The organism is Granulicatella sp. 572.rep1_STHE, from assembly GCF_001073445.1.
In the GTDB taxonomy this organism is placed as follows: Bacteria; Bacillota; Bacilli; order Lactobacillales; family Aerococcaceae; genus Granulicatella; species Granulicatella adiacens.
The window spans coordinates 1-115,343 of sequence record NZ_JVBO01000033.1; the positions used below are offsets into that span (position 1 = coordinate 1).

Genomic DNA, 115,343 nt, shown 5'->3' on the forward strand with positions numbered 1-115,343 from the left:
GTTTTAGAGCTGTGTTGATTTGAATGGTTACAAAACTCGAATGCTTTTGTTAAAGGCAAGGATGGAGTTTTAGAGCTGTGTTGATTTGAATGGTTACAAAACACCACACTACTAATCTTGGCGGATGCAGTGGTTTTAGAGCTGTGTTGATTTGAATGGTTACAAAACTTGGAATTTATTCATTTTATTCACTCCTTGGTTTTAGAGCTGTGTTGATTTGAATGGTTACAAAACGAAGAAATCGAAAATGCTGTTGAAAACAACGTTTTAGAGCTGTGTTGATTTGAATGGTTACAAAACAAACAGACGAAGAAGAAGCTAAAACCATTGGTTTTAGAGCTGTGTTGATTTGAATGGTTACAAAACGTTGAAAGATAAAGCGTATCAGTTAGCAATGTTTTAGAGCTGTGTTGATTTGAATGGTTACAAAACTCTAGTATCCTTTCTACGTACCCGTCCATTGTTTTAGAGCTGTGTTGATTTGAATGGTTACAAAACCGAGAATATAATTACTAAATAAGTAGCCACGTTTTAGAGCTGTGTTGATTTGAATGGTTACAAAACTATCGTACTCGTTCATACGCAGGTATGGTTGTTTTAGAGCTGTGTTGATTTGAATGGTTACAAAACCAAGAAACAATTCATCATTGATACAAACATGTTTTAGAGCTGTGTTGATTTGAATGGTTACAAAACCCATCATGTATGAACGTGTAGATGGGCAATGTTTTAGAGCTGTGTTGATTTGAATGGTTACAAAACTTCAAAACTGTCGTGAACGGAATCATCGGGTTTTAGAGCTGTGTTGATTTGAATGGTTACAAAACATGAAGTATTTTATACCTTACCTAATGACCGTTTTAGAGCTGTGTTGATTTGAATGGTTACAAAACCCCAGAAGCTGCAAGCTCTGGTGAGCAAGCGTTTTAGAGCTGTGTTGATTTGAATGGTTACAAAACGGCGGAGTTGGGGTTCTTTGAAAATGATGCGTTTTAGAGCTGTGTTGATTTGAATGGTTACAAAACAAGCTGCAGAACCAGTCCAGGAAGCTGCGCGTTTTAGAGCTGTGTTGATTTGAATGGTTACAAAACTGAAGCTTTAATTTTGTAATTTTTGAGTTAGTTTTAGAGCTGTGTTGATTTGAATGGTTACAAAACTTCGAAACATCCCAAGCGGATTCTTCAATGGTTTTAGAGCTGTGTTGATTTGAATGGTTACAAAACAATACTTGGTTCAAGGATGATGAAGGCTTTGTTTTAGAGCTGTGTTGATTTGAATGGTTACAAAACTCGTTGGAATAATCGCATTTATGCACTTGTGTTTTAGAGCTGTGTTGATTTGAATGGTTACAAAACGAAAAAGCTGAGGGCAAAGATGATGTATGGGTTTTAGAGCTGTGTTGATTTGAATGGTTACAAAACGTTTTTATCCTTTTATTTGACGATATAACGGTTTTAGAGCTGTGTTGATTTGAATGGTTACAAAACAGAAGGTGCTGCTATCCCAGTTGAGCAATTGTTTTAGAGCTGTGTTGATTTGAATGGTTACAAAACGAAACTTGAAATCAAAGAGTTGACCGACTCGTTTTAGAGCTGTGTTGATTTGAATGGTTACAAAACTAACTATATCATAGATTATTTAGTATCGTTGTTTTAGAGCTGTGTTGATTTGAATGGTTACAAAACTTACAAGGTAGTGAGCGATAGAGGTTATACGTTTTAGAGCTGTGTTGATTTGAATGGTTACAAAACCATGTTTGAACAAGATTTGGATACTGGAATGTTTTAGAGCTGTGTTGATTTGAATGGTTACAAAACTAATCCCCTCAATCACTAATGGACTTACATGTTTTAGAGCTGTGTTGATTTGAATGGTTACAAAACAGAATCATTGAGGTTAACGTTAGAAGATGTGTTTTAGAGCTGTGTTGATTTGAATGGTTACAAAACTAAATCCTTCAGACTGTTTGGAATAGAGTCGTTTTAGAGCTGTGTTGATTTGAATGGTTACAAAACTTGGACGAGAACCTTGTAGGCTTTTGCGTTGTTTTAGAGCTGTGTTGATTTGAATGGTTACCAAACGCTTCCGTGTGACATTTGGTTGTTAAAGCTATCGTAAGCCTAAAGTTTCTGGGAATTTTATTTGATGAATACAAATATATAGATAAAAAATAACTCGGAGGAAGATTATGGGACGTAAAAGTAAGTTTTATGATGCACTAATCGAAGAAGTAGTTTATAATTCGGTGTCAGATATTTGGGAGGAAGCAGTTGAAGAGTGGGAAATTTATGATGTTAAGGAGGATGAAACTCTCGAAACATTATGTATTTGTGGACATGATCACCTTAGATATCTTTTTACAATTGAAAATAAATTGAATGGAAGAGTTTTATATCCGATTGGAAGCTCGTGTATTAAAAAGTTTGGACGCAGTGACTTAAAACATGAAGTTGAAGTGCAGATGCAATTGTTCCAATTATTACATGCTGTAGAGCAAAGAAGATTTCTAGAGTTGTCTCCAGAATACTTTAGCCGAAGACTATTTGCGTATTTATTTGAAATGGGTGCGTTTAAACCTAGCCAATATAATAATAATCCGGAATCTGACTATTATTTTATGCTTGATATGTTTAATAAGAGAAGTATGACAGAAAAACAAAAGAGGAAAGTTGATGCCATAATTATCGGTTCTATAAAACCATTTTTGCAGAAGACTTTGGCTGGGAAAGTGAAAAAGTAGTTTAAATCAGCTTTTCAAAATAAATCTTTTCAAAGAAATTAAGCAGGTTAAAACAGTTTAATTTCTTCTTTACTTCTACACTAACAATATTTTCCCTTCCACCTATATTATAATAGCTGTGAATAAATAACCTTTATGATTTGGAGAGAATGAATGATTAAGACTACTGATAAATTAAAGGCACGTTTTGATAAGTACGATAGAATGAGTATGGTATTTTGTTATGTACTTATAGTAATTAATTTACTGTCTATATTTTATTTGAAAGATTATATTTTTGTCGGATCGATTATTCCATTAATACTCTTTTTAATAATTAAGAATATAGAAGAATTTAATAGAGAGAATCCTATTGATTATGTAGATAGATTTTATATTAATGTTTATAAACGATTTAAAAAGTATCGATATTATTTGATTTTATTAGCTGCTTCTCTTCATTTAGTGGGGAATTATTTATTTTACTGTTATGATTTTCAAAGGGTATTTTATAATAATTCTTTTCTAGCAGAAATTAGAATACTGATGCTGATATGTTTAGAGTTTTTATTTTTCGGGTTATCAGCGTTTATATCTAATCTATTATTTAAATCTCTTATTCCTTATGATTTTAGAAGTAAAGTAATTTTTTATTCTAAAGATAAGTATTTAATAAGAGTTTGGAACTTTCTATATTATAGGAAAGAAGTTTATAATTCTTTCCAAGGGAGAAAGTCTAATTTCAAAATATGGAGAGAAAATAGGAATGTTATTGTCGCTGATAAAATTGGTGATATAAAAGGAGAACTAAACTCACTTAGTGATGATTTTCTTAAGAAGATTAATTTATATTTTTTATATCCATATGACGTTGGAGGAAATTCAGAGATTCAGATGGATTACTTAATAGAGAAAGGAAAAAAATTCGTAGGCTTTCTATGTCCGATTGTACTAGGTTTTATTTTTAATGGATTTCAAAATTTAGAAAATGTATTATTTATAATTTTATTATGCTTATGTTTGTATCCTGTTTGGGTAGGATTAATCTCTTTAAGGAATCGTATAACTCGCAAAAATCTCGAAGAACAAATTAAAGTAATTCTTCCTCTACTTATACAAGAAGAACTAGAAAATCGAAGAAGTAAGCGCAAGTATAAAAGACCACACAGGTATAAATAAACAAGGGGGTTCCAACGTGTTGGCAATCCATTGTTTTATAAGTAGGAATTCATTTAATACGGGAAAATGACCTAGCTGATGATTACATTAAGTATAACGCTAAAGGACTAAGTTGTTGATGAATCTAACAGTTTTTTACCGACCACCTATGCTATAATAATCATGAATAGAGAAGGCTTTCATGATTGGAGGAGAAGAGGATGAAGGGTAGACAATTATTCGCATCAGCGCTTTGTGTATTGGCGCTTGCGGCATGCAACAAAAGGCCTGAGGAGGCGGTGACGACCACCGAGGCACCAACCACCGTTCAAGAGGCGACCACACAGCAGACGACGGTGCAAGAAGTGCAGGAGACGTATTTTGAACAGTTGCATTTAGCGTATAATCTAGTGGCCAAGGATGCCGATGCCCAGTCTGGCTTGCAAGCAGCACAAGAGGAGAGTCAGAAGCTCATCACCGCGCACGCAAGCGACAAGGCCATGATCGAGAAGCACTATAAGGACTTGGAACGTCTCGTTCAGCACAATTCAACGGGATTTGCTGAATTTATGCAGGAATGGAACCAAAGAAGAGACCAGCACTACGAACCGCTTCAAGAAGCGCTGGATTTAACAGCAGCGAAAGTGAACGGTGAGGCCACCTCTTGGAATATGATGGGGAAGGTGACGGCGAATGACTATCAGATTCTCATCGTGGACGCCTATATCGACAATACCAACCAGCAGGCGTATCTCTTTGGCTACAAGGGCGATGAACCAATTTTCTTACAGGCCCGTTCTGTCTCGCGAGACACGCTGAAGGATGCGAAATTTGAAGAAGTGGAGAATGCGGATCTCCGGGCAGGATTCCTCAACAATGTTACTTGGAAGAAGGAAGCGCCCCAAAGTAACCTATCGATTGCGGATGTGATGGCCATATATGCACGTAAGAAGGGCGAAGTCTATGAGCGCACGAGCCCAGCGACGCAGAGGTTGTTCTATGATTTAGCCGTTCCAGACCAACTCTTCCAATATGCGACGGTTGCTGGAATGAATGCGAAGTTTACATGGGGAGAGCTCACATTTAAACAAGGCGACGTCCCTTATGAAATCGTGGAGTGCTATGTGTCCGAATCCGGAACGACGGTGATTGTCTTTGCCAAAGTCGGCAATGGCAAAGTGATTTTAATCGGGCAAACAGCACCAGAGACGGTGAAGAACGCGGATGGAACGATTCGCACGAGTAGCGTGAACCTCCAGCCGTACAATAGCGAAACATTATCAGGCGCAACGTGGTAAGAGGGAGAATGGAACATGACAGAAAAACAACAACTCGAATCCTTAATGAATGAGATGCTGCCGGGGTTGCAGCTGTTTGCTAGAGATATCAACCTCACGCCGGAAGAAGAGGCGTGTTACCGAGTCGGAGAGGTCGTTCGTAACCCCGCCTTTACCGATGCGACGTGTCGTGTTGGAGGAATGGTGACGACGCACCGTTTCAGCATTTTATCGAACCACCTCTTTGACCTGTCGAAGGCGGAGCACGGCACCAACTGGGGGCTACATGTGGCCAACCGCGACAGCCACTTTAAGGTGCTGGACATTTACGAGCATGAAGGGAAGACGCAGATTCTGCTCTTGCATTTGCCGGACGATTATCGTTGGAAATGGATGGAGCATGTGACGCTAGATCTGCCGGTGGACATCGTGGCCGATAGCAGGGAGCGATTCGCCTCCAAGACCCACGCCGAAGCGATTCCAGAGGTGACAAGTCCGGAGTGGCTTGACCGATGCGGTTTTGCGCCAGGTCTGGACATCAAAGGCGAACTCTTCCCAAATGAAATCCCAATCGCAAGTCAGATGCAAAAAGTAAAAGATGCCTCTTTCCGTAGCTTCTACCATGAACTCGTCTACGTTCGCTGTGCATCGCTCATCGAAGACGTGATGCCAGAAGTAGCCAAGGCTGGAGACACAGGGCTTGTCCTCTACGGATATATCGACGAAGAGGCTGGCGTGTCGTTCCAACCGCTATGGATTGCTAAAGAAGGGGAGTCGACGCTAGACATGCGCCTTATCCCCGAAGAGACGATGTATCTGATTCGTCTGGCGAACCTTGATGACTGCGAGTTCTGTTCGATGAAATGGATTGAAGTCGATCCGTATATTGTCGACCGTGCAAAACGCGTCATTGCGGAAGTCTATGACACAAAGAGCAAGGAAAAAGAAGAAACACGCTCCTTCCAAGGCCTCGACCGATTCCGTCACCGTGCGTATCCCGATGACTTTGGCGTAGCCATCTACTACGAAGACAAGAGCAAGGAACCTGAGCGTTTATGGGTGCGCATCTCGCGAGTGGAAGGCAACCAGTGCTTTGGCACGCTCTTGATGGATTCGAAGCATCCAGACGGACCGAAAGAAGGCATGGAGATTGTGTTTAAAGTTCTTCAGAACGAAAATGGCGACCTCGAAGTGGTGTCAGTTCAAAAATAGTACAAAAAAAGACAAGATAACCGAAGGCTTCCTTTTTACCTTTTGGATATCTTCATAGTAATGGAAATAACTGTACCGGCAAGAGCCTAGGTTTCTTTGCCTACCGAACTTCAAAGGGCGTCAAGTTGATCAAATCAACTGACGCCCTAATTCATTTCGGTTACACCCGTTATTTCCATTACTATAGAATCCAAAAGGTCCCGGAAGCCTTATTTCGTGACTATGTTTGTAAGGTTGAACTACGCAATCATCGAGACTCGCATTTTCCTTCTTTCATAAAAAGCACTGGCTGTTTTGTAATTAGCTACTATGCCGTTGTTTGAGGTAGAGGATACTACCTTTAAAGTATAGAAATGCTGAAAAGAGACAAAATTCCCTCGGTTCTATAGTGTGAATGGTAGGGAAGAACAACCAAAGTGAATTACTGACTCTAGGGTAAAACCCGTAGAGTCAGTTTGAAGCTTGGTAGGAGCCAAGACGTAGGCTTGGTCCGGTGTCCTTACCATCAACACTATGAAGGTACCGAGGGGATTTTGTCTCTTTTCTAATTAACTTCCTTGATTATAAAAAGAAGTAAGCTATAGTGAAGGTGTAGATAGTGAATATCTCAAATCACTAAAGCCAGAAAGAGCATTGGATTTAGCCATCCAATGCTCTTTTTTTGTTTGTACTAATGCGCGCCGTCCGCAATCTCCGCGATGTAAAAGCTTGGAGCGTAGCCAATCTTATCGGTGTAGACTTTGGCAACTTTGGCCTTAAATGCTTTGATATGGTCTTTATGTACCAGCGCGATGGCACAACCGCCAAAGCCTGCGCCTGTCATACGAGCGCCAAGGACGCCGGCTTGTTCCCAAGCGGTATGTACGAGTGTGTCGAGTTCCTTGCCGGTCACTTCGTAGTCGATTTTAGTCGAGAGATGGCTCTCGTTCATCAGACGTCCGAAGTGAGCGAGGTCGCCTTCTTTTAAGACATGTGTTGCAAGCACCGTCCGTTCGTTTTCACTTACGGCATGGCGAGCACGTTTCACAAAAAGTTCGCTGGATAGGTGATGCTTCAACTCGTCGAACTGATCGATGGTGAGGTCCCCCAGACTCTCTATAGCCACATGTTCTTGTAGTTCCTTCAAGGCGATGCGCGTTTCTGCAAAGCGTTCGTTGTATTTTGAATCGGCCAGTTCGCGACGTTTATTCGTGTTCATAATGACGATACGATAGTCGCCGAGTTTCACTGGAACGAGTTCATACTCCAGCGTTGCACAGTCGAGAAAGATGGCGTGGTCCTTCTTGCTCATCCCTACAGCGAACTGGTCCATGATGCCGGAATTGACACCAATGAAGTCATTTTCCACCCGTTTCCCAACCTTCACAAGCCAAAGTGTGTCGATGCCTAGAGTATATACTTTGCGAGCGATGACGCCCACGAGCAGCTCGAAGGAGGCTGACGATGAGAGACCCGAGCCGTTCGGGATGTTTCCGTAAAATGCGATGTCCATACCGTGCGGAAAATCGAAGCCGAGGTCCGCCAAGTACACGAAGACGCCTTTGACATAGTTCGCCCACGAGTCACTGCCCCTGTAAGCCAGGTCGGTCATATCGAGCTCGCGTATACCATCCTTCGGAAAATTGTCCGAATAGAGACGGAGCTTCTTGTCCGTACGTGGCTTCACCCACGCATAAGTCCCCAACGTAATCGCGCAAGGGAAGACATGCCCGCCATTATAGTCGGTATGTTCCCCAATCAAGTTCACACGTCCCGGCGCAAAAAAGCTCGCCTCCGGCTCCGTGCCATATACCGCCACAAAAGTCTGTCTTAATTGTTCTGTAATTTGTCCCATCTCATCACCGCTTTCTATTTAGTCACCTTCATTATACGCCAAATTCTTCGTAAAAAAAGAGGCGTGTTGGATTTCCCAAAAGAAACCCAACAACACCTAAAAATCTTCCAGTAGCACATCACGTTGAACGGTTGCCCCTTTAAAGTTCGATAGGCAAAGAGACCTAGGCTCTTGCCGATTGTTGTACCTAATATTGTGAGGTTCAACAAAGAAAGGTCACTGAAGATTCTTGCGGCACTTCGCAAACTATAGAAATGCTGAAAAGAGACAAAAATCCCTCGGTTCTATAGTGTGAATGGTAAGGAAGAACAACCAATGTGAAATACTGACTCTAGGGGAAAACCCGTAGAGTCAGTTTGAAGCTTGGTAGGAGCCAAGACGAAGACTTGGCCCGGTGTCCTTACCATCAACACTATGAAGATACCGAGGGATTAATTTCGTCTCTTTTCTTATTTGTTCTATCACATTACAGTTTAACGCAGAGTGTAGCGATATAGTCATTTCCATAATGGGATAATCGATTTCTTTTGTCACACGATTCATAAAAATCAATCATCGCGAGACCATTTTTCAGTTGTCCTCTAATCTGACTTTCTAAGGTGTGGCTAAATTCATATCCGTATTCTGGATTGATGGTGATTTTGCCTTCCGCTTCAAGCTCTTTGGAATTAAACGGGATGGAGAACTTTAACAGTAATTCCTCATCGGGTTGGTCCCATACAACGTCAGCGTCATACATGTATATCCAAGGATTCATAAACCCGACCATTAACAAGCCACCCTTTTTCAATACGCGAGCGGCTTCTTTATACATATTTTCTAAATCTTCTATATATACATTTGAAACCGGGTTGAAAACAATATCAAAAGTTTCATCTTCAAATGGAAATGGTTTTGTCAGATCGCCTTGAACCGTATTGATTGTTAAGCCTTCTCTTTTAGCCACCATTTCATCTCTTTGTAATTGTGATGTGGAAAAATCCATTATGGTGACATCATACCCTTTTGCGGCAAAAACGGGACCCTGCTGTCCGCCACCACAAGCTAAGCCTAATATCTTTTTCCCGTTGGCTTTTTCAAACCATTCTTCCGGAACTTTTTTCCCAACCGTTAATGCAACTGAAATTGGCACTTTTCTAGCTTCTTCTAATTCTTCATGTGTCAATGGTTCAGTATAGGTATTTTGTACATTATTCCATCGATCTTGATTTAATTTTATATAAGGATTCATCTTATCATCTCCGCTTTCTGTATTCTCAAGTTCATTATACTATTGCTGGGAAAAGTAGGGAAGTGTCTACTGCATTTCAATACAGAAGCGCTTGAAACTATCTAGCCTTTTTCCGCCATCCAATTAAAGAAGTATAAACAAAATAAGGGCTTCTGGGACCTCGCGGATTCTATAGTAATGGAAATAACGAGTGTAATCGAAATGAATTAGGGCGTCAGTTGATTTTATCAACATGACGCCCTTTGAAGTTCGATAGGCAAAGAGACTTCGGCTCTTTCCGATTGTTGCACCTAATATTGTGAGGTTCAACAAAGAAAGGTCACTGAAGTTTCTTGCATCACCCCTCAAACTATAGAAATGCTGAAAAGAGACAAAAATCCCTCGGTTCTATAGTGTAAATGGTAAGGAGGAATAACCAATGTGAATTACTGAGTCTAGAAATTTGATTTCGTAGACTCAGTTTGAAGCTTGGTAGGACTGAGATTTTAGCTCAGTCCGATATCCTTACCATCAACACTATGAAGAAACCGAGGGTTTTATTTTGTCTCTTTTCTAAAATATCTCATGCCTTACTTCTTTAATGAGCGGATGACGCAAGAAGGCGTAGGAAAGATAGATGGCCATCAGGCACCAAATAATCGGCTCGGCAAAAATCACCCCAAGATAGCCCGCCTGCGGAATCACAAACACTACAAAAAGCACCTTCCCAGCCAGCTCGATAAAACTCGACACAAGCGGCGTTACCTTTTGCCCAAGCCCTTGCAGACTATTTCGCAAAATCAACAGAAGCGCTAACGGCACATAAAAGAGCGAGCCGATGCGGTTATACAGCGCGGCATTATCCAGTAGAAGCGGGTCGCTCGATCCAGAGACGAGTTCGTTTAGGAATGGACTTGCAAAGAATAAAATGATGCAGACCAGAATCGCCCATCCAAACGCTAGAAGGCTTCCTTGACGAATCCCTTTGGCAATCCGGTGCACTTTGTTGGCCCCGAAGTTTTGCGAAGTGAAGGTCGTCATTGCCGCTGCAATCGCCGCAAATGGCAAGGTTGAGAACGCGAAAATCCGTCTGGCAGAAGTTTGCGCACTGATGATGACCGGTCCAAGCGCGTTGATGGAGGACTGGAGCATTACAGATCCTAGAGAGACGATGGATGACATGAGTCCCATGGCTAATCCTTGGCTGATGAGGTCTAAATACAGTTCATCGTCGCGGACAAAATCACTTTTGGCCGGAATAAGGAAGTTGGCGCGTTTTTTGATATAGATAAAGCAGAGAACGGCCGATATGCCCTGAGCAATAATCGTCGCAATGGCCGCAGCTTCAACGCCCATGTTGAACGTTGTAATCAGCAAAATGTCGAGGAAGATATTCGCCACCGCTGAAAAAATCAAGAAGTAAAGGGCGGCCTGACTATCTCCTACAGCGCGGAGAAGCCCGGCGCATAAATTATACGCAAACGTCACCGCAATCCCGAGCACGATGATTGAGATATACGCATAGGACTGGTCGATAATACTAGCGGGTGTTCCAAGAAACTCGAGCAGTGGATACATTCCAAACGTTCCTCCAAGAGCTACGAGGAGACTGAGAACGGCCCCGATGACGATGGTGGCCGAGACGGCGCGTTTCAAGAGACGATGGTTATTGGCGCCGTAGTAGCGGGCGATGATAACGCCCATCCCGTTGCCGACGCCGAGTGCGAATCCGACAATCAGTTCAAAGATGGCTGCGGTCGCCCCGACAGCCGCCAGCGCATCCTGCCCAAGGAACCTCCCTACAATCATAATATCGGCAGTGTTATAAAGTTGCTGGAATATATTTGAAATAACAATTGGAATTGCAAACGTAATAATGGACCGCAAAATCGGTCCGTCTGTTAAGTTAATAGCGGTCTTTTTCATAAGGGAAATTATACTCGCACGCTTGGGGAAATTCAAGAACGTTCCTTGTAAAAATTTTCTTTTTGGGGGACTTCATTTTTTGAAAATCGAGAAGGAATTTCGCTTGAAAGAGAACATATGTTCGTGTTATAACTAAGGTAGTTCAAACAGATTTGGCACTAAAAGAGAAAAAATTCAACAACAAGTCCCTTAGAAACGTGGCTATAGAGAGGTTTCTAGAGGTTACGTGAAAAATTAGTCGTTTTAAAACCGAAGCATCGCAAGAAGGGAGGCGTGTTCGATGAGTCTGATTGACTACAGTTTGGAACCAAGAAGCGACATTGCGTTTATCGATATGAAGTCGTTCTATGCCAGCGTCGAGTGCATCTCTAGGGGTCTCCATCCGCTCAAGGCGTCGCTGTGTGTGATGAGTCGCGCGGATAATTGCAAGGGGCTCATTCTGGCGTCTTCTCCCGTCTTCAAGAAAGTCTTCGGGCGCAAAAATGTCGGTCGAACCTACGATTTGCCGTTTGATATTCATACGCGTCGCTTTTCCTATTATACGGCCGAGCGTCAAGGGCTCCCCACGGATGCTTCCTTCGTGCGTTTCATCGAGGCCTGGGCAAGAGCGACCGTTATTGTTCCGCCAAGGATGTCCGAGTATATCCGAATCAATATGCAGATTCAGCGTATTTTGCAAAATTTTGCCACGACGAGTGAGATTTATCCGTATTCCATTGATGAAGGATTTGTCGATTTGACGACTTCCTTGAATTATTTCTTCCCGGATAAGGCACTGTCCAGAAAGGAAAAATTAGACCTCTTGTCCGCGCAAATTCAGCGGGCGATTTGGAAGGAAACGGGTCTCTATTCGACGGTAGGGATGTCTAATGCGAATCCGCTCCTTGCTAAACTCGCGCTGGATAATGAGGCTAAGAACGCGAAAAATATGCGCGCCAACTGGTCGTACGAGGACGTGGAAACGAAGGTCTGGGGCATTGAGAAGATGACGGATTTCTGGGGGATTGGCAGTCGCATGGAAAAGCGGCTGAACCAGCTGAAGATTTACACGATTAAGGAATTGGCGCATGCGGATGCCGATCTATTGAAGAAGCATCTGGGGATTATGGGCGTGGAGCTGTGGTTTCACGCGAATGGCATCGATGAGAGCAATGTCCATCATCCCTACAAGGTGAAATCACACGGTATCGGGAACTCGCAAATTTTGCCGAAAGATTACCGTCGTAAGGGCGATATCGAGTTGATTTTAAGAGAAATGGTCGAGCAAGTAGCCGTTCGACTTCGCAGGGTCCGCAAGAAGACGACTTGTGTATCCATTCATGTGGGGTACTCCAGAACGGAGGAGAAAAAATCGATTCAGGCGCAACGAAAAATCGACCCCACGAATCAAACGAAGCCTCTGACGGAAGTGGTACTAGACTTGTTTCGCCAGAAATATACGAGTGGTGCGGTGCGTCGAGTAGGGATTTCCTATCAAGGGCTCGTAGATGAGGCGATTACGGTGTTTTCATTGTTCGACGATTACGAGCAGGTCGAAAAGGAAGAAAAATTGCAAAAGGCTGTCGATACGATTCGCGACGAATTCGGCTTCACCTCGCTCTTGAAGGCGAACTCTCTATTGGAATCGTCCCGCGTGAAGGCGCGCAGTCAGCTCGTCGGAGGGCATTCGGCAGGAGGGTTAGATGGATTGACATGAATATGCGTATGTATTTGCCGTATAAATCAACCAGAGAATACCAAGACCGTGGCATGGCGAAGTGGCAAGGGTTCTTCTTGTCCGAGCATACGAGTGAAATCGCCAAGGAGAAGAGGATGGAGCATTACACGAGTCGCCTCACGAAAGAGGAAAAATGGACGCTGCTGACTCAACTCTATGTCCACCGGCAACTGGCGTGTTTTCGCGTGAAGAAGAAGGAAGGGCACGAAATGGTAATCGGTGTGCCTGTGGAATTGAGCGACGAAGCCGTCTATGTGGAGTCGCAGACAGAAGCAAGGTGGCTGTCCATCAGCGACCTTCAGGAGCTCTATTTAGTGGAGACAGCAGAGGAAGAGGCGAGCTTCAAGGAGTAAAATCTTTGTTAAATCGCACCAAAGCAGCGGTCTTACCCTTTACCCTCTTTCTTTTTCCTTGTACAATGAAGCTGTAGAGAGGACGTGGAACTATGTGGAAAGACGCCATTGAGATGCGAGAGGCTATAAGGAATCAGGAAGTCTCTCCGGTTGAATTAGTACAAGAAAGTTTAGAAAAAATCCAGGCATTCAATCCCGAGTTGAATGCGGTTGTTCACATCCAAGCAGAGCGGGCGCTAGAAGAAGCGAAGACGCGCTCGTTTGAGGGCTTGCCGTTTGGAGGAGTGCCACTTCTATTGAAAGACCTCGGGCAAAATCAAGCGGGGGAACCGTCCAGTTGTGGTAGTAAACTGTTAAAGGACATCCCAATGAAACGCACCGACAACTTTGTGAAGCGTCTGGAAGAGGCCGGGTTTATTATCGTGGGGCGGACGAATACTCCCGAGTTTGGGTTTAAAAATATGACGGAAGCTAAGCTCTGGGGGCCTGTGAATAATCCCTATGATCTGAAACGCAATGCCGGTGGGTCTAGCGGAGGAGCAGCAGCAGCCGTTGCAAGTGGCATGGTGCAGATTGCAGCAGCCAGTGATGGCGGCGGTTCGATTCGTATTCCCGCAAGTTTTTCAGGATTATTAGGCTTGAAGCCGAGTCGTGGTCGAATTCCTGTCGGTCCTGGTAGCTATCGTGGCTGGCAAGGCGCTTCGGTGAATTTTGCGATGACAAAAAGTGTGCGCGATACGCGTGAATTGTTGCGCGCTTTGCAAGTCGAGCAGAAGGATAGTCCGTTTTTGGCGCCACTGATTCGCGAGTGGGAAGTCCGTTTAGAGCGTCCGCTTCGAGTGGGCGTCATTGAAAAATCCCCGATTGAGAGCGTGGTCGCTCCAGAAGCTAAAGCCGCGCTTCGTAAGGCGGTTCATTTCCTTGAAGAAATCGGCTGTGAAGTGGAACCCATCGGATGGCCTGTCGACGGTGTGGAAGTGATGAAGAATTACTACTTAATGAATAGTGTGGAGACCGCAGCGATGATGCAAGGCTTGGAAGCCAGTCTTGGACGAGCGCTCACCAAGGACGATATGGAACTGATGACATGGGGCATTTATCAATCCGGCCAGCAAATTCTTGCCAAAGATTACAGTGTGGCTCTTGCCAAATGGGATACTTATGCACATGCGATGGAGAAGGTGCATGAGGAGTTTGACCTGATTGTAACGCCGACCGTAAGTGATGTGGCGCCTCTTCAAACGCAATTTCCGATGGAGGAATCGGTCCGTCAGGCGCTCAACCAGATTGAAGAACTCAGCGTCCCTGAGCAACAAAGTGTGATTTGGCGGATGTTTGATCGCACCTTGGCGTTGACGCCATTTACGCAATTATCGAATATTACAGGTGCACCTGCCATTAGCTTGCCGGTATATTTGAGTGATAAAGGTTTACCAATCGGCGTGCAATTCATGGCAGCTCGTGGGCAAGAGGCATTGCTCCTGCAAGTGGCAGAGTGGTTTGAAAAACAAGGGCAATTTGAAATGAGACAGTTCAGCTAGGAGTGAACAAGATGACAAAATCAGTAGCAATCGTAGGAGCTGGGATTGTAGGGGCAACTGCGGCATACCAACTCAGTAAAAAAGGAATCGCCGTGACCGTTTTTGATGCGGGCGTCGGCCAAGCCACCAAGGCCGCAGCGGGGATTATTTGTCCGTGGTTATCGCAACGCCGCAATAAAGACTGGTACCAACTCGTGTCGCATGGGGCTGCGTATTATCCCATTTTAATGGAACAGTTACGTGCGGATGGAGTTGCGGACTTGCCGTATGAACAGGTCGGGGCGTATATTTTCAAACATACTGAAAAACAACTGAAAAAGGTCGAAGAAATGGCAGTCGAACGCCGAGTGGATGCGCCGATGATTGGGGAAGTAGAGGCGCTGTCGAGAGAAGACGTCGCAAAGGTGATCCCAGGATGGGCAAATCCAGATGGAGCTTTGTATTGTAGCGGTGGCGGTCGTGTGGACGGAGAAAAGCTCGTAGCGCTCCTTCTAGAACAAGCAGCCAAAAACGGAGCGACAGTGAAGCATCAAAAAGTTACTTTATCCAAAGAAGGCGAAGAGATTCGAGTGGTAGACGGTGAAGAGGACCTTTCTTTTGATGCGGTGATTCTCTCCAGTGGCGCTTGGGTCAAGGAATTATTAGAAGACCTCGACTACTATGTGGATGTTCGTCCGCAAAAAGGGCAATTGATTGAATTGGAACTGGAAACGAGTGAAGATACGTCGAAATGGCCGGTGTGTATGCTTCATGGGGAGATTGATATCCTACCGTTTCCAGATGGCAAGATTTTAGTCGGGGCAACGCATGAGAATACGCAAGGGTTCGATTTAACCCCAGATGAAGCGTTGTTAGACGGAATGTATGCAGAAGCCTGTGCGAGTTTGCCAGCGTTGAGAGACGCGAAACGAAGCGGGGTCCGTGTAGGAACTCGCGCGTATACTTCTGATTTTCTACCGTTTTTTGGGAAAGTTCCGGAAACTTCTAATGCTTTTGTGGCGAGTGGACTGGGTTCTTCCGGTTTGACGAGTGGCGTTTGGATTGGCGAATTATTAGCGCGGTTATCCGCAAAAGAGACTGTTGATTTTGCCGTTGAAAATTATCCTCCAAAAAATTATATAAGAAAAACATAGAAACATAACATAATTTTATTTGTTTTTTGAATCAAAATTTAGTATTCTATTAAAAGTAATTATGTAACTTTTTATAAAAGGAGGAAAAACGAATGTTAAAAGAGTTTAAAGAGTTTTTAATGCGTGGGAATATCGTTGAATTAGCTGTAGCCGTTATTATCGGTGGTGCTTTTAAAGCAATCGTTGATTCATTAGTAAAAGACATTATCTCACCAATCATCGCAATGGTGGCTAACACTGGCGATATCGCAGCAGTTTCATTTAAATTAGGTTCTGCTCAAATCGGTATTGGAGCGTTCATCGCTGCAATCATCAACTTTGTAATCGTTGGAGCGGTATTATTCTTAATCGTTAAAGGGATGAATAAAGCTGCTGAATTAGCAAAAGGTAACAAACCTGCTGAAGAAGCTGCACCAGCTGCACCAACTGCGGAAGATTATTTAAAAGAAATCCGCGACTTATTAGCAAACAAATAATCATTCTGAAAAGCCGAGAAGCCTCTCGGCTTTTTGTGTGCAAAAATTTTGTGTGTGCTTAGTTTACATTGAATAGATTGATGAATTATAGGGGATAAAGCGTTGCTTTATTTCTTTGGATTTTAGGGGTTTTGTGCTTGGGTGGATAAACGAGTTCAGAATCAGTTTGATGATTGAAAGAGTTATAGTGGGGCACCGGTTCGAGCCTAGGTCTCTCACCTTTAAAGCCTCAAAGACGGAGTAAGGAATGAATTCCTAACTCCGCCTTATTCGTTTTAATGCGTAGTCCCACTATTCTTTCAATCAACTGATTCTTTTCGTTATCCACCAAATCGGTTTAACGCAGAATCCAAAGAAATAAATTCGTTTAGAACTTATCAATCTATTCAATGTAAATTTACAAAAAACGAGAGGTTTCGGTTTTCAATGATTAAAATTTGCTTCGTCGACCACCGGACTATCCGAGTTTTTTATAAGGATTTTACTAAGTATCGTGAGCTGAGATTTGAAGTTCCGTCATTATTCCTTTCTTCGATTAGAAGATCTGATAAAAAATCTTTTGTTTGTTCCCAATCGAAATTTTCTTTAAATCCGTTGCTACCATCCGAAAATAGATTTAAACAAAATGTAGCGAAGATTGTCTCGCAAGTTCTTCTTGGAAATTTTGCTAAATAGGAATCGAAAAATGAATTTGAGTATCTATAATGATGAGTATGAATGAAGTCTTTCCACGTATTTAGCATAGATTCTTCATCTATAATATCAATTACTGAAACCTCTTCAAGCGGTCTTTTGTCAATGTTTCCCCAGGCTTTTTTCATTAGCTTAATCGCTTCTGCATCAGTTTTAGGAGCGCTATATCCAAAGATTGTGAGCATATATGATTGATCAATATAGTAATGTAATGCTTCCCAACAAAAATTAATGTATTTATCAGAAGAGTAATTTTTATGTTTTACTGGGTATAATAATTTAGTAGGCGCTAATCTTTTAAAACATTTTGGACAGGTACAGTCTAATGTTCCAAATTCAATATGTTCATTACAATATCCAACTGCAACGTTTCCATGCAAACAAAGAATTAATGGTAAATTACGAGTAATCTGTGAGCAACGAACGTAGGCTTGAATTAATAAAGGATCCCAATTAAATGTGGCTATACAATCCTTTTTAGTTAAACTTAGTATTAAAAAATCGTAAAGGTTTATTTCGTCAGGTAATTCTAAAGATGAAAAATAACTGTACAGTCTATCTTCGAGTTCTTTAACAATTTTTGTGCAGTCTTCTCTTTCATATAGTTCTGAATAAATATCCTCTAAGTTATCACTTTTGGTTTGCAACTCAATGTTGGCAAGAAGCTCTTCTAAATTTAATTTTTTTATTAATCCATTCATTACAGAAGATTTTTTGCCGTTTTTATCACCTTTTGGAATTGCGGCAATAGTGGCTCCCGCTCCTAAAATAACAGTATGTGCTCTCATAGTATCCCTCCTAAATTCTAATTATAGCACTAACTTTTTAAAGAAAAATATATTCTAAAGAAAAAGTGAAACTTAACGAATCTATTTTCAGATTTTAAATTGCTTTATAAATCATTCTTACTCTAAATTAGGTATAATAGTAGAAAGATGTAAATAAAGGGGTCTTTCAAATGTGGATTGTATTTGCGTTGTTATCGGCTGTGTTTGCGGCGTTGACGTCGATCTTTGCCAAAATAGGGATTGATGGAGTGAATTCGAATTTGGCAACGGCAGTGCGGACGGTTGTGGTCGTTGTGATGTCGTGGTTGATGGTGTTTATCACGAACAATCAGTCAGGACTGGCACAAATTAGTAAGAAAAGTTGGGTGTTTCTCATTTTATCCGGGATTGCGACAGGGGCGTCATGGTTGTGCTATTACCGAGCGCTCCAACTAGGAAAGGCTACTGAAGTAGCTGCGGTGGATAAACTGAGCATTGTCTTCACCTTGATTTTAGCGTTTATTTTTTTACAGGATATGTTTACGGTGAAATCACTCATCGGTTGTGCGCTCATTGCAACAGGGACTATTTTAATGGTGTGGTAAATTAAATAGTTTTTTAACTAAAAGCGAAATATTGAACAAAGCATTAAGGATTTTTAAAACAAATGATGTAAGGGTTTACTTTTCGTGAAATAAATATTTTTTTTAGTTAAAAGGAGGATTCTATGCGAAAAAAATTTTTAGTATCATCAGAAAATCAATTGAATTACTCACAAACTGATTTGACAGACGTCCAGTTAGTACATAAATTAACTGACATTTTGTCAAATTCTAGTATTTTAAAAAGCGGAGTAATCGGATGGAAGGAAGAAACTAATTCTGATAGAAAAGTTTATCTTCTTGATGAAATAACCAATTTAAATGAAGTTTACAATGAAATATTAAGTGAAATGATAGATACTGATGTGTTCTACTCTTTTGTCTTAGAAGAAATAACACTTGAAAATTTACAGAAAATTAGAAAAATTGATGCTGAAAAATTTATTAACAACAAACATATAATTGAATTATATGTTTTGCAGAAGGAAGAAGATTCTAATAGGATTTATGTAGCATATCCAAAAAAAGAGGGCAGGGTGCAAAAAATTGGCAGATGGTTCCAGAAACGTAAATGGGAGCTGCTAGCAGGATTTGTTATAACAGGAGTTATTGTAACTGCCTTTTTGTTGGAATCAGGTAGTGAAACATCCACTGATTTAATATCTGAGGATGATGGAGGGGACGACTTAGAAGGATTAGTTGAATTATCAGATATTGATTTAGAGAATCATCATAATTATCCAGAGTTCAGAAAATCACCAATTGTTCATTTGGTTAAAGTGGCAGCAACTGGTTTGCAGTATGTTAGAGGTGGAACTCCAGAAGAAAAGTTAGCCTTTATAGAAGAAAACGAGCTAGATTTATAAAAAAACTAATAATAAAAGGAGAATATATATGGGTAAAAGATACGAATGTTGCGAATGTGGAAGACTAGTTTCTGAATCAAAAATTGACTGGAGTATTTCAGAACCAGAAAATGATGCTTATTATTGTGAGAAGTGTGGTGAATGGTTAGAGGAAGTTGGTCGTGATGCTATGGATCCGTATGAAGATGGTTATGATGAGTACGGCAATTGGGATGAAGAACGTTTAGGTTTTTAATAAATTAAAATAAGGTTTATCTGATTTTAGATAAACCTTATTTTTTGGTATAACGTCGTTTAAAAAATCATTAAACAAGCGCCAGTCCAATCGTGAGAATTACTGCAATGGTGATGCGGATAACGTGATGTGATTTTTGGAAGTTGCCATTTTGTTTTCCGTTTATATAGGCTCCCACGCAGCAAAGCGTTGCCCCAACAATCCATGTAACGAATGAAAGTCCGCGGACCATTGCTAGTAATGGGATTGCAGGAAGTGCGATAAGGCCTCCTACAAAAATGAGGATGTTTCCTGTTGTTTTGTCTCCTTTTAGAAGAGCGACGCTACCTGCGAGTAGATGTAAGAAAGCAAATGTAACGATAAAGAAACTAAGAATAGAAAATAAGATGAATACAAAGTCCATATGAAGTCCTCCTTGTTAGGCGATAATCATTAAAATTGTGAGTACGAGTGCAATGATGGCACGAGCTTTGTTTGGGTCTTCGATTTTATCAGGGAACGGATTTCCATTCACAATACGAACCAGAAAGTCCATCATCGCATTTTCTGTTTTATAGGGAGGGGCGTGCTGATTATTCCAGTAAGACGCGTAAAGAATCAGCGCCCAGCCAACGATCCAGATAAGATAGCCCATGAAGGAACGCTGGTAAATAAGACGAATCGAATGGAGGGCGTTCGCACCTCCAAAAAAGAGTAAGAAGTTTGCGAGTGAATATTTTTTGGCCCAAATAGCATAAATTCCAACGGCAAAAAACGGTAATAAGTAAAATGAGGCGATGGAATTAATCAGAAGTGTCAAAGGTTGAGGCATACAATTCTCCTTTAAGCTTGATAGTAATCAGTATAAATTGCGTCTTGTATTTTGTCAAAACTGGGGGAGTAAGGTACACTAAGGAGGACATGAACGAAGGGAGGATTAAGATGAAACTCATATTATCGCCTGCAAAGGAAATGAATGGTGACGCATTAGAGGAGCGCGACTGGGAAGTGAGTCCGGCTGCTAGAAAAGTAGTGGAGGCTGTGAGCGCAGTGCTTGAAGAAGACCTTGCCCGCGTTCTTGGAGTCAAAGGGAAGTTGCTTGAAGAAAATAAAGCCTTTATCGAAGGTTGGAAGGTGGCTAGGTCTGCTCCTGCCATTGAACTCTATAACGGACTGGCGTTTCGCTGGTTGAAGCTAGTCGAGGGATGGAATAAGGGATTAGGCTATGGAAGTGAGCATGTACGTATTTTGTCTGCCTTGTATGGGGCTGTGGCGCCTGATGCTTATATAAAGCCGTATCGCTTAGATATGTTACGACCATTGCGCGTTGAAGGGCAGAGCTTGAAGGCATACTGGAAAGCGGAGTGGGCTGAATTATTTGCAGAAGGGGAAACGGTAGTGAACTGTGCTAGTGATGAGTTCAGCACGTTACTCGACCGCACGCGTTACAACTGGATAGACGTGGAATTTTACGAACGCAGGGACGGAACGTTGAAACAACACTCCACAACGTCGAAAAAAGGACGCGGGTTGCTAGTGGGGTTTGCCATGCGCGAACAAGTGACCGACGTGAAGCAGTTGGAGGCTTTTAGAGAAGACCGATTTGCGTTTGATGCGGAACTATCAACACCGAATAGATTAGTGTATGTAAGGTAAGCTAAGAATTTTATAGTAAACAAAAATGGAGTTAGACATTTGTCTAACTCCGTTTTACATTTCTTATTTTCTCTCCTGTGCGACATAGGCTTGGATTGCGTCGCAAGCGTATTGTCCAACACCTTTGCCGTATTTATCGAGGGTCGTTCTGAACTCTTCGTTTTGAGCGTAGCCAAATCCGATGCTTGAGAAGACATCGATGGAGCAGTCGAACGCGTAGGCGCACATGTGTTGGTGGAGTTGTTTGGCTAAGTCCACGTTCACAGCGTCTGTTGCTGGTAGACCTTTTTCAATATTATCCGCAAAAGCGAACCAGATCTTGTTGAAGCCGTCCGCTATGATTTCTTCCTTGCCTTTTTGTTTTTCTGCAGTCTCGTTCAACACTGTTTCACCGTACTTTTCAGTCGCGGCCTGTTTATATTTTTCGTTATCTTTAAAGGTGAACCCTTTGAATTTTTCTTCTGTTGTCATTGTCATTTTCCTTTCTTTTGACTCAATGGTCTTTTCTAATGTGTCGATTAATGTTAGAAGACGTTCTTTTTCTTTTTGCATTAAAATCAACTGATGTTTCAAGTGAGGCAAGAGATCTTCCTCTTCTTGTTTCATGAGATTTTTGATGTCTTTTAGTGAAAATCCTAAATACTTATAGTATAGGATGGTTTGAAGGAGGGACAATTCCTCTTCACTATAGTAGCGGTATCCATTCTCATGTTTTTTAGGGGATAGTAAGCCGATTTCGTCATAGTGATGTAAAGTGCGCACCGATACACCGCTGATTTCGCTCACTTGTTTGATTAAATACATATTTTCAACTCCTAACAATTTGAAGTATAAGCTATAACGTTACGTAAGGGTCAAGCCTTTTCTCTTTTTTTCTTTTTCTTACTATATGAAACGAAGAAGATGACACACCTCGCGTCGCAAGGAGGACGTCCCGCCTTCTCGGAACAAGTCTCCTTCTTCGTCCATTTAGAAGCGCAGTAAGATACGATTACGGAAATCTTGCGGACTCATCGTAGCAGTAATGGGGGATAGCAACCAATGTGAATTAGGGCGGGTTAAGGAACAACCTTTACCCGCCCTTTGAAGCTTGGTAGAGCTTGAGAACAAGGCTCAAGCCGTTGCCCCATTACAGCTATGATGAAACAATCCGCAAGGATTGGAGTAATCGTATTTATATGAGTATACCTTCTAAGTGATCGATCTCATGTTGGATGACTTGCGCTGTGAAGTCGGTGAACGTTCCCGTATGCTTCTTGCCGCTTGGATCCGTGTAGGCTACTTCAATCGTTTGATAGCGCGTCGTTTTCTTCGTTCCAGTATGACTTAGACATCCTTCTTCTGTTTCATAGGGGCCTTGCTTCTTCGTAATACGCGGATTCAGCATCACCAAATCCATCGGTCCAATCGCTACAATAATAATGTTCTTCTTCACACCAATCATATTCGCTGCCATCCCCACACAACGGTCGCGGTTAGCGCGAAGCGTATCTTGTAAGTCGCGGACTACCTGAGCATCGGCTTTCGGATCGGCAACACTGGATTTTTGGCTGAGGAAGAGGGGGTCTTTCATAATATTTTTTTGCATGAGTTTGCTCCTTTATACTGACATTCTAAAAAAGATTTTTGCGATTTCTTCGGGACTTTCTACGCCACCTTTTTGAATCCAGTGGAAGAAAATCGCGCTATTACTATAAATAAAGACTTCTGCGGCATAGTCTTCCGGTAGCGGATAGACGGTCTTGATGGTCTCTTTAATCGGACCGATTTGTTTGGATAATTCCAGTAAGAAATTTCGGACTAGATGAGAAGTATAGTTAAACCGGTTGAGCGAGATGGCATGAATAAAGTCGAAATCTTCTTTTAAATACTCGAAGATTTTAACGATGGGCGCAAATGCTTCTTCTTTCGTTTTCGGCTGATCTTTATTCAATAAGAAAATAATGTTTTGTAAAATCTCGTCAATCAGCTGATCGATCATATCAAATTTATCGACATAATGAAGATAGAAGGTTCCGCGGTTGATTCCGGCTTCCTTTGCAATATCGCTCACGCTAATCGCTTCGAAGTCCTTTTGTTTCAGGAGTCTCGTGAGCGCAGCTTTTAAATCACTTTTCGTTGTGGTTTTACGTTTTTGGATCGTCATTTTTTAAACTCTTTCTTAAATCAACACATTGTTGATTATTGTGTATTGTTTTTTCGCTAAGCCTATTATAAAGTATGAATGAAGGATAATCAACACAGTGTTCATTTAACTGCGTTGATAGAAATGAGGGATAGACATGGCTTATATCGAAATGAAGAATAGCTATAAACGGTATCATGTCGGCGATACAGAGATTATTGCAAATAATGATGTGAATTTTGAAATTGAAAAAGGCGAGTTGGTCATTATTTTAGGGGCCAGCGGTGCAGGAAAATCGACGGTTCTTAATATTTTAGGTGGCATGGACACGAACGACGAAGGGCAAGTCCTTATTGATGGTGTGGACATTTCAACTTTTGATGAAAAACAACTCACTTACTATAGAAGAGACGATGTTGGTTTTGTCTTCCAATTTTATAATCTGGTACCGAACTTAACGGCGAAGGAAAATGTGGAGTTGGCGGCTGAAATCGTAAAAGACGCTCAAGATGCAGAGGAAGCCTTGAAGGCAGTGGGGCTTGGACACCGTATCAATAATTTCCCGGCCCAATTATCGGGTGGGGAACAACAACGGGTCTCCATCGCACGTGCAGTTGCCAAGAACCCGAAACTCTTACTGTGCGATGAACCAACCGGAGCGCTCGACTACCATACAGGAAAACAAGTGCTTCAAATTTTACAAGATATGTCGCGTAATCAAGGGGCAACGGTGATTATCGTAACGCATAACTCTGCGCTTGCGCCGATTGCCGACCGCGTGATTTATATGCATGACGCACGCGTGAAGAAAATGGAACTCAATCCAAATCCACAAGATATTCAAACACTTGAATATTAGAAGGGGTGAGGACAGTGACTAAGAAGACATTAAACAAGGATATAAGAAACTCGCTTCGCCAGTCGAAGGGACGCTTCCTTTCGATTATGTTACTCATGATGCTAGGGGCATTTGCTCTTGTGGGCCTAAAAGTATCAGGGCCGGATATTGAAGACACCTTGAACAGCTATATGGAACAGTCCAACGCTGCCGATTTATTTGTGGTGGCGGGATACGGATTAAGCGGCGAAGACCAAGCCGAGATCAAACAAGAGAACGCTGATGTGGAGTTTGGTTATTTTGCCGATACGGTGATTGGCGATACTCCGAACGCGATACGTGTGTTCTCTCAGACGACAGATATTTCAACGTTCGAATTGGTGAGTGGTGAGTTGCCAACAAAATCAAACGAAGTGGCGCTTGCCCAAACGATGGCGGATCAGTACAAGATTGGCGACACGATTCGATTGAATGAATCCGGAAGTTCTACTCTATTAAAAGAGCATGAATTTACGATTACTGGTTTTGTGAACTCTAGCGAGCTCCTTTCGAAGACGATTAAAGGTGTATCGAGTGCGGGAAGCGGGGACCTTAGCGGGTTTGCCGTAGTGCCAAAAGACACCTTCGATTCTGAAGTGTATACGATTGCCAGACTTCGTTATCCGGATTTACGTAAATGGAAAACAACGAGTCGTGAGTATGCAGATAAGGTGGCGCAGTTGCAACAGGCGCTAGAAGAAAAGTTGGCCGACAATGGAACGGTGCGCTTAGACGCATTGAAGACGACGGCCGACGATAAGATTTCAGAAGGTAAAGAAAAAATAACCGATGCCAAGACGCAACTCTCGGATGCCGGGAAGAAATTAGCAGATGGTAAGAGTGAAATCGAAAAGAATGAAAAGACGCTTGCAAACGGGCAAAAAGAAGTAGCTGACAACGAAGCAACGATTGCATCAGGAGACGCAAAGCTAAACGAGGCTTGGAGCCAGCTGCAAGCAAGCCGCGAACAACTCGAAAGTGCCCGTGTGCAAATCGAACAAGCGGTAGCGACTTTAGCCCAGAAGAAAGAACAGTTGGATGATGCTAGTAACAAGCTAACGGAAGCCCAGACGCAACTGGCTGCAAAAAAAGAAGAACTCGCAAGTGGCCAGGAGCAACTTGAAGCCGGCAAGACGCAATTAGCGCAGGCAAAAGCACAACTAGAAGCGGGTAAAGCAGACCTCGAAGCGAAGAAGACAGCCTTAGCGCAAGGAAAGGCGCTTCTAGCTAGCGACCCAACTGCTGCTGCGGAGCGAGGCATTACCGAGGCAAGCCTTCAAGCGATGGAGACGGCTTTAACGCAAGCAGAAGCCCAGCTTACTCAAGCAGAGGCGACGCTTACGGCAAAAGAACAAGTGCTCACTCAAAAAGAACAAGAACTCACAGCGGGTCAAACGGCCATTTCAAATGCTGAAGCCGAACTTGCATCGAAGAAACAACAATTACTCGCAGGGCAAGAAGCATACCGACAAGGCCTAGCCAAGTATTACGCTAGCTACAGCCAGTACGTCGATGGGCTAGAACAATACCGCCAAGGAGTAGCAACTTTTGAGGCCAACGCTGGTACTTTAGAAGAAGGCAAGGCGAAACTAACCGAAGCCAAGAAAACGTTAGCGGACGGCGAAGCTAAACTCGCGGATGCCAAAACGCAGCTAAAAGAAAGCGAAGAAACGTACAACGAGAAGAAAGAATCAGCCGACAAGGATATCCAGAAGGCGGAATCGGACCTTGAAAAGGCGAAAGTAGACGTTTCAAAACTCACGAAACCGAAGTACTCCGTCTACACGCGCTCGACGATGCTTGGAAGCGAAGGATTCTTCAATATGAAGACGACAGCGGAAGGCATTACGTCGGTGGGGAACCTCTTCCCGATTGTGCTCTATGCCGTGGCTGCGCTTGTAACGGTAACGACGATGACGCGTTTTGTAAACGAAGAACGAATCAACGCCGGAGTGTTGAAGGCGCTAGGGTATGAAACGAAAGACGTGATGAAGAAATTTGCTGTCTATGGATTTACGGCAGGGGTCTCTGGAACTGTTCTTGGGATTTTACTTGGGACGTATGCATTGCCAAGTGCTTTAGGTGCGACCTTGATGAAGGATACCGTATTGCCAAGTATCCAGTTGAATTTCCATCCACTCATCGCCGTAATTGCGATTATTTGCTCGCTTATCTGTAGCGTGGTACCTCCATTATGGATTGCCCGCCGTGAACTTCATGAGCAAGCTTCAGCGCTTCTCTTGCCGAAAGCTCCAGTGGCTGGGTCGAAGATTCTTCTCGAGCGTATTCCGTTCATTTGGAATCGCCTCAGCTTCACGCATAAGGTAACGGCGCGGAATATTTTCCGTTATAAACAACGGATGTTCATGACGATTTTCGGGGTAGCTGGGAGCGTGGCGCTTCTATTTGCAGGACGTGGTATTCTCGGGTCTCTCGATGGAATTGCGGATCGTCAGTTCAAGGAATTGATTACCTATGATGCGATTGTGTCAAAAGAGTCCGTGTTGACGGGTTCCGAACAAACAGCATTACAAAACTATTTAACCTCTTCAAACGTGACGGCCTTTAGCCATGTCTATAGCGAATCGGTAACACGTGAAGTGCCAGGCGTGGACGATGAACAGTCTATAACCGTACTAGTTGGACAAGAGGAAAACCTTTCTTCGTATCTTCATTTGAATGATGCGAAGACGAAGAAAGCTGTGACACTTCCAGAGGGTGGCGCGTTGATTTCCGAGAAATTGGCTAAACTCTTGAACGTGAAAACAGGCGACACCTTTACGCTTCCAAATAAGGACGGTGAGGATGTGACGTTAACGGTTGGAGGCATCGTAGAAATGTACGCTGGCCACTTCGTCATCATGACCCCAGAAGTGTACGCTAAGGCTTATGGAGAGATGCCAACTGACAACGCCATCTTTGTTCAGTTCAAAGACAAAGATGCTTCTAGCGTACAAAAAGCCGCAGCAGACTTAATGGCTCTTAACGGGGTGAAAGCCGTTGTGCAAAACACGTCCATGGTGAGTCGTATCAATACGATTGTTGGTTCATTGAGTCGCGTTATGATGATTTTAACGGCTGTGTCGATTTTACTTGCGGTTGTAATCCTATATAACTTAACCAACATCAATGTAGCCGAACGGATTCGCGAGCTCTCAACGATTAAGGTACTCGGTTTCTTGAACAAAGAAGTGACGATGTATATTTACCGTGAAACGATTTTATTATCGGTGATTGGGATTGTTGTGGGATTGCTATTTGGGAGAGTACTGCATAGGGTGATTATTGAGACGGTGGCGCCGGGGTTTGTTATGTTTAATCCCGTGGTCGGATGGTTTGTATATGTGTTGCCAAGTGTGATTGTGATTGTCATCTTGGTTGCGCTAGGGTATATGGTGAACCATCTCCTCCAACGCATCGATATGCTAGAAGCCCTCAAGTCTGTGGACTAGGGAAAGCTTTGCTTTTGTGACGAACGTCAAAAATCCTTGCGGATATTTCAATTATAGTAGTTAGTCGGGCACCGGATTGAGCCTAGGTCTCAATCCTACCAAGCCTCAAAGAGCCACAGGGCAATCAATTGCCTTGTGGCTCTATTTCGCATTGGTTGCTTTTCCGTACAACTACTATGATTGATCCGCAAGTTTTTCCGTTCGTCACTGCAAAGCTTCCACAGACTTGAAGGCACAGCGTATGATAATTCCCACATCCCAATCAAGTTGACAGATACAAATCCTCCTTTTTTTAAGAGGAGAGCTGTAGATTTTTTTCTTTGCTTCTTTTTATGCCACAGACTTGGGGTTCTGCATTTGGAGCAGGGTTCGCATATACTGCAAGGCAACGATATACAAACCGTCCTTTTTAAAGAGAGGGGCGGCTGTGGATTCCGTTCGTCACCGCAAAGCTTCCACAGACTTGAAGGTGTTGCGTATGATAATTCCCATATCCCAATCAAGCTGACAGATACAAACCCTCCTTTTTTTAAGAGGAGAGCTGTAGATTTTTTTCTTTGCTTCTTTTTATGCCACAGACTTGAAGGCATAGCGTATGATAATTCCCATATCCCAATCAAGCTGACAGATTATCAAGCGTATAATCACCTCGAGTTTAGTATAATAAAAGAAGCCATCGATTGATGACTTTCTCAGTGGGCTCCCTATCAGTACCTATCTAGATGTTAGCTTTTCGTCACCCGCTACAGTTGACAGAGAGCCAGAATAGCTACTGTCTTATCTCTTTCTTTACTTAAAGCCTTGATAGACTTGACAAATGGAAGAAAATAACTCTATTAAATAACTATAAATTAATCAGCATCAACGCTGATAGCTTTATACACAATGTATAAAACCCAATTTTGATTCTGCCTCACTTCAATTTTTGCAAAGCCAACATTTTTTAAAATATTATCCAACGCATGAGTTGCAGTATATTCTGGCATATGATAATTTATTTTTTCTTTTTCGCAAGCAATAATTAAAGTGGAGTGGCTAGACATGACCCGATAGATCTCCAGAAAGCCTTTTTTTAAATCATCCCAGAAAATATGTGTTTGAATGGCAAATACAAGGTCAAAGTAGTCATTTTGATAAGGTAGCGCGTCTACATTTCCAATCCTAAGATGAACATCACCATTTTGTATAGCATCTGAATTAATTCGTTTTGCAACTTGATAAGATTCCTTAGAAATGTCAATGCCATGAATTTCAAGATGCTTATTCAAAGCAAGGAGATTTTTGATGGTGCTGCCACCTCCATAGCCGATTTCTAAAACTCGACTATTATCTATAATTGTAGTTTGTTTTATTGTCCAAAGGCTAAGCTTTTTAAAATAGGAAGTCCAAATTTTCGCAATCACCTGGCCTACAATACCACTAGGTTTTTTAGATTGATTAATAAGATATTGAATGAACATTTTAGATACCTCTCCTTTAGGGGGATTTTTGAAAGAATATTAGATAAAATTCAAAATATGTAGATAGTAGTTCTTGTATAGTTGCTAAAATCATGGTCACAAATATATCATTTAACATTTCTTTAGGTAATGTTAAATGATATGATTTTAATTCTTCTGGGTTATTAAAATGCTTTTTATAAATTGTTTATCTTGCGATACATGCCTCAGTTGCAATCTCAGGAAACGAAAAAAGCGATTGATTTGGAAATTTAAAAGCCAGTCTCAAAAATGCGTTAATAATATTTTTCCTAGTTCCTTTAGTCATTTAATAATCTTCATAGAAACTATTATAAACTTTTTTTATGAAAAATACTACAGTTTGTAGTGGGAGCATTATTTTTTTGAAAATTCTATACAAATAGTAAAAAAAACGGAGCTGTGAGGCTCCGTTTTTTTATTCGAATTCGAGTTGTTTTGGTTTTAGAATGGTGGCGGCGATAGTGAAGAGGATGGCGCCGGCGAAGGTTGGGACAATCCACTCAAGTCCGTATGTGGCTAGTGGGAAGGTGCCAATCCATGTGACTGCGTCTTCGAGTAGGTTTCCGCCTAAAAGTTGCGAGAGAGTATTGATTCCTTGTACGAGGCCGACGATTCCGGCTCCAACTACGGCTCCAAGATACGTCCAATCGTATGGGACGTATTTATCGAAGGCAGAGAAGAGAATCAAGGCAATCATAATCGGGAAGATAAATGTCAACACTGGAACGGCTAAGTTGATGAGTGAATCTACCCCGACAAGTGAGATGATGAATTCTACTGCTACAGTGACAAGAATTGTTTTCTTGTAGGAGATTTTCCCTTTAGACACTTCTTCGAAATACTGACCGCAAGTGGTTGTCAGTCCAATCGCCGTTGTGAGGCAGGCGAAGCAGACGGCCAGTCCCATCGCGAGTTGTCCCCATGATCCGAGTAAGTTCTTCACGATGGTTGTTAGCATTGCGGCACGTTGCGCAGTTGAATCGATGACAGTTCTCATGCTGGCTCCGCTGTACGCTAGTGTCGAGTACACTAATGCGAGTAAGATGAACGCCACGATTCCAACGCCGAACATCATTCTGAATTGGTCTTTTTTGTTTAAATACCCACGGCGCGTAATATCTTTCATGACCACTCCGGCTAAGAGGGGCGCTCCGAGTACGTCCATGGTTTGATAGCCTTCTTTAAATCCTTGTGCGAAGAGTCCGGTTCTATCCGTTGCAGCAAAGCTTGCATTTGGTTGAAGAACGGCTCCGACAAAAATCAAGAAGAGGATAAATAGAAGAATCGGTGTTAAGTATTTTCCGATAGCATCCATTACGGAGTTTTCTTTATACGTAATCCAAAGAACGATTCCGAAGAAGACGAGCGAAGTGATCCATTGTGGTGCGCTTGGGAAATACGATTGTACGAAGATTTCGTGCGTGGACGCTCCGGTACGTGGAACTGCGAAAATCGGTCCGATTAAAAGAACGCAGATTGCGGCAAGGGCGCTGGCAAAAAGTGGATGAACTCTACGTCCGACGTTTAGTGCGCTTCCGCCAAGAGCCGCCACAACCATTACGGCAATAATCGATAATAGTGGGTCACTGATTAAAAATGCAAGGGTTGCAGTTCCCCAATTTTCTCCTGCAGTCACTCCTAGATAAGGTGGGAAAATTAAATTTCCAGCTCCAAAGAAGATGGCAAACAGAGCAAAACCGATAATGATAATATCTATGAATTTCTTTTTCATGGAACCACATCCTAACATTAAAAAATAATTAAAAATAGTTTAACATAAACTAAGAACGAATGCATCCGAAAACAAAACCAAACGTTAAATAAAAATAGTTTATTTATCGTTCGTTTTTAGATATAATAAACCGTGCAAGAAAACCATTTTAAAGGAGAGTAACTCATAAATGCGTAAAGTTTATTTAAACCACGATGGTGGCGTGGATGATTTAGTATCATTATATTTACTATTAAAAATGGAAGACGTGGAATTAGTAGGGGTCGGCGTTATTGAAGCGGACTGCTATTTATTACCAGCGGTGGAAGCCAGCAAGAAGATTATTCATAAGTTCGGTTCTGAAAAGGACAAACAATTGAAAGTCGCTTCTTCAGATTCACGCCCTGTGAACCCATTCCCGAAAGAGTGGAGAATGCATGCCTTCACAGTGGACGCACTTCCAATCTTAAACGAACATAAACCAATTACGGTGCAAGATTCACCATTAAAAGCGCACGAAGATTTAATCCGTGCCTTAAAAGAATCGGAGGAGAAAGTGGACCTTGTATTCGTAGGACCCTTAACAGACTTAGCTCGTGCGTTAGACCAAGACCCAACCATCGAAGAAAACATCGGTAAACTTTACTGGATGGGTGGAACCTTCCTTGATATGGGGAACGTGGAAGACCCTGAACACGACGGAACAGCAGAGTGGAACGTGTACTGGGATCCATTTGCAGCAAAACGCGTTTGGGAGTCAGGCATCCAAATCGAACTTGTGGCGCTTGAAAGTACAAACATGGTGCCATTATCTCTTGATGTTCGCGACCGTTGGGCAAAAGAACGTGCCATCGAAGGCGTTGACTTCTTAGGGCAATGTTACGCCATCGTGCCTCCTCTTACTCACTACGTAACGAACTCAACATACTTCCTATGGGACGTGTTAACGACCGCTTCATTCGGGAAAGAAGACCTTGTCAAACGTTCTGTGGTAAACAGTGACGTGATTGTTGCCGGTGCAAGCCGTGGCCGTACCGTCAAAGCCGAAAATGGCCGCCCAGTCGACCTTGTCTACCACGTCGACCGCGATGCCTTCTTCGACTACATTACTGACTTAGCGAAAAAATAATATAAATAGCTTCTGGCGCTCTCGAAAGAGAAGCGCCTTTTTTTATGATTAAGTATTATAAATGGCAGAATTTATCTAAAGAAAGGGTTTACAAAAAATTAAGATAGTATTATACTTGGCGTATAGATAAGGTACAAAAAAGTGTATTTTCATAAATGGGGGTGCTTTTTATGATTGTTTAAGTGAAGATAGTTTCTATTGTACAAAAAAATGTATATTGAACGGAGGAGTTATGATGTTAAAAAAATTTAAGAAGCAAGTGTTAATGATTAGCTCTGTAGTATGTGCATTAGGATTAGTAGGATGTTCAAATAAAGCAGTTCCTCAAAGTTCAGAAACAACAGTTGTGGCTGAGAATAAAGAAAACAATGAGTCGTCAAAAGCTCTTGAAAAAGCAATTGACGCAGTTGCTTTTTCTTATGTGAAAAGCCAATTAGCAGAAACAAACCCTAAAGCTACTCCTGGAGCGCAAATTGTTGTTTTAAAAGATGGAAAAATAGTTTTTAAAAAGAGCTATGGAACGATTCAAGCGTTTGATTTTTCGAAGAATCCTGCTGAAAAGATTGAAAATCCTTCTGCAGTTACTGATGATACGCTCTTTGATTTAGCCTCAGTTACAAAAATTAGTGCGACAACTCAAGTTTTTATGCATTTAGTATATGAAGGAAAAGTGAAGCTAGATGATAAGGTAACGAAATATTTACCTGAATTTGGAAAGAATGGAAAAGAAGATGTAACAATTGGTCAATTACTCAGTCATACATCCGGTCTTCCACAATGGAAAGCAATTTATTTATATTCAAACAATCGACAAGATACATTGAAATACATTGAAGATCAAAAGTTAGAATTTAAACCTGGAGAGTATAAGTACAGTGATTTAGGCTATATGACTTTAGCGTTTATTGCAGAAAAAATTACAGGAGAAGCATTTGACAAATATGTTGCTAAAACGATTTATGAACCGCTTGAAATGAAAAATACGATGTTTAACCCAACTAAAAATGGTGTTGATAAATCAAAAATTGCGGTAACTTCATACGGAAATCCTTTTGAAAAGATGATGATCGATGAGGTAAATTTCCCTAAATTTGGATATGACATGACAGCAGATAAAGAAGCGTTCGAAAAGTTCAATGGATGGCGTAATTACGAGCTCCAAGGTGAAGTGAATGATGGGAATGCTTTTATGGCAAATGAAGGATATGCTGGTCACGCAGGGTTGTTTTCTACTGCTACTGATTTATCAACCTTATATCAAGTTTTAGTAGATAAAGGAAAACGAGGAGATACGGTTCTATATGACGAAAAAACCGTGGAACTATTCTTACAAGACGTGTTTAAAACAAAATCAGGTTCAATTCAATCTTATGGATATTTAAAGAATGCTGGGTGGATGCAATCTTTGGCGGAAGATGCGATTGGACACAATGGATTTACGGGCACTTATGTAACAATTTCTCCAAAAAATAAGATAGTAGTAATTGTTCTGACCAATAAAATGAATAATGGACAACAAAAATCTGGAAATTATAGTAACACACACGATTTTGCTAGCGCAGTCAATTATGCAGTCCATAATGAATTTTTAAGTGAAAAATAGAGGAGGATGTTAGATGAAAAAAATTGTAGTTGGTGGTCAAATTGATAAAGAGGAAGTAAAAGCTTTAGTACTTCAGTATGGTTTGCCAGAAGATAGCGTGGAAGTGAAGAGTGATTTGGATGCTGCGATGGCTATTAAATCTGGGACAGCTGATTATTATATTGGAGCTTGCAACACTGGCGGGGGAGGAGCTTTGGCGATGGCGCTAGCTCTTTTAGGAAGAGATAATTGTGTGACAGTTTCGATGCCTGGAAAAATAATGCCAGAAGAAGAAATTAGGGAAAATGTTCGAAGTGGAAAGAAAGCATTTGGATTTACAGCGCAACATAAAAATGATGTTATCCCAATTATCATGGAAGAACTAAATAAAATTTAATAGAAAAAGAGGGAAAGACGATGGATAAAACTTTAGAATTAATAGTTATTGCGTTGCTAGGCGCATTGTGTTCGATTCTAGCGAATAAAGGAATCGCTGTTTTTAATGATGGGTTAAGACCAATTCTTCCAGAATATTTAGAAAAGAAGATTGGTAAAAAGGAATTAGCAGCAACAAGTTTTGCGTTGAGTTTTGGATTGGTTATCGGATTTGGTATTCCAGTATCGATTGGGGCTTCCATTATTTTAGTGCATAGTATTTTATTGATGACAGATATTATCGGTTCTTGGGCTCCAGAAGGAAAAATCGGGATGGTTGTATCAGGAGTAGTTGGAGCACTCTATGGTGTGGGACTTGTGTTAGGTTTACAAGCTGTAGTTGATTTGTTCAATATGCTACCTGTGAACTTTATGCCTGCACTATCTTCTGTAGGATCGCCTATTATCGTAGGGTTTAGTATTTTCCCTGCAATTGCGATTGCAAGCCAACATGGATTTAAAAAAGCAGCAATCACTCTATTAGCGACTTTATTAGCATTGTTTACAGTCAAACAATTTGGAACGATTAAATTAGAAGCGACTACCATTAAACTAAGTGCAGAAGGAATGTCTTTACTTGTAGGTATGATTTTCATGATTGTATTTGCAATGCAAGTAAAAGGAGATGGAAGTAATTCGAATGAGACTTTAGTGAGTGTATTCTTAGAACGTGTAAATAGAATTAAGAAAAATTGGCTTTGGTTATCACTTACAGGAGGTCTTGTATCTGCTTCTACTAGTTTAATGATTCTTGCTGGGGATACTATTTCTCTCAAATTATTGTCAGAAGGTAAAATTAGTGAAGCTGCTTTAGCTGCTTTTGCTCGAGGTATTGGATTTATTCCGTTAGTCTTCTCAACAGCAATTGTAACAGGGGTTTATAGCCCAGCTGGAGCGACGTTTGTATTTGTAGTGGGGATGTTACTAAATGGTAATCCGTTAGTTGCATTTATTGCCGGTGCGGCATTGATGTTTGTTGAAGTTCAATTGTTAGCATTAGTGGCTAAAGGATTGGATAAATTCCCTGGAATTCGTGAAATGGGCGAACACATTCGTACAGCAATGAATAAAGTCTTAGAAGTGGCTTTATTAGTTGGTGGTGCTATTGCATCTGAAAAAATCGCACCTGGGATTGGATACTTCTGGGTTATCGGCTTGCTTCTTCTAAATAGAAAGGCTAAAAGTCCTATCGTTGAACTAGCTATCGGACCAGTTGCAGCAATCAGTTTAGGAATTATTGTTAATATTCTTTACATGGTTGGATTATTCACACCAGTTGCTGGATAGGAGATTGTTGATATGACGTTCATAGATGGAATTACTTATATGCACGAGCATACGACTATTGATTTATCTAGATTAAAAAATATTGATGATACTAATTTAAATTGCTTTGATGAAACAGTAGAAGAATTTAAAAAATTATATGCTAAAGGGGTTCGTAACATCGTAGATGTTACGAATCTTGATATGAGAAGAAATCCTTTATATGTTCAAAAGGTTGCTGAGCTTAGTAAAATTAATATCATTCAAGCGACAGGCTTTTATCAAGATAAATTTTTACCGGATTTTGTAACAGATGCTAGTGTTGAAGAGTTAGCTGATTTAATGCGAAGAGAGATTCTTGAAGGGATTGACGGTACAAATATAAAAGCGCAAATTATCGGTGAAATAGGAACTAGTAAAAACATGATGACTGATAGAGAGAAAAAGGTTTTTCTTGCTTCGTCAATTGTTCATAAAGAGTTGGGAATTCCGATTACCACTCATACAACTCTAGGAACATATGGTCATGAACAAGTTGCCTTCTTTAAAAAAGAAAATGTAGATTTAGATAGAGTCATTATTGGACATGTCGATTTAACGGGCGATGTAAATTATATTCTTAAGATGCTAGATGAAGGTGTCTATGTAGAGTTTGATACTGTTGGTAAAGAGAATTACCAACCGGACTTATTGCGAGTAGAAATGCTAAAAGAAATTGAGAAAAGAGGCTATGAAGATAAGGTATTCTTATCTATGGATATTACGCGGAAGTCAAACCTAGAATATCAAGGTGGAATAGGTTATTCTTATCTATTAGATTGTTTTGTTCCAATGTTACGAGAGGGAGGAGTCTCAGACAAATTCATCCGTAAAATGTTAGTGGAAAATCCTAAGCGATTTTTGGTAAGGAGTAAAAGATGAAAAGTTATCCTTTAAAAAGTTTAACAATCGCAGAAGCGCAAGAAATGCAATTCAGGTTAGTAGATGAGATTACTAAAGTCTTTCCTGGAAATGAAATTTTAACTAGGGGAGATTTAGGAGTAGTGAAAGGTCTGAATCAACCTGTGTATACAAGAAAGGTCGAAAAAGTTATAGCAAACTTTTTTGACGCCGACGAAGCGCTGTTAGTTAGAGGGTCAGGAACAAATGCTATAAGACTGGCGTTACATGCGGGTGTTAACCGTAAAAAGAAAATATTAATTCATAATGCACCTATTTATCCAACAACGAATGTGAGTTTTGAGATGTTAGGTATCGCATATGAAAAAGTGGACTTTAATGATTTAAATGCTCTGAAAGATATTATTAGAAGTAAAGAAATAACGTCGGCGCTAGTTCAAATTACAAGGCAGCTTCCTTCAGATTCTTATGAAGCTGAAACTGTAATAAAAACAATTAAAGAGTTGCGCCCTGATATGTTTGTGATAACAGATGACAACTATTCTGTTTTTAAAACAGATAAAATAGGGATACAGTATGGAGCGGATGTTTCTTGCTTTTCAACTTTTAAGCTTTTAGGACCAGAAGGAATAGGTTGTGTAGTAGGAAATTCAGAAGCGCTACAAAGTTTGAAGAAAGAAAACTACTCCGGTGGAGGACAAGTGCAGGGGCATGAAGCTCTAGATGTTTTAAAAGGGATGATATATGTTCCGGTTTCTCAAGCAATTTCCGCTAAAGTTGGCGAGGAAGTATGTGAATCGCTAAATCAGGGGACTTTAGATATGGTTAAAGAAGCCTCTATTGTGAATGCTCAATCGAGGGTTTTGATTGTAGAATTAAAAGAACCGATTGCTGAAGCGGTGATTGAGGAAGCGACGAAGTTAGGTGCGTTGCCGTATCCTGTAGGAGCTGAATCTCAATATGAGTTTTGCCCTTTGTTTTATAGAGTTTCCGGCACTTTTAGAAGTGCGGATCCAACAGCAGAAAAGCGTTTGATCCGTATTAATCCGAATCGCTCCGGGGCTAAAACTATTATAAGAATATTGAAAGAATCTATAGAAAAAGTGAAAGAATAAATAAGAGGAAGAGTATGGTAGAAAAGTTTTTAATGAAAAAAGGTCAAGTAATCAATGCTATTGCATCTGATTTTTTAAAGAAATCGGTAGGAGATAAGGTGCCTAGTATTTCTGAATATCAAGAAGATTTAGAAGTAGCTCGTGGGACTGTTCAAAATGCGATTTCTTATTTAAAAAGTGAGGGGGCCTTTAAATTAATCAGCAAAGGACACCAAGGTTCGTTTATTTCAGAAATTAATTATGAAATATTACAATCTTATGCATTGTCAGAAACGGTGCTTGGGACTATGACGTTGCCATACTCTAAACTCTATGAAGGTTTAGCAACTGGAATCTACGAAGAATTCCGCGATAATCATGTTCCATTAAACTTAGGTTATATTCGTGGGTCTAAAGAAAGAATAAAAGCAGTTACGAGTAAGTTTTACCGTTTTGCAATTGTTTCTAAATTTGCTGCTAAACAAGCTATTCATAATCGTGAACCATTAGAAATAGCGCTAGATTTCGGTGAAAATAGTTATTTAAGTGAGCACGTTGTTGTCTTTTCTAGTGAAAATACGGATAAGACTATTGAAAGCAAGAAAGTAGCTATTGATTATAATTCAATCGACCAATACCTACTGACAGAAGAGGTAGTAAAAGATAAAAATGTTCAATTAGTTGAAATGCCTGGATTTCAAATTCTAACAGCGCTAAGAAAGGGAATTGTAGACGTTGGTGTTTGGAATTTAGATGAATTAATGGATAAAGATTATTCCGATTTAAGCTATTCGAAATTAAAACACAATCGGTGGATTGATGATATGACATCCGCAGTTGTTGTAGTTCATAAAGATGATGATTCGCTTAGGGCATTTTTTAATCAAAGTGTAGTCGCGGATAAAATAATTGAGATTCAAGAAAAAGTGAAAAATAATGAGATGATTCCTCAATATTAAAAGGGGTGAGTTCATGCTAGAAGAGAAATTAGATGTTCTGGTAGTGGCGGATGTTATAGATGAAGATACAAAAAAATATATATTGAAGGCTAGTGACTTTTTTCGAAATGAAATGAAGATTAATGATGACACGAAGGTCGAAGTATTTCTTATTCATTTAGCGATGGCTGAATCGAGACGCAGAAAAAATGAAGTGTTGGATGCCAAAATGGAAGAAATCATTCGAAATGAAGTTAATAACCATCATAATTTTGCTGAATGTAAAGAAGTTTGGAGCCGCTTATCAAATTATATCGGTGAAGAAGTTTATTCAGAGAATGAATTAGAGTTTATTTATCTTCATTTATTGAATTTGTTAGAAGGTGACAAAGATGTTTCTTGATCTTGTGAATAGAAGAAATCGATCTTTAGTCGATTTTGCAGTCAAGCTTCATCAAGATGGTGAAATCCTCCCAGATACTTATGTGGTTGATTTAGATGCGGTTATCCAAAACGCAAAATATATGTCTGAAATCGCAAATAAAGAAAATGTTGAGCTTTATTATATGCTTAAACAGATTGGAAGAAATCCATTTATAGCAAGGGCGCTTGCTGAAAATACAGATATAAAAAAGGCTGTTGTTGTTGACTATAAAGAAGCTTTACGGATGATGGAAGAGGGATTGTCTTTAGGGAATGTGGGACATCTAGTACAAATTCCGGATGCCTTGTTGGAGAAAATCATTTCTTATGGAACAGATTACATTACGGTGTACTCACTTGAGAAAGTACAGCAGATTATTCGTGTTGCGAATCGATTAAAAAAACATCAGAAGCTTTTGTTGAAAGTTATTGAGAAAGGCGACAATATTTATGATGGCCAATACGGTGGCTTTCATCTGTCCGATTTAAATGAGGTTATTGCTATTGTTGAGGCGTCTGACTGGGTAGAGATAGGCGGATTAACTTCTTTCCCTTGTTTTTTATTTGATGGTAAAGAAAATATTATTCCAACCAATAACATGAAAACAGTAGAAAAAGCAAAAGAAATTCTTGAAAAAGAAGGAATTCAATCAATCTTAAATATGCCATCTGCTACTTGCTCAGTGACAATACCAGAAATTCGAAAATTAGGAGGACACCAAGGAGAACCGGGGCATGCTTTGACGGGAACCACTCCGCTTCATGCTGTGCTGGATTTGCCAGAAATACCAGCTTTAGTATATGTTAGCGAAATCTCTCATAATTTAGATGGCCATTCGTATTTTTATGGTGGTGGATATTATAGACGAGGACATTTTGAGAATGTGGAAGTTGTTAATGGAGATAATGTTGTTTTTGATACAGTTCTTCCTCTGAAAGATGAGAGTATTGATTATTATATTGAGACTAAAAATGAGCATCCAGTTGGAGCAACAGTGATTGGTTCTTTTAGAACACAGATTTTTGTTACTCGCAGCGATTTGGCTATTGTTTCAGGATTACAGAGTGCGGAACCTCATTTAGTTGGGATTTACGATAGTTTGGGAAATAAAGTGAGAAGGTGAAAAAATGGGAAGATTTGTTCTCATTGTTTTAGATAGTTTTGGTGTAGGAGCAATGGATGATTGTGTAGAGGTAAGACCTAGAGATGTTGGAAGTAATACAGCAAAACATATCATTCAATCAAAACCTAATATAAAAATTCCTACGTTAGAAAAATTAGGACTTATGAACGCTATTGGTGAGGAAGTCGGAGAACATAAATTTTCGGATACGGCTAATTATGGGACAGCCAATTTAACTCATTATGGAGCAGATTCTTTTTTAGGACATCAAGAAATAATGGGGACTACTCCGAAAGTTCCGTTGATTCAACCGTTTAATGAAAAAATAGATGAAGTTGAAAAAAATCTATTAAAATACGGTTATAAAGTTAGACGTGTTGGAAATCCGGGATTACAAATTCTTGTTGTGAACGAAGTAGCAACAGTAGGTGATAATTTAGAAACAGATTATGGACAAGTTTATAATGTTTCAGCTTGCTTAGACTTAATTAGCTTTGAAGAGTTAAGTAAGATTGGGCATGTTGTTAGAGAAGTTGTTCAAGTATCGCGTGTTATCACTTTTGGGGGAGAACAAATTACACTGGACAATCTTTTACGAGCTAGGAAAGTGAAGAATGACAAGATAGCGGGTGTAGATGCTCCAGAATCAGGAGTTTATAACCACGGATATCAAGTAGTTCATTTGGGATATGGAATTGATAAGAATGTTCAGATACCGACGATTTTAGATAAGAAAGGAATTACAGTCTCTTTCTTAGGTAAAATTGCGGATATCATACAAACAACAAGCACAAGACTCTTCCCAGGTGTAGACTCTGAATATTTGTTTGACTGTTTAATGGAAGAAGTGAAGAGCATAGAAAATGGATTTATTGCATTAAATATTCAAGAAACGGATTTAGCTGGACATGCTGAAGATGTAGAGAGATATGCAGACAGGTTAGAAGTAAGCGATAAACGTATTGCGGAATTACTTCCGCAATTAAATAGCGGTGATATTTTAATTGTGATGGCGGACCACGGAAATGACCCAACAATAGGTCATAGTAATCATACGAGAGAAAGAGTCCCTCTTCTGATACACAGTCCTGGTATTACAGGGAAATATGTTGGAGAACGTGATACTATGGCTGATGTTGCTGCTACTGTTGGAGAATACTTTAATGTGGATTCTCCGCAGCATGGACATTCCTTCTTAAATAGAATTTTTGAAAAATAGGTTTTTACTATGGAAAAAATACAAAAATACGCTTATAAAACAATGCTTGCGATGAAGAATCCGTTAAAATCAGTAGATAGGGTATATCCCTTGGCTTTTGATGAGATTTCTAATCATGATGGGTATTATTTTGGAGTTAAAAATAGTCTATATCTAACGAATGCGATGGAAGAAAAATTAAAACAATGTTCGTACTATTTGCATACTCGAGATCAATCTAGTTTAGGTGGCCGTGCTATTGATACTGATTTAAAGAATCCAATAACAGGTTTACCTATGACAGGCTCTTCTAGTGGAACAGCAATCAATGTCTTCTTAGGGATAAATGATATAGGAATGGGTACAGACGGTGGTGGGTCGGTTCTAGCCCCGGCGATTTCTTTAAATTTATTTTCTGTAATTGATCCATTATTGTTTCAAGAAGAACGAAAAAAAGAAATTGAGAAAGTATCGACCGATGGAATTTCATTTATACCATCTATAGGTTTAATTTCTAAAAATCTAAAGTTACTTCGAGAATTATACTTAAATTTAAGAGCTTTAGAAAATTCTAATCGAGAAACGAAAATACTGGTTGATGACGAAAACATCTGTAATTTGCTGAAGGACGAGAATCTTGAAGTTAGCTCGTTTGAAGGGAAATATGATAATGAACGTTTAGCATTAATAGAAACCGCAAAAAGATTATTGGAGAAATACGATATTATTGTGAGTAAAGAAGGTCCAGTAGATTTGAATGGGTTTGGAGATACTGTCTTTGGACATTTTGATGATAAAACCAAAAAGATACAGGTTGCTGCTAATAAAGGTTTTCTCCGAATAGCTAATATGGCAAACTGTTTTGCATTAACTGTTCCAAGTGGGGAGTTGTCGACAGCGTATGTAATTTTATGTGACTCTAATAATGTTTCTGCTATTAGAAAATCTTTTCTGATTGCAGAGAGTTTATATAGAGAAAATGATGCGTTATCGGAAAGATATTTTTTAAATTATAAAAATTACTTTATGAATGGATATAGTAACTAAGTTAGGGTTAGAAAAATCTAACCCTTTTTTTCGTATCTTTTTATTGACAATGTTCCAAAATGGGGATATACTTTATATATAGTTTAGAATAATTCTAAACTAGAAACAGGAGGTAATAGATATGTCAAAAGAACAAACAAAACAAGTATTAAATCAATTAGTGGCTGATTTAAGCCAACAATCAGTAATCGTACACCAAGCTCACTGGTACATGCGCGGTGCAACTTTCATAACAATGCATCCATTAATGGATCAACATATGGAATTGTTAGACGCTCAATTAGATGAAGTATCTGAACGTTTAATCACATTAGGTGGCGCACCTTATTCAACATTACGTGAATTTGCTGAAAACACTAAGATTGCCGATGCTAAAGGAAACTACAGCGACAGCATGGAAGACCGTATCCGTCATTTATTAGTAGGATACCGTTACTTAATCGACCTTTACCAAAAAGGTATTGAAGTAGCTGGCGAAGAAGGCGACGATGTTACACAAGATATCTTCACTGGTGCAAAAGGCGCATTAGAAAAATTAGTTTGGATGCTTACAGCAACAATCAACGAAGCACCAGGTTTATAATTTTTGAAGACTCTAGGGCTGGACAGTTTGTCCGGCCTTTTTCTTTTGCCTAAATTCTGAAAATTATCATATATGATAATTACCATATATGATAATTTCACCAACGTAATGTTCCGAAGTGTAACCCCACCTAATCATTAAGCCGTTAGAAAGTACTCTTTCTATTGAAACTCTTCCCATCATAACGAAGCTTTTATAAGCTTGGCTTGGCATACTTCGCAGAACTAGCATGCTTTTAAGTAAAATAGCAGATGAAAAGCCGTAGGAGATTGGAGTCTATAATGGCAGTAATAGCGAATGTAATTAATGTGAATTACTGACTCTAAAAATTTATTTTGTAGAGTCAGTTTGAAGCTTAATAGGCAATGAGACTATGGCTCATGCCGGTACAGCTATTACAGCCATTATGAAGAACTCCAATCAGCCGAAGGATTTTGTTTTTCTTCATTTTTTACCTAAAAATATCACATTGCACTGTCGGAGGTATGCTATAATAAAGCCAATCTTATGAAAGGTGGAAGCTTTATGGAACAAAAGAAATACAGCGGGAAAGAGTTCACGATGAACGTCCTTAACGCACTTGCATTAGGCGTTGTGGTTACTCTTATCCCTGGAGCACTACTGGGCGAATTAGTGAAGGCACTCCTTCCAGTATTCCCACAAGGCCAATTGATTATCCAAGCAACACAAGTGGCCAATACATTAATGGGGGCAATTATCGGTTTGATGGTCGGTCAATTCTTCAAATTCACTCCAATTCAAACAGGAGCGTTGGCACTAGCAGTCTTATTTGCAGGTGGAGTTGCGAATTTCAATCCTGACGTAAAAGGAATTGTGTTTAGTGGTACAGGAGACATCATTACGATGGGGCTTACTGCAGCGTTAGGAGCGGCAGTCATTTTATGGATTGGCAATAAAGCAAAAGCATACTCTATTATCGTTATTCCAACGGTTTTATTAGTCGTTGTTGGTGGAATAGGTCGTCTTGCGTTACCAACCATCAAAACTTTAACAACCTTACTAGGACAAGGAATTGGAAATCTATTATCATTACAACCCGTTATTATGTGTTTATTATTAGCCGTTATTTTCTGTATGTTAATCGTTTCTCCGTTTACAACAGTAGGGATTGCCGTGGCGATTAGCCTTAGCGGAGTAGGTTCAGGGGCAGCAAACCTTGGAATCTGTGCGGCTGGTTTCGGTCTTGCGATTGCGGGATGGAAAGTGAATCCAAAAGGAACTGCGATTGCGCATTTCATCGGTTCACCAAAAATGTCAATGGCAAATGTTTTAGCAAAACCAAAAATCTTATTACCAATGATGTGTACATCTGCCGTACTTGGTGTGTTAGCCGCTTTATTGAACATCCAAGGAACCCCTCAAAGTGCAGGTTTTGGGTTCAGTGGATTAGTGGGACCCATCAATGCGTTGAACTTAGCAGAGGGCGGATGGAGCGTGATGAATATCGTTATTGTGACGCTTATTTTCGTCGTTGCGCCAATCGCGTTAAACATCGTATTCGTTCATTTATTCGAAAAAGTGTTAAAATGGATTCAACCAGAAGATTACAAATTAACCGTTTAACGAGAAAAGGGGAGTTATAATGAAAATCGCGATTGCAGGAGCAGGAGCAATGGGATGCCGTTTCGGCTACATGTTAACAAAAACAGGACAAGAGGTGACGCTGATCGATGAATGGCCAGCGCATATCGAAGCTATCCAAAAAAATGGGTTGAAAGTCGTTGATGGAGATAACACAGATACCATTGACATTAAAATTGTTCGACCAGAAGAAGCAACAGAAGAAGTAGATGTGGTCATCGCCTTTACGAAATCAATGAAATTAGGCGAAATGCTCGAGAAGATTAAACCAATTATCCACGAAGATACGAAAGTGCTTTGTCTTTTAAATGGTCTAGGACACGAAGACACAATGGCAAAATACGTTCCTCGTAAAAACATTATTATGGGGGTTACGATTTGGACTGCGGGTATAATCGAACCAGGGGTAGCGCGTTTAGGCGGTACTGGTACGGTAGAAATGCAAGCTGCAGACCCAAGTGGTGTAGCAATTGCTAAAGAATTAGTAGAAGTGATGGACAAAGCGGGCTTGAACGCAAGCTACAGCGAAGACGTTCATTTCTCAACATGGCGTAAAGCGTGTGTAAATGGTACGATGAACGCAACATGTGCGATCTTAGACGCAAACATCGGCGAAGTGTTCGATACTTCAACAGCAGAAGCGATTGTAATGCAAATTATTGCTGAATTTGTCGCTGTTGCGGAAAAAGAAGGCGTGCATTTGGATCCAGCTGCGATGAAAGATTATGTGTATACAGCGTCTAATAAAGTTCGCGGACACTATCCTTCAATGCACCAAGATTTAATTCAAAACCACCGCTTTACTGAAGTGGACTTCTTGAACGGCTTTGTGGCTAGAAAAGGGAAGGAATATGGTATTCCAACACCTTACTGTCAATTGATTACAGAGCTTATCCACGCGAAAGAAGATATTTTGAAAGTTAAATAATACAGCAATATAAAAGAACAATTTAAAGAATCAGTTGGTTGTTGAAAGAGTCATAGTGGGGCACCGGCTTGAGCCTCGCCATTCTTTCAATCAACTGATTCTTTTTCATTGTTCTTTTACGTGAATATTGCTTCTAAATATCTCTTTTGCATCGACTAGCAATTAAATAATACAGCACACAAAATAGGAGCAAGGCGATTAGCCTGGCTCCTTTTTGTGTTTAGCGTTTGCGTATATCTAGGAAAATTTATAAGAAGTTTTCAACGAGTATCCGTACTGCTTCGAATGCGTTTTGAGAAGCTTTTTCAAGAGTTTCCTCGAAAGTATCAGGAGCATCTCCACCTACATGATCGCTGATGCCACGGATGTTCAACACAGGGATATCATAGAAACTAGCCACTTGCGCAATCGGTGCTGCTTCCATGTCGCTGGCTGTAATATCCGGCAATTTAGCACGAATATTCTCAACCGCATCAACCGAACTCATAAAGGAGTCGCTTGTAGCAATAAATCCACTATGGACTGAGAAGTTTTGAACTTGTTCGCGAAGAAGCGTGAGTACTTTTTGTTGTAATTTTACATCGACAGGGTAATCAGCTGGCATTTGAGGAACTTGTCCCCATGCATAGTCGAATCCAGTCGCATCCACATCGCTATAGGCAAATTTCGTAGAGACAATCACGTCTGCTAAGCCTAATTCTGGATTAAAGCTTCCTGTAGTTCCCGTGTTAATGATGAGGTCAGGATGGACTTTATCGCATAACCAAGCACTAGCCGCGGCAGCATTCGCTTTTCCAATACCAGATTGAACGAGAATCAGATTCTCATGCACCTCTAGAATACGAATAGGCCCTTTTGAAAAGATGACGTTTCCTGGAGAGAAGTGCTCTTCAAACGGAAAGAGTTCTTCTTTCATGGCAGCAACAATCGCAATCTTCATGAATTATTTCCCCCACACTTCAGAAATAGGTTTACTTACTTCTACCTTAGTTCCTGCGAATTGTTCAGAAATGTATTTTTGGATTTCTGGGTCGTGGTAAAGTTCTACTAATTTTTTGTATTCTTCTTTATCGGCATTCTCCGCCTTTACAACAATCACATTAATACTAGTAATGGTTGATTCATCCGCTTTTTCATAGAATAAAGCATCTTTTAATACATTTAATCCACCTTCAAGTGCGATGGTGTTTCCGATTGCGATTAAATCAGCATCGTCTAAGACACGTACGCTAGTCGTATCATCAATCATTAAGAACTCAAAGTTTTTCTTGTTTTCAACGATATCACTGGTAGTCCCCGTTCCTTCTTTGAAAGAACTAGATAGTTTAATCAGTCCTGCGCTTTCTAATAAACGAAGGGCACGAGTCGCATTATATGGACTATCTGGAATTGCAATTTTTGCACCGTTTGGTAAGTCGTTTAGACTTTTCACCTTCTTAGAGTAAAGCCCCATTGGTTCGATATAAGTCGTACCGATTGGAACGAGTTTGTTGGAATTCGCTTCGTTAAATCCCTGCAAGTACCCAATGGATTGGAATGCGTTGGCATCGACGGTTCCGTCAGCCACACTCTCGTTCAATGGCACGCCACCGTTAATTTCTTGGACTTCAATTTTAAGGCCAGCTTTTTTAGCTTGTTCAGATTCGGCAATATGTCTCCAAATATCCGCATCAGAACCAACCGAAGCAATTTTAACGGTTTTAAGTTCACTCTCTGAGCCTTTTGAAGCTTGAGAGCTTGAAGCAGTGTTATTTCCGCAAGCGCCTAAGACGAATGCAGTAGAGAGAGCGATAAGGGATTTAGCAATCGTTTTTAATTTCATATTGGGGGTTCCTCCAGTCTAGGTGTCTAATGTTTCTTACTGAATGAGTGATTAAATGACTTTTCTCTCGAAAGGATCGATACTAATACCTTGTTTCAATACTTGTTTGGCGTATTCTTTTGCGCCAAATAATGAATGGTCACGGTAGTTTCCACACTGAACGGCGGAGACGCCTTGAATATCTTTGAATTGAATCTTCTCAACGATTTCTTCTAGCGTTGATTTCAATGCGCGAGCAATGTCTTCAGGTGATCGTTCTTCCCATAAAATCAAGTGGAATCCTGTACGGCATCCAAAAGGAGAGATGTCGATAATTCCTTCTAAGCGGTCCCGTAAAAGATCGGCTAATAGGTGCTCAAAGGTATGAACAACACCTGTTGGCATTTCTTGTTTATTCGGTTGTAAGAAACGGATATCAAAATTTGAAATCACATCTCCTTTTCTTCCGTGCTCATTCGCAATTAATCGAACATAAGGAGCGATGACCTTGTTGTGGTCGAGTGTAAAGCTTTCTACTTCAGCCATGTTTATTCCTCCAATCATTGAAACAAAATAAAAAAAGCCCGCACTTCTAGCCAACGCTAAAAGGACGAGTTGAAGTTGTGGTGGCGCCATTACAGTCTTCTTATAGAAGATTACTTCCGTACAACTATACGGTAACTCTGTAACGGGAGAACCCGTATTGTCCTAGCAAATCAGACAATCAGCTCAAAAACCTCGTTAAAAATAGAGTGATATTCGGTTTGCGGTAAGCTCTATTTTTGACTCTCTTTTCACAGCGTTTCAAATAAGTTATATAAAGACTATACTAGAAATAAAGAAGATTGTCAATTTTAAAAACAAACTATACGAAACGTTTTTATGAAATAGTTCGTGAATTGGTAAAATATGCATACTATAAAGATAGTGTTTTTTAAATTCGTTCGTTTTTGCAAGTGGATACACTAATGATTTTGAGCCAAAGAGGGGAAAGTCCATAAAATAATAGTAGAATGTCATGAATTTGTAATTTTTTTACGGTATACTATGGTTAACAAATTCAAAATGAAGGTGACAATAATGACATTATTAGACGTACAGCACGTACAAAAAGTGTATCAAACAAGATTCGGAGCTACTGAAGTAACAGCTTTGAAAGATATAAACTTCTCTGTGGAAGAGGGAGAATATGTAGCCGTCATGGGGGAATCCGGTTCAGGGAAAACAACGCTTTTAAATATTTTAGCGACTCTAGACCGTCCAACAGAAGGGAAAGTCCTCCTAAATGGTGAAGATATTCAAAAAATCTCAGACAAAGTATTAACAGAATTTCGTCGCGATCATCTTGGGTTTGTGTTCCAAGACTTCAACTTATTAGAAACATTATCGGTGTATGACAACATGGTGCTTCCGCTCGTATTGGCTCGTCGACCAATAGAAGAAATGGAAAAGAAAGTGAAACCAATTGCGGAAATGCTTGGGATTGAAGATTTACTAAAAAAATATCCATATGAATTATCAGGAGGTCAACAACAACGTGTAGCCATTGGTCGTGCCATGATTACCGATCCAAGTTTACTACTGGCCGATGAACCAACCGGAGCGCTTGACTCTAAATCAGCTAGCAACACATTAGATTTGTTCGATAAAATCAATGAAAATGGCCAAACAATCTTAATGGTAACGCATAGTACCGTGGCTGCCAGTCGCGCTAAACGAGTGCTCTTTATTAAAGACGGGTTGATTTATAATCAATTGTATCGTGGAGACAGAACGGATCAACAAATGTTTGAATTAATCTCAGAAACGCTCACTGTGATGGCAAACAGAGGTGAGGCACATGTTTAATTTACTTCGTTCGATGGCGATTACGAATTTACGGAAGAACCATTCGTTATACCTACCTTATGCCCTAGCAACGGTATTAGTAACTGTTGTTCTTTATATTACACATGCCTTATCTGCAATGCCGGAGCTTGCAACTTTAAACGGTGGTGCCCAGATGGCTAAAACATTGCAATTCGGGGTTATTATTGTACAAATTGTATCGCTTGTAATCATTTTATATGCGAATGCATTTGTGATGAAAAACCGTTCGAAAGAGTTCGGTCTATACGGAATCTTGGGTCTGGACCGAAAAAATATTCAATTACTCAGTCTTATTGAATTAGTCATCTTTGCTTTTGTCAGTGTTACGATAGGGATTATTCTTGGAATGATTTTCCACCGTATATCCTTTGCCTTATTATTGGGGTTGATTCAATATTCCATCGGGATTGAATATTCGTTACAAATCGGAAGTGTCTTCTATGTATATTTTACTTTAGCGATTATTTTCGCTCTTGTGTTCTTTATTAATGCGACAAGATTATATATGAGTCGTCCGCTGGAACTCTTGAAGGAAAAGAAAAAAGGGGAAAAACAAGGTCGTTTTGTTGCCTTCCGTGCCATTGTGGGTCTTGTGATGTTAGGAACTGCTTATACGATGTCTCAAGCCATTGAGTCCCCTGTTAAAGCACTTCTTTATTTCTTCTTAGCAGTTCTTTTAGTAGTCATTGCCACCTACATTTTATTTGATGCGGGTTCAATTGCATTGCTAGCTCTACTGCAAAAAAATAAAAAGTTGTTTTACAAACCAACAAACTTTATCTCGATTTCAAACTTAAAGTTCCGTATGCGTAAAAATGCTGCAGGTCTTGCAAGTGTGTGTGTACTATCAACTATGGTTTTAGTGACATTAGCGACGACGGTGGCTTTACAAAAAGGAACGACTGAAAAACTAGATCAAAACTATCCAACAGCCTATTCTGCAATTGGATATATTATCAACCAATCAGAAGTAAACAAATACCCAGAAATCGTTCAGCAAATCAAGGCGCAATCAAAAGGGAAACTTTCTAATGAAAGAAGTTATTTAAGTGTACTTCGTTTTGGTTCTCGCACAGAGAAAGGGTTTGATTTGACAGGGGTTCACTCTGGAGACAGCCCAGCTGCAATGTTGACCATTATTTCGGTCGACGAGTATAATCGCCTATTTGGAACGAAGTATTCGGTAGGGGATAAAGAAATCATCCTAGGTCTTGTCAAAGGGAATGTCACAAAAGTGGATGAGGTTAAGACATGGTCTGTTGTATTCAATGCGACTTTGAAAGTCAAAGAAATGATTGATGCCTCAGCGTATAAAAAAGTAATGCCACAGCTTCCGTATGTGTCTGATAATATTTATGTAGCAATCGTCCAAGATCCGATGAAGTTTATGGAACCTTCTGTCGGAAAGGCTATGTATTACTCGTTGTGGGATACAACAACGGAATTTTCACAAAGAGATGCAGAATTCCAAGCGTACCAAAAGGTAGCAAATCAGTATAAAAATGGCAATTTGCTCTTAGCTAGTAAGAATGAAGCGGCTAAGGAATTATATAGCTTTATGGGAAGTTTGCTCTTTGTGGGGGCTCTTCTATCTATTGCTTTCTTTATTGGAGCAGCGCTTGTCATTTACTACAAACAAATTTCTGAAGGATACGAAGATAGAGATCGATTTGTCATCTTGCAAAAATTGGGAATTGATCAAAAGACGATTAAAAAATCGATTAACCGACAAGTACTCATCGTCTTCTTCTTACCATTAGTCATGGCGTTCATCCATACAGCGTTCGCCTTTAAGATGTACCGTAAGATTATCGAACTCTTCGGCGTTGACGGTAGTGTTACCTTAAATGCAACAATGGTGATTGGAGCTATTTTCGTGGTGGTTTATCTCGTTGTTTATCAAATCACTTCAAGAAGTTACTTCAGAATTATCAAACGGTAATTGTCTAAGAATATTCAAAGAGGTTTCCGAAGGGAGCCTCTTTTTTGATGAAATTTTTAAAGTGACAAAAATGTAAGAAACGAATAAAAAATGATAGGATGGTGTCATGAATTCACTTTTTATTTCGGTTATACTGTGTTCAACAAATTAAAACAAAGGGTGAAAACAATGACATTATTAGACGTACAACATGTACAAAAAGTATATCAAACAAGATTCGGAGCTGCGGAAGTAACCGCCCTAAAAGACATTAATTTCTCAATTGAAGAAGGCGAATATGTAGCTGTAATGGGGGAATCTGGTTCAGGGAAAACAACGCTATTAAATATTTTAGCGACTCTAGACCGTCCAACAGGCGGAAGCGTTCTATTAAATGGGGAAGACATCCAAAAGATCTCTTCAAAAGTACTAACAGAATTCAGACGTGACCATTTAGGGTTCGTGTTCCAAGATTTCAACTTATTAGAAACATTATCAGTATATGACAATATCGTATTGCCACTCGTCTTAGCAAGACGTCCGATTGCAGAGATGGAACAAAAAGTAAAGCCGATTGCTGAAATGCTAGGAATTTCAGACTTATTGAAAAAATATCCTTATGAATTATCAGGAGGGCAACAACAACGTGTGGCAATCGGTCGTGCAATGATTACAGATCCAAGTTTACTACTAGCCGATGAACCAACCGGAGCGCTGGACTCAAAATCAGCTAGCAACACATTAGATTTGTTCGATAAAATCAATGAAAATGGTCAAACAATCTTAATGGTAACACATAGTACGGTTGCGGCAAGTCGCGCTAAACGAGTGCTCTTTATTAAAGACGGATTAATTTATAACCAATTGTATCGTGGAGAAAGAAGCGACCAACAAATGTTTGAATTAATCTCTGAAACGTTAACCGTGATGGCGAACAGAGGTGAGGCACATGTTTAAACTACTAAGTTCATTAGCCGTGACTAATTTGAAAAAGAATCATTCGCTGTATTTACCATTTGGACTCGCAACAGTCATGGTCACGATGATTTCTTATATCGTTCACGCTTTATCTTCAATGCCAGAACTTTCCACTTTAAGAGGGGGTTCTTCTATCGCTCTTTCTTTAGGCTTGGGAGTGATTGTGATTCAAGTTGTGGCGCTATTAATCGTGCTTTATGCCAATAGTTTTGTAATGAAAAACCGTTCGAAAGAATTTGGACTGTATGGAATTTTAGGCTTAGACCGTAAAAATGTACAAATTCTTAGCTTTATGGAGTTGTTCTTATTTGCACTCGCTAGTGTAACGGCTGGGATTGCATTAGGAATGGTTTTCCACCGTTTCGCTTTTGCGGTTCTCTTAAAATTGATTCAATATCCGATTGGACTAGAGTATCACTTACAAATCGGTAGTGTCTTCTTTGTATATATTTTCATGGGTGTTATCTTCTTGATTGTGTTCTTCTTGAATGCTACGAAAATTTATACAAGTCGTCCATTAGAATTACTAAAAACAAAGAAATATGGTGAAACAAAAGGTCGTTTCATGAAGACGCGAGCAATCATTGGGTTTGTGATTTTAGGGCTAGCCTATTATATGTCACAAACGATTGAAAGTCCGATGGCAGCCATCATGATGTTCTTTGTTGCGGTTATTATGGTTGTTATTGCGACCTATATTCTGTTTGATGCAGGTTCTATTGCCATTTTAAGTGCATTGCAAAAAAACAAAAAACTGTTCTATCAACCAACAAACTTTATTTCAATCTCTAATTTAAAATTCCGTATGCGTAAAAACGCTGCTGGATTGGCTAGTGTGTGTATTCTATCTACCATGGTATTAGTAACACTAGGAACGACGGTGTCTTTACAAGTAGGAGCTTTTAAAACACTTAATGAATCTTATCCTACGGAATATTCGGTTTCTTCATTCCTGACTTCTAAAGAGGAAGAAGCAGAAGCAAGTAAAGCGATGAAAGATATTCAAGCTAAATCTTTATCAACTGTTAAGAATGAAATTTCATTTGGACAATCCGTTCGTTTTGGTCTTCAAAAAGGGGATTCTGTTGAGATTATGAATTCTTTCTCTGGGGCAGAGAATGTGGTAGCTCTGACGGTGATGTCTCAAGAGGATTATAACCGCATTTTTGGAACGAATCTTTCCTTGAAAGAAAATGAAATGGTAGTGGGCCATACAAAAGGAGACGGCAAAGAGTTTTCAACACTGACTACTGCCAAAAAAAACTATAAGGTTGTTGGTGATTTAAACGATGATAAGTATAAGACGACCTTGCCTCAACTATCAGCCTTAGTGGATAATATTTATATGGTGGTTGTGAAAGACGTATATGACTTTATCAATCCAGGAAATCATGAGAGAGTGCAGTACTATTCACTATGGAACACAGATACAAAAGAAGAAAGTTTAAAAGAAGAATTTGATGCTTATCAAAATATAGATGTAGATCAATATAGTGTCCCTATAGCCATGTCTAGTAAAACAGAAGCTGCGAAAGAAATATATGGATTTATGGGAAGTCTTCTCTTCATTGGGGCCTTACTTTCAGTTTCCTTCTTTGTGGGTGCGGTATTAGTGATTTACTACAAACAAATCTCTGAAGGATATGAGGATCGAGATCGTTTTGTCATCTTACAAAAAATGGGAATTGATCATAAAACGGTTAAACAATCTATCAATCGCCAAGTATTAATTGTCTTCTTCATGCCTCTATTAACGGCATTCATGCATACAGCTTTTGCGTTTAAAATGTATACGAAGATTGCACAATTATTTGGAGTAAATACTCAAATCACATTGATTGCATCGATTGTCATTGGGATTATTTTCTTAATTGTTTACTTTATTGTCTACAAAGTAACCTCTAGAAGTTACTTTAAGATTGTAAAACGTTAAAAAAACGTTCACAAAGAGCAGACTGTTTTGAATAAGAAACCTATTTTGGATGGCTTCTTTCACATTAAAAAAAACACAAAAGGACAAGAGGTTTCTTGTCCTTTTTATGTGCTCAAAAATAGGATAACTGTCTACAATAAAAAGCTTTCAAAAAAAACAAGATTTCGGTTTTCAGAAACTAAAAAACATGGTAGAATAGAATGTATTGAAGTAAATAAAACTGGAGGATTAGTCATGATCGATGTTATTGACTTAAACAAAGTATTCGATAACGGCTTTGAAGCATTGAAGTCAGTAAATTTCTCAATTGAACAAGGAGATTTAGTATGTTTACTAGGTCCTAGTGGATGCGGGAAATCAACAATTTTAAATTTAATCGCGGGATTATTATCACCTACTGGGGGAGACATCCAATTTAAAGGAGCGTCAGTTGTTAAGACAGAACCAAAAGACCGTAATATTGGATTTGTATTCCAAAACTATGCGTTATATCCGCATATGACAGTGTTAGAGAACATCATGTTCCCACTAACGGTTGGTAAAAATAAAATTTCTAAAGAAGAAGCTCAAAAAATTGCAGAAGAATATATGCAATTAACGAACATTGAAGAGTTGGCAGGTAAAAAACCTGGTACTTTATCAGGGGGACAACAACAACGTGTGGCCATCACTCGTGCGCTTGTTCAAAAACCTGAAGTGCTCTTACTAGATGAGCCATTAAGTAACTTGGATGCTCGTTTACGTTTGAAAATCCGTGAAGAAATTCGTCGTCTTGTAAAAGAAGTAGGAATTACAACAATCTTCGTAACGCACGACCAAGAAGAAGCTTTATCTATCTCAGATAAAATTATTCTTTTAAACGAAGGGTACATTCAACAACATGATGACCCACAAAACTTATACCTAGAACCAAGTAACTTATTCGTTGCGAAATTCATCGGTAACCCAATCATTAATATTACAGAAGTGGAAATTAAAGACGGTGTGATTACTCACCCATCATTCAACTTACCAACTTCTGAATTATCTCAAGACCGCAAACGTCAAGAATTAGCAGATGGACATTACTATTTAGGAATGCGTCCAGAAGACGTAGTTCCAGCTGCTGAAGGAGAAGGTTTATTCTCTACAACAATCAGTGGAGTTGAGTTAATCGGACGTGAACGTATTCTTCACTTCCCATTAGGCGAACAATACTTGAAATCAATCGTAAGTGTGGAACATAAGATTGAAGAAGGAGACACACTTGCATTTAACATTTTAAAACACAAAATCTTCTTATTTGATAAAGATGGAGCGCGTGTTTACTAATGAGAAAATATAATCCAGAAAACCAACCTAAAGCTTGGTTCTTCCTTCTCCCATCTTTAGGAGTGATTCTCTTATTTAATATTTATCCATTACTTCGTTCGTTCTGGATGAGTTTCCAAAAGGGTTCACTATTAAAATTACAATATACAGGCTTGGACAATTACCAAAAAGTAATCTCAGACCCAGTTTTCCATAAAGCGCTTATGAACACTGCATTATATGCGTTCGCGGTTGTACCCGTTGCGCTACTTATTTCAGTGGTCGTTGCGTGGATTATTTTTGAGAAGATTAAACATAAGAGTTTCTTTGAAACTATCTTCTTCATGCCATATGTTACAAGTACAATCGCTATCGGGATTGTATTCCGTTACTTCTTCAATGGAGACTACGGGATTATCAATTTCTTCTTAGGCTTGATTGGTATTCCAGCTGTTAACTGGCTGGATAATGTAAATATGAGCATGCCAACATTAATTATTTTTGGGGTATGGACAAGTTTAGCGTTCAATATCATTATTTTGTTAGCAGGGTTAAGAAACATCGATTCAGAGCATTTCAAAATTGCAAAAATGTTTGGTGCAACAGATCGTGAAATTTTCTGGCGTATTACTTTCCCTCAATTAGTACCAACGATTGCCTTCTTATCAACAGTAAACTTAATTGGTGCATTCAAAGTGTATACTCAAGTTTATGCGTTGTTCGGAGGAAGTGCTGGTACAGCCAACTCAGCAACAACTGCTGTGTACTATATTTACGATAAATTCCATGTGGCAGGAAGACCAGGGGTTGCCATGGCAGCAACTGTAATCTTATTTGCAATCATTCTTTTTGCAACATTCCTCCAAAACAAATTCCTAAGAAAGGCGGAGGGATAAGATGAAAAAAGTATTTAATGGATTTTCGGTTGCGCTATTAATTTTCTTAGCGTTAATTACAGTATTCCCATTTATTTATATGATTATGACTGGGTTAATGACGTATGCAGAAGCAACAAGCATTCCGCCATCATTTATTCCTAGTTCATTCCAATTTAGTAACTACCTAGAAGTATTTAGCCGTGCGCCGTTCTTACGTTACTTTGGAAACACATTATTCGTGTCTCTATTTACAACAGTAGCTACGGTCATTACTTCGTTACTAGCAGCCTTTGCTGTAACAAGCTTACAGTTCAAAGGTAAAAACATTGTAATGATGATTTTAGTTTCTCTATTAATGGTTCCTTACGAATCAATCATCTTTACAAACTACCAAACAATCGCTCAATTAGGGTTATTAAACACTTATATTGCATTAATCATTCCGTTCTTAACAAGTATCTTCTATATTTACTACTTGAACGGTTACTTAAAAGGAATCCCAAGTACATTTTACAAGGCTGCTAAAATTGACGGTGCAAGTGATTTAGAATATATCCGTCGCATTTTAGTGCCAATGTGTAAACCAGCATTGGTAACAGTAGGGATTTTAACATTTATCCAAAGCTGGAATTCATTCCTATGGCCATTATTGGTTACAAATACGAAAGAATTCCGTCTATTGAACAATGGTCTTTCTGCCTTCACAACTGAAGCCGGAAGTGACGTTCATTTGCAAATGGCCGCTGCTACTTTAACGGTTATCCCAATTCTGTTAATTTACTTCGTATTCAGAAAAGAAATTATTAGAGGGGTAGCGAAGAATGGTATCAAAGGATAAAACAACGATTACCTTTCATAGCGGAATTTTAACCATTGGTGGGACTGTCATTGAAGTTGCTTATAAAGATAGTCATATCTTTTTCGACTTTGGAACAGAATTCCTCCCAAAATTAGAATTGACCGATGAATCGGTACAAACGCTCGTAAATCATAGAGTCATTCCACATTTAAAAAATGTTTATGATGCAAGAATTCCTTACAAATATGAAGGGGATGAAGATAAAGACTATGCCAATACGGCCGTCTTTATCTCACATGCGCATCTAGACCATACGAGAATGTTGAACTATTTAGACCCAAATATTCCTTTATATACATTGAAGGAAACAAAAATGATTGTGAACTCGCTCAATCGAAATGGAGTATTTTTGCTTCCATCACCATTTGAAGACGAGACATTTACAAGAGACATGATTGGCTTAGATGCTGGTGATGTGATTAAAGTGGGAGAAATCGAAGTAGAAATCGTTCGTGTCGATCACGATGCATACGGGGCTGCTGCTTTAATCATCAAAACACCAGGCCATCATATTACGTATACAGGTGATTTAAGACTTCACGGTCATAATGCCGAAGATACAATTGAGTTCTGTAAAAAAGCAAAACATACGGACATTTTAATGATGGAAGGTGTCTCTATCAGTTTTGGTGACCGTCCAGTAGAAGTGGAGGTTTTCAAACCAGAGACAGAAGAAGATGTGATTCGTCAAATTGCTTTTCTAGAGAAAGAAAATCCACATCGACAAATTACCTTTAATGGATATCCGGCAAATGTTCGTCGTTTTGAAAAAATCGTCGAGGGAACAAGCCGTACTGTTGTTCTTGAAGCAACAATGGCAGCACTTCTTAAAGAAGTCTTCCAAAAAGAAGCTCATTACTACTATCGTGAAGGGGAGCCTCGACTAGAAGAACTAGATCCAGCATTAGAAATTCCATACGAAACTTTATTAGAGGATACTTCGAAGTACCTATGGCAAGCAGTCGACCACTTCGAACGCTTGCAAGAGGGAAGCTTATACGTCCATAGTGATGCACAGCCTCTAGGAGACTTTGATCCAAACTATCAACCGTTTCTGGACTTATTGGCGGAAAAAAACATTGAGTTTGTTCGCCTTGCTTGCTCAGGTCACGCAAAACCGGAAGATTTAGACCGAATTATTGCGATGATTGAGCCTAAGTGTTTGATTCCAATCCATACGTTAAAACCAGAACTTCTGGAAAATCCGTATGGCAAAAGAATATTGCCGTATCGCGGCGAAAAAATTGTGTTGTAAAAACTATATAACAAAAGGAGAAGAAAAATGAAATTCAAATCTTTAGTAAAAGCGACACTAGCAACAGCATCAGTTGTAGCGTTAACAGCATGTGGAGCTAACTCATCAAACGGCTCACAACAAGCTGAAACTAAAAAAGATATCGTAACAGAGGTTAAATCAGAAACAACAATCACTTTCTGGCATGCCATGAACGGTCAGCTTGAAAAAGCTCTTCAAAAATTAACAGAAGACTTCATGAAAGCTAACCCAAATATTAAAGTAGAGTTACAAAACCAATCTACTTATAAAGATTTACAAGCTAAAATCAACTCAACTTTAACTTCACCAAAAGATTTACCAACAATCACTCAAGCATATCCTAACTGGTTATTCAATGCTGCGAGTCAAGATTCGTTAGTAGATTTCAAACCATATCTTGAAAACGAAACAATCGGATTCAAGAAAGGTGAAGAAATTCGTTCAGACTTAATGGAAGGTGCTCGAATCAACGGAGTACAATACGGTATCCCATTCAACAAATCTACAGAAGTATTATTCTACAATGCAGATTTATTAAAAGAATACGGTGTTAAAGTTCCAACTACTTTAGATGAATTAAAAGAAGCCGCTAAAACAATTTACGAAAAATCAAACCACGAAGTTGTGGGTGCTGGTTTCGACTCATTAAATAACTACTATGCAATTGGTATGAAGAACAAAGGCGTTGACTTCACTAAAGAATTAGACTTCACAAGTGATGCTTCAAAAGAAGTTGTTAAATACTATGCAGACGGAATTCGTGACGGATACTTCCGTACAGCTGGTTCAGATAAATACTTATCAGGACCATTCCAAAACAAAAAAGTAGCAATGTATGTTGGTTCAACAGCTGGTGAATCATTTGTAGCTAAAGGTGCTAAAGAAGCTGGATACGAATACGGCGTAGCTCCACGTCCTGATAAATTCAACCTACAACAAGGTACTGACATTTACATGTTCGAAGGTTCTACTACTGAAGAACAACGTACAGCAGCATTCTTATACTTGAAATTCTTATCTTCAGCTGAATCTCAATTATACTGGGCACAAAAAACAGGTTACATGCCAACAGTTGCTTCAGTGTTAGAAAAAGATGAATACAAGAAATCAGGTTCTAAAGTTCCTGCAATCTTAGCAGATGCTACTAAGAACTTATTCTCAATTCCTGTAGTTGAAAACTCAGATCCTGCATATGCTGAAGTTCGTACGATTTTAGAAAAAATCTTTGCAACTCAAAACGGCAATGTAGATCAATTAATTCAAGATTCTAAAGCGCAATTTGATGCTGCGTGGAATCAATAATCACTTATAAAGTTCATTCACAACACAATCACAATGAAAGCCTGGGGAATTTTCCTCAGGCTTTTTGTGTGGTAATAATTGGTGCGGGGGCGTATTGGCCCCTTTCGGGGGAGGCTTTTAGGTGTATGAAGTGCGCTGCTAATTGCTTTAGAACCAAGCGGTTTTCAATGTTGAAAGAGGATTAGTGAGCCACCGACTCGAGTCTATGGTCTCTCGTCTTTGAAGCCTCAAAGAGACACTAACGAATGAATTCGTAAGTGTCTCTAATTCGCATTCAATGGATGTTCTCACTAATCTTTCAACAAAACCGCTGTTTCTATCGCAATGGACGTTTTTGGTATACACCTAAAAGCCTCCTGAGGGGAATTCCACACAACAAAGCTGAGGAAAGTTGTGTGGCGTTCTTGAGATTGTGCTTCTCGTTCACGACGAACCGGTGCTGGGTGGGATGAGTGTCTTTTATGGAGAGTATGTTATAATGGGCCGATAGGAGAGGTGATTTGAATGCGGTATGTGCTTTTATTAAGAGGTATCAATGTCGGTGGGAAAAATAAAGTAGTAATGAGCGAGCTGAAGGAACTATTAAAGAGTGAAGGCTTCAGTGAGGTGGATTCGTACATTAATAGTGGGAATTTATTTTTTACAAGTAGAGAGAGTGTGGAGAAAATCGTTTCGAAAGTTGAAAAATTATTAGAAGAGAATTATGACTTCTCGATTCCTTTTGCGTTACTTTCAAAAGAAACTTATTTAGAAGAAATTGCAAATCTTCCAGAGTGGTGGAACGAAGACTTTGCTAGAAAAGATATTTTGTTTTATTCTCAGGGGACCAATTCGGATGAGGTCGTTGAATTTGCAAAAAACTCTGAGCTTTATAATGAAAAAGTGTATATCGGAAAGAATGCAGTCTTTTGGGCTAAGATGGATGAAGGGGAGTTTTTGAAGACGACTTATCATAAGAAGTTGTTGAAACAACCTTTTTATAAGACGATCACAATTCGAAACGGTAAGACGTTTGATAAAATTGCAGAACTACTGCAAAAAGAACAGTAATATTTATAGAAGTAAAATAGTTTGAAAACAGTAAGTCGATGATTTTACTGTTTTTTTATTTAAAATGAAAGAGAAATCAGTGTGTAAGCCAGATATGAAGTAGAAAGAAGTGCCTTTATGACAGGGCTTTTTTATGGTACAATAATCTGTGAATTTGTAGAAAGTAGAGGCGCATTATGGAAATAAAAATTATTGAAACAAGTGATATGCATGGGTATGTATTACCTACGAATTATACTGAAAGAAACTTGGATTTAGGGTTCAGTACCGCAAAGGCTGCGACGGTCATTCAACGATTAAAACAAGAAGCCAAAGGACCAGTAATCCAAATTGAAAATGGAGACTTTATTCAAGGGTCACCATTAAGCTACTATGTACGTAAAAATGATGCAAAGGTAGCTGCAGATTTAACTAAAGTATTAAATTACTTAGGTTATGATTTAGGAATTCTAGGGAACCACGAGTTTAACTATGGGTTAGATTACTTAAGAGAAGCGATTGCGTCTTATAACCACCCAATTCTTTGCGCGAACATTTTAACAAAAGACGGTAAGCCTGCCTTTGGGGAGCCATACAAGGTGTTTGAAAAAGAAGGTGTAAAAGTCGCTGTTCTAGGGATTACAACGCCCTATATTCCAAATTGGGAACAACCTGCAACGGTGAAAGATTTAGTATTCGTGAGTGCGTTAGAAACTGCGAAGAAATATGTTCCAGAAATGCGTAAAGTGGCGGACGTTGTTGTGGTAACTTACCACGGAGGGTTTGAATGCGACCTTTCATGTGGGGATCCAACAGAACTATTAACGGGAGAAAACGAAGGGTATGCGATTGCAACTCAAGTAGAAGGAATTGATGCCTTAGTGACAGGACATCAACACCGTGTGATTGCACAAAAAGTGAATGGGATTCCAGTGATTCAACCGGGATACCGCGGAGCATATGTGGGTGAAATCAGCCTAGAAGTAGAAAAAGTAGACGGGAAGTATACTGTTGTTTCAAGCGAAGCAAAACTTCACCCAACTGAAGAAGTTCCAGCAGATCCTAAAGTTGTAGAAATGTTTAGCGACTTACAAGCAGAAGTGGAAGATTGGCTAGACACAACTGTTGGAACAGTAGTCGGGGATATGACGATTAAAGATCCTCATGAAGCGCGTTTAAAAGAACATCCATATGTTGAGTTCATTAACAAAGTTCAAATGGATGCCAGTGGTGCGGATATTTCTGGAACCGCGTTATTTAATAACGATGGACGTGGGTTTAATCCTGAAATTCGCATGCGTGACGTGATTACAAATTACATTTATCCAAATACATTAGCGGTTCTAAAAGTGAGTGGGGCGGACTTGAAAGCGGCTCTTGAACGTGTAGCCACTTATTTCATTGTTGAAAATGGAAAAGCAGTCTTCAATCCTAAATATGTGGAGCCAAAACCTCAATTCTACAACTATGATATGTATGAAGGAATCGAGTACACATTAGACTTTACAAGACCATTTGGAGACCGTGTCACACGTTTAGACTATCATGGAAAACCAGTTCAACCGACTGATGAATTAGAAGTGGTGGCAAATCAATATCGTGCAGTTGGTGGCGGAAACTATAGTATGTTTAAGCCGGAGAAAATTGTGCGTGAGGTGCAGATTGACATGACGGAGCTCATTGCGGAATACTTGCGCAAACATCCAGTCATCGAAGCAACAGTCAACAACAACTTTAAGACTGTGGTGAAATAATATAGACACTTCAAACTCCTCAGAGTTTGTTATAGAAAGCATTATAGGATACCGGTTTGAGCCTTTCGTCTCAAACCTACCAAGCTTCAAACAGTCTCTACGAAATGAATTTCTAGAGACTGTAATTCACATTGGTTATCATCCCCTATAATGCTTCTATAACCTCTGAGGAGTTTTTCGTTTTATCAGCGTTTAAGTTGTTGTTTCGCTTTGATGAAGTGAGTGCAAGTATTCCTTTATTCGAAATGAGAAGCGTTAGTCTTTATAGCTGTACCGGATTGAGCTAAGGTCTCAATCCTATCGAGCCTCAAACGGATGGTAGGAAATGAATTTCCAACCATCCGTAATTCGCATCGATTACTGATCGCTATAATGGCTACTATGTTATCCGAAAATGCGTAGCTTTTTTTCTTTGCCTCTTAACATTGTTGTGTTGCTTCGATAAAGTGAGTGCAAGTATTCCTTCATTCGAGATGGAAGCACAAGCTAATATGGATAAATCCTGTTGAGTCTATTGTCTCAAACCTACCAAGCTTCAACCTTAGGAAGAACATAATTGAATGTCTGCTGAAACTTTAACGCAGTAGACAAATGAATTTCTCTTCACTGAAAAGCAGTTCAAAGAATTCTATTTGTCCTTGCGGAGCTAAGACCACGAAGAAACTAGTTTCTTCTGTCTTACTCCCAATTCACATTTGTTATGATTCCCTATAATGCTTTCTATAACCACTGAGGATTTTTTCGTGTTATTAGCGCTTAAATTGTTGTGTTGCTTCAATCAAGTTAGAACAAATATTCCTTTATTCGAAAGAGGGGAAAGCTAGTAGCGAAGGAATTCTAATCTTGGATATTGAACGTTGTTGATGGTTGGAGAAAACAGGAGGTCAAATTTTGGAAATGGAAAAGTGTTTATGATGATATATTGTGTTTTTTGTGAAGTGTGATATGATTAAAGCAACAAACTCAACAAGAGAGGAGTTCTGTATGATAGTGAAAAGATTTATTAAATTTAGTTTTTTGGGGGTATTACTAATGATTCTTTTTGGATGTAATGAAAGAAATAGTAGAGCATACTTGGAGGACAGAATAGGGAATCAAATCAGTCGAGTGTATCCAACCAAAAACTTAGAAGATTTATTTGAGCAATTTCCTAATGGGTTTACGATTTATCAAGGATATCTATTAGCAGATAAGATTATTAAAATTGAACTAGATGGAAATGAAAAAGGAAAACCTATTGAAGGAACAATAAAACAAATCAATAGAAAAAGTGGAGCTGAGGAAAAGAAAATCGCCGTTTCGTATGATAAAGGAAAGTTTTCATACGACAATGAAGAAGAGGCGAGAAAACTTTGGCCGTTAGAAAAGTTTTTATTTCAAGAAATGACATTGAATAAAGAGATTTTATCGAAATTTAAACTAAAGAGTACTTACTACAACCGTAATAATGGTGGTTTTGATTTAGAATATGTTGTTAAGAATGAAGAAATAAATGAGTTCCTCAAACTGGAAAATCAACCGCAAGTTACATTAGGTTTCCATGGAAGCAATGCGAATAGAGGTTATTACTATACGCTTTCGGTCGATGTAGATAGTGATTTTACATTTGCTGAACGAATTAGCGAGTAATGCAGGGGGTAAGTATATGGGTAAAATTCAAGAAACTGGAAGTTTGATACCTTCTTTAGATGGGTCTAATCTTTCATATGAATTTGAAAAAGAAAGGATTACTAACCCAAATGAAAAAGATATTTCTGCTGTAATTATGAGAATAGACTACAGAAAGAAAGTTCCTGATAATTTAGAATATCTTGATGATTTTTATGATAAGGAAACAGGGACAAGTGGAACGGCTTTTCGTGACAAAAATACTGGAAAGGTTATTGTCTCTTATACTGGTACAAATTTAGAGAGTAACCCTGTTGAAGACCTGAAAATTGATATATTTGGAGTTTTCTTTGGAGGAGATTTTCATTATCCACCTGCATTTGAGTTTTATGAAAAATTAGCCCAAAAATATGGTGCGGATAATTTAATTCCTGTAGGTCATTCACTTGGCGGTCATTTTGCGATGCGTGTAGCTCTCAGATATAATTCTAAGATGGCTATAGTATATAATTCTGCTCCTCTATATTTTAAAACAATTTTCAATAAAGTTTTAAATATGGTTCAGCCTAAAGTTAAAGATAACATTAAACAAATCCAACAGGATAAAATGAACTATACTGGAAGAATTATTCGTATTGTTACAGAGGATGATTGGCTTACGAATAAAAGTGAAGAGAACAATGGAATTTTTGTAGGGGAAAAGTATACGCTACCGGTTTCTAGTGGGCACGGACTAGACCCCATTGTAGAGAGTGCGGAACAAGTTGCAAAGATACTTCGTATTATTAATGCTGAAGAATTAATAATGTCTGCGGTTGAAACTGTAAAGATAGAGATGATTAGACTCAAAAGTACTAAACGTTCTTTTGGAAATTCTGCTTCTTTTGTTCATGGAGGAGTAACAGGCTCGCAGTTAATATATCTAGATGCAGCACAAGCGCAAATTCTTTCTAAAGGCTTAAGTGGTGTGTCCGAAGCGTCACTTGAATTAGTAAAGCAAATTAGTGAAGATGCAGAATATAAGGCGCATCAGGTGTATGATTCTCTATCTACGTCTGGTTTTGTATTCAGTTTAACTCCAGATGAATTATTATCTGCCTATGCCGAAGCTGGGGTACATTATGACTCAATAGTCGGAGAAGTGTCACGTCGTTGCAATGAAAAGCAAAGTGAAGCTCAAAAAATTACGAATCGATTTAATCAATTAAGAGCCAATCTTGATACGAGCATTCAAGAATTGATTAATAAAGATAAGGATTTAGAAGCAATGTTTACATTAAAAGGATAAGGACTTATGAACATTAGGGATGATTTAATCAAAAAATTAAAAGAATCGCATTTGCTCTTTGATGAAAAGAAAGAGGAGTATAATAACGAAAAAAAAAGAATGGAGAAGAAAATTGATGAATTATCTAATTTTGAGAGATTAATCTCTAGACAATTAGAAGAAAGGTACGATAGAGTGCTTTATGATTTAAAAGAAAACAGCATAAATAGTGATGAAGAAATAAATATGCTGAGGAGAATATTTAATTCTTATTATGAAGCCAATAAGTCACAATTTTTGATAAAAAAACAAGATATCGATAATAAGATAGAAACTTTACGAGTGGAATATAATAAATCTGTTAAAGAACAAGAGATGCAAATTGATGAATTGGAAGGTAAACTCCGCAAGTTAAATGAAAAGAGTGATTAGAGGGAAAAAATGATGGATAGAATTGTTGATGAGGCATGGAATGTAATTAGCCAAGTTTATAATCAATTTGTTGAGGGGATTCAGAACCCGAGTTTGATTATTAAGTCGTTTGACAGACAACTAGTGCGTAATATATATGCTCCAAAAAGACTAAAGGAAAGAGATAGTATCCTTTCAAAGTATGATAATAAAATTTCTCAAATTGGAGATTATGCTGCCCAAGAGATTAATAAGATTAACGCGGAAATCGATGAAGAAATTAAAGGGCAATTTTCAAAGGCTATTACTCAATCCATTGAGCACGAAAGCGAGAAATGGTTAAAATTATAGAGCGTCAATAAAATGATAATTGAAGTGTAAGAAAGGAATTAAGCGACTTTGCTTAATTCTTTTTCTTTACAATTTAAAGCTTTGTTATAGATAGGAATAGTATTTGTGAAATTGGAAATGAGATTTTGATAAGGGTGTATCGCTTCGTTTGTAAAGTATGATATGATTAAAAGAAATGGTCATGTAGAGAGGGTCGATTATGAAAGGGAAAAAGCTGTTTTATATTGCACTATTTTTTTCGTTAATTGTAATTCTGTATGGATGTAACGGGAGAAATAGTAGAGGCTATTTGGAAGACCGAATTGGAACTCAGATTAGTCGTGTTTATCCTACGAAAAACTTAGAAGATCTATTTGAGCAGTTTCCTAACGGTTTTACGATTTATCAATCTTATCAGCTGGAAGATAGGTTCATTGACATACAATTAGATGGTGTTGAGAAGGGGAAGTCTATAGAAGGAACGATAAAAGTCATTAATATTGATAGTGGAGCTGAGGAAAAGAAAATTGCAGTTACGTATGATAAAGGAAAGTATTCATACGACGATGAAGAAGAGGCAAGAAAACTTTGGCCGCAGGAAAAGTTTTTATTCCAGGAAATGACATTGAATAAAGAGATCTTATCGAAATTTAAATTAAAGGATACTTACTACAACCGTAATAGTGGTGGTTTTGACTTAGAATATACCGTTAAAAATGAACAAATAAACGAGTTTCTCGAATTGGAAAATCAACCTCAAGTTATATTAGGATTTCATGGAAGTAACGCCAATAGATATTATTACTACACGCTGTCAGTTGAGCTAGACAGAAATTTTAAATTTAGAGAACGAATTGAAGAGTAAGAAGGGAATTAAGCAACTTTGCTTAATTCTTTTTTTGTTGTAAAGTTTAGGATTTTATTAGGGAATGCGGTGATAGGGATTTGATATGGTATGATGAAGGCACTGAAATTGCAAAGTGAGGTTTTTGTTTTGAACTCAAAGAAATGTTTGTGGGTTGGCTTAATAGCAATTTTTATGACGATGTTATTCGGATGTATGGATCACACGAGTCGTGGGTATCTTGAAGAGCTCTCTGGGAAAGAGTTGAGCAGGGTTTATCCAACAGAAAATATTGAAGATTTATTCGAGCAGTTTCCGAATGGATTTACTGTGAGTCAGTCGCGTGTCGTAGGGGACTCAACGGTATTTGTTTATCTTAAGGCGAAGGAAAAAGGAAAACCTTTTGTCGGTACGATGAAGCAAATCAATTCTAAAACTAAGGAAGAGGAAATCAGTCAGACGTTCCAATATGTGGATGGCAAGTTTGTTTTTGAAAATGAGGAAGAAGCTAAAAAACTTTGGCCTCAAGGGAAGTTCTTATTTCAGGAATTGCAATTGAATCAAGAGATGTTACGAAAGGCAAAATTGCATTCGAATCATTATACGAATAGGGAAGAAAGTCCTACAGGAGATAACTCATTTTATCTAGAATATAATATTCAGCTTCCAGTGGTTAATCGAATTTTGGGGATAGACGAATCGCAACCGATAGATTTTTCTATTTTCGGGCACGATGAGTCCAAAGGTTTTTTATATGAAATTGGAGTGCACCAAGATAATATAACGACTTTATGGGAAATGATACGAGAAATTAGGTAAGAGAAATTCGATGGTTTTCTGAGAATTAGAAAGATGTTACAATAAAAGCGAGGTGAGTATATGCAAACAATTATGATTGTAGAAGATGAAAAAGTCATTCGTGATGCGGTGGTATCCGAGTTAGAAAAATGGAATTATGAAGTTGTCGCTGTAGAAGACTTTTCTCAGGTATATACTCAATTTTTATCCGTGAATCCGCAGTTGGTTATTCTCGATATTACATTGCCATTTTTTAATGGTTATTATTGGTGCCAAGAGATTCGTAAAGTGTCTCAAGTGCCCATCATGTTTTTATCCTCTCACGATCAACCGATGGACATTGTGATGTCGATTAATATGGGTGCAGATGACTATATGACAAAACCTTTTGAACCCAGTGTTCTTGTAGCAAAGATTCAAGGAATGATGCGTAGAAGTTATGAATTTGTACAGCAGAAAGACTGGATAGAGTATAAAGGTGCAACCCTTCAATTAGCAAGCACAAAAGTAAGTTTTAATGGAGAGGAAATGGATCTTTCGAAGAATGAATTAATTGTCCTAAGAGTCTTATTTGAAAAACAAGGGGATATCGCAACTAGAGAAGAGTTGATGAATCAACTGTGGAATAGTGATTTGTTTGTAGATGACAATACTCTCTCAGTGACAGTGGCGAGACTTCGTAAAAAGCTAGCTGAAATTGGTCTAGGGAATCTCATCACGACTAAAAAAGGAATTGGGTATGGAATGGCGGAAGAAATTCAATGATGACAAAAAAGGATTTTAGTATTCAATGGCTCAAGTCACACCATACTTTAATGATTTCATTTGGATGTATCGAAGTGTTTTCGATGGTATTTGCATTGGTGTTTAACTGGGGAAGTACAGGAGCTTTTTACTATTTATTTTTATTAGGATTGTTCCTATGCTTTATTTTGTTTATTTTGCTCTGGCATGACTGGAGAAAATATAAAAGCATGGTGAAAGCTTTGAATCAGCAAACCAGAGCCTTGGAAGAAGACTGTTCTCCTGTGATCCATCTTCTCTTTGAAAAGAATCAAGATTTAACGCAAGAGATGCAGCAGTTGAAGACAAAAATGCAACAAAGTAGAAAAGAAGATATAGATTATTACACGCTATGGGCGCATCAGATTAAAACGAGTATTGCTTCCAGTCAACTCTTAATTCGGAACCTTCCTCAAACTACGGAAAAGTCCATGTTGGAACAAGAGTTGGTGCGAATTACAACTTATACGGAATTGGCATTGCACTATGTACGGATGGAAACTTTCCATAGAGATTTGGATTTACAAAAGGTGAAACTGGATGACATACTCCATCCTGTCATCAAAAAATACGCTACATTCTTCATTCATAAGAAGTTGAAATTACAATATATCCCTATTGATGAAGTGGTCGTAACGGATAAGAAATGGCTTGGGGTTATTATGGAGCAAGTATTGTCCAATGCGGTTAAGTATACTCCGGATGGGGGAAGGATCGAGATTACTTTCGTTAAGGATATACTAACTATTAAAGATACTGGAATTGGAATCGCTTCTCATGATCAAGCTCGAATTTTCGAAAGAGGATTTAGTGGATTCAATGGAAGAGTAAATCATCAATCGACTGGGCTAGGGCTCTATTTGTCTAGTGAAATTGCAAAGAAATTAGGAGTCACTTTAAGTGTGGATTCTACTGTTGGAGAAGGAACCGCGATTCATATTCAGATTCCTAAAGAAGGCTTCCAAGTAAAAGATTAAAGAAGGGACGAGTTCCCTTCTTTTTATTTTGTTTTCTTTGTGCAATAGAAAATTTCATAAACATTAACGATGACACGCCCGGATATGTTATAATTAAAAAGGTTATTATATCTGAGAAAAGATAGGAGAATGACAATGACAGTAGATCAATTAGAATTAGTCGTCATTACAGGAATGAGCGGTGCAGGTAAAACCGTTGCTATGCAAAGTTTTGAAGATATGGGATATTTCTGTGTCGATAATATGCCGCCAAGTTTATTACCAAAATTCTGGGAATTAGTGAAAGAATCAGGAAAAATTACAAAGATTGCGCTCGTAATCGATTTACGTTCTCGTGCGTTCTTTGATGAAATCATGTCTGCAATCGGTGGACTAGATAATACTTCCTTTATTACCACAAAAATTTTATTTTTAGAAGCGAGTGATGATGCATTAGTCTCTCGTTATAAAGAAACTAGAAGAACTCACCCATTAGCTGGGGAAGGTCGTATTTATGATGGAATTATTGCGGAGCGTCGCTTACTACAAGATATTAAGACTCGCTCGCAAAAAGTCATTGATACAACGAATTTATCTCCTCGTCAGTTACGTGAAGAAATCATGCAAGCTTTCTCTAATGGACAAGAGGGCGTATTTACGATTCAAGTGATGTCCTTTGGATTTAAATATGGATTACCAATTGATGCGGATGTGGTGATGGATGTTCGTTTCTTACCAAACCCACACTATATTCCCGAGTTACGTCCTTTGACTGGATTAGATGAACCGGTTTATGACTATGTAATGAGTCAGCCAGAAGCGAAGACGTTCTATCATAAATTGATGGACTTACTGGACTTCTCAATTCCGGGTTACAAGAAAGAAGGAAAATCAAGCGTAACAATTGCGATTGGATGTACAGGTGGACAACACCGTTCGGTAGCTTTTGCTGAACGAATTGGCCGTGAATTATTATCCGACTCTTATAATGTGAAAATTTCTCATCGTGACAAAGATCGTCGTAAAGAAGGGAATGGACGCTCATGATGTTTGAGGTAACACCAAACCCTCCGAGGAAGAAAAAGGGTCCAAAAATTACCGTAATTGGAGGAGGAACGGGATTGCCTGTTCTCCTTAGAAACCTCCGAAAGCGTGATGCAGAAGTCACTGCAATCGTAACAGTTGCCGATGATGGTGGAAGTTCAGGAGTCATCAGGGACTACATGAACGTTGTCCCACCAGGAGATATTCGAAATTGTATGATTGCTCTTTCGCCAATGAATCCCTTACAAAAAGAAATCTTCCAATACCGTTTCAATTCTGATGATCAATTCTTTGCAGGGCATGCAATTGGGAACTTGATTATTGCGGCATTAACGGAAATGCGTGGAAATAACATTTTTGATGCCATTCGTTTATTGTCTCGAATGATGGCGGTCGAAGGACATGTTTATCCTGCGGCAGAAGAACCTTTATTACTTCGTGCGGAGTTTAAAGATGGCACGATTGTAGATGGGGAATCTAAATTAGTGAAATTACGCAAAGAAATTAAAAAAGTTTCGGTTCACTGTTATGATGAAAATCGCCAGTTAGACGAACACCGAACTCCAGAGGCGGCCAGAGAAGTGATTAATGCTATTATGGAAGCCGATATGGTCGTGTTAGGACCTGGAAGTTTATACACGAGTATTTTACCTAACCTCATGATTAGTGATATTGGTGAAGCAGTCTGCGAAACGAATGCAGAAGTAGTGTATATTTGTAACATCATGACCCAATTAGGGGAGACCGAGCAATTTACGGATGCCGATCATGTTCGAGTGTTACATGAACATTTAGGAACGAATTTTATTGATACGGTTCTAGTGAACACAGAGGAAGTTCCGGAAGAATATTTAAGCCAACAAAAGAATGAAGAATATCTTTATCAGGTAAAATATGACTTCCAAGGATTAAGAGACCAAGGATGTCGTGTTATTTCATCAGACTTTATTCGTCTTCGTGAAAATGGGGTATACCATGACGGAGAAAAAGTAATTGATGAATTATTCCGTCTCTTACAAAGTGCAAAAACTGAAAATAATTAAGGAGAAGGAGCCAAGGCTTGTCTTTTGGCTCCTTCGCTATGACAAAAAGAGAAAGGAGGAACAACCGAGTGTCCTTATTATCTTTTGCTGCAGAAACAAAACAAGAGTTAACACAGCTAGAAGTGCAATATGATTATTCCAAATACGAATTAGCAGCGCTTATTCGAATGAATGGTGCGGTTGGGATTTTAAATCGACAATTAATCTTAAATATTCAGACGGAAAATGCAGCCATTGCTAGACGTATTTATATTTTATTGAAGAAGTATTATCAAGTTGAGAGTGAACTCTTGGTTCGACGCAAAATGAAACTAAAGAAAAATAATGTTTATATTGTACGTCTGAAACATGGAACGGAAGAAATTTTAGAAGATTTGAATATCAAATCGAGCGGATTATTCAATATGCGTGTTCCAGAAAACATTAGAGATGATGAAGAAAAAATGCGTGCTTATCTTCGAGGCGCTTTTCTAGCAGGAGGCTCTATTAATGATCCAAAGACGAGCCGTTATCATCTAGAAATCTACTCTATTTATGAAGAACACAATGATGATATTTGCCAGATGATGAATGCTTTTGGATTGAATGCTAGAACGATTGAGCGTCGAAAAGGATATATCACTTATTTAAAAGAAGCAGAGAAAATTGCGGACTTTTTAGCGGTGATTCATGCATCAAACGCGATGCTTCATTTTGAAGATATTCGTATTATTCGAGATATGAGAAATACGGCCAACCGCCTAGTGAATTGCGAAAATGCAAATATCAATAAGGTAGTCAATGCCGCAACTCGTCAAATTGAAGAGATTCAATATATCGAAGATACGTTAGGGTTAGATTCCTTGCCTGATAAATTATCCGAAATTGCAAAAATCCGATTAGAAAATCCAGAAATCAGTTTGAAAGAATTAGGGGAGATGCTTCCTTCTGGGCCAATCTCAAAATCAGGAGTGAATCATAGACTTCGAAAAATCTCGGAATTTGCTCAAAACCTAAAAGAAGAAAAATCCAATTAAAACGAAGGAACGTAGCTTACTATAGAAAAAACTATAGGAGGTAGGTTCCATGAACTTAGTATCTTTAATTGGTCGTGTTGTCAAAGAGGTAGAAGTACAACAGCTTCAACCTTCAGGAAAGAGTGTGTTTAATAATACAATTGCGGTGCAAAATGTATATCGAAACAATGATGATTCTTATCATTCACACTTCATTCAAGTAGTCGCATGGGGCAAAATTGCAGAACGGATCGGCAAGTTTGTCAAAAAAGGGGACCGGATTGGTGTGGAAGGAAGACTGAATACGCGTCGCTATACGAACAAGAATCATCAAGAAGTCTACGTTACAGAAGTCGTTATTGAACAAGTTTATTTTTTAGAAAGAAAGCACGAAACAGAGGAGATAGAGTCTCCGTTTGAAGATCCACAAAGTCTTTTTGTGGAATAGCGTTAAGGAGAAAAATTCCTTCGCGTAATAGAATAGAATGAAGGAGTTTTTCAGTGATTATTTTAATAAATGGAGTAGCTATTGCAGTAGGGGCAATTGTGGGAGTATTTCTCAGAAATATTATCGCAGATCGTTTTTCCCAACATATTATGCAAGGTTTAGCTCTTTGTGTATTTTTAGTAGGAATTAAAGGAGCCATTCAAATTCCTAGTAGTATGATTATGATTTTATCGCTCGTTTGTGGAGCGCTCGTAGGTGAAGGCGTTCAAATGGAGGAACGGGTTCGCAAATTTGCGGATTGGCTTCAAGAGAAGACTTCAAAAGGAAAAGAGACAAATGTCAATTTAGGAGAAGGATTTGTCGCTGCGGTGATGATTTTCTGTGTAGGAGCCTTGGCTACAATGGGGTCGATTCAACTAGGTTTGACTGGAGAGCCGAGTTTGCTTCAGACTAAATCCATTTTAGATGGGATTACTTCGATATTTCTTGCTGCAACTGAAGGGATTGGCGTTGGCCTATCATCTGTAGCTGTTATTGCATATGAGTTAATTCTAGTAGGATTATCGCAATTCGTAGCACCTTATTTAAGTGAGACAGTCACAGTTTCTATGTCAGCAGTGGGGTCTTTACTGTTAGTGGGTTTAGCAATGAATCTTTTAGGGATTACAAAGATAAAAGTCCTTAATTTCTTGCCCGCTATTTTCATGCCTATTATAATCGTGCCCATTTTAACGATGTTTTAATGAAAAAAACTGAGTCGATTTTATCGACTCAGTTTTCTTTTTGATTAGTTATTTTCTGCTTCTAGTTTTTCAAAAGCATCGTTTAGGATGGATTTCAATGTTCTTGCAGATAAGTTCATTTTCTCTTGTTCAGAATCTGCTAGAGGGATTTCGATGATTTGACGAATCCCTTCACGACCGATAACGGCTGGAGCTCCGATATAAATATCATCTTGTCCATATTGACCTTCAAGATATACGGATAATGGGAAAATCGCTTGTTCATTATTTAAGATGGCTTTTGTAATACGTGCTAGAGTAGCACCGATACCGTAGTAAGTCGCACCTTTTTTAGCGATAATTTCGTAAGCTGCATCACGCACTTGGAAGAATACTTCGACTAATTTTTCTTCATCTACATGTGGATTTTGACGAACCCATTCATAGATTTGTAAACCACCGACGTTTGTATGAGACCAAACTGGGAATTCAGTATCCCCGTGTTCACCCATGATATATCCGTGAACATTACGAGCGTCAACACCCACTAATTCAGCGATTGTTTGACGGAAACGAGCACTATCTAAAGAAGTACCAGAACCGATAACGCGTTCTTTTGGAAGGCCAGAGAATTTCCAAGTTGCATAAGTTAAGATATCCACAGGGTTTGAAGCCATTAGGAAGATTCCATCAAATCCACTAGCCATAATAGAATCTACAATGTTTTTCAAAATTTTTAAGTTTTTAGAGACTAAATCCAAGCGAGTTTCACCTGGTTTTTGAGCTGCTCCAGCAGTAATACATACAATATCTGCATCGTGGCAGTCTTCGTATGTCGCTGCGTAAATCTTTTTAGGGGCATTGAAAGCTAAGGCATGTGATAAGTCTAACGCATCGCCTTCTGTTTTTTCGAAATTGATATCAATGATTCCAAGTTCTTCCGCAATCCCCTGTAATACAAGAGCGTAAGCGTAACTAGAACCAACGGCACCGTCACCGACTAAAATTACTTTATTACCATGTTTTTGAGATTTTTCCATGTTCATACCTCCTAAAAAATTAGTAATGGAATATCTATAAATAAGTATAGCACGATTTCCTGAAAATTGATTTTCATAAGGCCTTTATTATGACAAATAATACATAAAAAACACAATTTCGTGAAAAAGTGAATTAATAACGGGAAGTTGTGGGGGTATGGTATAATAGCAAAATAGAAGAAAAAAGAATAGGTGAAAGTATGAAATTAGTCGTTGGTCTAGGGAATCCTGGAGCAAAGTATAAAGGGACCAGACATAATGTCGGATTCATGACAATGGACGAAGTGGCCTATCAAGAAAAGTTTGATTTTGATAAAGCACTTTTCGATGCAGTATTTGCACAGGTGCAAATGGGCGGAGAAAAAGTCATCTTCATGAAGCCGTTGACGTTTATGAATTTATCAGGGGAAGCGATTCGACCATTGATGAATTATTTTAAAATAGGAATTGAAGATCTTTTAGTCGTGTATGATGATATGGATTTACCAGTCGGGAAAATTCGCCTTCGTCAAAAAGGTAGCGCTGGTGGCCATAATGGGATGAAGAGTATTATTTCCTGCCTCGGGACAAGTGAGTTTAACAGAATTAAGGTTGGGGTAGGTCGTCCTAAAGAGGGACGTACTGTTGTAGGACATGTGCTCAATCGTTTTGAAAAAGAGGAAGAAGAGGACATTATTTTTGCAGTGCAAAAGAGTGTCGATGCGATTCGTTCGTGGATTGATACGGATGATTTTGTTAAAACCATGAATCAATTTAATTAAAATATAGAAGAAGAGATGCTGCGAAGTTTTTCGCGGTCTCTTTTTGTCGTTAGAAAAAGGAGAAAGTTATGCAATTATTGCACCAAACGATCAGTAAACTGAAAGGATTTAAAGAGTGGTTTGATACCCTTAGTCTCCATGAGAGTCAACTTGTGCTAGGGCTTAGTGGATCGGTGAAGCACTTGGCCGAGTCGTGCGCATTTGAAAAATTAGATAAGCAATTAGTGATTGTGACGCCAACGCTCTTACAAGCTACACAGACTTATGAAGAATTGTCGGAGTGGTATGATGAGGATATTGTTCATCTCTTTCCAGTAGAGGAGTCACTTGCCGCAGATTTCTCAGTGGTGTCGCCAGATGTGGTGAGCCAACGCATTCGCACGCTTGATTTTCTAAGCCGTGGACAAAAAGGAATTGTCATTGTGCCACTGTCTGGTATTCAAAAGCTCTTAGTTCCAGTGGATGTCTGGAAAAAGAGTTCTATTGAACTTGCGATGGGGTCTGAAATCGAATCGATGGATGCCTTTGTAGAGCAATTAGTGGAATTAGGATATCGTCGTGAAAATATGGTCGCGACTCCTGGTGAATTTGCGCTTCGTGGAAGTATCGTCGATATTTATCCACTCGATCAAGAGTACCCACTACGTCTTGATTTCTTTGACACAGAAGTGGATTCGATTCGTGCGTTTAACGCGGAGACACAACGCTCGATGGATGTGATTGAAGAAGTGCGCATCTTACCCGCCACAGACTTACCACTCCAAAAGGAAGCCGTCTGGAAGGCGCAAGCGAAAATTCACACGCTCTATGAAAAGGACGTGAAGGCTTCCCAAAGCCCAGAGCGCAGGGATCAAGTGTCGAGTATTCAACAAGCCATCGATGCACAATTAGAAAATGGAGAAATCCCTTCAAACTTAACGTACTTCTTGGAATGTATTTATCCAGAAAAGACTAGTTTATTAGATTATGTTTCTAAAGATGCGTACCTCATTATTGATGACTATGCTCGTTTTATCGAGAAGAGTAAGTCGTTAGAAGAAGAGGCCGGCTATTGGAAGACGCACCATATCGAAACAGGTGCGATTGCGTCTGGATTGTCTCTTGTTCAAGATGGACGAAAAGTATTAAAGGAGAGTCCTCTTAAGAGAACGTATTTAGCCATTTTCCAAAAAGGGCTTGGAAGACTCGCGCTCGATGCGATTCATCCGATTACGACACGTACCATGACACAGTTCTTCTCGCAAATGCCGATGGTTAAAGTCGAAGCAGACCGCTGGAAGAAACAAGGTGCGACAGTCATCATTTTAGTTGATGATGCCAAACGTGCACAAAAAGTAGAACAAACCTTTGCGGATTTTGAAATCAAGAGTGTGATTTCAAACGGGACTGTACTGGAAGGGCAACTTCAAATCATGGTCGGCAAGATGCACAATGGGTTTGAACTACCAGAAGATAAATTTGCTATCTTAACGGAACGCGAATTATTTAATAAATTGACGAAACGTGCTCCGAGAAATCAAAAAATCTCGAACGCGGAACGTTTGAAGAGCTACACCGAACTAGCCGTTGGAGACTACGTGGTTCATGTGAATCACGGGGTCGGTGTGTACCAAGGAATGGAGACGCTAGAAATAGGCGGTATCCACCAAGACTACATGTCGATTCACTATCAAGATGGCGGGAATTTATTTGTTCCAGTTTCTCAAATTAAGCTCGTTCAAAAATACGTATCGTCCGATGCCAAAGTACCAAAACTCAATAAATTAGGCGGTACGGAATGGGCGAAGACGAAACGTAAAGTGACGGCTAAGATTGAAGATATCGCCGATGAACTCATCGAATTATACGCTAAACGCGACGCCGAAAAAGGTTATGCGTTTAGCCGCGATACAGTCGAGCAACAAGAATTCGAACAAGCCTTCCCATACACGGAGACGCAAGATCAACTTAGAAGTGTGGCAGAAATTAAGGAAGATATGCAAAAGGACAAACCGATGGACCGTCTACTTGTCGGCGACGTTGGATACGGGAAGACGGAAGTAGCCATGCGTGCGGTCTTCAAGGCGGTCATGGATGGAAAACAAGCGGCTGTCTTAGTACCAACCACAATTCTTGCCGAGCAACATTACGAGAATTTTGTACAACGCTTCTCGGATTATCCATTTACCATCGGATTATTAAGTCGTTTCCGTAGTAAAAAAGAACAAGAAGAAACGATTGAAAAACTTCGAAAAGGATCAGTGGATATCGTGATTGGGACTCATCGTCTTCTTTCAAAAGACGTGCAGTTTCTCGACTTAGGGCTCCTCATTGTCGACGAAGAACAACGCTTTGGAGTGAAGCATAAGGAACGTTTGAAACAATTAAAATCGCAAGTGGACGTATTGACGCTAACAGCAACGCCAATTCCACGCACACTCCATATGTCTATGCTTGGGGTGCGTGATTTATCCGTCATCGAAACGCCACCAGCAAACCGATATCCAGTCCAAACTTTTGTGATGGAACAAAACCCAATGACGATTCGAGACGGAATCGAACGCGAGATGGCTCGTGGCGGACAAGTCTTCTATTTATACAATCGTGTCGAAACGATTGAGAAGAAGGCGGACGAACTTAGAGCGCTCGTCCCAGGATGTCGTGTTGGTGTGATTCATGGTCAAATGAGTGAGACGACGCTAGAAAATATTCTCTTCCAATTTATTGAAGGAGAATACGATGTGTTAGTGACGACCACGATTATTGAAACCGGGGTCGATATTCCAAACGTAAACACGCTTTTTATTGAAAATGCAGACTATATGGGACTTTCGCAGTTGTATCAATTACGCGGTCGTGTCGGTCGTACAAATCGTATTGCCTATGCGTACCTTATGTATCAACCAGATAAAGTCTTAACCGAAGTCAGCGAGAAGCGTCTTCAAGCAATGCGCGACTTTACAGAACTTGGCTCTGGGTTCAAGATTGCCATGCGTGACTTATCGATTCGTGGAGCAGGGAATTTACTTGGGAAACAACAACATGGATTTATCGATTCGGTCGGATTCGACTTATATTCTCAATTATTAAGCGAAGCCGTGTTGAAGAAACAAGGAAAAGAAGTGAAGTCTGACGAAGAAACCGTCGAAATCGACTTACAGATTGATGCGTATATTCCGTCTAGCTACATTCAAGACGAACGTCAAAAGATCGAGATGTATAAACGTATTCGCTCGATTGACAGCGTGGAAGCTTATGAAGAGTTGCTCGATGACTTTATCGACCGCTTCGGCGACTTCCCAGATGAAGTGAGCGCATTAGCAGAAGTTGGATTGATTAAGCATTATGCTAACGAGATTGACGTCGTGTCGATTAAACGTAAAGACAATTCGGTGACGATTACGATTGACACGCCTTCTGCCACTCGCCTGCAAGGAGTGCCTGTCTTTGAGGCACTTGGTCCTGTGAAATTACCGGCGCAAGTGGCCAACAAGGGCGAAAGTCTTCAGATTTTATTAAATATCACGCAAAAACCTGTTGACTTATGGCTTGAGCAAGTTAAACTGTTTGTAAAAACATGCGGGGAAATTTTAGCCCGCGATGAGGAAAAACATGAAGAAGATAAATAGTAAAGGGATGATGCAAGGGGCGATTGCGCTCTCGATTGCTGCGTTTATCGCTAAGATTTTAAGCGCGGTGTACCGAGTTCCTTTCCAAAACATGGTCGGAAACACTGGTTTTTATGTATACCAGCAGGTGTATCCTATCTATGGAATCGGCATGACCTTTGCATTGACGGGATTCCCGGTATTCGTGTCCAATGTGGTCGCGGAATACTTGGAGTCGACACATTTAAAGAAATTATTGAAGCAGCTATTCGTGATTGCTAGCCTCATAGGAGTGGGGATTTTTGCCTTCCTTTATGTAGGTGCGGGAATGATTGCTCATTGGATGGGAGATGTTGAGCTCTTACCAGTCGTTCAAAGCGTCTCTTGGATGTTTCTTTTGATGCCGTTCCTAGTCATCACCAGAGGGTATTTCCAAGGGAGCTTTCGGATGATGCCGACCGCCATCTCGCAAGTGGTGGAACAGGTTGTTCGTGTTGCGGTAATTCTGTTCGTGGCGAGTCTATTTGGTAGCGCCATTTCAGACTATTACACGATGGGGACATGGGCGATGTCGAGTGCGACGATTGCGGCAGTCTTTGCGATTCTTGTGATGCTGTATTATGCATATCTAGAAACGAAAGATCCGCTTGACGGTTTGACGATTTCACCTGTAGAAATGGAAGTTCCAACTTTTGGGCATCTCTTTAAACGCTTTGCCTTTGAAGGAGGAACCATCTGCCTACTTAGTTCGATTTTAGTCTTGTTCCAATTGGTGGATTCGTTCTCTGTGTATAATGTGTTAACAGACAAAGGAATTCTTCCAGAAGTGGCAAAAGACCTTAAAGGGATTTACGACCGTGGTCAGCCGCTCGTGCAATTAGGAATGGTGGTCGGAGTTGGATTTTCATCCAGCTATATGCCGATGTTATCGCGCGCCTTTAAAAAAGGTCATGACTTAGAATTTAAGAGACTATCCGCGTCGCTTCTTCGAATGACGATGACGTTCTCGGTAGTCGCAACGATGGGGATGATCGCGATCTTGCCATGGTTAAATACCGCACTCTTTGGAGATGCGAATGGACAGGCAGTACTGCTTGTTTATATCACAAGTATTTTCTTTGCATCTGTCATTATGTCGCTGCACGGCATTTTCCAAAGTCAACATCAATATCCAAAAACGCTCCTGGCACTGACAGCAGGGCTCGTAGTGAAGGCGAGTACGAATTATTTATTCGTAGCGATGTTTGGAACGCTTGGGGCGAGCCTGGCGACAGCTTTGGGCCTTTGCGTGATGATGGGTGTCATGATGGCTTTTGCAAAAGACATTATGACAAGTGTCTTACGTGACGGGAACTTTATGCAGCTACTTGCAGGCATCGCGCTTGGCATGACAGTCATTGTTTCGGTATTATCATACGGAGCATGGCATTTTGCAGGGTTGCAAGATTCAAGAACGATGGCCTTTGTCTTTTCAATCGTCTTTTCCTTTATAGGAGTTGTGATTTTCCTGGCAGGTACGATGAAATGGAATTTATTCACCAAACGTGAATGGGTACTGATTCCAAAAGGAAAGACTTTATTACGTAAATTTAGTAGAAAAGAGGAGAACGATGAGACTCGATAAGTTTTTAAAAGTATCCCGATTAATCAAACGCCGAACTGTGGCTAAAGAAGTTGCTGACAAGGGACGTGTGTTTATTAATGATAAAGTGGCGAAATCTTCAACAGACGTCAAAGTCGGAGATAAAATCGCGATTCAATTCGGGAACAAACATGTCTTAGTACAAGTCGAAGCGTTGATGGATTCAACGAGAAAAGAAGACGCTAAGGAAATGTTTACGATTTTAGAAGAAAAGTTCATTAAAGAAGAAAACACAGATTTATAAAATGAATCTAAAACTAGGTTCTCTCGTTTGAGGGAGCCTAGTTTTTTGTTCGAAAAATGTATGCGTTTTCTGTTGACTTCTATTGCAGAAAGGGGTATGATATGTAGTACTTTTTAAAATGATTAAAGGAGGAATAACCGTGGATTTACATGCCATTAATATATTGCAACCATTCAATGGATGGATGGAATTGCGTCATTTTTTGGCTATTTTAATATCATGCGCATGTGGACTAGCAATTGGTTATGAGCGTACCTCCAGAAATAAACAAGCGGGTGTAAAAACACACATGATTGTGGCGTTGACTTCTTGTTTAATGATGATTATTTCTAAAGAAGCTTTTTTGGATACACCACACTTTGATACGGCACGTGTAGCTGCGCAAGTGGTCAGCGGAATCAGCTTTATCGGCGGGGGAATCATTTTCATGCGTGATAAACGCGTAAGTGGTCTAACTACTGCCTCTGGAATCTGGGCGACTTCAGGAATTGGGCTTGCAATCGGTGGAGGATTTTGGTTCTTTGGAGCTGTATGTTCAGCAGTTATCGTCATCGTACAAAAACTTGCTTATGAACCTTTATTACAAAGAAAAAGCCGTCAAGTAAATATTTATTGTGAAATTCCAAACCCAACGATTGTACAGTCTATTTATAATTACTGTCATTTTGGGGATTATCAATCTATCCAAGTCGAAGCTAGAGAATTAGACGACGAAAAATATGAGCTGGTAATTCGTATCCAAAATGATGAAGAGATTGTCATTGAAAACTTAAAAAATTACATTCGTGAAACGGAAAATCAAGTCGTAATTAAGCGTGTTAAATTACGGACTGAAGATGTAAATTAAATTTTTTGATACCGCAGAGAGCTTCTCCGCGGTATTTATTTTTAAAGAAATCGTTTTAAAAAATTTTAGAAGGAAAGGCCATCCTTAAAAAATAGGGAGAATCATAAAAAAATAAAAAAATTCTTAGTGTAATCATAGACGATAAGGCTCATTCTTGTTATACTCATTGTGTATAAGTTAAAAAGGAGACAATTAAGGTGAAGCAACAAAATCAATCGACAAATTCGAATATCGTTTCTATCAACCAAAAAAGAAAACAAAAAACTTCTTCGCCAGTTTGGAAAAGCCATTCACTAGTGACCAAGCTGATTGTGATTGCATTAATTGCCATATCCGGAGTGATGATTGTCGGAATTGGGAATCAATTACAACAAGCGAATCAGTTAGATCAAAAGATTGAAAAGGCAAAAGCTGAAAAAGAATTCGCTGAAAAACAAAAAGAATCTTTAACGCAGCAAGTTGAACTTCTTCAAAGCGATGAATACATTGCGAAGTTAGCGCGTAGTGAATACTATTTAAGCAAAAATGGTGAAATTATTTTTAGTACGCCTAACGACACTGCTGAAAATAAAGCGCAACAAGTCAAAGAAGAAGTGGAACAAGGGGAAACTGTTGTTAAAGTAACCACACAAAACCGATAAGGCAATGAACCCTTTTTATACGTGAGCGTGTATAAAAAGGACAAAAATGAAGGAGGAACGCTTTTTATATGTCAATCGAAGTAGGAAACGTAATCCCAGGGAAAGTTACTGGAATTACAAATTTTGGAGTTTTTGTCGATTTAGGAGATCGTAAGACAGGTCTTGTTCACATCAGTGAGGTTTCAGATTCGTATATCCAAGATATCAAAGAAGTTTTGAAAGTTGGAGACGAAGTTAAAGTGAAAGTCATGACAATTGCTGACGATGGCAAAATTAGTTTATCGATTCGTCGTGCCGTTGATAAACCAAAGGAAGATACTGAAGACAAATCTAAAAACAAAAAAACTTTCACACCACGTAATCAAGATTCACAAGATTTCAAGAAAAATCGCTTTGCTGGGAAATCAGCTTCTCCATATGAAAAGAAATCTCCTTCGCAATCAAAAGCAACTGATTTTGATTCATTAATGAGTTCCTTCTTGAAAGACTCTGAAGATCGTTTAACTTCATTGAAACGTAACACTGAAGGGAAACGTGGAGGCCGTGGCGGTCGCCGTTCATAATGACTATTCTAATCTCTTCTAGTGCATGCTAGGGGAGATTTTTTTGACAGAAAGGAGAGACCTATGCAACATCAACTAGCTAGCTTTTTTAGAAAAAGAGTACCTGAGTATACTCATCAAAAATATGTTCTCGCTGTATCTGGTGGAGTCGATTCGATGGTCTTATTGAATGCTATGGCTCTCTTGTTTGAAGACGATGCGAAAAACCATATTGTAGTTGCGCATGTCAATTATGGACTTCGAGCACAATCGATGGATGAAGAACAATTAGTCCGTCGCTTTTGTAAATCGCGTCAAATTCCATTTGAAATAAAAAATTGGAAGGAAACGAAGGAAGAAAAAGCTTCAGAAAGTGTCTTAAGAAATTTTCGTTATGAATTTTTTGAGGAAGTATTAAAGAAACATCAAGCCCATTATTTAGTATTAGCACATCACCAAGATGATCAACTCGAAACCATTTTAATGAAGTGGTCTAGAGGCAGTACATTGGAAGGATTGTCTGGGATGAAGGAAATTCGTCAGGTGAAAGGGATGACGATTTTACGCCCGTTCTTATCACTGGATAAAAAAGAGTTATACAAAGAAGCCCGAACACATCAAGTTCCTTATTTAGAAGACGAATCGAATGAGTCGGATAATTATACAAGAAATAGATATCGTCATCATGTGGTTCCTTTCCTAAAGGAGGAAAATCCAAATGCCGGAAGTCACTTCCAAAAGAGTGCACAGATGATTGCGGATGCCGTGGCCTGCTTAATGCCAATTTTAGAGGAAAAACAGGAGCTGTTATTCCAAAAAGGAAAGAAAAAAGTTGCATTCCACCGCGAAGCATTCCTGAAAGAACCTGTAGAGATGCAACGATTACTCTTACAACAAGTACTCATCCAAATGGATACAACGATTTCAGTTGCCCAGATGGAACAAATCTTAGAAAAAATAGGTTCGAAGAAAGCGCAGCTCACTCTAGATTTGTCAAATGGATGGAAGTTTAAGAAGCGTTATGAAGAATGTTCATTTGAAAAAGGAAGAACGAGAGTTGTTCCGAATATTGAGTACATACTCTCCAAGCCAGAGGATACATTAATTCGACCAAATGAAGATGAGCAAATTTTGCTCACAACAGGAAAGACGTCTTCAGAATTTGCTTTTCCAGTGAATAAAGAGGATTTTCCACTAACCATTCGTCATGCAAAAGCCGGAGATAAAATTGCACTGAATGCGGAAGGAACGAAACATCAAAAAATTTCCAGATGGTTTATCAATTCGAAGATTCCTCTTGAAGAACGAAAACAAATTTGGGTTGTGGAGGATGCAGGAAAAAAAATTCGTGCAATTTTAGGTTATCGCTATGCTCATCCGTTGTCCTTTGAGGAGGAAACTGGTAAAATGATTTTATCTTACGAAAACAAAACGAGGTGCACACATGTTAAAAGATGATATGTCAGAAATTTTAGTATCAGAAGAACAATTACAAGAAACAATCAAGAAATTAGGTGCTACGTTAGCGGAAGATTACCGTGGGAAAGATCCGTTAGTCATTTGTATTCTTAAGGGTGCTATTTTCTTTATGGCAGATTTAGTTCGTGCGATGGACTGTAACTTAGAAATTGATTTCATGGATGTATCTAGTTATGGAAATGAATTTGAGTCAAGTGGTGAGGTTCGTATTTTAAAAGACCTAAGTCAAAGCGTTAAAGATCGCCATGTGATTATCGTAGAAGATATTATCGATACTGGACGTACTTTAAAACACGTAGTTGAATTATTAAAACACCGTCAAGCGGCAAGTGTAAAAGTAGTGACTTTATTAGATAAACCAGAACGTCGTGAAGAAGCCATCGAAGCAGATTATGTTGGAATTGAAGTTCCAAATAAATTTGTTGTAGGTTATGGATTGGACTTCAAACAATTTTATCGTAATCTCCCTTGCATCGGCGTATTGAAACCAGAATTCTACGAAAATTAAGAATGAGTTAAACTATTCGTCAATAAAAGTCAAATATGTTATGATGGAGCGGTAGTTAAGAATACTATCGTTCTTCTTTTTTAAGAAGATGAGGAGGTCCAATGAATACAAATAATAATCGATCAATTTTTAGATCAAGTTTACTATATATACTTATTTTCGGAGCGATTGTCATTTTTGTAGGAATGTTCAATGGTAATTCGAAAGGCACTGTAGCAGATATTTCTTATACAGAATTTATGCAAAGTTTGAAAAAAGGCGAAATTAAAGAATTAAAAATGCAATATTCAAACTCTGTTTATACGATTACTGGGGAATATACAGATCCTAAGGAACAAACTACAGAGGAAGCTAAAAATCAAAATGGATTATCGATTTTTGATAATCGCTCTACAAAGAGTACACAATTCAAAACAACAGTATTGCCAAATGACTCTACTGTAAAAGAAATTAATGAAGCCGCTCAAGCAAAAAATACAAAAGTTGAATCTTTACCAGAAAGTTCTACAGGAGTATGGATTGCGGCTCTTATCCAAGTGGTTATTCCACTGGGGATTTTAGGATTCTTGCTTTATAGCATGTTTATGAGTCAAGGTGGCCAAGGTGGACGTAACAATCCGATGAACTTTGGTAAGAGCCGTGCAACCAATCAGAAGAAACAAAACGTAAAAGTACGGTTCTCTGATGTAGCCGGTGCTGAAGAAGAAAAACAAGAGCTTGTGGAAGTAGTGGAATTCTTAAAAGACCCACGTAAATTTACAGCGCTTGGTGCTCGTATTCCTGCCGGGGTACTTCTTGAGGGCCCTCCAGGAACAGGGAAAACCCTTCTTGCAAAAGCCGTTGCCGGTGAAGCAAACGTACCTTTCTTCTCGATTTCAGGTTCTGAATTCGTAGAAATGTTCGTAGGGGTTGGGGCAAGCCGTGTGCGTGATTTATTCGAAAACGCGAAGAAAAATGCTCCAGCAATTATCTTTATCGATGAAATCGATGCCGTTGGTCGTCAACGTGGTGCCGGAATGGGTGGCGGACACGACGAACGTGAACAAACATTAAACCAATTACTAGTTGAAATGGACGGGTTCGAAGGAACAGAGGGAATCATCGTGATTGCCGCAACAAACCGTTCAGACGTATTAGACCCAGCCTTACTTCGTCCAGGACGTTTTGACCGTCAAATCTTAGTAGGTCGTCCAGATGTGAAAGGCCGTGAAGCGATTCTGAAAGTACATGCACGCAATAAGAAACTTGCAAAAGACGTGGACTTAAAAGTAATTGCGCAACAAACTCCAGGATTCTCTGGTGCTGAACTTGAAAACTTATTAAACGAAGCAGCTTTAGTAGCCGCTCGTCGTGATAAAACAGCCATTGACGCATTAGACGTGGATGAAGCACATGATCGTGTAATTGCTGGTCCAGCGAAGAAAGATCGTGCTATCAGTAAGAAAGAACGCGAAATGGTGGCTTACCACGAGGCAGGTCATACAATTGTTGGTATGGTCTTAAGCGATGCACGTGTGGTTCATAAAGTAACGATTGTCCCTCGTGGACGCGCTGGCGGGTATGCGATTATGCTTCCAAAAGAAGATCGTTTCTTAATGACAAAAGAAGAATTATTCGAACAAGTAGTTGGACTTCTTGGTGGTCGTGCTGCTGAAGAATTTATCTTTGGCGTGAAGACTACAGGAGCAAGTAACGACTTTGAACAAGCAACAGCTATCGTTCGTAGCATGATTACAGAGTACGGAATGGTGGACGAATTAGGAACGGTTCAATACGAAGGAAATCATCAAGTATTTATCGGACGTGACTATGGTCAAACAAAAGCTTACTCAGATCAAGTGGCCTTTGAAATCGACAATGCAGTACGTCGTATTATGAAAGAAGCTCATGAAAAAGCTCTTCAAATTCTTGAAGAACATAAAGAACAATTAGAATTAATTGCTCAAAAACTTCTAGAATTAGAAACATTAGATGAACGTACCATCAAATCACTTTTTGAAACAGGTGAAATGCCAGCTACAATCGTGGAAGATGAATATCCAAGCGAATCAGAAGCGGCAAGTTTTGAAGAAACAAAAAAAGCCTTAGCAAAACGTGATGCAGAACAAGCAGAAGGTAAAGAGATTCCTGAAGAGGACGAGGAAGTGGAAGTTGCAGATGTAACTGAAGCTCCAAGCGAACTTGAGGATGAAAACAAAGAAGAATAATAGAAAGAAAAAGAGAGCTGAGGCTGTTGTCACAGCTCTTTTCTTTTAAAAAAGGAGAAACAAATGGCAGATTCATTATTAAAAGTATTAGCATTCAATGATGAGGTTAAAGCCGTTGCTATGGTGGCAACAGATGCTATCGCCCAAGCCCAACGCAGACACGATACTTGGAGTTCTGCAACAGCAGCGCTTGGACGTACCATCATCGGAACACAATTATTAGCAAGCAGTTTAAAAGGGGACGAACGCATCACGGTTCAAGTGAATGGTGATGGCCCTGGCGGGAAAATCATGGCCGATGCGAATGGCCGCGGGGAAATGCGTGGTTATATCACGAATCCTCATGTCAGCCTCGAGTTAAACGACAAAGGAAAATTAGATGTCCGTGGGGTTGTTGGAACAAATGGAACGATTACCGTCCTCAAAGACTTAAATATGAGAGAACCGTTCTCTGGTCAAGTGCCCATCGTGGACGGGGAACTCGGAATGGACTTTACGTATTACTTAGCAGTTTCAGAACAAATTAACGGAGCTGTTGGAGTATCGGTTCTTGTCAATCCAGATGAAACGGTTCGTGCAGCAGGTGGCTTTATGATTCAATTATTACCAGGGGCTAGCGAAGCGACAATTTCAGAAATCGAACGTCGTATTAACGAGATTCCAATGGTTTCAAAATTGATTGACCAACAAGAACAACCGCGCGATATTTTAAATCGACTACTCGGAGAAGAGAATATTCGTGTGTTAGAAGAGATGCCGGTGAAGTTCCATTGCGGCTGTACGCGTGAACGTTTCAGTGCAGGATTGATGTCGATTGGAGTAGATGACTTACAACATCTCATTGACGAAGATCACGGTGCAGAAGTGGTGTGTCATTTCTGTGGAGAAAAATATCATTTCGAAGAAGCTGAACTACAAAGCTTAATTGATGAGATTAAATCTCAACGCGAGAAATAAGGATTAAAGCTTTAAACACTGCTTGGGTGTTTAGAGCTTTTTTGTTTACCTGGCTGTATGATTGCTTGATTTTTCTGCTGATTTAAAATGCAACTGAAGGGCAACCACTAGTTGACAAAAAGGTTAGGAGGCTGTATTTTCAAGTTGAGATATAATTGTTAGGATTAGAATAAAGGAGGATGAAATGATGAAACTCGCTGAAAAAATATACAACCTTAGAAAAGAAAAAGGATGGTCACAAGAAACGCTAGCGGAACAAATTAAAGTTTCCCGTCAAAGCATTTCTAAATGGGAATCCGGTCAAGCTCTTCCAGAAATCGAGAAGATTATTGAGTTAAGTACTATCTTTCAAGTAACGACAGATTACCTGCTCTTAGATGAAAATACGACTAAAAGTCAAAAAATCGAACTGACTGAAGATGAAAAAGACAGATATTATAAAGAAGTGAAGTCTTTTGGTCGATGGCAGGTTATTCATATTTTTATAGTCGCGTTGGCAATCTATCTTGTTTTTGCTGGCTCGAGCTTCCCAGCTGAATTTACCACATGGATTTGGTTAACCTTCATTCTTTTAATCGCTTCTGCATTTGCAATCAGCAAAGCTTTAACGATAAAAAAACAGTACTTAGATAAAGTGATTGGGAATGAGGAAAATTCTAAACAAAACAACGCTACAACTGAATAGAACGATTTGAAGGCTGCATCTCGGGGGGTTAACTTAGAGGGCAGCCTCTTTCATTATAGCGATAGAGTATATTATCAGATGTTTTTTACCTTTTTTTGATTTATAATGGGCTGGACAGTTTATTTTTGAATCATTTGTTTCCTATCCATAAAGATAATCATCATTCATTCTGTATAGGAACAAGCATAAGGAAGTGGAGTTAGTAGTGCATAAAGGATATGTGAGAAGAACGCTCTCCCTCTGGGGGACAGCTCTTGTCTTAGCAATGATAGGAATTTTCTTTCTGTTTGGAACCATTAAAGGATACATGGGAGGAGAGGCGCTCTATAAGGCGGGGGAGATTTATCATTTGAATCATGCGGGAACGTCCGTTGCGATTCGTGTGTTGGATATAGACTTAGAGGCCGTCACTTACGATGGAAACGAATATTATTTAGTAAAGCATGAAAAAGGGGTTACACCTCTTCAAGCGCAGGCCAATGACATTCAGCAGTTAATGGATTTGAAAAAAGAGAATTTGAAGGGATTGGAGCCTTTAAGAGATAAGAATATTTATTTAAATGTTCGTGTAACACCAGCAGTGACGAAAGGTCGTAGAGGGAGTACTACCGTCCATATACCGGCAGCATTGATAAAAGCAATTATGACCCAATATCAGAAAGGAACGCTAGGAAACACATTAGAACTAGATTTCCTTCATTATTTAACACTGACATCTTTTACAAATCGTTTAGTGGAGACGGCGGTTACGCTTTTTGTCATTTTAATAGCGTTGGCATACTTTTACGGTGCATATAAACGAGTACGGTCTTTGAAGGAACATTACGAGATGTTCGATAAAGAGTTTCCGAGATACGCACTAAATATGAAGGCTTTACCAATGGATGCAGATTTTCACGATCCTATCCTAAAAGTACTGGTGAAGGATCACAAATTAGTTTGCTATAATAACGATTTTAGAGTGATTAAGCTACGGGAAGTACGAAATGTTGAAGTTCGTCGCCAATTGGCAAAAAGCAGTGTTGCCTATGCCATCGATTTTGGATTTAGCGGGAATAAGAAAGTAACCATTCAATTAAAGAATCGTCTAGAAGATGTTCGCCAATTAGTGGAATATTTGAATGAAAAAGAAAGAACCAAAATATCGATATCGTTTTAATAGTAGTGGATATGCGGTTCGAAGAAGATAAGTTAAAAATTTCAATAGAAAGTAAGAGGGGTCGGGATGCATAAAGGAATTATAAGACGAACATGGGGAATGTGGATACTCACGGTCCTGTTAGGATTAATAGTGGCAATGGTGGGGATTGTAGTTTCGTTTGGCTTTATGAGTGGACGTGAATTATACGAACATGGAATCATTTATGAAATGGAAAAAGATTCATCGTCTAGTTCGATTAAAGTGTTAGATATTGACCCAAGTCCGCTAGAGATAGACGATGAAACATATTATTTAGTGAAACATAATTATGGAGTATCGTTCTTAAAAACAGATACTTCCGAAATCAAACAAATTCTAGAGTTTAAACAGGCGCTTCCGGATAAAACGAACGCGCTCGCCACATCTGACTTCTACTTGAATATCCGTGTAGTTAATGAGAAAGAGAAAAAAGGGAGATCTAGCGTCAAAACAAATATTACGCAAGAAATGAAGGGAAAATTTGAAGAAAAATTAAAACTGAGCTCACTTTCGGTGCAGGCGACTCTCGATAAATTGGACAAAACCCATTATTTAACCATTACGAACAATGCAGATAGATTTTTCGACATCGTGATGTTAATCGTGGTAATCGTGATTTTTGTCATTGTATTGGTGTGGCAAATCGTTCGCGTTCGTCAAATAAAAAAACACTATGTTCGTTTTGATGAGCTGTTCCCTGACTATCAAGACGATATGAAACGTTTATTGGATGATGCGGAGTATCTTGATAATCAACTTGGGGTACTTGTCAAAGATGGAATTTTGGTTTCTTTTGGGACGGAGTTCAGGGTAGTAGACTTAGAAAAAGCAGTCAGTGCATGCGTAATTCGTCAAAAATCAAAATGGGGCGCGAAATATCAATTTTCGTTCTTCAATGAAGGCCGTAAACCAGTAGAAAAAGTTCCACTTGGTAATTTACAGGACAATGTCATTGATTTAGTCCATTATTTAAGAGAAGTTTGCTCCTATAATGTTTATATTCAATTTTAAAAAAATAAAATATTTTTTATGGTACGCAAAACAGTCTACGATTTGTTCGTGGGCTATTTTGTTGTGTAGAAACCTTTTGATGCTGCGGTTTTAGATCTGCAATAGGAACATTAATTCGGTCACAAACAAGTTAAAAAGTTAACAAATGATAACCATAAAAAGAGTCGAATGTTCATTATTTAGTGATATGATGAACATATCAAATCAAAGGACGTGATCTTATGGATTTCACAGGAAAAGTTGCCATTGTCACTGGTGGGGCAAATGGTATTGGTAAAGAAATCGTTCGCGGTATCGTTGAAGGTGGCGGTTTTGTAGTCATTGCAGATATTAATGAAGCTGCAGCAAACAAAACTGTTGAAGAATTCGGACCAGAACACACAAGCTTCAAATACATGGATTTAGGAAATCATGAATCTATCGTAAAAAGCATGAATGAAATTTTAGCAGAACACAAAGTCGATATTTTAGTGAACTGCGCTGGGGTGATTAGTGCAAAACCATTCGATCAATTAACATACGATGAATGGGAAAGAACAATCCGTATCAATCTTTCAGGATGCTTCTCAACGATTAGTACCATTTTCCCTCACTTTATCGAAAACAAGGGTGGACGTATCGTAAACGTTTCTTCCGTTGCCGCTAAACTAGGTGGTGGATTATTAGGAACTGCTGCTTATGCTTCTTCTAAAGCTGGTTTAAATGGTTTAACTAAAGCCGTTGCTAAAGAAGGCGGTAAATACAATATCGCATGTAACGCTGTATGTCCTTCATTCACTCATACAGATATGACAACAGTATTATCAGAAGATAAAGAAAAGAGCCAAAAAGTTATCAGCATGATTCCTTTAGGACGTCGTGCAGAACCAGTTGAAATCGCTCAAATGATTCTCTTCTTTGCAAGCGACCTTGCAAGCTTTGTAACAGGGGAAATCGGTGACTGCGATGGCGGTATCACATTAGATGGCTGATTTTAGCTAGATTCTTATTCCAAATCAGAGAAGGACTGTGAACAGTATGAAAAAGATTAAAATTCCTGGGGATACAATCATTATTCCAATGTTTATTGGATGTGTGATAAATACGTTTTTCCCTCAAGTATTACAAATTGGTGGATTTACCACTCCAATCGTGAAAGGTGCTGGACCACTTGTTGGGGCATTCCTCTTCATTATCGGGGGGACCATTTCTCTTAAAAACACACCAAAAGCTGTTGGACGTGGGGCAGCAATTATTTTAGCGAAAATTGCGGTATCTGTAGTCTTAGGGTTATTGGTTGCAAAAGTATTCAATGACAACTTCCTCGGACTTAGCGCTGTTGCCGTTATTGGTGCCATTTCTGTAGCTAATAATGCCATGTATGCGGGGATTGTAGATGTATATGGGGACGAAATCGATGCTGGGGCCGTTGGGATCACAACCTTAAGTGTTGGACCAATGGTAACAATGGCCGTATTAAGTAGTGCCGGCCTTGCAAACATCTCGATTTGGAACTTAGTCGGAACGGTATTACCACTTGTGTTAGGGATTGCGTTAGGAAATGCCTTCCCTTACATGAAAAAAGTACTCTCAAATGGGATTACGGCTATCATTATCGTCGTTGGTTTCTGTTTAGGGGCAAATATGAGCTTTGGTCAAATCCTTGAAGGGGGTCTACCTGGTATTTTACTAGGGGTGATTACTACACTCGTTGGGGGTATTGCCTCCATCGCTGCAGACCGCTTAACAGGTGGGAATGGGGTTGCCGGTGCTGCCATTTCAAGTACAGCAGCCAGCGCTATCGCTACACCAGCTGCACTTTCAGCAGTGGATGCAACGTTCAAAGGAATTGAAGCAACCGCAACGACTCAAATTACCGCTTCTGTAATCGTAACAGCTATTTTAACTCCAATCTTAACAGCTTATATTGCTAAAAAATTCGGGAACAAAAAAGAAGCTGAAACACAAGAAGCTTAATCGTATTTAAAAAGTGAAATCACCTCGGAAAAATTTTTCCAAGGTGGTTTTTGTTTTCCCTTGAGTGTAACAATAATGTTACGTAACAAAAATTTTACAACTCAATAAGTTGGGTTGTATCAAAATTGATACAAAAAGAGTAGAGTGTATCATGCATGATACACTCTGAATTCTGTGAGCCTTTCACCTGAATTTTTGCACAAAAAAGAACCTCAAAAACTGAATGGAAATCTTTTGAATTCTATAGTGAGAGCAGTAGTGAGTGTAACCAATGTGAATTACAGACCGTTTTACGGCCTGTTTGAAGCTTGGTAGGGTTGAGACCTTGGCTCAACCCGATACAACTACTGCCATCACTATGAGGATATTTAAAAGATTGCAATGAAGTTTTGAGGTTCGTGTTTTTAAAATGAATTACGCTTCACCGAAAATGCCTGTTGAAAGGTAACGTTCACCTGTATCTGGTAATAGAACCACAACAGATTTGCCTTTTCCTAAGCGTTTTGCCACGCGTAAAGCGGCAGTTACAGCAGCTCCAGAAGAAATACCAGCAAGGATCCCTTCTTTAGCAGCTAAGTTTTTCGCAGTTTCGATGGCGTCGTCACTTGTCACAAGTTCAAAACCGTCGATCACATCACGGTCGATAATGCTTGGTTCAAAACCAGCAGAAATTCCTTGGATGCGGTGTTTTCCTTTTTGGCCTTTAGAAATAAATGGCGCTTCTTCAGGTTCAACCCCGATAATTTCAACGTCTTTATTGACTTCTTTTAAGGCACGGCCAACACCTGTGATTGTACCACCAGTACCGATACCACTGATATAAGCATCTGGTGTTTTGCCGTCGAAGGCTTTAATAATTTCTTGCCCAGTTGTTTGATAGTGGATAGCTGGGTTTGCTTCGTTGTCGAATTGACGTGCCCAGAAGTAGCCAGGTTGTGCAGCGAGTTCTTCAGCTTTCGCAACGGCAGCGCCGAATCCATCCGCAGCAGGCGTTAATAAGACTTCTGTACCGTATGCTTTCATTAATTGACGGCGTTCGATAGACATGGATTCAGGCATAATTGTAATGACCTTGTATCCTTTTGCAGCGCCGACTAGTGAAAGTCCTACACCTGTATTTCCACTTGTTGCTTCGATGATTGTGTCGCCAGGTTTTAGCGAGCCATCTTTCTCAGCTGTTTCGATGATGTTTAAAGCGATACGATCTTTGACAGATCCACCGGCGTTAAACGACTCGACTTTTACATATACATCTGCAGAATCGTCTGAAACTAAACGGTTTAGTTTCACAAGGGGAGTGTTCCCGATTAATTCTGTGATAGTTTCTACTGATTTGACCATAAATGATCCCTCCATAAAGTTAGACTGGGCAACTTTAAGGGTTGCTTGGTTCTAATTGTAACTGGGAATGAGTAGGTGCACAATAGTTTTTTATAAAAAAACAAAAAAAGTATAGAAAATTCACTTTAGTTATGATACACTACCCTCTAGCAAGGGCTTTTAAACTCATCCAGAGAGGTGAGAAAGGCTAAGAACAAGTTTATTAGACTAGCCCTACGCTTAATAACATAGGGCTTTTTGTGTGCACAAAAACGCCCGGAAAAGAGGGGAAAATGGAGTTACAAACTTCAAAAGTCGATCTGTTGTTGGATGTGGATCAAAAACCGGATCTCGTGCCTGGCTTGTTTTTAAGTCTTCAGCACGTGTTTGCGATGTTTGGTGCCACGGTTTTAGTGCCGTTAATATTGGGGATGCCAGTATCGGTTGCTTTATTTGCGTCGGGATTAGGAACACTAATCTATATGGTAGCGACGCAATTTAAAGTACCTGTTTACTTGGGATCCTCTTTTGCTTTTATTACGGCCATGCAGTTTGCAATGGCGCAAATGGGCGGAAGTCCAGATGCAGCTCAGACAGGGGTAGTGTTAGTCGGATTACTTTATGTGGTAGTGGCAATTTTAGTGAAGTTACTAGGAACGGGATGGATTAACCGTATTTTACCACCGATTGTCATTGGACCGATGATTATTGTGATTGGTCTAGGCCTGGCAAACAGTGCTGTTAAAAATGCAGGCTTTGTTGTGGATGGAGACTGGAAACCAATGTTCGTGGCGGTAGTGACCTTCCTTATTACAGCATTTATTAATACAAAAGCAAAAGGTTTCTTGAAAATTATCCCATTCTTATTTGGGATTATCGGTGGATATATCGTAGCCATCTGCTTTGGTCTAGTAGATTTCACAAAAGTAATAGAAGCTCAATGGATTGCTTTGCCAGAGTTATACTTGCCGTTCGATACAAATGGGCTTTTCAATCAGTATCATTTATATTTCGGTCCGGAAACATAGGCGCTTCTACCAGTAGCTGTTGTGACGATTGCAGAACACATTGGAGACCATACCGTACTCAGTCAAATTTGCGGGAAGCAATTCTTGAGTGATCCAGGTTTACACCGTACCTTAATCGGAGATGGCGTAGCAACTGCTGTGTCTGCCTTTCTAGGAGGTCCAGCGAATACGACTTATGGTGAAAATACTGGGGTTGTGGGGTTAACACGTATTGCATCCGTATCCGTCATTCGTAATGCAGCGATTATCGCAATTCTCCTCAGTTTCTTTGGTAAATTCACGGCCTTAGTTCGTACGATTCCAAATGCGGTACTTGGAGGAATGGCGATTCTCTTATACGGGGTTATTGCTTCCAATGGGTTGAAAGTGTTAATTGAAAAACAAGTAGACTTCCGTCAAGTACGTAACTTAATTATTGCAAGTTCCATGTTAGTACTAGGATTGGGTTCTGCGGTATTACAATTAGGACCAGTAACGTTATCAGGTACAGCTCTTTGTGCCATTGCAGGAATACTGCTCAATCTCATTTTACCTCACGAAAAAGTAGAAGATAACGAATAATAATCATTAAAAACTATAAAGAAAAGCACTGAAGACATGAATTCGTGATGTCTTCAGTGCTTTTTTGACGGTTTAGTTCAAAAATACAGCATTTATATAAAAAAATTAATAATAAATCTGATTAATCACAATGGAAGTAAATTTTTTAGGGTAATTTTATTAATAAAAGAATCTTAAATTACTTGCGCCAATGGATATATACTCTTATATTATATAAGTAATGTAGTTAAAAATATTTACAAAAATATATAAAAATGACTGTTTTTGACCGCTTTAAACCGGACTAGTCAAGAAATTAGCAGATTGATACATTTAGGAGGAACTACATGCTTACTGAAAAGAGAAGAAGAATTATTTTAGATTTATTAGATAAGGATGATACAGTTCACCTAAAGGATTTAATGGAGGCGCTCCAGGCTTCTGAATCCACTATTCGACGCGATCTCTCTATATTAGAAGAAGAAGGAACCCTGATTCGTATCCATGGTGGTGCTAAAAGAGTGTATTCGAAAGAGTTTGAACCGACTACCAAAGAAAAAGAACGTTCAAATCGAAGAGAAAAAGAGTGTATTGGTCGTTATGCAGCCTCTTTAGTAACGAAGGGCGAAACGATTTATATGGATGCAGGGACAACGACTTTAAGAATGATTCCGCATTTAGAAGGAAAAGATGTCACGGTGATTACAAATGGGGTACAGCAGGCCCATCTTCTTGCAGACTATGGAATCAAAACGGTGTTATTAGGCGGTCAAGTAAAAGTAGAAACGAGTGCGGTTATTGGCACTCTTGCTCAAAACCAGCTCCGAGAGTATTTCTTTAAGAAGGCGTTTCTTGGGATGAATGGGGTAGACCTTAGTTATGGGTATACAACGCCGGATGAAGAAGAAGCTCAAATAAAAAAAATCGCAATGAGTAAGAGTAATCATGCGTATGTTTTGGCGGACTCTAGTAAATTTGCTAAAGTAAGTTTATGTAAGGTTGCTGATTTTCATCAAGTAACCATGGTAACAAACACGACGAAAGAGCAAGCGGACTTACGTTACCGTATGGCTGGTAGCATTCGTCTTGTTGAAATGGACGCATAAAAGAGGAGAGATAGCATGATTTACACGATTACGTTTAATCCAGCAATTGACCTTGTTGTAAAAGTTCCTAATTGTGAACTAGGCACATTAAACCGTTCTGTGGAAGAAAATTACGTTGCAGGCGGTAAAGGAATTAATATGTCGGTAATCCTAAAACGATTAGGGTTTGATAATACAGCCACTGGGTTTTTAGCAGGTTTTTCAGGAAACTTCATCAAAGAAGCTCTCCAATCCGAAGGTATCGGGACAGACTTTATTCAAATCGATGGAGTCACTCGAATTAATCTAAAGTTGAAGAGTAATGAAGAAACGGAAATTAATGCAAATGGACCGGTTGTAACCAAGGACGATTTTGGACGTCTAGTGACCTATTTTGAAGACCGACTTCAAGAAGGGGATGTTGTATTTTTAGCAGGGAATGCAGGAAATGGAATGGACCATTCGGCTTATACGACCATTGCTAAATTATGTGACGAAAAAGGGGTCAAACTAGTCCTCGATACAACAAAGGATTTACTGACCAAATGTCTTCCATACCATCCGTTTATCATTAAACCAAATCATCATGAATTAGGTGAGATTTTCGGGGTAACGATTGAGACAGAAGAACAAATTGTAGATTATGCAAAACAATTACAGCAAATGGGGGCTAGAAATGTACTGATTTCTCGCGGTGGTGATGGCGCAATGCTTATCACAGAAACTGGAGAAGTGTACACATCGAATGTTCCGAAAGGGACACTTGTGAACTCTGTAGGCGCAGGGGACTCAATGCTTTCTGGTTTCATGGCAAAATTTATCGAAACAGGCGATTATGCAGCAAGCTTGAGGCAAGGAGCTGCGACTGGAAGTGCGACAGCCTTTTCTGTAGGAATTGCTGAAAAAGCATTTATTGAAGAGCTATTACCACAAGTTGTGGTTACGAAACAGTAAGAGTGAAGGTGACGAAAATGAAATTATCAGATTTGTTTATTAAAGAAGCCATGGATTTACATCTAACGACTTCAACTAAAAAAGAAACGTTACAGCATTTAGCAGGGAATTTTGCAAGCCTTGGTAAAGTAAGTGATGTGGATGCTTACGTGGCAGCTCTAGAAGCTCGTGAAGCGCAATCTACCACTGGTGTAGGTGACGAAATTGCCATTCCTCACGCACAACACGAATCCATTACGCAAGCTGCGATTGTTTTTGGACGTAGCGAACAAGGAATTGAATGGGAATCGTTTGACGGCCAACCTGCAAAATTAATCTTCATGATTGCGGCTCCAGCAGGGGGCGGAGGCGAGCACCTGCAAGCCTTAGCAAAACTATCATCAGTATTAATGAATCCTGAAGCAAAAGCAGCCTTACTTCAAGCAGGGGATTCTGATGAAGTGGTTGAAGTCTTTAAAAAATTTGAAGAACCACAAGAAGAAGCCGTTGAAGAAGTAGCAGAAGAAGCAGCGCCATCAAACGACGATGTGTATATTTTAGCGGTCACAGCTTGCCCAACAGGAATCGCACATACCTTTATGGCCGAAGAAAAATTAAAACAAGCCGGAAAAACGGCTGGGTACAAAATTAAAGTAGAAACAAACGGACAATCTGGTATCGGCAACCGTTTAACAAAAGAAGATATCGAGCGCGCAACAGCAGTCATTGTTGCAGCGGACAAACAAGTCGAAATGGCTCGTTTCGACGGCAAGCCCGTCATCATCACTAAAGTAGCGGATGGAATCAACAAAGCGGACGAATTAGTAGCTCGTGCAGCTAAAGCGGATGCGCCAATTTACCACGCTAGTGAAGATGCGAATGCCACAGAAGAAAGCGTAGAAGGCGAGTCTCTTGGCCGTCAATTCTACAAACACTTAATGAATGGTGTGTCACACATGTTACCATTCGTTGTTGCTGGTGGGATTTTAATCGCTGTTTCATTCTTCTGGGGAATTACTTCCTTTGATGTGAAGGATACAGCAAATTATAACCCTATTGCTGAAGCAATCTTCCGTATGGGTAAATTAGCCTTTGCGATGATGCTTCCAATGTTAGCAGGTTTTATCGGACAATCGATTGCGGATCGTCCCGGTTTAGTGGTCGGTTTCATGGGTGGGGTATTTGCGAACCCTGCTTTATTCACAGATTTTGCAACTGGCGGAGTTTTTGCTGAAGGATATGTTTCTTCTGGATTCCTAGGAGCGCTCATTGCAGGGTTCTTAGCCGGCGGAATTATTTCGTTCCTAAAATTTGCTTTCTCATGGTTACCAAAATCATTAGAAGGATTAAAACCAATTTTCTTATTCCCTGTATTCGGGGTTCTTATCATGGGTGCTTTAATGTTATTCGTGATCAATGGACCAATGGGTGCAGTGATGAATGGCTTAACAAACTTCTTAGCAAATGTTCCGAGAGAACTTGGCATGGTATTAGGATTTTTAGTGGGAGCTATGATGGCTATTGATATGGGTGGCCCAATCAATAAAGCAGCTTATGTAACAGGAACTGCCTTAGTGACAAGCGCTGGTGCAGCAGGGTCAGACGTGATGGCTGCAGTAATGGTTGGTGGAATGGTTCCTCCTTTAGCGATTGCAATTGCTGCAACACTTAATAAAAACTTATTTACAGAAGCAGAAAGAAACAGTGCATATGTAAACTATGTAATGGGTGCTGCATTCATTACAGAAGGTGCAATTCCGTTTGCAGCGGCACATCCTTTACAAGTCATTCCTTCATTGGCATTTGCTTCAGGTGTATCTGGTGCGTTATCAATGGCGTTTGGTATTGTTAGCCGTGTTCCTCATGGTGGGTTATTCGCTGCGTTTGTAAATGGTGTTTCAAACCCATTAGCATTCGTTTTAATTTGGCTTGTTGGTGGAATTATCGGTGCACTATTGTTAAATATCACCTTATCTAAAAAAGCAAAATAAAAAGTGAATTAAGGCTTCTAAGGTTTTTCCTTAGGAGCTTTTTGTTTGTTCATCAGAAAAAATCTGCAAAAATTGAGCTTAAGGATTGCAAAAGAGGAAAGTAGAGGGTATATTTAAAACAGTTAAATAAATAGAAAATACAAAGGGGTGCCTCTATGGCTGAGATGTATGTACAAACCCTTGAACCTGTTACGTTAATACGTGCGTAGGAATTGTATTCGATTTCGAAGTTAGTTGGAGTCTCTTTGTGTTTTCAAGAAAACGAAGGAGGCTCTTTTTTTAATGAAGAGAAATGTTTTAATTTGGGTAGAGGTTGCGATTATCGCTGCACTCGCAATGGTACTATCATTTGTACCAAAACTAGCAGGTTGGTTTTCACCATCATGGGGAGCAATTATTCTTGTTATTTTTTCACTCCGTAGAGGATTGACACCTGGTTTGGCTGCTGGACTTTTATGGGGATTGATTCACTTCCCTCTAGGAAAAGTATCATTCTTATCTGTAGAACAAGTATTGATTGAATATATCATTGCATTTACAGTTATGGGTCTTGCTGGTTTAGTATATGGACCTTTCCAAAAAGCATTGAAAAATGATAAATTTTCTTCTGCAATTGTATGGTCAGGGATCGCAGCATTATTAGGAGTAGGTGTGCGCTACTTCGTTCATTATATCGCTGGAGTGTTATTCTGGGGGCAATATGCTCCAGAAGGAACAAGTCCATGGGTATACTCATTATCTGTTAACGGGACAGCAGGGGCTGGAACATTTTTAGTAGTTATGGTTGCATGCATCTTGTTGATTCGTCAAAAAAAAATATGGATAGCAAAATAGGGAAATTGTGCTTTCCGAGTCCTGGTTTAACCTGAAACCAGGGCTCTTTTTGTTGGAAAAGAAAGAGTAAGACACTTCGTACCTTCAAATAACTCTATAGTAGTCATTAGTGCTGTACCGACCTGAGCCTAGGTCTCAGGTCTAACGAGCTTCAAACTGACACTAGAAATGAATTCCAAGTGTCAGTAATTCACATCGATTACAAACGCTACAATGACTACTATAGAATTTGAAGGCACTCGTTATTCTTACTCTTTTTTAGTAAAAGAACCTGGTTTTGGTTAAACCTTATAAAGGGTGATGGGCGGAGAAGGAGAAGAAGTGTGTGCCGTTTATTGAAGGCACTCGTTATTCTTACTCTTTTTCCGTAAAAGAACCTAGTTTCGGTTAATCATTTTATAGGGTAGCTGAAGAGCGGGAGTGTTTGACAGAAGCTCATTTCAATAGTAAAGTTAATGAAGAAAGAGGTGTTGGTATGGTAACAGAATGTGAAAAAATGAATGTCTCTCATGAGATATGGATGATGATTATGAAAATTTACAATGAGAATCTACGGACGTTTTCGATTTCATTAAAAGAATTAGGATTGAATCCAACACATTTTGAAGTTTTACATGTGATTTTTAGACAAGGAACAGTGGACCAAAAGACAATTGCCTCCACTTTGAACTTAACGCAGGGGAATATTACCCACTGTATTCACCATTTACAAAAATTAGAATTAATTACCATTGAGAAAAGTTGGAAAACAAAACATATATCACTGACAGAAAAAGGAAAACAGCAGCTTGATCAATTAATTCCTGCTCAGCATGAAATGATGGAATATACATTAAGAGGATTGAATTGCACGCAAAAACAACAATTGCGTGATTTGCTAATTTCATTTGAAAATACGTGTAAATCCTCAGTTTAAGTATAATTTAAATTGAAATCGTATCCTTATATAGGAGGGGAAACCATGAGAATTCTAGTAGCTGAAGATGAAATTGATTTAGCGGAAGCTCTGAAGATGATGCTCGAAATGCAAAAATATAGTGTAGAAATGGTCCATGATGGCGAAGACGCGCTTTTTTATGCGGAGTCTACGCCATATGATTTAATTTTATTAGATGTCATGATGCCTAAAAAGAATGGAATCGAAGTGGTCAGAGAATTACGTTCCAACGGGATTCATACACCGGTCCTGATGTTGACAGCAAAAAGTCAATTAGAGGATAAAGTGACTGGTCTTGAAGAAGGAGCGGATGATTATTTAACGAAACCTTTTGAAGGTGCTGAGTTGTTAGCGCGCGTGAAATCTTTACTACGTCGTCCGAATGTATTTGTGGCATCTGTTATGACACTAGGGAATGTTGAATTAAACCGAGATACCTTCACGATGATGACCTCTAAAGGGCAAGTATTATTAAATAATAAAGAATTTCAATTGATGGAATATTTTATGATGAATAGTAATCAAGTGCTTTCTACGGATTTAATTATGGAGAAAGTTTGGGGACTTGATTCAGAGGCCGAAATTAATGTCGTTTGGGTGAATATCTCATCGTTGCGAAAAAAATTAGCAACGATTGAGGCCGATGTAACGATTAGATCTGCTCGCGGACTGGGCTATCAATTAGTGGTTGAATCAGCAGCCAACTAAGCATCCTGTATATGTTTAGAAAAAGAAAAGGAGGAGCATATGTTTCGACAACTACAAAAAAGTTTTGTGAAGAGTGCCATGTTATCTTTTACAATCGTACTCTTTGTAGTCTTAGTGATTGTGAATGGGATAAACTACCGACAAACAATCGAACAAGTAGATCGTGTGGCAACGATGTTAGTTGAAAATAATGGAACGTTCCCAGATGCTCCATCCAATGAGGGGCCAAAAGAACACCCTTCACATGGAAAGCCAATTGGTCATGAATTTAGAAAAGATGACCAATTATCCACGCGCTATGCGTTTGTTAAAGTTGAAAATAATGAAGTAACTTCTGTAGATCAATCGCATTTAATCTCTGTAGAAGAATCAAGTTTAAAAGAGTCAGCTCTGCGATTGGTAGAGTCCAAATCCTTGAGTGGATGGGAAGGAAGTTTGCGTTACAAGCTTTCGGGTGAAGAATCATCTTTTATGGTCGTTTTTGTAGATGCGAACCGTGAAGTCCAACAAGTATGGCGCCTATTAATGGTAACCGGGGGAGTTTTTATCGCCTGTTTGATAATTGTTTATATTCTTGTCCGTGTCGTTTCTAAGAAAGCAATTCGACCATTTGTTGAGAATGTTGAACGCCAGCAACAATTTATTGCTAATGCGAGTCATGAGATTAAAACACCGCTGGCAGTCTTGTCAGCCAATACAGACGTTTTAGCGATGATGGGAACACAGGAAAAATTTGTCGATAGCAATAGAAGACAAATTAAACGATTGAATGCCCTAGTGGAGCAAATGCTACTTCTTTCTAGATACGACGAAGGGGAAGCAAGCACAACTAAAGAAAAAGTTGATTTAGTGGGTGTTACAAAAAATATCGTTGAAGAGATTCAACCGGTATTAGATGAAAAAGGACTTCAAGTTACATTTACCGGAAATGATTCCAGCGTGATGACAACAAATAAAGAAGCCATCACAGAATTAATTCGAATTTTATTAGACAATGCCATCAAGTATACAGTAGGAAGTTCTACGATTACGGTTGGTGCAAAAGAACATCAAATTTCGTTTGAAAACAATACTGAGCCAATTACAAAAGAACAAGTCAGTCAATTATTTGATCGATTTTACAGAGTAGACAGCTCAAGAAATCGTGCCACAGGTGGAAGTGGACTTGGACTTGCCATTGCAAAGAAGATTGCTGAAACCAATCAAGTCCGCTTGAGCGCCGAATTAATCAGCGACCATCAGATTCGCTTTGTCATTGATGGTGAAGAAAATGGATAACCGATTTGTTTACGAAGTTTTAGAAGTGGTAGGTGAAATTCCTAGAGGGAAAGTGGCTACCTATGGACAAATTGCTAGTCTTGTAGGACGACCGAAAAACGCAAGACTCGTTGGGAAAATTTTAAGTCAGGTGGAACTCTTTGGGGACTATCCTTGCCACCGAGTCGTTAATGCGAGTGGAAGACTTGTACCTGGATGGCTGGAGCAAAAGGAGTTATTAGAAACAGAAGGAATCCTCTTTAAAAGCCCAACAAATATATCGCTAAGAGAATATCAATGGAATCCTGAAGTGGATTAGCTCAATCTGAAGAAAAGATTGGGCTTTTATTTTTATAGTGATTTAAGATAGATAGAAAATCAAAGATATTGGAAAATCATTCCAGCGTCTTTTTTTCGTACGAAATTATCATATATGGTAATTATCATATATGATAATTTTCAGTTTGAAAAAACTTTTTCGAAAATCTTTTTTTGTTTTAAGTTCATTTTAGGTAAGCTCGTTATGATAGAACCATCAACAAGATGTTGATAGGAAGCGAGGAGGACTAACATGAGAAGAAGCAAATTAATTGTTCTACTATCCACAATTACCATTGCAACTACATTGGTTGCATGTCAAAACACACAAGCACAAACAGCGACTGAAACTTCACAAGTACAATCGCAACAAAGTCCTCCCGCTAAACCTGGAGGAGAAGGGTTTGGCGGAAGTGACCAAGTGACTCAAGGGGATGCAGCAACAAACTTAACAACAGATGCAACAGTAACTGGAGAAACTTACGAATCTACTGGTGATGATGAAAATGCGCTTCGTGTAACAGGGGCAACAGTTACATTAGATGGCGTAACGGTTAACAAAACAGCCGGAGCGACATCGAATACAGAAAACGGAGACTTCTATGGAATAAACGCAGGATTCTTAGCAACCGATGGAGCAACAGTGACGATTAAAAACGCTACTGTAAATACAACGGCTCAAAACGGTAACGGAGTGTTCAGTTACGGCTCAGGAACAACCGTCAATGTATCAGATACAAGCATCACAACAACAAAAGATAACTCAGGTGGTATCCAAACTACTGGTGGCGGCACGATGAACGCTACAAACTTGACGGTGAATACCGCAGGGAATTCATCAGCAGCGATTCGTACAGACCGTGGTGGGGGTACGGTAGTCGTAGACAAAGGAACTTACACTTCTACAGGATACAACTCACCAGCCGTATACTCTACAGCAAATGTAACTGTTAAAAATGCAACTTTAAACGCTGAGAACTCAGAAGCACTTGTAATCGAAGGTCAAAACTCTATTACATTAGAAAATACAAATGTTACAGGGAATATGAGTTCACCAGAAGGTAGCTCTTCAGACAACAACGTACACAATGTGATGATTTACCAATCAATGTCAGGAGATGCCGAAAGTGGAACGGCTACTTTCACAATGAAAGGTGGCTCGTTAACAGGACGTAATGGAGACCAAATCTATGTAACGAACACACACAGCGTTATTACTTTAGAAGACGTAACAATTACAAATCAAGATACATCTGGCAGATTACTTGCCGTCTTAGGAAATGATGCGACACTTGGCTGGGGTACAGCTGGTGCCAATGGTGGTCAGGTTGAATTAACAACGACAAACCAAACATTAACAGGAGCTATTGAGGTGGATACCGTTTCTACTTTGAACTTTACAATGGGCAAAGGAACAAACTTTACAGGTACAATCAATATAGTAGAAAATGCTGAAGGAGGGACTGCCGTGGATAATAATGCAGTAATCACAGTAGAAGAGGGGGCGACATGGACGTTGACAGGAAACGTCAAAATTACATCTTTAACGAACAAAGGAACCATTAACTTGAATGGATATACGATTACATTAGCCGATGGAACCGTCTTAAAATAAAACTTAACGAATCTTGAAGAAGTTAGACAATTGTCTAGCTTCTTCTTTTTTTCTGCATTGGAATGGGTCATTTTTTTCAAAATAGTAGTGTATGATTCATTTTAGGATGTCTCTAAAAAAGACTTTACACTTTTTCAAGCGCTTTTTGAAAGTGGAAGAAAACAGGAGATTGTGATAAAATTTGTTAAAAGAACGTATAAAAGAGGTGCTCTGATGGATCAAAACGAAAATAAAAATGTAGAATTAGAATCGGTTGAAAAGAAAGCTACAGAAGTGAAAGAAGAAGTAGTAGAAGCTGCTGAAAAAACAGCAGAAGAAGTTAAAGAAGTTGCAGAAACAGCCAAAGAAGAAGTTTCTGAGGCAAAGAATCCTGAAGCAGATGGAGACTTTAAAGAAGTTGTAGAAAACGTAAAAGAAAAAGCAGGAGAAGCAACTGAAAAAGCAAAAGAAGTTGCGGGTGTTGCTAAAGAAAAAATGGAAGAAGCAGCCAAAAAAGTATTCACTGAAGAAAATAAAGAAAAGATGAGTCAAGCAGTGGATACAGTAGCAAGCTATAATAAAAATTCATTATTTGAAAAAATCTTCTTTGGGTTTTCGGTTGCTATCGCGTTATTCTCTGGATTAGTGGTTCTTAATGGTCTTGGATATGCCTTAAAAGGAAATGCCTTATCATCCGTTGATTTTTACGAAGTTTCAAATAAAGTGAAAAACTTAAACTTATACTTCAGTTTAACGTTCTTCTTAACGATTATTGCAACTGTTTTTGTAGCGTATTTCTTATTTATGGCGAATAAATCTAAGAAAAACTTGTGGACAAATGTTAATGTCACTTCATTAGCAATGGTCGTTAGCGTATACTTAGCTCACCTTTTAGGCGGAGGGTTCATTAGTCTTATCGGTACAATGACAGATATGTTTAATGGAAAAGTGAACACATCTATTTCAAATCTAGTAATGCAAGCTTTCACAGATCCAAATCATGCGACAAAACAAGCGATGTCTTTAGTGAACAGCTTCGAATCAGGATCTAAATTAGCGGTATTATTCTATATTGTTGCCTGTGCAGCAGCGATTGTTACTTCTTACTTCTATTATCAAAAACTATTCCAAAAGAAAGACTAAGAAGTAGAATGACTTTCTCTTCTTAAGGGAGATTAGTTTATTTGAGAGCAGTTCAGAAGTAACAAAAAATAAAATTGCTACTCTTTGTTAGTAGTGGCCTGAATTGAAAACTAAAAATAAACGAGACAATCCCCTTTCTGTATGCTAATTGCACAGAGGGGATTCGTTGATTATAGAGAATTATTGGGGTGAACCCATTTTGAATAGTTATTGAAGACATATTATGGACTGAGGTGAAATTATGGCATTTTTCTTAGTGGGAAAAGACAATTCATCGTTTTTTTCTAAGAGAACTACGTGGGAACTAGGAGCAGCCCTTGAAGCTGCTAATGAAGGCGATGTTATTGAAATTGAAGATACTTATTGCCTAGAAGGGTTAGATTTATTTATTCATAAAAATATTTCTCTGATTGGGAAAATGAATAAATCAAGAGAAGATAGTTTTCCACTGATTTTGGGTGCGATATTTGTGGATAATTGTACGGTGCATTTAGAAAACATCATTATTCGAGATAATCGTGAAGAAAGTAATGCACTAAACTTATGCAATCAAGCAAAAGTATATGCGAAAAATGTTTTAATAGAAAATCAACTAGTGGAAGGAGAGCTTTATCCTCTTTGCTTTATTGAAGAGTCAGAGTTGTCTTTAGAGGATTCTTTTGTGAGAGCTGCTTCGTGCATTGCCGCTAAAGATTCTACATTAAAATTTTCTCAAACAGATTTGTATTCACATATCATTCTCGAGCATACGGATTTAGAAATTGCACATTCCAAGGTAGAAGTGGAAGGTAAAAATGCCATTGTTGCAAACGACAATTCCAATATCTCTATTCTCGACTCAACAGTTTCCGCTCAGGGACAGGTTGAAGATTACCCGATTGTGCTTTGTAGAGATTCGCAAATTTCTACAAAAGAGTCGAAAATCATTTATTTACATGCGCTAGAAAATTATACGAGTGCTCTCTATTTAGAAAATTCGAAAGCGACGATTGATTCGACGGTTGTAAACACTTTTGAAAGTAAAGGATCAAAAGCGACAATTCACAATCAACTTTGTGTGCTAGAGACGGCTATGATGACAGAGAGTTCCCAAATAACAGGGGATGCCTTAGTTATTGGTGGGCGAGATAATGGCAAGGTGAATTTATTCCTAAGTGACAGAAGTTCTCTAGAATTAAAGCTTCTTGCTATCGGGGTTGAAAAAGATCCAGATATTAAGATTGAACGTGGATCTCATCTATCTGCAGAAAAGACAGTCTCTATTTTGACGAATGAAGAACAAGACATCTTACTAGACAGTGATAATCAATTAATGTTTGATGGTCGAGAAGTGACTACAGAATATTATGGTGAAAAAACAGCCAGTGAGAGATTAGAAGAAATGATAGGGTTAGAGAACCTGAAGAGTGAAGTCAAGGAATTTATCGCTATTTCTAAAATGAATAAAATCCGTAAGGAAAAAGGATTTGCGACTTCAGGATTTAACTTACATTCATTATTCTTAGGGAATCCAGGAACTGGTAAAACAACAGTCGCTCGATTAATGGGACAATTACTACATGAAAATGGCATTATTGCTTCTAGCAAATATGTTGAAACTTCTAGAAGTAATTTAGTGGGACAATATATTGGTCATACTGCTCAAAAAACAAAGGAAATTTTAGAATCTGCTTTAGGCGGGGTATTGTTTATTGATGAAGCATACACGCTTGCAGTAGGTGGTGAAAATGATTTTGGAATTGAAGCTATCAACGAAATTTTGAAATTTATGGAAGATCATCGAGAAGATTTAGTTATTATCTTTGCAGGCTATACGAAAGATATGGAAAGATTCTTAGAGATGAACGAAGGACTTCGAAGCAGAATTCCAAATACCTTTGTTTTTGAGGACTATACTTACGAACAACTTGTGCAAATTGGGTTGGATGAACTTGCGAAAAATGGGTATACGGTAGATGCAGAGGCGTATAAAGCTTTGATTGAAAATAATTTAGAAAAAACCAATGATCATAGTAATGGTCGATGGGTCAGAAATCAAAACGAAAAAATCTTACGAAAATTAGCAGTCTATATGTTTGATAATGGATTGGAAGATTTAAATGATATTCCAAATGCGATTATTGAACAATGTAGGGTCTAATTAAAATAGAAAGAGAGGCGTACTGATGGCAGAAGAATTTGATAATGAAGTAAAAGAAGAAAAACAATATGTTTTACCTGGTGGAGAAGGCGGAAATGATAAAAGTATTTTCGGAATTTGGGAATCGATCCAAAATCATTTAACTCCCGAATATAGAAAAAGATACTTTATTCGCAGACTCCTTTGCTGTATTGTAATTACTATTATTTGGTCTTCTATTACAGCTGGGTTTATGCCTGGCTTATTAAGCAATATTGTTTCGCTCCTGTTAGGAGTTTTGTCATTTGTTTTTTGGCATTATTCTTATTGGAGTTATCAAGGTGGACATATCGATAACTTTTTAAGTGGATATATTCGATTTGGAGGGTTCATCAGTTTAGTGTTTCGAACAATTTTTCAGCATGTTTTAGTCTATCTTTGGATAACCTTCATTGCTCCTTTAAGTGGATATGTCACTTGGCAAAAGGCTGTTAAAAAAGATAAAGTACTATACATTGAAACAAAATTATAAGACAAAGAGGTGAATTTGATCACCTCTTTTTTGTTTTAAGTTCATTTTAAGTTCGCTTCGTATACTAAAATCATCAAGAAAAGGAATCGGGGAGAACGAGATGGAACATAAAAAACAATGGTTATTGACAACAACATTATTTATCTCTCTAGGTTTGGCTGCTTGCGGATCACAAAGCGTATTAAGCCAAGCAGAAGCACAAGCGCAAACCACTACTAAGACATCTACAACTTCAAAGGCGCAGACGACTTCTTATTTTGAAACCTCTGATTTAACAGCAACTTACGATGAATCAACCGCTTCAAAAATTTCGTTGCAAGGGACAACCACTACCGCTTCAGGTGAAGGGGTAACAGTGAATGGAAGTACAGTGGAAATTACCAAAGCTGGAACATACATCGTAGAAGGAACGGCATCGAAAGTTCAATTGAAAGTTGCAGCAGGCAAGGAAGATGAAGTACAAATTGTCTTTAAGAACGCAACATTGAAGAATACAGAAGCTCCGTTACTCGTAGATTCGGCTAAGAAAGTGATTTTAACATTAGCCAATGGAACGAAAAACGAAGTAGCCGATGAATCAGCATCAACGGTTAAAGGAGCCATCTACTCCGATAGTGACTTAACGATTAACGGGAAGGGTTCATTAACGGTAACGGGTGCAGCCAGTAATGCCATTAAATCAAAAGACGGCATTCGCATTGTAGATGCAACCATCACTACAACAGCCAAAAAACACGGAATTGCAGCGAATGACTTCGTGAACGTATCGGGTGCAACCTTAAACTTAACAGCCGATGAAGATGGCATTCACTCAGATAACGAGGATGATGTATTGCTAGGAAATGTTTACTTAGTCAATACGAATATTACCGTCAATGCTGGAGACGACGGAATTAACGCTTCGAATACGCTGCTCATCGATGAAGGTGCGACAATTGACGTACAAAAGAGTGAAGAAGGTCTTGAGGCTCGCTTGATTCACCAAGTTGGTGGTACCGTTACTGTAAAATCTTCTGACGATGGATTAAACGCGAAAGACTGGACGTTAGAATCCTCTGACGAGCAAGGTCCAGGTCAACAAACGAAGACAGTAAAATCTGAAGCCGCAAATGCGAAAAACTTAGATCAAGCAGGTGATGTGAAGATTGTGATTGACGGAGGAACCTTAACAGTAGACGCTGAAGGGGACGGTCTTGATGCTAACGGATCAATTGAGATTAACGGAGGAACAATCGTTGTCAATGGTCCAACAAGCGGTGCAAACGCAGCTCTTGACTACGATGATAACGGAACATTAAACGGTGGTACTGTTCTCTTTGTCGACAATGGACAAATGACGATGGGATTCGGTAGTGACTCTAATCAAGCTTACTTAATGGCAAGCATCCAAGGAACGGCTGGCTCGACCGTTGAAGTAATTGATTCTTCAGGGAAAACTGTCGCAAGCTTAAAAGCCTCTAAGTCATTCTCAACAGTATTAATCAGTAGCCAAGATATTAAAGAGGGCGAAAAATATACGATTAAAGTTGGTTCAAACACAACAACGGCTACAGCCTCAAAACAAGCAGTTAATGTTGGTGGAGGACCTGGAAAAGGTGGACCTGGTGGAGGACAACCAGGACAAGGAGGTCCAGGCGGTAGACAAGGCCGATAATCGTTACTAGGAACCATGAAAGGGGTGAGTCCACCAAAATATGAAGGATAAGAATAAAGGTAAAATCAATTTTCAAAAAGTGAGGTGGGTCCACCAGGACATGAAGACGAAAGAAGTAATTGAAACATTTTTTAACAAATGAGGTGAGTCCACCAAAAAATAAAATAGAGTAAGAAATTCATGAAAAATAAACAAAGGGGGTGCGTGTTATGTAAAGATTTATGAAAAAAGATAACAGCACATCTGACAAAAAATGGGGTATTCTCTCAACTGGCGAAAGCTTAATTGAGACAATACCCCATTATTCATGTTATATTATCTAACATAAGAAGTAAGGCTGATTTTGACAACGACTAAAAATGTTTTTTAGAATATACTTACATAAAGGAGGAAGACAGATGGGTGAAAAAGAACTGCGACGTTCACTAGCCGTCTTTCCAATCGGAACAGTGATGAAGCTGACCGATTTATCTGCAAGACAAATTCGATATTATGAAGAACAGCGATTGGTAATTCCTGAACGTTCTGAGACGAACCGTCGCCTGTATTCCTTGAATGATGTCGATCGCTTATTGGAAATTAAAGATTATTTGGCTGATGGATTAACCATTATGGCCATTCAGAAAATTTTCAATAAAAATACAAATCCCGTAACAAAAGAGAGCGTAAAAGAAACGCTAACGGATGAAGATGTCCGTAGAATTTTTTATGACGAGATTATGCATATTAGCCGCTACTCTGGCGGGGAAAAATGGAACTTATAGGAGGAAGCCAATGATTACACATGAAGAGATTAGAAGACAGGTAGAAGAGAAAGATGTTCGTTACTTACGATTAATCTTTACGGATATCCTTGGGACTATTAAAAACGTGGAAGTGCCAATTACACAATTAGATAAAGTGTTGGCCAACAAAATGATGTTTGATGGTTCATCTATTGAAGGATTTGTTCGTATCGAAGAAAGTGATATGTACTTATATCCAGACCTTTCAACTTGGGTGGTATTCCCATGGAGCAGTAAACATGGTACCATCGCGCGTTTAATCTGTGATGTTTACAAACCAGACGGAACACCATTTGCGGGGGACCCTCGTTCAAACTTAAAACGTGTGTTAAACGAAATGAAAGAATTAGGGTTCTCAAACTTCAATTTAGGACCAGAGCCAGAGTTTTTCTTATTCAAATTGGATGAAAACGGCGAACCAACCCTTGAAGGAAACGACCAAGGAAGCTACTTCGACTTAGCTCCAATCGACCTTGGGGAAGAATGCCGTCGCGAAATCGTTCTTGAATTAGAAAAGATTGGTTTCGATATTGAAGCGAGTCACCACGAGGTAGCGCCAGGGCAACACGAAATTGACTGGAAATACTCAGATGCAGTAGCGGCTTGTGATAACATCCAAACGTTCAAATTAGTAGTAAAAACAATTGCGCGTAAACATGGATTACATGCGACATTTATGCCAAAACCAGTATTCGGAATTGCCGGTAGCGGAATGCACTTCAATTTATCCTTATTTGATAAAGACGGAAACAATGCGTTCTTCGACGAAAAGGGTGACCAACGTTTAAGCGACACTTGCCGTCACTTTATCGCAGGAGTGATGAAACATGCGAAAGCTCTAACTGCGGTATGTAACCCAACCGTAAACTCGTACAAACGTTTAGTTCCAGGTTACGAAGCTCCTGTATATATTGCATGGTCAGCACGTAACCGTTCACCGCTGATTCGTATTCCGGAATCTCGTGGAATTTCGACTCGTATTGAATTGCGCAGCGTAGATCCTTCTGCAAACCCATATTTAGCAATGGCTGCGATTTTAACGGCTGGTCTTGAAGGGGTTAAAGAAAAAATGGAAGTTCCTGCAGCTATTGACCGCAATATTTATGCGATGTCTGCTCGCGAACGCAAGGAAGCAGGGATTGATGATTTACCAGGAACATTAAATGAAGCGATTGAATACTTGAAACAAGATAAAACCGTTCAATCAGCATTAGGAAGTCATATCTTAGACAACTTTATCGAAGCGAAACGTTTTGAGTGGGCTGCATATCGTAGTCAAGTATCTCAATGGGAATTAGATCAATACTTAAAACTATTCTAAAAAATTAAATCAAAGGGCGTATCGTCGTGATGCGCTCTTTTTTGATACAGATATCTTTGCCCAACACCGCTTTCCATTGATAGTAAAGCTTTCTCTTCGGTAAAGTTTTGACATATTTTGCTGAAAGTGTAATACTGATAAGGAAACATGAAAAGAAAGAGAGTGCACACATGTATATAAAAGAGATGTCGAATGCGTTAGAAGAGTATCATTCTTTTATGGAAACACAAGCCAATAGAACGGTTTTTCAAACACCTGAATGGGGTGAAGTGAAGGCAGATGGCTCATGGACAAAAGATGTATTGCTGGTTATGACGGATGCTCATGAACCGGTTGCCGCTGCGATGATTCTTTACCGTAAATTACCCGGAGTGAATAAGTATTTAGCGTACGCGCCTCGTGGGATTGTAACGGATTATACAAATGCAGAACAATTAAAATCGATCTTTGCGACTTTAAAAGTCTATTTAAAAGCTAAAAATGCATTTGGATTAAAGATTGACCCAGAGTTACAATGGCGTGAATGGACAAACAAGTTCGAAATGGTCGAAGGTGGATTCAACAATGAAGAGTTCCGCAATAACATTTTAGCGTCTGGTTTTGTCGAACGCCCCATGGATTTAGGGTTCGACGGGATTCAACCGCGTTTAACAATGATTTTATCATTGAAAGATGAAGGGAAAGGCATTGTCGAAACGTTCAATAAAAAAGAACGGTATAAAGTGAATGTGGCGAAGAAGCAAGGGGTTGTTTGCTACAAAGGAACGCTTGAAGATATGCCAATCTATGATGAGTTGAACAAGATTACGGCTGAACGTGATCAATATGTGGCACGTAGTATCGAGTATTTAACAACAATGTACCAACACCTTCACCCTAAAGGCATGGTGGATTTATACTTTGCCAAAGTAGACTATAATGTCCAATTATCATTTGCGACAAATCGTTTAGAAACTGCGCAAAAAGAGTTCGATAAGTTAACAGGACAATTGGGAACCCTTAATAATCCTAAGCGAATTGAAAATGTTCAAAAACAAATCGACTCTCTAAAAGTAAATATTGAAAAATACGAAAAAGAAATTGACCGTGTGAAAGCTGACTTAGAAAAGTATCCAGAGGGGAAAGTAGTCAGTGGAGCTTTTGTAGTGACGTACCTCGATAAAGCCTACTACTTATACGGGGCTAATATTACTGACGATGGTGGATTGAATGCGAACAAAGCGCTTGTATCGTGGATTATGCAAACTCTTTATGATGAAAAAGGCATTCGCTCATTCGACTTCTTTGGAGTTTCGGAAGACCAAGAACATCATGGTGGTATTAACGGCTTTAAGCAATCGTTTGATCCTGAGTTAGTCGAATATATCGGTGAGTTCGATATGCCAATCTCTAAGTTCTGGTTTGAAGTGTTCCATACTTGGGCGCCTAAAGCAGTCAGCTTAAAGAACAAATTATTAGTAAGACGTAAAAAATAGTCAAAAGGCTGGAAGAAGTTTCCGGCCTTTTTTAAAAAAGATTGAAAGGAGAATGGAATGCAGAAAAATAGTCATTTAAGAAAACTTGTTTTTATCGCATTATTAACTGCTCAAGGAATTGTCTTAGGGTTGTTGGAACAAGCCATTCCGTTTCCTTTTGCGTTTGCACCAGGGGCTAAGTTGGGGTTGGCGAATATAGTAACTTTAATTAGTTTATATACTTTATCCTTTAAAGAGGTCGTCTTTGTCATTGTGATGAAAACGTTGCTGACAACCGTTCTTGGAGGGACTTTTTCTACTTTTCTATATAGTGGTATGGGTGCCCTTGTCAGTTTTATCGGAATGTATCTTGTGAAGCAGCTTGGTGAAAAGCGGGTCAGCATGATTGGAGTGAGTGCTACTGGTGGAATTCTGCACAATGTAGGGCAATTGATGGTAGCAAGTTGGATGGCTAAATCGTGGACGGTGCTCTTATATTTACCAGCAATGTCAATCGTTGGAATCTTTGCTGGTATAGCTGTTGGGGTTGCCGCAAATTACGCGTTGGCTCATATTAAAGTTCTTCAATATTTTTCTAAAAAATAGAAGGGTTCCTTCGTGAAAAAAAAGACAATCCTATGGACAAAAGCACAATTATAGACTATACTACTAAAGTGATAAAGCTCAAGGGGGATTTACAATGACAAAAACAAACATTGTAGTAATCGGTGCCGGTTTTGCCGGAGTTGCTGCTACCAAAACATTGTCACATAAGTTGAAAAAGAATAAAGATGTTACGATTACATTGATTGATAAACATCCTTACTTAACTTATATGACGGAATTACATGAAGTTGCTGGGGGGCGTGTTGAACCAGATGCGATTCAATACGACTTACAAAAGATTTTTGCTCGTTCAAAAAATGTCAACTTAGTAACAGATACCGTTACGAATCTTGATAAAGAAAACAAAGTAGTTCGCACAAAACATGGTGAATTCTCTTATGATTATTTAGTGCTTGGAATGGGTGGAGAAGCAAATGACTTCGGCGTCCCAGGGGTTAAAGAAAATGGATTTACGTTATGGTCAATGGAAGATGCTGTTAAAATGCGTA

103 protein-coding genes, 1 pseudogene, 1 CRISPR repeat array and 1 riboswitch (1 of these 106 running past the window's edge) are annotated in these 115,343 nt (G+C 39.2%); of the genes and pseudogenes, 88 read left to right on the forward strand and 16 right to left on the reverse strand.

The annotated features are described in order from the left end of the window. Positions 1–2,081: direct repeats of the CRISPR family, unit length 36 nt; unit sequence GTTTTAGAGCTGTGTTGATTTGAATGGTTACAAAAC. Positions 2,082–2,188: 107 nt separating this feature from the next. The 4 genes from ADH99_RS07650 to ADH99_RS07665 all read left to right on the forward strand — a co-directional run bounded on the left by ADH99_RS07650 (position 2,189) and on the right by ADH99_RS07665 (position 6,366). Next, positions 2,189–2,740: a hypothetical protein gene (locus tag ADH99_RS07650; RefSeq protein WP_049554904.1), complete on the forward strand. Its 552-nt coding sequence runs from the start codon at positions 2,189–2,191 to the stop codon at positions 2,738–2,740. 153 nt (positions 2,741–2,893) lie between these two features. Further along, positions 2,894–3,898 carry a hypothetical protein gene (locus ADH99_RS07655; protein ID WP_049554903.1) on the forward strand — a complete coding sequence of 335 codons (1,005 nt, stop codon included), beginning with the start codon at positions 2,894–2,896 and terminating at the stop codon, positions 3,896–3,898. A 200-nt stretch (positions 3,899–4,098) separates the two neighbouring features. After that, the gene (locus ADH99_RS07660) at positions 4,099–5,175 is read left to right on the forward strand and encodes a hypothetical protein (RefSeq protein ID WP_049554902.1); all 1,077 of its coding nucleotides are present in this window, start codon (positions 4,099–4,101) and stop codon (positions 5,173–5,175) included. Positions 5,176–5,190: 15 nt separating this feature from the next. Continuing rightward, positions 5,191–6,366 carry a hypothetical protein gene (locus ADH99_RS07665; protein ID WP_049554901.1) on the forward strand — a complete coding sequence of 392 codons (1,176 nt, stop codon included), beginning with the start codon at positions 5,191–5,193 and terminating at the stop codon, positions 6,364–6,366. Positions 6,367–7,036: 670 nt separating this feature from the next. Here the strand turns inward: ADH99_RS07665 and ADH99_RS07670 are convergent. The 3 genes from ADH99_RS07670 to ADH99_RS07680 form a co-directional block, all read right to left on the reverse strand. Further along, on the reverse strand, positions 7,037–8,200 hold the full coding sequence (locus ADH99_RS07670; protein ID WP_049554900.1) for a galactokinase: 1,164 nt from the start codon (positions 8,198–8,200) through the stop codon (positions 7,037–7,039). 466 nt (positions 8,201–8,666) lie between these two features. Beyond that, entirely contained in the window at positions 8,667–9,431 is a 765-nt protein-coding gene (locus ADH99_RS07675; protein WP_049554899.1) for a class I SAM-dependent methyltransferase, read from the reverse strand. Between the two features lie 552 nt (positions 9,432–9,983). Further along, positions 9,984–11,336, reverse strand: coding sequence for an MATE family efflux transporter (locus ADH99_RS07680; protein ID WP_049554914.1), 1,353 nt, complete (start codon positions 11,334–11,336; stop codon positions 9,984–9,986). Between the two features lie 280 nt (positions 11,337–11,616). Here ADH99_RS07680 and ADH99_RS07685 point away from each other — a divergent pair, with 280 nt between their 5' ends. From ADH99_RS07685 to mscL, 5 genes are all read left to right on the forward strand, one after another. After that, positions 11,617–13,032 carry a Y-family DNA polymerase gene (locus tag ADH99_RS07685; RefSeq protein ID WP_049554898.1) on the forward strand — a complete coding sequence of 472 codons (1,416 nt, stop codon included), beginning with the start codon at positions 11,617–11,619 and terminating at the stop codon, positions 13,030–13,032. After that, positions 13,029–13,406 (forward strand): hypothetical protein, encoded by a 378-nt coding sequence (locus tag ADH99_RS07690; RefSeq protein ID WP_049554897.1) that lies wholly within the window; start codon positions 13,029–13,031, stop codon positions 13,404–13,406. The genes ADH99_RS07685 and ADH99_RS07690 overlap by 4 nt, the downstream gene beginning before the upstream one ends. A gap of 92 nt (positions 13,407–13,498) precedes the next feature. Continuing rightward, positions 13,499–14,947, forward strand: coding sequence for an amidase (locus ADH99_RS07695; protein WP_049554896.1), 1,449 nt, complete (start codon positions 13,499–13,501; stop codon positions 14,945–14,947). Between the two features lie 11 nt (positions 14,948–14,958). Beyond that, the gene (locus ADH99_RS07700; protein WP_049554895.1) at positions 14,959–16,080 is read left to right on the forward strand and encodes an NAD(P)/FAD-dependent oxidoreductase; all 1,122 of its coding nucleotides are present in this window, start codon (positions 14,959–14,961) and stop codon (positions 16,078–16,080) included. A gap of 92 nt (positions 16,081–16,172) precedes the next feature. Next, the gene (gene mscL, locus ADH99_RS07705; RefSeq protein WP_049554894.1) at positions 16,173–16,556 is read left to right on the forward strand and encodes a large conductance mechanosensitive channel protein MscL; all 384 of its coding nucleotides are present in this window, start codon (positions 16,173–16,175) and stop codon (positions 16,554–16,556) included. A 470-nt stretch (positions 16,557–17,026) separates the two neighbouring features. On the opposite strand, the gene ADH99_RS07710 is transcribed toward mscL, so the two are convergent. Next, a complete protein-coding gene (locus ADH99_RS07710; protein ID WP_049554893.1) occupies positions 17,027–18,037 on the reverse strand; it encodes a hypothetical protein in 1,011 nt (336 codons plus the stop codon). 170 nt (positions 18,038–18,207) lie between these two features. On the opposite strand from ADH99_RS07710, the gene ADH99_RS07715 reads away from it, so the two are divergent. From ADH99_RS07715 to ADH99_RS07725, 3 genes are all read left to right on the forward strand, one after another. Then, positions 18,208–18,621 (forward strand): EamA family transporter, encoded by a 414-nt coding sequence (locus ADH99_RS07715; protein WP_049554892.1) that lies wholly within the window; start codon positions 18,208–18,210, stop codon positions 18,619–18,621. A gap of 122 nt (positions 18,622–18,743) precedes the next feature. Next, positions 18,744–19,484 (forward strand): hypothetical protein, encoded by a 741-nt coding sequence (locus tag ADH99_RS07720; RefSeq protein ID WP_049554891.1) that lies wholly within the window; start codon positions 18,744–18,746, stop codon positions 19,482–19,484. A 28-nt stretch (positions 19,485–19,512) separates the two neighbouring features. After that, the gene (locus ADH99_RS07725; protein WP_049554890.1) at positions 19,513–19,719 is read left to right on the forward strand and encodes a hypothetical protein; all 207 of its coding nucleotides are present in this window, start codon (positions 19,513–19,515) and stop codon (positions 19,717–19,719) included. A gap of 70 nt (positions 19,720–19,789) precedes the next feature. On the opposite strand, the gene ADH99_RS07730 is transcribed toward ADH99_RS07725, so the two are convergent. Further along, positions 19,790–20,122, reverse strand: a complete 333-nt coding sequence (locus tag ADH99_RS07730) for a hypothetical protein (protein ID WP_049554889.1) — start codon at positions 20,120–20,122, stop codon at positions 19,790–19,792. Positions 20,123–20,137: 15 nt separating this feature from the next. Then, complete coding sequence (locus ADH99_RS07735) at positions 20,138–20,530, reverse strand: hypothetical protein (protein WP_049554888.1); 393 nt, start codon at positions 20,528–20,530, stop codon at positions 20,138–20,140. A gap of 110 nt (positions 20,531–20,640) precedes the next feature. Here ADH99_RS07735 and ADH99_RS07740 point away from each other — a divergent pair, with 110 nt between their 5' ends. Further along, the gene (locus ADH99_RS07740) at positions 20,641–21,354 is read left to right on the forward strand and encodes a YaaA family protein (RefSeq protein WP_049554887.1); all 714 of its coding nucleotides are present in this window, start codon (positions 20,641–20,643) and stop codon (positions 21,352–21,354) included. A 63-nt stretch (positions 21,355–21,417) separates the two neighbouring features. Here ADH99_RS07740 and ADH99_RS07745 read toward each other — a convergent pair whose 3' ends face one another. From ADH99_RS07745 to ADH99_RS07755, 3 genes are all read right to left on the reverse strand, one after another. Next, positions 21,418–22,158, reverse strand: coding sequence for a MerR family transcriptional regulator (locus tag ADH99_RS07745; protein ID WP_049554886.1), 741 nt, complete (start codon positions 22,156–22,158; stop codon positions 21,418–21,420). A 370-nt stretch (positions 22,159–22,528) separates the two neighbouring features. Beyond that, on the reverse strand, positions 22,529–22,942 hold the full coding sequence (locus ADH99_RS07750) for a peptide deformylase (RefSeq protein WP_005606220.1): 414 nt from the start codon (positions 22,940–22,942) through the stop codon (positions 22,529–22,531). Between the two features lie 12 nt (positions 22,943–22,954). Next, positions 22,955–23,500 carry a TetR/AcrR family transcriptional regulator gene (locus ADH99_RS07755; RefSeq protein WP_049554885.1) on the reverse strand — a complete coding sequence of 182 codons (546 nt, stop codon included), beginning with the start codon at positions 23,498–23,500 and terminating at the stop codon, positions 22,955–22,957. Positions 23,501–23,636: 136 nt separating this feature from the next. Between ADH99_RS07755 and ADH99_RS07760 the strand changes: the two genes are divergently transcribed. Both ADH99_RS07760 and ADH99_RS07765 read left to right on the forward strand, forming a co-directional pair. Then, positions 23,637–24,338 carry an ABC transporter ATP-binding protein gene (locus ADH99_RS07760; protein WP_049554884.1) on the forward strand — a complete coding sequence of 234 codons (702 nt, stop codon included), beginning with the start codon at positions 23,637–23,639 and terminating at the stop codon, positions 24,336–24,338. Between the two features lie 14 nt (positions 24,339–24,352). Further along, positions 24,353–27,808, forward strand: a complete 3,456-nt coding sequence (locus ADH99_RS07765) for an FtsX-like permease family protein (RefSeq protein WP_065427304.1) — start codon at positions 24,353–24,355, stop codon at positions 27,806–27,808. A gap of 851 nt (positions 27,809–28,659) precedes the next feature. Here the strand turns inward: ADH99_RS07765 and ADH99_RS07775 are convergent. After that, on the reverse strand, positions 28,660–29,268 hold the full coding sequence (locus ADH99_RS07775; protein WP_048782208.1) for a class I SAM-dependent methyltransferase: 609 nt from the start codon (positions 29,266–29,268) through the stop codon (positions 28,660–28,662). Between the two features lie 436 nt (positions 29,269–29,704). Further along, positions 29,705–31,021 carry a branched-chain amino acid transport system II carrier protein gene (brnQ, locus tag ADH99_RS07780; protein WP_049554882.1) on the reverse strand — a complete coding sequence of 439 codons (1,317 nt, stop codon included), beginning with the start codon at positions 31,019–31,021 and terminating at the stop codon, positions 29,705–29,707. A 169-nt stretch (positions 31,022–31,190) separates the two neighbouring features. Here brnQ and ADH99_RS07785 point away from each other — a divergent pair, with 169 nt between their 5' ends. The 14 genes from ADH99_RS07785 to ADH99_RS07850 all read left to right on the forward strand — a co-directional run bounded on the left by ADH99_RS07785 (position 31,191) and on the right by ADH99_RS07850 (position 45,249). Next, entirely contained in the window at positions 31,191–32,129 is a 939-nt protein-coding gene (locus ADH99_RS07785; protein WP_049554881.1) for a nucleoside hydrolase, read from the forward strand. A gap of 235 nt (positions 32,130–32,364) precedes the next feature. Further along, complete coding sequence (locus ADH99_RS10185; RefSeq protein ID WP_198408242.1) at positions 32,365–33,732, forward strand: serine hydrolase domain-containing protein; 1,368 nt, start codon at positions 32,365–32,367, stop codon at positions 33,730–33,732. Between the two features lie 13 nt (positions 33,733–33,745). Next, positions 33,746–34,108 (forward strand): DUF2620 domain-containing protein, encoded by a 363-nt coding sequence (locus ADH99_RS07795; protein WP_005606212.1) that lies wholly within the window; start codon positions 33,746–33,748, stop codon positions 34,106–34,108. Positions 34,109–34,128: 20 nt separating this feature from the next. Next, the gene (locus ADH99_RS07800) at positions 34,129–35,433 is read left to right on the forward strand and encodes a YhfT family protein (protein WP_049554880.1); all 1,305 of its coding nucleotides are present in this window, start codon (positions 34,129–34,131) and stop codon (positions 35,431–35,433) included. A gap of 12 nt (positions 35,434–35,445) precedes the next feature. Then, the gene (locus ADH99_RS07805; RefSeq protein ID WP_049554879.1) at positions 35,446–36,333 is read left to right on the forward strand and encodes a phosphotriesterase family protein; all 888 of its coding nucleotides are present in this window, start codon (positions 35,446–35,448) and stop codon (positions 36,331–36,333) included. Further along, the gene (locus ADH99_RS07810; protein WP_049554878.1) at positions 36,330–37,427 is read left to right on the forward strand and encodes an aminotransferase class V-fold PLP-dependent enzyme; all 1,098 of its coding nucleotides are present in this window, start codon (positions 36,330–36,332) and stop codon (positions 37,425–37,427) included. Before ADH99_RS07805 ends, ADH99_RS07810 begins: the two co-directional genes overlap by 4 nt. A gap of 14 nt (positions 37,428–37,441) precedes the next feature. Then, the gene (yhfZ, locus tag ADH99_RS07815) at positions 37,442–38,365 is read left to right on the forward strand and encodes a GntR family transcriptional regulator YhfZ (RefSeq protein ID WP_049554877.1); all 924 of its coding nucleotides are present in this window, start codon (positions 37,442–37,444) and stop codon (positions 38,363–38,365) included. A gap of 13 nt (positions 38,366–38,378) precedes the next feature. After that, positions 38,379–38,747: a hypothetical protein gene (locus tag ADH99_RS07820; RefSeq protein ID WP_049554876.1), complete on the forward strand. Its 369-nt coding sequence runs from the start codon at positions 38,379–38,381 to the stop codon at positions 38,745–38,747. After that, positions 38,737–39,891, forward strand: a complete 1,155-nt coding sequence (locus tag ADH99_RS07825) for an alanine racemase (RefSeq protein ID WP_049554875.1) — start codon at positions 38,737–38,739, stop codon at positions 39,889–39,891. The genes ADH99_RS07820 and ADH99_RS07825 overlap by 11 nt, the downstream gene beginning before the upstream one ends. Before the next feature lie 4 nt (positions 39,892–39,895). Then, on the forward strand, positions 39,896–41,110 hold the full coding sequence (locus ADH99_RS07830; RefSeq protein ID WP_049554874.1) for a phosphopentomutase: 1,215 nt from the start codon (positions 39,896–39,898) through the stop codon (positions 41,108–41,110). 9 nt (positions 41,111–41,119) lie between these two features. Continuing rightward, on the forward strand, positions 41,120–42,136 hold the full coding sequence (locus ADH99_RS07835) for an amidase family protein (protein ID WP_049554873.1): 1,017 nt from the start codon (positions 41,120–41,122) through the stop codon (positions 42,134–42,136). A 121-nt stretch (positions 42,137–42,257) separates the two neighbouring features. Further along, on the forward strand, positions 42,258–42,719 hold the full coding sequence (locus tag ADH99_RS07840; protein WP_049554872.1) for a Dps family protein: 462 nt from the start codon (positions 42,258–42,260) through the stop codon (positions 42,717–42,719). Between the two features lie 525 nt (positions 42,720–43,244). Next, positions 43,245–44,303: a PTS transporter subunit IIC gene (locus ADH99_RS07845; protein WP_039848954.1), complete on the forward strand. Its 1,059-nt coding sequence runs from the start codon at positions 43,245–43,247 to the stop codon at positions 44,301–44,303. A gap of 19 nt (positions 44,304–44,322) precedes the next feature. Continuing rightward, positions 44,323–45,249 carry a 2-dehydropantoate 2-reductase gene (locus tag ADH99_RS07850; protein ID WP_049554871.1) on the forward strand — a complete coding sequence of 309 codons (927 nt, stop codon included), beginning with the start codon at positions 44,323–44,325 and terminating at the stop codon, positions 45,247–45,249. A 247-nt stretch (positions 45,250–45,496) separates the two neighbouring features. Here the strand turns inward: ADH99_RS07850 and ADH99_RS07855 are convergent, their stop codons facing one another. Genes ADH99_RS07855 through ADH99_RS07865 form a run of 3 tightly spaced genes read right to left on the reverse strand, consistent with a single transcriptional unit; the run spans position 45,497 to position 47,596 of the window. Then, complete coding sequence (locus ADH99_RS07855; protein ID WP_049554870.1) at positions 45,497–46,189, reverse strand: 5'-methylthioadenosine/adenosylhomocysteine nucleosidase; 693 nt, start codon at positions 46,187–46,189, stop codon at positions 45,497–45,499. Positions 46,190–46,192: 3 nt separating this feature from the next. Further along, complete coding sequence (locus ADH99_RS07860; protein WP_049554869.1) at positions 46,193–47,071, reverse strand: MetQ/NlpA family ABC transporter substrate-binding protein; 879 nt, start codon at positions 47,069–47,071, stop codon at positions 46,193–46,195. Between the two features lie 51 nt (positions 47,072–47,122). Next, positions 47,123–47,596, reverse strand: a complete 474-nt coding sequence (locus tag ADH99_RS07865; RefSeq protein ID WP_049554911.1) for an S-ribosylhomocysteine lyase — start codon at positions 47,594–47,596, stop codon at positions 47,123–47,125. Positions 47,597–48,130: 534 nt separating this feature from the next. On the opposite strand from ADH99_RS07865, the gene ADH99_RS07870 reads away from it, so the two are divergent. From ADH99_RS07870 to ADH99_RS07985, 24 genes are all read left to right on the forward strand, one after another. After that, the gene (locus ADH99_RS07870; RefSeq protein ID WP_049554868.1) at positions 48,131–48,898 is read left to right on the forward strand and encodes an ABC transporter ATP-binding protein; all 768 of its coding nucleotides are present in this window, start codon (positions 48,131–48,133) and stop codon (positions 48,896–48,898) included. Next, the gene (locus ADH99_RS07875) at positions 48,891–50,861 is read left to right on the forward strand and encodes an FtsX-like permease family protein (protein ID WP_049554867.1); all 1,971 of its coding nucleotides are present in this window, start codon (positions 48,891–48,893) and stop codon (positions 50,859–50,861) included. Before ADH99_RS07870 ends, ADH99_RS07875 begins: the two co-directional genes overlap by 8 nt. 168 nt (positions 50,862–51,029) lie before the next feature. Further along, positions 51,030–51,797 (forward strand): ABC transporter ATP-binding protein, encoded by a 768-nt coding sequence (locus ADH99_RS07880; protein ID WP_039848950.1) that lies wholly within the window; start codon positions 51,030–51,032, stop codon positions 51,795–51,797. Further along, complete coding sequence (locus ADH99_RS07885; RefSeq protein WP_049554866.1) at positions 51,790–53,751, forward strand: FtsX-like permease family protein; 1,962 nt, start codon at positions 51,790–51,792, stop codon at positions 53,749–53,751. Before ADH99_RS07880 ends, ADH99_RS07885 begins: the two co-directional genes overlap by 8 nt. A gap of 234 nt (positions 53,752–53,985) precedes the next feature. Continuing rightward, complete coding sequence (locus ADH99_RS07890) at positions 53,986–55,062, forward strand: ABC transporter ATP-binding protein (RefSeq protein WP_049554865.1); 1,077 nt, start codon at positions 53,986–53,988, stop codon at positions 55,060–55,062. Beyond that, a complete protein-coding gene (locus ADH99_RS07895; RefSeq protein ID WP_049554864.1) occupies positions 55,062–55,937 on the forward strand; it encodes a carbohydrate ABC transporter permease in 876 nt (291 codons plus the stop codon). The genes ADH99_RS07890 and ADH99_RS07895 overlap by 1 nt, the downstream gene beginning before the upstream one ends. A 1-nt stretch (position 55,938) precedes the next feature. Beyond that, the gene (locus tag ADH99_RS07900) at positions 55,939–56,757 is read left to right on the forward strand and encodes a carbohydrate ABC transporter permease (RefSeq protein WP_049554863.1); all 819 of its coding nucleotides are present in this window, start codon (positions 55,939–55,941) and stop codon (positions 56,755–56,757) included. Then, on the forward strand, positions 56,741–58,033 hold the full coding sequence (locus ADH99_RS07905) for an MBL fold metallo-hydrolase (RefSeq protein WP_049554862.1): 1,293 nt from the start codon (positions 56,741–56,743) through the stop codon (positions 58,031–58,033). The genes ADH99_RS07900 and ADH99_RS07905 overlap by 17 nt, the downstream gene beginning before the upstream one ends. A gap of 27 nt (positions 58,034–58,060) precedes the next feature. Continuing rightward, entirely contained in the window at positions 58,061–59,356 is a 1,296-nt protein-coding gene (locus ADH99_RS07910; RefSeq protein ID WP_049554861.1) for an extracellular solute-binding protein, read from the forward strand. Positions 59,357–59,860: 504 nt separating this feature from the next. Beyond that, positions 59,861–60,406: a DUF1697 domain-containing protein gene (locus tag ADH99_RS07915; RefSeq protein WP_049554860.1), complete on the forward strand. Its 546-nt coding sequence runs from the start codon at positions 59,861–59,863 to the stop codon at positions 60,404–60,406. Positions 60,407–60,582: 176 nt separating this feature from the next. Beyond that, a complete protein-coding gene (locus ADH99_RS07920; RefSeq protein WP_049554859.1) occupies positions 60,583–62,139 on the forward strand; it encodes a bifunctional metallophosphatase/5'-nucleotidase in 1,557 nt (518 codons plus the stop codon). 984 nt (positions 62,140–63,123) lie between these two features. Beyond that, a complete protein-coding gene (locus ADH99_RS07925; RefSeq protein ID WP_049555935.1) occupies positions 63,124–63,768 on the forward strand; it encodes a hypothetical protein in 645 nt (214 codons plus the stop codon). Positions 63,769–63,784: 16 nt separating this feature from the next. Then, on the forward strand, positions 63,785–65,035 hold the full coding sequence (locus ADH99_RS07930) for an alpha/beta hydrolase (RefSeq protein ID WP_049554857.1): 1,251 nt from the start codon (positions 63,785–63,787) through the stop codon (positions 65,033–65,035). Positions 65,036–65,041: 6 nt separating this feature from the next. Further along, complete coding sequence (locus ADH99_RS07935; protein WP_049554856.1) at positions 65,042–65,446, forward strand: hypothetical protein; 405 nt, start codon at positions 65,042–65,044, stop codon at positions 65,444–65,446. Positions 65,447–65,455: 9 nt separating this feature from the next. After that, the gene (locus tag ADH99_RS07940; RefSeq protein ID WP_049554855.1) at positions 65,456–65,776 is read left to right on the forward strand and encodes a hypothetical protein; all 321 of its coding nucleotides are present in this window, start codon (positions 65,456–65,458) and stop codon (positions 65,774–65,776) included. A gap of 199 nt (positions 65,777–65,975) precedes the next feature. Next, positions 65,976–66,620: a hypothetical protein gene (locus tag ADH99_RS07945; RefSeq protein WP_049554854.1), complete on the forward strand. Its 645-nt coding sequence runs from the start codon at positions 65,976–65,978 to the stop codon at positions 66,618–66,620. A 129-nt stretch (positions 66,621–66,749) separates the two neighbouring features. Further along, positions 66,750–67,418: a hypothetical protein gene (locus ADH99_RS07950; RefSeq protein ID WP_152904696.1), complete on the forward strand. Its 669-nt coding sequence runs from the start codon at positions 66,750–66,752 to the stop codon at positions 67,416–67,418. A 60-nt stretch (positions 67,419–67,478) separates the two neighbouring features. Then, positions 67,479–68,162: a response regulator transcription factor gene (locus ADH99_RS07955; protein WP_049554852.1), complete on the forward strand. Its 684-nt coding sequence runs from the start codon at positions 67,479–67,481 to the stop codon at positions 68,160–68,162. After that, the gene (locus ADH99_RS07960; protein WP_049554851.1) at positions 68,159–69,157 is read left to right on the forward strand and encodes a sensor histidine kinase; all 999 of its coding nucleotides are present in this window, start codon (positions 68,159–68,161) and stop codon (positions 69,155–69,157) included. The genes ADH99_RS07955 and ADH99_RS07960 overlap by 4 nt, the downstream gene beginning before the upstream one ends. A gap of 129 nt (positions 69,158–69,286) precedes the next feature. Next, the gene (gene rapZ, locus ADH99_RS07965; protein WP_371327437.1) at positions 69,287–70,183 is read left to right on the forward strand and encodes an RNase adapter RapZ; all 897 of its coding nucleotides are present in this window, start codon (positions 69,287–69,289) and stop codon (positions 70,181–70,183) included. Next, entirely contained in the window at positions 70,180–71,223 is a 1,044-nt protein-coding gene (locus tag ADH99_RS07970) for a gluconeogenesis factor YvcK family protein (protein ID WP_082160243.1), read from the forward strand. The genes rapZ and ADH99_RS07970 overlap by 4 nt, the downstream gene beginning before the upstream one ends. Before the next feature lie 68 nt (positions 71,224–71,291). Next, positions 71,292–72,239, forward strand: a complete 948-nt coding sequence (whiA, locus tag ADH99_RS07975) for a DNA-binding protein WhiA (protein WP_343214158.1) — start codon at positions 71,292–71,294, stop codon at positions 72,237–72,239. Positions 72,240–72,288: 49 nt separating this feature from the next. Beyond that, positions 72,289–72,666: a single-stranded DNA-binding protein gene (locus ADH99_RS07980; protein WP_049554848.1), complete on the forward strand. Its 378-nt coding sequence runs from the start codon at positions 72,289–72,291 to the stop codon at positions 72,664–72,666. A gap of 53 nt (positions 72,667–72,719) precedes the next feature. Beyond that, positions 72,720–73,409, forward strand: a complete 690-nt coding sequence (locus ADH99_RS07985) for a DUF554 domain-containing protein (protein ID WP_049554847.1) — start codon at positions 72,720–72,722, stop codon at positions 73,407–73,409. 44 nt (positions 73,410–73,453) lie between these two features. On the opposite strand, the gene ADH99_RS07990 is transcribed toward ADH99_RS07985, so the two are convergent. Beyond that, positions 73,454–74,428, reverse strand: coding sequence for an L-lactate dehydrogenase (locus ADH99_RS07990; RefSeq protein WP_049554846.1), 975 nt, complete (start codon positions 74,426–74,428; stop codon positions 73,454–73,456). 200 nt (positions 74,429–74,628) lie between these two features. Here ADH99_RS07990 and pth point away from each other — a divergent pair, with 200 nt between their 5' ends. From pth to ADH99_RS08070, 16 genes are all read left to right on the forward strand, one after another. Next, positions 74,629–75,189, forward strand: a complete 561-nt coding sequence (gene pth / locus ADH99_RS07995; protein WP_049554845.1) for an aminoacyl-tRNA hydrolase — start codon at positions 74,629–74,631, stop codon at positions 75,187–75,189. A 68-nt stretch (positions 75,190–75,257) separates the two neighbouring features. Next, positions 75,258–78,797, forward strand: coding sequence for a transcription-repair coupling factor (gene mfd, locus ADH99_RS08000; RefSeq protein ID WP_049554844.1), 3,540 nt, complete (start codon positions 75,258–75,260; stop codon positions 78,795–78,797). Next, a complete protein-coding gene (locus ADH99_RS08005) occupies positions 78,781–80,400 on the forward strand; it encodes a putative polysaccharide biosynthesis protein (RefSeq protein WP_065427303.1) in 1,620 nt (539 codons plus the stop codon). The genes mfd and ADH99_RS08005 overlap by 17 nt, the downstream gene beginning before the upstream one ends. Then, the gene (locus tag ADH99_RS08010) at positions 80,387–80,662 is read left to right on the forward strand and encodes an RNA-binding S4 domain-containing protein (protein WP_049554842.1); all 276 of its coding nucleotides are present in this window, start codon (positions 80,387–80,389) and stop codon (positions 80,660–80,662) included. The genes ADH99_RS08005 and ADH99_RS08010 overlap by 14 nt, the downstream gene beginning before the upstream one ends. Before the next feature lie 139 nt (positions 80,663–80,801). Beyond that, positions 80,802–81,509 (forward strand): MgtC/SapB family protein, encoded by a 708-nt coding sequence (locus ADH99_RS08015; RefSeq protein WP_082160242.1) that lies wholly within the window; start codon positions 80,802–80,804, stop codon positions 81,507–81,509. Between the two features lie 197 nt (positions 81,510–81,706). Next, positions 81,707–82,150, forward strand: a complete 444-nt coding sequence (locus ADH99_RS08020; RefSeq protein WP_005606125.1) for an FtsB family cell division protein — start codon at positions 81,707–81,709, stop codon at positions 82,148–82,150. Between the two features lie 68 nt (positions 82,151–82,218). Then, positions 82,219–82,713: a S1 domain-containing RNA-binding protein gene (locus ADH99_RS08025; protein ID WP_049554841.1), complete on the forward strand. Its 495-nt coding sequence runs from the start codon at positions 82,219–82,221 to the stop codon at positions 82,711–82,713. Positions 82,714–82,776: 63 nt separating this feature from the next. Continuing rightward, a complete protein-coding gene (gene tilS / locus ADH99_RS08030) occupies positions 82,777–84,150 on the forward strand; it encodes a tRNA lysidine(34) synthetase TilS (protein ID WP_049554840.1) in 1,374 nt (457 codons plus the stop codon). After that, positions 84,137–84,679: a hypoxanthine phosphoribosyltransferase gene (hpt, locus tag ADH99_RS08035; RefSeq protein WP_049554839.1), complete on the forward strand. Its 543-nt coding sequence runs from the start codon at positions 84,137–84,139 to the stop codon at positions 84,677–84,679. Before tilS ends, hpt begins: the two co-directional genes overlap by 14 nt. 101 nt (positions 84,680–84,780) lie before the next feature. After that, positions 84,781–86,886 (forward strand): ATP-dependent zinc metalloprotease FtsH, encoded by a 2,106-nt coding sequence (gene ftsH, locus ADH99_RS08040; RefSeq protein ID WP_049554838.1) that lies wholly within the window; start codon positions 84,781–84,783, stop codon positions 86,884–86,886. Between the two features lie 63 nt (positions 86,887–86,949). Continuing rightward, positions 86,950–87,843: an Hsp33 family molecular chaperone HslO gene (hslO, locus tag ADH99_RS08045; protein ID WP_049554837.1), complete on the forward strand. Its 894-nt coding sequence runs from the start codon at positions 86,950–86,952 to the stop codon at positions 87,841–87,843. Positions 87,844–88,030: 187 nt separating this feature from the next. Next, the gene (locus tag ADH99_RS08050) at positions 88,031–88,528 is read left to right on the forward strand and encodes a helix-turn-helix domain-containing protein (RefSeq protein ID WP_049554908.1); all 498 of its coding nucleotides are present in this window, start codon (positions 88,031–88,033) and stop codon (positions 88,526–88,528) included. A 205-nt stretch (positions 88,529–88,733) separates the two neighbouring features. Beyond that, positions 88,734–89,687: a hypothetical protein gene (locus ADH99_RS08055; RefSeq protein ID WP_049554836.1), complete on the forward strand. Its 954-nt coding sequence runs from the start codon at positions 88,734–88,736 to the stop codon at positions 89,685–89,687. Positions 89,688–89,753: 66 nt separating this feature from the next. Continuing rightward, positions 89,754–90,719 carry a hypothetical protein gene (locus tag ADH99_RS08060; RefSeq protein WP_049554835.1) on the forward strand — a complete coding sequence of 322 codons (966 nt, stop codon included), beginning with the start codon at positions 89,754–89,756 and terminating at the stop codon, positions 90,717–90,719. Between the two features lie 221 nt (positions 90,720–90,940). After that, a complete protein-coding gene (locus ADH99_RS08065) occupies positions 90,941–91,690 on the forward strand; it encodes an SDR family NAD(P)-dependent oxidoreductase (RefSeq protein ID WP_049554834.1) in 750 nt (249 codons plus the stop codon). 46 nt (positions 91,691–91,736) lie between these two features. Beyond that, entirely contained in the window at positions 91,737–92,675 is a 939-nt protein-coding gene (locus tag ADH99_RS08070; protein WP_049554833.1) for a 2-keto-3-deoxygluconate permease, read from the forward strand. Positions 92,676–93,089: 414 nt separating this feature from the next. On the opposite strand, the gene cysK is transcribed toward ADH99_RS08070, so the two are convergent. Continuing rightward, on the reverse strand, positions 93,090–94,016 hold the full coding sequence (gene cysK, locus ADH99_RS08075; RefSeq protein ID WP_049554832.1) for a cysteine synthase A: 927 nt from the start codon (positions 94,014–94,016) through the stop codon (positions 93,090–93,092). Between the two features lie 272 nt (positions 94,017–94,288). On the opposite strand from cysK, the pseudogene ADH99_RS08080 reads away from it, so the two are divergent. The 19 genes and pseudogenes from ADH99_RS08080 to ADH99_RS08170 form a co-directional block, all read left to right on the forward strand. Next, a pseudogene (locus ADH99_RS08080) lies at positions 94,289–95,584 on the forward strand (uracil-xanthine permease family protein). 326 nt (positions 95,585–95,910) lie between these two features. Continuing rightward, complete coding sequence (locus tag ADH99_RS08085) at positions 95,911–96,669, forward strand: DeoR/GlpR family DNA-binding transcription regulator (protein WP_065427302.1); 759 nt, start codon at positions 95,911–95,913, stop codon at positions 96,667–96,669. A gap of 15 nt (positions 96,670–96,684) precedes the next feature. Next, on the forward strand, positions 96,685–97,602 hold the full coding sequence (gene pfkB / locus ADH99_RS08090) for a 1-phosphofructokinase (RefSeq protein ID WP_049554831.1): 918 nt from the start codon (positions 96,685–96,687) through the stop codon (positions 97,600–97,602). Between the two features lie 17 nt (positions 97,603–97,619). Beyond that, a complete protein-coding gene (locus ADH99_RS08095) occupies positions 97,620–99,572 on the forward strand; it encodes a PTS fructose transporter subunit IIABC (RefSeq protein ID WP_049554830.1) in 1,953 nt (650 codons plus the stop codon). Between the two features lie 133 nt (positions 99,573–99,705). Beyond that, positions 99,706–99,801: riboswitch (TPP riboswitch) on the forward strand. Positions 99,802–99,854: 53 nt separating this feature from the next. Beyond that, complete coding sequence (gene thiT, locus ADH99_RS08100) at positions 99,855–100,406, forward strand: energy-coupled thiamine transporter ThiT (RefSeq protein WP_039848933.1); 552 nt, start codon at positions 99,855–99,857, stop codon at positions 100,404–100,406. Positions 100,407–100,881: 475 nt separating this feature from the next. Then, positions 100,882–101,322 (forward strand): MarR family winged helix-turn-helix transcriptional regulator, encoded by a 441-nt coding sequence (locus ADH99_RS08105; protein ID WP_049554829.1) that lies wholly within the window; start codon positions 100,882–100,884, stop codon positions 101,320–101,322. 45 nt (positions 101,323–101,367) lie between these two features. Beyond that, complete coding sequence (locus ADH99_RS08110; protein ID WP_049554828.1) at positions 101,368–102,051, forward strand: response regulator transcription factor; 684 nt, start codon at positions 101,368–101,370, stop codon at positions 102,049–102,051. Positions 102,052–102,090: 39 nt separating this feature from the next. Continuing rightward, positions 102,091–103,329, forward strand: a complete 1,239-nt coding sequence (locus tag ADH99_RS08115; protein WP_049554827.1) for a sensor histidine kinase — start codon at positions 102,091–102,093, stop codon at positions 103,327–103,329. Beyond that, entirely contained in the window at positions 103,310–103,627 is a 318-nt protein-coding gene (locus ADH99_RS08120) for an MGMT family protein (RefSeq protein ID WP_005606088.1), read from the forward strand. The genes ADH99_RS08115 and ADH99_RS08120 overlap by 20 nt, the downstream gene beginning before the upstream one ends. Positions 103,628–103,879: 252 nt before the next feature. After that, entirely contained in the window at positions 103,880–105,241 is a 1,362-nt protein-coding gene (locus ADH99_RS08125) for a hypothetical protein (RefSeq protein ID WP_053091345.1), read from the forward strand. Positions 105,242–105,454: 213 nt separating this feature from the next. Beyond that, positions 105,455–106,363, forward strand: a complete 909-nt coding sequence (locus tag ADH99_RS10485; RefSeq protein WP_049554826.1) for a hypothetical protein — start codon at positions 105,455–105,457, stop codon at positions 106,361–106,363. 241 nt (positions 106,364–106,604) lie between these two features. Beyond that, entirely contained in the window at positions 106,605–108,503 is a 1,899-nt protein-coding gene (locus ADH99_RS08135; protein ID WP_049554825.1) for an AAA family ATPase, read from the forward strand. Positions 108,504–108,528: 25 nt separating this feature from the next. Continuing rightward, the gene (locus ADH99_RS08140; RefSeq protein ID WP_049554824.1) at positions 108,529–109,014 is read left to right on the forward strand and encodes a hypothetical protein; all 486 of its coding nucleotides are present in this window, start codon (positions 108,529–108,531) and stop codon (positions 109,012–109,014) included. Between the two features lie 100 nt (positions 109,015–109,114). Further along, positions 109,115–110,668 (forward strand): carbohydrate-binding domain-containing protein, encoded by a 1,554-nt coding sequence (locus ADH99_RS08145; protein WP_049554823.1) that lies wholly within the window; start codon positions 109,115–109,117, stop codon positions 110,666–110,668. Between the two features lie 398 nt (positions 110,669–111,066). Then, positions 111,067–111,432, forward strand: coding sequence for a MerR family transcriptional regulator (locus ADH99_RS08150; RefSeq protein WP_049554822.1), 366 nt, complete (start codon positions 111,067–111,069; stop codon positions 111,430–111,432). 10 nt (positions 111,433–111,442) lie between these two features. Then, entirely contained in the window at positions 111,443–112,774 is a 1,332-nt protein-coding gene (gene glnA / locus ADH99_RS08155) for a type I glutamate--ammonia ligase (RefSeq protein ID WP_049554821.1), read from the forward strand. Positions 112,775–112,944: 170 nt separating this feature from the next. Next, positions 112,945–114,249, forward strand: coding sequence for a peptidoglycan bridge formation glycyltransferase FemA/FemB family protein (locus ADH99_RS08160; RefSeq protein ID WP_244266365.1), 1,305 nt, complete (start codon positions 112,945–112,947; stop codon positions 114,247–114,249). A 57-nt stretch (positions 114,250–114,306) separates the two neighbouring features. Next, positions 114,307–114,834 (forward strand): Gx transporter family protein, encoded by a 528-nt coding sequence (locus tag ADH99_RS08165; RefSeq protein ID WP_049554819.1) that lies wholly within the window; start codon positions 114,307–114,309, stop codon positions 114,832–114,834. 94 nt (positions 114,835–114,928) lie between these two features. Beyond that, on the forward strand, positions 114,929–115,343 hold the start of the coding sequence (locus ADH99_RS08170; RefSeq protein ID WP_049554818.1) for an NAD(P)/FAD-dependent oxidoreductase. 1,514 nt of this gene lie beyond the right edge of the window; only the first 415 of its 1,929 coding nucleotides appear in the window; the start codon lies at positions 114,929–114,931; its stop codon lies beyond the right edge, outside the window.

Excerpts from the sequence above, each read along its gene's own strand:
- ADH99_RS07925 (WP_049555935.1), top strand. The coding sequence starts at position 63,124 with ATGATAGTGAAAAGATTTATTAAATTTAGTTTTTTGGGGGTATTACTA.
- ADH99_RS07775 (WP_048782208.1), bottom strand. The coding sequence starts at position 29,268 with ATGTTCATTCAATATCTTATTAATCAATCTAAAAAACCTAGTGGTATT.
- ADH99_RS07680 (WP_049554914.1), bottom strand. The coding sequence starts at position 11,336 with ATGAAAAAGACCGCTATTAACTTAACAGACGGACCGATTTTGCGGTCC.
- ADH99_RS07915 (WP_049554860.1), top strand. The coding sequence starts at position 59,861 with ATGCGGTATGTGCTTTTATTAAGAGGTATCAATGTCGGTGGGAAAAAT.
- ADH99_RS07880 (WP_039848950.1), top strand. The coding sequence starts at position 51,030 with ATGACATTATTAGACGTACAACATGTACAAAAAGTATATCAAACAAGA.
- ADH99_RS07900 (WP_049554863.1), top strand. The coding sequence starts at position 55,939 with ATGAAAAAAGTATTTAATGGATTTTCGGTTGCGCTATTAATTTTCTTA.
- ADH99_RS08065 (WP_049554834.1), top strand. The coding sequence starts at position 90,941 with ATGGATTTCACAGGAAAAGTTGCCATTGTCACTGGTGGGGCAAATGGT.
- ADH99_RS08120 (WP_005606088.1), top strand. The coding sequence starts at position 103,310 with ATGGTGAAGAAAATGGATAACCGATTTGTTTACGAAGTTTTAGAAGTG.
- rapZ (WP_371327437.1), top strand. The coding sequence starts at position 69,287 with ATGACAATGACAGTAGATCAATTAGAATTAGTCGTCATTACAGGAATG.
- ADH99_RS07755 (WP_049554885.1), bottom strand. The coding sequence starts at position 23,500 with ATGACGATCCAAAAACGTAAAACCACAACGAAAAGTGATTTAAAAGCT.
- ADH99_RS07805 (WP_049554879.1), top strand. The coding sequence starts at position 35,446 with ATGACGTTCATAGATGGAATTACTTATATGCACGAGCATACGACTATT.
- ADH99_RS07860 (WP_049554869.1), bottom strand. The coding sequence starts at position 47,071 with ATGAAATTAAAAACGATTGCTAAATCCCTTATCGCTCTCTCTACTGCA.
- ADH99_RS08135 (WP_049554825.1), top strand. The coding sequence starts at position 106,605 with ATGGCATTTTTCTTAGTGGGAAAAGACAATTCATCGTTTTTTTCTAAG.
- thiT (WP_039848933.1), top strand. The coding sequence starts at position 99,855 with ATGAAGAGAAATGTTTTAATTTGGGTAGAGGTTGCGATTATCGCTGCA.
- ADH99_RS07935 (WP_049554856.1), top strand. The coding sequence starts at position 65,042 with ATGAACATTAGGGATGATTTAATCAAAAAATTAAAAGAATCGCATTTG.
- ADH99_RS07960 (WP_049554851.1), top strand. The coding sequence starts at position 68,159 with ATGATGACAAAAAAGGATTTTAGTATTCAATGGCTCAAGTCACACCAT.
- cysK (WP_049554832.1), bottom strand. The coding sequence starts at position 94,016 with ATGGTCAAATCAGTAGAAACTATCACAGAATTAATCGGGAACACTCCC.
- pth (WP_049554845.1), top strand. The coding sequence starts at position 74,629 with ATGAAATTAGTCGTTGGTCTAGGGAATCCTGGAGCAAAGTATAAAGGG.
- ADH99_RS08095 (WP_049554830.1), top strand. The coding sequence starts at position 97,620 with ATGAAATTATCAGATTTGTTTATTAAAGAAGCCATGGATTTACATCTA.
- ADH99_RS07690 (WP_049554897.1), top strand. The coding sequence starts at position 13,029 with ATGAATATGCGTATGTATTTGCCGTATAAATCAACCAGAGAATACCAA.
- ADH99_RS07870 (WP_049554868.1), top strand. The coding sequence starts at position 48,131 with ATGACATTATTAGACGTACAGCACGTACAAAAAGTGTATCAAACAAGA.
- tilS (WP_049554840.1), top strand. The coding sequence starts at position 82,777 with ATGCAACATCAACTAGCTAGCTTTTTTAGAAAAAGAGTACCTGAGTAT.
- ADH99_RS07865 (WP_049554911.1), bottom strand. The coding sequence starts at position 47,596 with ATGGCTGAAGTAGAAAGCTTTACACTCGACCACAACAAGGTCATCGCT.
- ADH99_RS08145 (WP_049554823.1), top strand. The coding sequence starts at position 109,115 with ATGGAACATAAAAAACAATGGTTATTGACAACAACATTATTTATCTCT.
- ADH99_RS07670 (WP_049554900.1), bottom strand. The coding sequence starts at position 8,200 with ATGGGACAAATTACAGAACAATTAAGACAGACTTTTGTGGCGGTATAT.
- ADH99_RS07905 (WP_049554862.1), top strand. The coding sequence starts at position 56,741 with ATGGTATCAAAGGATAAAACAACGATTACCTTTCATAGCGGAATTTTA.
- ADH99_RS07685 (WP_049554898.1), top strand. The coding sequence starts at position 11,617 with ATGAGTCTGATTGACTACAGTTTGGAACCAAGAAGCGACATTGCGTTT.
- ADH99_RS07835 (WP_049554873.1), top strand. The coding sequence starts at position 41,120 with ATGGAAAAAATACAAAAATACGCTTATAAAACAATGCTTGCGATGAAG.
- ADH99_RS07750 (WP_005606220.1), bottom strand. The coding sequence starts at position 22,942 with ATGCAAAAAAATATTATGAAAGACCCCCTCTTCCTCAGCCAAAAATCC.
- ADH99_RS07980 (WP_049554848.1), top strand. The coding sequence starts at position 72,289 with ATGAACTTAGTATCTTTAATTGGTCGTGTTGTCAAAGAGGTAGAAGTA.
- ADH99_RS07655 (WP_049554903.1), top strand. The coding sequence starts at position 2,894 with ATGATTAAGACTACTGATAAATTAAAGGCACGTTTTGATAAGTACGAT.
- ADH99_RS07820 (WP_049554876.1), top strand. The coding sequence starts at position 38,379 with ATGCTAGAAGAGAAATTAGATGTTCTGGTAGTGGCGGATGTTATAGAT.
- ADH99_RS07855 (WP_049554870.1), bottom strand. The coding sequence starts at position 46,189 with ATGAAGATTGCGATTGTTGCTGCCATGAAAGAAGAACTCTTTCCGTTT.
- ADH99_RS07825 (WP_049554875.1), top strand. The coding sequence starts at position 38,737 with ATGTTTCTTGATCTTGTGAATAGAAGAAATCGATCTTTAGTCGATTTT.
- hslO (WP_049554837.1), top strand. The coding sequence starts at position 86,950 with ATGGCAGATTCATTATTAAAAGTATTAGCATTCAATGATGAGGTTAAA.
- ADH99_RS07720 (WP_049554891.1), top strand. The coding sequence starts at position 18,744 with ATGCGAAAAAAATTTTTAGTATCATCAGAAAATCAATTGAATTACTCA.
- ADH99_RS10185 (WP_198408242.1), top strand. The coding sequence starts at position 32,365 with ATGTTAAAAAAATTTAAGAAGCAAGTGTTAATGATTAGCTCTGTAGTA.
- ADH99_RS07675 (WP_049554899.1), bottom strand. The coding sequence starts at position 9,431 with ATGAATCCTTATATAAAATTAAATCAAGATCGATGGAATAATGTACAA.
- ADH99_RS08070 (WP_049554833.1), top strand. The coding sequence starts at position 91,737 with ATGAAAAAGATTAAAATTCCTGGGGATACAATCATTATTCCAATGTTT.
- ftsH (WP_049554838.1), top strand. The coding sequence starts at position 84,781 with ATGAATACAAATAATAATCGATCAATTTTTAGATCAAGTTTACTATAT.
- ADH99_RS07695 (WP_049554896.1), top strand. The coding sequence starts at position 13,499 with ATGTGGAAAGACGCCATTGAGATGCGAGAGGCTATAAGGAATCAGGAA.
- ADH99_RS07875 (WP_049554867.1), top strand. The coding sequence starts at position 48,891 with ATGTTTAATTTACTTCGTTCGATGGCGATTACGAATTTACGGAAGAAC.
- ADH99_RS07735 (WP_049554888.1), bottom strand. The coding sequence starts at position 20,530 with ATGCCTCAACCTTTGACACTTCTGATTAATTCCATCGCCTCATTTTAC.
- ADH99_RS07700 (WP_049554895.1), top strand. The coding sequence starts at position 14,959 with ATGACAAAATCAGTAGCAATCGTAGGAGCTGGGATTGTAGGGGCAACT.
- ADH99_RS07760 (WP_049554884.1), top strand. The coding sequence starts at position 23,637 with ATGGCTTATATCGAAATGAAGAATAGCTATAAACGGTATCATGTCGGC.
- ADH99_RS07970 (WP_082160243.1), top strand. The coding sequence starts at position 70,180 with ATGATGTTTGAGGTAACACCAAACCCTCCGAGGAAGAAAAAGGGTCCA.
- ADH99_RS07740 (WP_049554887.1), top strand. The coding sequence starts at position 20,641 with ATGAAACTCATATTATCGCCTGCAAAGGAAATGAATGGTGACGCATTA.
- ADH99_RS07940 (WP_049554855.1), top strand. The coding sequence starts at position 65,456 with ATGATGGATAGAATTGTTGATGAGGCATGGAATGTAATTAGCCAAGTT.
- ADH99_RS08115 (WP_049554827.1), top strand. The coding sequence starts at position 102,091 with ATGTTTCGACAACTACAAAAAAGTTTTGTGAAGAGTGCCATGTTATCT.
- ADH99_RS07715 (WP_049554892.1), top strand. The coding sequence starts at position 18,208 with ATGTGGATTGTATTTGCGTTGTTATCGGCTGTGTTTGCGGCGTTGACG.
- yhfZ (WP_049554877.1), top strand. The coding sequence starts at position 37,442 with ATGGTAGAAAAGTTTTTAATGAAAAAAGGTCAAGTAATCAATGCTATT.
- ADH99_RS07830 (WP_049554874.1), top strand. The coding sequence starts at position 39,896 with ATGGGAAGATTTGTTCTCATTGTTTTAGATAGTTTTGGTGTAGGAGCA.
- ADH99_RS07845 (WP_039848954.1), top strand. The coding sequence starts at position 43,245 with ATGGAACAAAAGAAATACAGCGGGAAAGAGTTCACGATGAACGTCCTT.
- pfkB (WP_049554831.1), top strand. The coding sequence starts at position 96,685 with ATGATTTACACGATTACGTTTAATCCAGCAATTGACCTTGTTGTAAAA.
- ADH99_RS07710 (WP_049554893.1), bottom strand. The coding sequence starts at position 18,037 with ATGAGAGCACATACTGTTATTTTAGGAGCGGGAGCCACTATTGCCGCA.
- ADH99_RS07725 (WP_049554890.1), top strand. The coding sequence starts at position 19,513 with ATGGGTAAAAGATACGAATGTTGCGAATGTGGAAGACTAGTTTCTGAA.
- ADH99_RS08125 (WP_053091345.1), top strand. The coding sequence starts at position 103,880 with ATGAGAAGAAGCAAATTAATTGTTCTACTATCCACAATTACCATTGCA.
- ADH99_RS07850 (WP_049554871.1), top strand. The coding sequence starts at position 44,323 with ATGAAAATCGCGATTGCAGGAGCAGGAGCAATGGGATGCCGTTTCGGC.
- ADH99_RS07895 (WP_049554864.1), top strand. The coding sequence starts at position 55,062 with ATGAGAAAATATAATCCAGAAAACCAACCTAAAGCTTGGTTCTTCCTT.
- ADH99_RS08140 (WP_049554824.1), top strand. The coding sequence starts at position 108,529 with ATGGCAGAAGAATTTGATAATGAAGTAAAAGAAGAAAAACAATATGTT.
- ADH99_RS07945 (WP_049554854.1), top strand. The coding sequence starts at position 65,976 with ATGAAAGGGAAAAAGCTGTTTTATATTGCACTATTTTTTTCGTTAATT.
- ADH99_RS07955 (WP_049554852.1), top strand. The coding sequence starts at position 67,479 with ATGCAAACAATTATGATTGTAGAAGATGAAAAAGTCATTCGTGATGCG.
- mfd (WP_049554844.1), top strand. The coding sequence starts at position 75,258 with ATGCAATTATTGCACCAAACGATCAGTAAACTGAAAGGATTTAAAGAG.
- ADH99_RS08160 (WP_244266365.1), top strand. The coding sequence starts at position 112,945 with ATGTATATAAAAGAGATGTCGAATGCGTTAGAAGAGTATCATTCTTTT.
- ADH99_RS08005 (WP_065427303.1), top strand. The coding sequence starts at position 78,781 with ATGAAGAAGATAAATAGTAAAGGGATGATGCAAGGGGCGATTGCGCTC.
- glnA (WP_049554821.1), top strand. The coding sequence starts at position 111,443 with ATGATTACACATGAAGAGATTAGAAGACAGGTAGAAGAGAAAGATGTT.
- ADH99_RS07920 (WP_049554859.1), top strand. The coding sequence starts at position 60,583 with ATGGAAATAAAAATTATTGAAACAAGTGATATGCATGGGTATGTATTA.
- mscL (WP_049554894.1), top strand. The coding sequence starts at position 16,173 with ATGTTAAAAGAGTTTAAAGAGTTTTTAATGCGTGGGAATATCGTTGAA.
- ADH99_RS08165 (WP_049554819.1), top strand. The coding sequence starts at position 114,307 with ATGCAGAAAAATAGTCATTTAAGAAAACTTGTTTTTATCGCATTATTA.
- ADH99_RS07795 (WP_005606212.1), top strand. The coding sequence starts at position 33,746 with ATGAAAAAAATTGTAGTTGGTGGTCAAATTGATAAAGAGGAAGTAAAA.
- ADH99_RS08105 (WP_049554829.1), top strand. The coding sequence starts at position 100,882 with ATGGTAACAGAATGTGAAAAAATGAATGTCTCTCATGAGATATGGATG.
- ADH99_RS10485 (WP_049554826.1), top strand. The coding sequence starts at position 105,455 with ATGGATCAAAACGAAAATAAAAATGTAGAATTAGAATCGGTTGAAAAG.
- ADH99_RS08010 (WP_049554842.1), top strand. The coding sequence starts at position 80,387 with ATGAGACTCGATAAGTTTTTAAAAGTATCCCGATTAATCAAACGCCGA.
- ADH99_RS07650 (WP_049554904.1), top strand. The coding sequence starts at position 2,189 with ATGGGACGTAAAAGTAAGTTTTATGATGCACTAATCGAAGAAGTAGTT.
- ADH99_RS07665 (WP_049554901.1), top strand. The coding sequence starts at position 5,191 with ATGACAGAAAAACAACAACTCGAATCCTTAATGAATGAGATGCTGCCG.
- ADH99_RS07800 (WP_049554880.1), top strand. The coding sequence starts at position 34,129 with ATGGATAAAACTTTAGAATTAATAGTTATTGCGTTGCTAGGCGCATTG.
- ADH99_RS08050 (WP_049554908.1), top strand. The coding sequence starts at position 88,031 with ATGAAACTCGCTGAAAAAATATACAACCTTAGAAAAGAAAAAGGATGG.
- ADH99_RS07730 (WP_049554889.1), bottom strand. The coding sequence starts at position 20,122 with ATGGACTTTGTATTCATCTTATTTTCTATTCTTAGTTTCTTTATCGTT.
- ADH99_RS08060 (WP_049554835.1), top strand. The coding sequence starts at position 89,754 with ATGCATAAAGGAATTATAAGACGAACATGGGGAATGTGGATACTCACG.
- ADH99_RS07930 (WP_049554857.1), top strand. The coding sequence starts at position 63,785 with ATGGGTAAAATTCAAGAAACTGGAAGTTTGATACCTTCTTTAGATGGG.
- ADH99_RS07910 (WP_049554861.1), top strand. The coding sequence starts at position 58,061 with ATGAAATTCAAATCTTTAGTAAAAGCGACACTAGCAACAGCATCAGTT.
- ADH99_RS07660 (WP_049554902.1), top strand. The coding sequence starts at position 4,099 with ATGAAGGGTAGACAATTATTCGCATCAGCGCTTTGTGTATTGGCGCTT.
- ADH99_RS07885 (WP_049554866.1), top strand. The coding sequence starts at position 51,790 with ATGTTTAAACTACTAAGTTCATTAGCCGTGACTAATTTGAAAAAGAAT.
- ADH99_RS07785 (WP_049554881.1), top strand. The coding sequence starts at position 31,191 with ATGCGTAAAGTTTATTTAAACCACGATGGTGGCGTGGATGATTTAGTA.
- brnQ (WP_049554882.1), bottom strand. The coding sequence starts at position 31,021 with ATGAAAAAGAAATTCATAGATATTATCATTATCGGTTTTGCTCTGTTT.
- ADH99_RS07990 (WP_049554846.1), bottom strand. The coding sequence starts at position 74,428 with ATGGAAAAATCTCAAAAACATGGTAATAAAGTAATTTTAGTCGGTGAC.
- ADH99_RS07745 (WP_049554886.1), bottom strand. The coding sequence starts at position 22,158 with ATGTATTTAATCAAACAAGTGAGCGAAATCAGCGGTGTATCGGTGCGC.
- ADH99_RS07810 (WP_049554878.1), top strand. The coding sequence starts at position 36,330 with ATGAAAAGTTATCCTTTAAAAAGTTTAACAATCGCAGAAGCGCAAGAA.
- hpt (WP_049554839.1), top strand. The coding sequence starts at position 84,137 with ATGTTAAAAGATGATATGTCAGAAATTTTAGTATCAGAAGAACAATTA.
- ADH99_RS08025 (WP_049554841.1), top strand. The coding sequence starts at position 82,219 with ATGTCAATCGAAGTAGGAAACGTAATCCCAGGGAAAGTTACTGGAATT.
- ADH99_RS08085 (WP_065427302.1), top strand. The coding sequence starts at position 95,911 with ATGCTTACTGAAAAGAGAAGAAGAATTATTTTAGATTTATTAGATAAG.
- ADH99_RS08150 (WP_049554822.1), top strand. The coding sequence starts at position 111,067 with ATGGGTGAAAAAGAACTGCGACGTTCACTAGCCGTCTTTCCAATCGGA.
- ADH99_RS07890 (WP_049554865.1), top strand. The coding sequence starts at position 53,986 with ATGATCGATGTTATTGACTTAAACAAAGTATTCGATAACGGCTTTGAA.
- ADH99_RS08110 (WP_049554828.1), top strand. The coding sequence starts at position 101,368 with ATGAGAATTCTAGTAGCTGAAGATGAAATTGATTTAGCGGAAGCTCTG.
- ADH99_RS07840 (WP_049554872.1), top strand. The coding sequence starts at position 42,258 with ATGTCAAAAGAACAAACAAAACAAGTATTAAATCAATTAGTGGCTGAT.